General features: G+C 59.3%; 98 protein-coding genes and 3 pseudogenes. 56 read left to right on the top strand and 45 right to left on the bottom strand.

All coding sequences use genetic code 11. From position 1 onward, the window contains the following. The 8 genes from DWQ09_15785 to DWQ09_15750 all read right to left on the bottom strand — a co-directional run. Positions 1–210, bottom strand: a 210-nt coding sequence (locus DWQ09_15785) for a transposase (protein KAA3626733.1), incomplete at its 3' end; no start/stop codon positions are given. A gap of 672 nt (positions 211–882) precedes the next feature. Beyond that, positions 883–2,163 (bottom strand): hypothetical protein, encoded by a 1,281-nt coding sequence (locus DWQ09_15780; GenBank protein KAA3626744.1) that lies wholly within the window; start codon positions 2,161–2,163, stop codon positions 883–885. 336 nt (positions 2,164–2,499) lie between these two features. After that, positions 2,500–3,660, bottom strand: a complete 1,161-nt coding sequence (locus tag DWQ09_15775; protein ID KAA3626743.1) for a thiolase — start codon at positions 3,658–3,660, stop codon at positions 2,500–2,502. 5 nt (positions 3,661–3,665) lie between these two features. Then, positions 3,666–4,046 carry a DNA-binding protein gene (locus DWQ09_15770; protein KAA3626732.1) on the bottom strand — a complete coding sequence of 127 codons (381 nt, stop codon included), beginning with the start codon at positions 4,044–4,046 and terminating at the stop codon, positions 3,666–3,668. Between the two features lie 36 nt (positions 4,047–4,082). Further along, positions 4,083–4,832, bottom strand: a complete 750-nt coding sequence (locus DWQ09_15765) for a FadR family transcriptional regulator (GenBank protein ID KAA3626731.1) — start codon at positions 4,830–4,832, stop codon at positions 4,083–4,085. Between the two features lie 99 nt (positions 4,833–4,931). Next, on the bottom strand, positions 4,932–6,362 hold the full coding sequence (locus DWQ09_15760) for a MutL protein (protein KAA3626730.1): 1,431 nt from the start codon (positions 6,360–6,362) through the stop codon (positions 4,932–4,934). 24 nt (positions 6,363–6,386) lie between these two features. After that, positions 6,387–6,812, bottom strand: coding sequence for a methylaspartate mutase subunit S (locus DWQ09_15755; protein ID KAA3626729.1), 426 nt, complete (start codon positions 6,810–6,812; stop codon positions 6,387–6,389). After that, positions 6,799–8,316 carry a hypothetical protein gene (locus DWQ09_15750; GenBank protein KAA3626728.1) on the bottom strand — a complete coding sequence of 506 codons (1,518 nt, stop codon included), beginning with the start codon at positions 8,314–8,316 and terminating at the stop codon, positions 6,799–6,801. The genes DWQ09_15755 and DWQ09_15750 overlap by 14 nt, the downstream gene beginning before the upstream one ends. Positions 8,317–8,609: 293 nt before the next feature. Between DWQ09_15750 and DWQ09_15745 the strand changes: the two genes are divergently transcribed. The 8 genes from DWQ09_15745 (at position 8,610) to DWQ09_15710 (ending at position 18,645) form a co-directional block, all read left to right on the top strand. Beyond that, on the top strand, positions 8,610–10,118 hold the full coding sequence (locus tag DWQ09_15745) for a hypothetical protein (GenBank protein KAA3626727.1): 1,509 nt from the start codon (positions 8,610–8,612) through the stop codon (positions 10,116–10,118). Positions 10,119–10,314: 196 nt separating this feature from the next. Further along, the gene (locus DWQ09_15740; protein KAA3626726.1) at positions 10,315–11,502 is read left to right on the top strand and encodes a pimeloyl-CoA dehydrogenase large subunit; all 1,188 of its coding nucleotides are present in this window, start codon (positions 10,315–10,317) and stop codon (positions 11,500–11,502) included. Between the two features lie 2 nt (positions 11,503–11,504). Further along, positions 11,505–12,659: a pimeloyl-CoA dehydrogenase small subunit gene (locus DWQ09_15735; GenBank protein KAA3626725.1), complete on the top strand. Its 1,155-nt coding sequence runs from the start codon at positions 11,505–11,507 to the stop codon at positions 12,657–12,659. 43 nt (positions 12,660–12,702) lie between these two features. Further along, positions 12,703–13,557, top strand: a complete 855-nt coding sequence (locus tag DWQ09_15730; GenBank protein KAA3626724.1) for a p-hydroxycinnamoyl CoA hydratase/lyase — start codon at positions 12,703–12,705, stop codon at positions 13,555–13,557. Between the two features lie 15 nt (positions 13,558–13,572). Continuing rightward, positions 13,573–15,087: a long-chain fatty acid--CoA ligase gene (locus tag DWQ09_15725; protein ID KAA3626723.1), complete on the top strand. Its 1,515-nt coding sequence runs from the start codon at positions 13,573–13,575 to the stop codon at positions 15,085–15,087. 311 nt (positions 15,088–15,398) lie between these two features. Further along, a complete protein-coding gene (locus DWQ09_15720) occupies positions 15,399–16,859 on the top strand; it encodes a 2-hydroxymuconic semialdehyde dehydrogenase (GenBank protein KAA3626742.1) in 1,461 nt (486 codons plus the stop codon). Between the two features lie 138 nt (positions 16,860–16,997). Further along, the gene (locus DWQ09_15715) at positions 16,998–17,900 is read left to right on the top strand and encodes a DMT family transporter (protein ID KAA3626722.1); all 903 of its coding nucleotides are present in this window, start codon (positions 16,998–17,000) and stop codon (positions 17,898–17,900) included. A 154-nt stretch (positions 17,901–18,054) separates the two neighbouring features. Beyond that, on the top strand, positions 18,055–18,645 hold the full coding sequence (locus tag DWQ09_15710) for a gamma carbonic anhydrase family protein (protein ID KAA3626721.1): 591 nt from the start codon (positions 18,055–18,057) through the stop codon (positions 18,643–18,645). 832 nt (positions 18,646–19,477) lie between these two features. On the opposite strand, the gene DWQ09_15705 is transcribed toward DWQ09_15710, so the two are convergent. The 4 genes from DWQ09_15705 to ppcB form a co-directional block, all read right to left on the bottom strand. After that, complete coding sequence (locus DWQ09_15705; GenBank protein KAA3626720.1) at positions 19,478–20,599, bottom strand: hypothetical protein; 1,122 nt, start codon at positions 20,597–20,599, stop codon at positions 19,478–19,480. Between the two features lie 40 nt (positions 20,600–20,639). After that, positions 20,640–21,947 carry a TRAP transporter large permease gene (locus DWQ09_15700; protein KAA3626719.1) on the bottom strand — a complete coding sequence of 436 codons (1,308 nt, stop codon included), beginning with the start codon at positions 21,945–21,947 and terminating at the stop codon, positions 20,640–20,642. Positions 21,948–22,019: 72 nt separating this feature from the next. Then, positions 22,020–22,523 carry a TRAP transporter small permease gene (locus DWQ09_15695; protein ID KAA3626718.1) on the bottom strand — a complete coding sequence of 168 codons (504 nt, stop codon included), beginning with the start codon at positions 22,521–22,523 and terminating at the stop codon, positions 22,020–22,022. A 39-nt stretch (positions 22,524–22,562) separates the two neighbouring features. Then, a complete protein-coding gene (ppcB, locus tag DWQ09_15690; GenBank protein KAA3626717.1) occupies positions 22,563–24,038 on the bottom strand; it encodes a phenylphosphate carboxylase subunit beta in 1,476 nt (491 codons plus the stop codon). 462 nt (positions 24,039–24,500) lie between these two features. Between ppcB and DWQ09_15685 the strand changes: the two are divergent. From DWQ09_15685 to DWQ09_15665, 5 genes and pseudogenes are all read left to right on the top strand, one after another. After that, positions 24,501–25,520 (top strand): annotated as a pseudogene (locus tag DWQ09_15685) (IS3 family transposase). Positions 25,521–25,544: 24 nt separating this feature from the next. Beyond that, entirely contained in the window at positions 25,545–25,814 is a 270-nt protein-coding gene (locus tag DWQ09_15680) for a hypothetical protein (GenBank protein ID KAA3626716.1), read from the top strand. Between the two features lie 150 nt (positions 25,815–25,964). Next, complete coding sequence (locus DWQ09_15675; protein KAA3626741.1) at positions 25,965–26,318, top strand: PAS domain-containing protein; 354 nt, start codon at positions 25,965–25,967, stop codon at positions 26,316–26,318. A 537-nt stretch (positions 26,319–26,855) separates the two neighbouring features. Further along, on the top strand, positions 26,856–28,655 hold the full coding sequence (phaC, locus tag DWQ09_15670; protein KAA3626715.1) for a class I poly(R)-hydroxyalkanoic acid synthase: 1,800 nt from the start codon (positions 26,856–26,858) through the stop codon (positions 28,653–28,655). Positions 28,656–28,783: 128 nt separating this feature from the next. Continuing rightward, on the top strand, positions 28,784–29,986 hold the full coding sequence (locus DWQ09_15665; protein KAA3626714.1) for a threonine ammonia-lyase: 1,203 nt from the start codon (positions 28,784–28,786) through the stop codon (positions 29,984–29,986). Here the strand turns inward: DWQ09_15665 and DWQ09_15660 are convergent. Next, a complete protein-coding gene (locus DWQ09_15660) occupies positions 29,973–31,688 on the bottom strand; it encodes a hypothetical protein (GenBank protein ID KAA3626713.1) in 1,716 nt (571 codons plus the stop codon). The genes DWQ09_15665 and DWQ09_15660 overlap by 14 nt on opposite strands. 231 nt (positions 31,689–31,919) lie before the next feature. Here DWQ09_15660 and DWQ09_15655 point away from each other — a divergent pair, with 231 nt between their 5' ends. Then, the gene (locus DWQ09_15655; GenBank protein ID KAA3626712.1) at positions 31,920–32,735 is read left to right on the top strand and encodes a DUF4412 domain-containing protein; all 816 of its coding nucleotides are present in this window, start codon (positions 31,920–31,922) and stop codon (positions 32,733–32,735) included. Positions 32,736–32,741: 6 nt separating this feature from the next. On the opposite strand, the gene DWQ09_15650 is transcribed toward DWQ09_15655, so the two are convergent. Both DWQ09_15650 and DWQ09_15645 read right to left on the bottom strand, forming a co-directional pair. Continuing rightward, entirely contained in the window at positions 32,742–36,284 is a 3,543-nt protein-coding gene (locus DWQ09_15650) for an error-prone DNA polymerase (protein KAA3626711.1), read from the bottom strand. Between the two features lie 146 nt (positions 36,285–36,430). Then, entirely contained in the window at positions 36,431–37,858 is a 1,428-nt protein-coding gene (locus DWQ09_15645) for an FAD-binding oxidoreductase (protein KAA3626710.1), read from the bottom strand. Between the two features lie 182 nt (positions 37,859–38,040). Here DWQ09_15645 and DWQ09_15640 point away from each other — a divergent pair, with 182 nt between their 5' ends. The 5 genes from DWQ09_15640 to DWQ09_15620 all read left to right on the top strand — a co-directional run bounded on the left by DWQ09_15640 (position 38,041) and on the right by DWQ09_15620 (position 42,809). Beyond that, positions 38,041–38,274 carry a hypothetical protein gene (locus DWQ09_15640; protein ID KAA3626709.1) on the top strand — a complete coding sequence of 78 codons (234 nt, stop codon included), beginning with the start codon at positions 38,041–38,043 and terminating at the stop codon, positions 38,272–38,274. Positions 38,275–38,616: 342 nt separating this feature from the next. Continuing rightward, positions 38,617–40,044 carry a coniferyl aldehyde dehydrogenase gene (locus DWQ09_15635; GenBank protein ID KAA3626708.1) on the top strand — a complete coding sequence of 476 codons (1,428 nt, stop codon included), beginning with the start codon at positions 38,617–38,619 and terminating at the stop codon, positions 40,042–40,044. Further along, a complete protein-coding gene (locus DWQ09_15630; GenBank protein ID KAA3626707.1) occupies positions 40,044–40,559 on the top strand; it encodes a hypothetical protein in 516 nt (171 codons plus the stop codon). The genes DWQ09_15635 and DWQ09_15630 overlap by 1 nt, the downstream gene beginning before the upstream one ends. After that, complete coding sequence (locus DWQ09_15625) at positions 40,556–42,148, top strand: FAD-binding protein (GenBank protein KAA3626706.1); 1,593 nt, start codon at positions 40,556–40,558, stop codon at positions 42,146–42,148. The genes DWQ09_15630 and DWQ09_15625 overlap by 4 nt, the downstream gene beginning before the upstream one ends. Before the next feature lie 49 nt (positions 42,149–42,197). Then, positions 42,198–42,809, top strand: a complete 612-nt coding sequence (locus DWQ09_15620; GenBank protein KAA3626705.1) for a LysE family translocator — start codon at positions 42,198–42,200, stop codon at positions 42,807–42,809. Positions 42,810–42,828: 19 nt separating this feature from the next. Here the strand turns inward: DWQ09_15620 and DWQ09_15615 are convergent, their stop codons facing one another. Continuing rightward, complete coding sequence (locus DWQ09_15615; GenBank protein ID KAA3626740.1) at positions 42,829–43,365, bottom strand: glycerol acyltransferase; 537 nt, start codon at positions 43,363–43,365, stop codon at positions 42,829–42,831. 221 nt (positions 43,366–43,586) lie between these two features. On the opposite strand from DWQ09_15615, the gene DWQ09_15610 reads away from it, so the two are divergent. Then, positions 43,587–44,234: a DUF1287 domain-containing protein gene (locus tag DWQ09_15610; GenBank protein ID KAA3626704.1), complete on the top strand. Its 648-nt coding sequence runs from the start codon at positions 43,587–43,589 to the stop codon at positions 44,232–44,234. A 154-nt stretch (positions 44,235–44,388) separates the two neighbouring features. After that, positions 44,389–45,465 (top strand): 3-deoxy-7-phosphoheptulonate synthase, encoded by a 1,077-nt coding sequence (locus tag DWQ09_15605; protein KAA3626703.1) that lies wholly within the window; start codon positions 44,389–44,391, stop codon positions 45,463–45,465. A gap of 451 nt (positions 45,466–45,916) precedes the next feature. On the opposite strand, the gene DWQ09_15600 is transcribed toward DWQ09_15605, so the two are convergent. The 6 genes from DWQ09_15600 to DWQ09_15575 all read right to left on the bottom strand — a co-directional run bounded on the left by DWQ09_15600 (position 45,917) and on the right by DWQ09_15575 (position 50,969). Continuing rightward, entirely contained in the window at positions 45,917–47,569 is a 1,653-nt protein-coding gene (locus tag DWQ09_15600) for a DNA polymerase Y family protein (GenBank protein ID KAA3626702.1), read from the bottom strand. Next, positions 47,488–48,135 (bottom strand): translesion DNA synthesis-associated protein ImuA, encoded by a 648-nt coding sequence (imuA, locus tag DWQ09_15595; protein KAA3626701.1) that lies wholly within the window; start codon positions 48,133–48,135, stop codon positions 47,488–47,490. Before imuA ends, DWQ09_15600 begins: the two co-directional genes overlap by 82 nt. A 153-nt stretch (positions 48,136–48,288) precedes the next feature. After that, complete coding sequence (locus DWQ09_15590; protein KAA3626700.1) at positions 48,289–48,894, bottom strand: transcriptional repressor LexA; 606 nt, start codon at positions 48,892–48,894, stop codon at positions 48,289–48,291. A 165-nt stretch (positions 48,895–49,059) separates the two neighbouring features. After that, a complete protein-coding gene (locus tag DWQ09_15585) occupies positions 49,060–49,746 on the bottom strand; it encodes a transglutaminase family protein (protein ID KAA3626699.1) in 687 nt (228 codons plus the stop codon). A gap of 55 nt (positions 49,747–49,801) precedes the next feature. After that, positions 49,802–50,332, bottom strand: a complete 531-nt coding sequence (locus DWQ09_15580; GenBank protein ID KAA3626698.1) for an AhpC/TSA family protein — start codon at positions 50,330–50,332, stop codon at positions 49,802–49,804. A gap of 52 nt (positions 50,333–50,384) precedes the next feature. Next, positions 50,385–50,969, bottom strand: coding sequence for a TetR/AcrR family transcriptional regulator (locus DWQ09_15575; GenBank protein KAA3626697.1), 585 nt, complete (start codon positions 50,967–50,969; stop codon positions 50,385–50,387). Positions 50,970–51,105: 136 nt separating this feature from the next. On the opposite strand from DWQ09_15575, the gene DWQ09_15570 reads away from it, so the two are divergent. Continuing rightward, the gene (locus DWQ09_15570; protein ID KAA3626696.1) at positions 51,106–53,529 is read left to right on the top strand and encodes a DUF748 domain-containing protein; all 2,424 of its coding nucleotides are present in this window, start codon (positions 51,106–51,108) and stop codon (positions 53,527–53,529) included. Between the two features lie 13 nt (positions 53,530–53,542). On the opposite strand, the gene DWQ09_15565 is transcribed toward DWQ09_15570, so the two are convergent. Next, positions 53,543–54,403, bottom strand: a complete 861-nt coding sequence (locus DWQ09_15565) for an alpha/beta hydrolase (protein ID KAA3626695.1) — start codon at positions 54,401–54,403, stop codon at positions 53,543–53,545. A 155-nt stretch (positions 54,404–54,558) separates the two neighbouring features. Here DWQ09_15565 and DWQ09_15560 point away from each other — a divergent pair, with 155 nt between their 5' ends. The 7 genes from DWQ09_15560 (at position 54,559) to DWQ09_15530 (ending at position 59,796) form a co-directional block, all read left to right on the top strand. Further along, complete coding sequence (locus DWQ09_15560) at positions 54,559–55,848, top strand: DUF3422 domain-containing protein (GenBank protein KAA3626739.1); 1,290 nt, start codon at positions 54,559–54,561, stop codon at positions 55,846–55,848. Further along, positions 55,845–56,942: a PLP-dependent cysteine synthase family protein gene (locus DWQ09_15555; protein KAA3626694.1), complete on the top strand. Its 1,098-nt coding sequence runs from the start codon at positions 55,845–55,847 to the stop codon at positions 56,940–56,942. The genes DWQ09_15560 and DWQ09_15555 overlap by 4 nt, the downstream gene beginning before the upstream one ends. Before the next feature lie 181 nt (positions 56,943–57,123). Then, positions 57,124–57,489 carry a TusE/DsrC/DsvC family sulfur relay protein gene (gene tusE, locus DWQ09_15550; protein KAA3626693.1) on the top strand — a complete coding sequence of 122 codons (366 nt, stop codon included), beginning with the start codon at positions 57,124–57,126 and terminating at the stop codon, positions 57,487–57,489. Positions 57,490–57,581: 92 nt separating this feature from the next. Further along, positions 57,582–57,989 carry a PilZ domain-containing protein gene (locus DWQ09_15545; GenBank protein ID KAA3626692.1) on the top strand — a complete coding sequence of 136 codons (408 nt, stop codon included), beginning with the start codon at positions 57,582–57,584 and terminating at the stop codon, positions 57,987–57,989. After that, on the top strand, positions 57,967–58,434 hold the full coding sequence (locus tag DWQ09_15540) for a GIY-YIG nuclease family protein (protein KAA3626691.1): 468 nt from the start codon (positions 57,967–57,969) through the stop codon (positions 58,432–58,434). The genes DWQ09_15545 and DWQ09_15540 overlap by 23 nt, the downstream gene beginning before the upstream one ends. A gap of 51 nt (positions 58,435–58,485) precedes the next feature. Beyond that, entirely contained in the window at positions 58,486–59,040 is a 555-nt protein-coding gene (locus tag DWQ09_15535; GenBank protein ID KAA3626690.1) for a hypoxanthine-guanine phosphoribosyltransferase, read from the top strand. A gap of 15 nt (positions 59,041–59,055) precedes the next feature. Next, entirely contained in the window at positions 59,056–59,796 is a 741-nt protein-coding gene (locus DWQ09_15530) for an S-methyl-5'-thioinosine phosphorylase (GenBank protein ID KAA3626689.1), read from the top strand. 171 nt (positions 59,797–59,967) lie between these two features. On the opposite strand, the gene DWQ09_15525 is transcribed toward DWQ09_15530, so the two are convergent. The 3 genes from DWQ09_15525 to DWQ09_15515 form a co-directional block, all read right to left on the bottom strand. Further along, complete coding sequence (locus DWQ09_15525) at positions 59,968–61,002, bottom strand: hypothetical protein (GenBank protein KAA3626688.1); 1,035 nt, start codon at positions 61,000–61,002, stop codon at positions 59,968–59,970. Continuing rightward, on the bottom strand, positions 60,962–64,426 hold the full coding sequence (locus DWQ09_15520) for a transcription-repair coupling factor (protein ID KAA3626687.1): 3,465 nt from the start codon (positions 64,424–64,426) through the stop codon (positions 60,962–60,964). Before DWQ09_15520 ends, DWQ09_15525 begins: the two co-directional genes overlap by 41 nt. A 172-nt stretch (positions 64,427–64,598) precedes the next feature. Then, complete coding sequence (locus DWQ09_15515; protein KAA3626686.1) at positions 64,599–65,864, bottom strand: molybdopterin molybdenumtransferase MoeA; 1,266 nt, start codon at positions 65,862–65,864, stop codon at positions 64,599–64,601. Between the two features lie 235 nt (positions 65,865–66,099). Between DWQ09_15515 and DWQ09_15510 the strand changes: the two genes are divergently transcribed. Both DWQ09_15510 and DWQ09_15505 read left to right on the top strand, forming a co-directional pair. Continuing rightward, the gene (locus DWQ09_15510) at positions 66,100–66,552 is read left to right on the top strand and encodes a hypothetical protein (GenBank protein ID KAA3626685.1); all 453 of its coding nucleotides are present in this window, start codon (positions 66,100–66,102) and stop codon (positions 66,550–66,552) included. 51 nt (positions 66,553–66,603) lie between these two features. Next, a complete protein-coding gene (locus tag DWQ09_15505) occupies positions 66,604–66,804 on the top strand; it encodes a hypothetical protein (GenBank protein ID KAA3626684.1) in 201 nt (66 codons plus the stop codon). On the opposite strand, the gene DWQ09_15500 is transcribed toward DWQ09_15505, so the two are convergent. From DWQ09_15500 to mobA, 3 genes are all read right to left on the bottom strand, one after another. Beyond that, positions 66,805–67,233, bottom strand: coding sequence for a hypothetical protein (locus tag DWQ09_15500; GenBank protein KAA3626738.1), 429 nt, complete (start codon positions 67,231–67,233; stop codon positions 66,805–66,807). It abuts the gene before it with no gap. Positions 67,234–67,361: 128 nt separating this feature from the next. After that, a complete protein-coding gene (locus tag DWQ09_15495) occupies positions 67,362–67,901 on the bottom strand; it encodes a molybdopterin-guanine dinucleotide biosynthesis protein B (protein ID KAA3626683.1) in 540 nt (179 codons plus the stop codon). 57 nt (positions 67,902–67,958) lie between these two features. Further along, on the bottom strand, positions 67,959–68,564 hold the full coding sequence (mobA, locus tag DWQ09_15490) for a molybdenum cofactor guanylyltransferase (protein ID KAA3626682.1): 606 nt from the start codon (positions 68,562–68,564) through the stop codon (positions 67,959–67,961). Positions 68,565–68,853: 289 nt separating this feature from the next. On the opposite strand from mobA, the gene DWQ09_15485 reads away from it, so the two are divergent. The 5 genes and pseudogenes from DWQ09_15485 to DWQ09_15465 all read left to right on the top strand — a co-directional run bounded on the left by DWQ09_15485 (position 68,854) and on the right by DWQ09_15465 (position 73,437). Further along, positions 68,854–70,266: a sigma-54-dependent Fis family transcriptional regulator gene (locus DWQ09_15485; protein ID KAA3626681.1), complete on the top strand. Its 1,413-nt coding sequence runs from the start codon at positions 68,854–68,856 to the stop codon at positions 70,264–70,266. Between the two features lie 214 nt (positions 70,267–70,480). Further along, positions 70,481–71,011: a cytochrome c gene (locus DWQ09_15480; protein KAA3626680.1), complete on the top strand. Its 531-nt coding sequence runs from the start codon at positions 70,481–70,483 to the stop codon at positions 71,009–71,011. Between the two features lie 67 nt (positions 71,012–71,078). Further along, entirely contained in the window at positions 71,079–71,915 is an 837-nt protein-coding gene (locus tag DWQ09_15475) for a cytochrome C (GenBank protein KAA3626737.1), read from the top strand. A gap of 228 nt (positions 71,916–72,143) precedes the next feature. Further along, positions 72,144–72,394: pseudogene (locus DWQ09_15470) on the top strand (hypothetical protein). Positions 72,395–72,909: 515 nt separating this feature from the next. After that, positions 72,910–73,437 carry a pentapeptide repeat-containing protein gene (locus tag DWQ09_15465; GenBank protein KAA3626679.1) on the top strand — a complete coding sequence of 176 codons (528 nt, stop codon included), beginning with the start codon at positions 72,910–72,912 and terminating at the stop codon, positions 73,435–73,437. 63 nt (positions 73,438–73,500) lie between these two features. On the opposite strand, the gene DWQ09_15460 is transcribed toward DWQ09_15465, so the two are convergent. Beyond that, positions 73,501–74,394: a hypothetical protein gene (locus DWQ09_15460; protein KAA3626678.1), complete on the bottom strand. Its 894-nt coding sequence runs from the start codon at positions 74,392–74,394 to the stop codon at positions 73,501–73,503. Between the two features lie 60 nt (positions 74,395–74,454). Continuing rightward, positions 74,455–75,729, bottom strand: a complete 1,275-nt coding sequence (locus DWQ09_15455) for a D-amino acid dehydrogenase (protein KAA3626677.1) — start codon at positions 75,727–75,729, stop codon at positions 74,455–74,457. 106 nt (positions 75,730–75,835) lie between these two features. Between DWQ09_15455 and DWQ09_15450 the strand changes: the two genes are divergently transcribed. Next, on the top strand, positions 75,836–77,008 hold the full coding sequence (locus tag DWQ09_15450) for an FAD-binding oxidoreductase (GenBank protein KAA3626676.1): 1,173 nt from the start codon (positions 75,836–75,838) through the stop codon (positions 77,006–77,008). On the opposite strand, the gene DWQ09_15445 is transcribed toward DWQ09_15450, so the two are convergent. Further along, complete coding sequence (locus DWQ09_15445) at positions 76,995–77,939, bottom strand: ornithine cyclodeaminase family protein (GenBank protein ID KAA3626675.1); 945 nt, start codon at positions 77,937–77,939, stop codon at positions 76,995–76,997. The genes DWQ09_15450 and DWQ09_15445 overlap by 14 nt on opposite strands. A gap of 29 nt (positions 77,940–77,968) precedes the next feature. Between DWQ09_15445 and DWQ09_15440 the strand changes: the two genes are divergently transcribed. Both DWQ09_15440 and DWQ09_15435 read left to right on the top strand, forming a co-directional pair. Then, the gene (locus tag DWQ09_15440; GenBank protein KAA3626674.1) at positions 77,969–78,964 is read left to right on the top strand and encodes a DUF1330 domain-containing protein; all 996 of its coding nucleotides are present in this window, start codon (positions 77,969–77,971) and stop codon (positions 78,962–78,964) included. A 100-nt stretch (positions 78,965–79,064) separates the two neighbouring features. Then, positions 79,065–79,523, top strand: a complete 459-nt coding sequence (locus DWQ09_15435) for a GNAT family N-acetyltransferase (GenBank protein ID KAA3626673.1) — start codon at positions 79,065–79,067, stop codon at positions 79,521–79,523. A gap of 78 nt (positions 79,524–79,601) precedes the next feature. Here DWQ09_15435 and DWQ09_15430 read toward each other — a convergent pair whose 3' ends face one another. Together DWQ09_15430 and moaA are read right to left on the bottom strand one after the other, a co-directional pair. Continuing rightward, positions 79,602–80,444 (bottom strand): sufurtransferase FdhD, encoded by an 843-nt coding sequence (locus DWQ09_15430; GenBank protein ID KAA3626672.1) that lies wholly within the window; start codon positions 80,442–80,444, stop codon positions 79,602–79,604. 87 nt (positions 80,445–80,531) lie between these two features. Next, positions 80,532–81,536 carry a GTP 3',8-cyclase MoaA gene (moaA, locus tag DWQ09_15425; GenBank protein KAA3626671.1) on the bottom strand — a complete coding sequence of 335 codons (1,005 nt, stop codon included), beginning with the start codon at positions 81,534–81,536 and terminating at the stop codon, positions 80,532–80,534. Between the two features lie 323 nt (positions 81,537–81,859). Between moaA and DWQ09_15420 the strand changes: the two genes are divergently transcribed. The 10 genes from DWQ09_15420 to DWQ09_15375 all read left to right on the top strand — a co-directional run bounded on the left by DWQ09_15420 (position 81,860) and on the right by DWQ09_15375 (position 90,909). Further along, on the top strand, positions 81,860–82,372 hold the full coding sequence (locus DWQ09_15420) for a DUF3305 domain-containing protein (protein ID KAA3626670.1): 513 nt from the start codon (positions 81,860–81,862) through the stop codon (positions 82,370–82,372). Continuing rightward, positions 82,365–82,883 (top strand): DUF3306 domain-containing protein, encoded by a 519-nt coding sequence (locus DWQ09_15415; GenBank protein ID KAA3626669.1) that lies wholly within the window; start codon positions 82,365–82,367, stop codon positions 82,881–82,883. Before DWQ09_15420 ends, DWQ09_15415 begins: the two co-directional genes overlap by 8 nt. Further along, positions 82,880–84,523 (top strand): 4Fe-4S ferredoxin, encoded by a 1,644-nt coding sequence (locus tag DWQ09_15410; protein KAA3626668.1) that lies wholly within the window; start codon positions 82,880–82,882, stop codon positions 84,521–84,523. Before DWQ09_15415 ends, DWQ09_15410 begins: the two co-directional genes overlap by 4 nt. A gap of 18 nt (positions 84,524–84,541) precedes the next feature. Beyond that, entirely contained in the window at positions 84,542–85,147 is a 606-nt protein-coding gene (locus DWQ09_15405) for a molecular chaperone TorD (protein KAA3626667.1), read from the top strand. A gap of 29 nt (positions 85,148–85,176) precedes the next feature. Continuing rightward, a complete protein-coding gene (locus DWQ09_15400; protein ID KAA3626666.1) occupies positions 85,177–85,377 on the top strand; it encodes a formate dehydrogenase in 201 nt (66 codons plus the stop codon). A gap of 57 nt (positions 85,378–85,434) precedes the next feature. Next, on the top strand, positions 85,435–88,353 hold the full coding sequence (locus tag DWQ09_15395) for a formate dehydrogenase (protein ID KAA3626665.1): 2,919 nt from the start codon (positions 85,435–85,437) through the stop codon (positions 88,351–88,353). Between the two features lie 14 nt (positions 88,354–88,367). After that, on the top strand, positions 88,368–88,973 hold the full coding sequence (locus tag DWQ09_15390) for a 4Fe-4S dicluster domain-containing protein (GenBank protein ID KAA3626664.1): 606 nt from the start codon (positions 88,368–88,370) through the stop codon (positions 88,971–88,973). An 83-nt stretch (positions 88,974–89,056) separates the two neighbouring features. Further along, positions 89,057–90,109, top strand: a complete 1,053-nt coding sequence (locus DWQ09_15385; protein ID KAA3626663.1) for a formate dehydrogenase subunit gamma — start codon at positions 89,057–89,059, stop codon at positions 90,107–90,109. 117 nt (positions 90,110–90,226) lie between these two features. Beyond that, complete coding sequence (gene moaD, locus DWQ09_15380) at positions 90,227–90,460, top strand: molybdopterin converting factor subunit 1 (GenBank protein ID KAA3626662.1); 234 nt, start codon at positions 90,227–90,229, stop codon at positions 90,458–90,460. An 11-nt stretch (positions 90,461–90,471) separates the two neighbouring features. Next, entirely contained in the window at positions 90,472–90,909 is a 438-nt protein-coding gene (locus DWQ09_15375) for a molybdenum cofactor biosynthesis protein MoaE (protein ID KAA3626661.1), read from the top strand. A gap of 222 nt (positions 90,910–91,131) precedes the next feature. Here DWQ09_15375 and DWQ09_15370 read toward each other — a convergent pair whose 3' ends face one another. Continuing rightward, the gene (locus DWQ09_15370) at positions 91,132–92,268 is read right to left on the bottom strand and encodes an aminotransferase class V-fold PLP-dependent enzyme (GenBank protein ID KAA3626660.1); all 1,137 of its coding nucleotides are present in this window, start codon (positions 92,266–92,268) and stop codon (positions 91,132–91,134) included. Between the two features lie 130 nt (positions 92,269–92,398). After that, entirely contained in the window at positions 92,399–92,695 is a 297-nt protein-coding gene (locus DWQ09_15365) for a hypothetical protein (GenBank protein ID KAA3626659.1), read from the bottom strand. Positions 92,696–92,824: 129 nt separating this feature from the next. Here DWQ09_15365 and DWQ09_15360 point away from each other — a divergent pair, with 129 nt between their 5' ends. Beyond that, entirely contained in the window at positions 92,825–93,613 is a 789-nt protein-coding gene (locus tag DWQ09_15360; protein ID KAA3626658.1) for an NAD(+)/NADH kinase, read from the top strand. A 162-nt stretch (positions 93,614–93,775) separates the two neighbouring features. Then, a complete protein-coding gene (locus DWQ09_15355) occupies positions 93,776–95,317 on the top strand; it encodes a GGDEF domain-containing protein (protein KAA3626657.1) in 1,542 nt (513 codons plus the stop codon). Between the two features lie 204 nt (positions 95,318–95,521). Here DWQ09_15355 and DWQ09_15350 read toward each other — a convergent pair whose 3' ends face one another. From DWQ09_15350 to DWQ09_15340, 3 genes are read right to left on the bottom strand one after another with little or no spacing between them, the layout of a single operon-like run. Next, a complete protein-coding gene (locus DWQ09_15350; GenBank protein ID KAA3626656.1) occupies positions 95,522–96,592 on the bottom strand; it encodes a DsbA family protein in 1,071 nt (356 codons plus the stop codon). A gap of 34 nt (positions 96,593–96,626) precedes the next feature. Then, a complete protein-coding gene (locus DWQ09_15345) occupies positions 96,627–97,451 on the bottom strand; it encodes an alkaline phytoceramidase (GenBank protein ID KAA3626655.1) in 825 nt (274 codons plus the stop codon). A gap of 9 nt (positions 97,452–97,460) precedes the next feature. Continuing rightward, entirely contained in the window at positions 97,461–97,931 is a 471-nt protein-coding gene (locus DWQ09_15340) for a hypothetical protein (protein ID KAA3626654.1), read from the bottom strand. 252 nt (positions 97,932–98,183) lie between these two features. Here DWQ09_15340 and DWQ09_15335 point away from each other — a divergent pair, with 252 nt between their 5' ends. Further along, positions 98,184–99,308, top strand: a complete 1,125-nt coding sequence (locus DWQ09_15335) for a hypothetical protein (protein ID KAA3626653.1) — start codon at positions 98,184–98,186, stop codon at positions 99,306–99,308. 182 nt (positions 99,309–99,490) lie between these two features. Here DWQ09_15335 and DWQ09_15330 read toward each other — a convergent pair whose 3' ends face one another. Both DWQ09_15330 and DWQ09_15325 read right to left on the bottom strand, forming a co-directional pair. Continuing rightward, positions 99,491–100,027, bottom strand: coding sequence for a transposase (locus DWQ09_15330; protein ID KAA3626736.1), 537 nt, complete (start codon positions 100,025–100,027; stop codon positions 99,491–99,493). Positions 100,028–100,149: 122 nt separating this feature from the next. Beyond that, entirely contained in the window at positions 100,150–100,491 is a 342-nt protein-coding gene (locus DWQ09_15325) for an alkylphosphonate utilization protein (protein ID KAA3626652.1), read from the bottom strand. Positions 100,492–100,721: 230 nt separating this feature from the next. Here DWQ09_15325 and DWQ09_15320 point away from each other — a divergent pair, with 230 nt between their 5' ends. Beyond that, positions 100,722–101,078 (top strand): hypothetical protein, encoded by a 357-nt coding sequence (locus tag DWQ09_15320; protein ID KAA3626735.1) that lies wholly within the window; start codon positions 100,722–100,724, stop codon positions 101,076–101,078. Positions 101,079–101,279: 201 nt separating this feature from the next. On the opposite strand, the gene DWQ09_15315 is transcribed toward DWQ09_15320, so the two are convergent. The 4 genes from DWQ09_15315 to DWQ09_15300 form a co-directional block, all read right to left on the bottom strand. Next, a complete protein-coding gene (locus tag DWQ09_15315) occupies positions 101,280–101,762 on the bottom strand; it encodes a pyridoxamine 5'-phosphate oxidase (protein ID KAA3626651.1) in 483 nt (160 codons plus the stop codon). Positions 101,763–102,070: 308 nt separating this feature from the next. Then, positions 102,071–102,355: a hypothetical protein gene (locus tag DWQ09_15310; protein ID KAA3626650.1), complete on the bottom strand. Its 285-nt coding sequence runs from the start codon at positions 102,353–102,355 to the stop codon at positions 102,071–102,073. A 143-nt stretch (positions 102,356–102,498) separates the two neighbouring features. Continuing rightward, complete coding sequence (locus DWQ09_15305) at positions 102,499–103,050, bottom strand: DUF488 domain-containing protein (protein ID KAA3626649.1); 552 nt, start codon at positions 103,048–103,050, stop codon at positions 102,499–102,501. Positions 103,051–103,136: 86 nt separating this feature from the next. Further along, positions 103,137–103,472 carry a hypothetical protein gene (locus DWQ09_15300; protein KAA3626648.1) on the bottom strand — a complete coding sequence of 112 codons (336 nt, stop codon included), beginning with the start codon at positions 103,470–103,472 and terminating at the stop codon, positions 103,137–103,139. 224 nt (positions 103,473–103,696) lie between these two features. Between DWQ09_15300 and DWQ09_15295 the strand changes: the two genes are divergently transcribed. From DWQ09_15295 to DWQ09_15285, 3 genes and pseudogenes are all read left to right on the top strand, one after another. Further along, on the top strand, positions 103,697–105,364 hold the full coding sequence (locus tag DWQ09_15295) for a VRR-NUC domain-containing protein (protein KAA3626647.1): 1,668 nt from the start codon (positions 103,697–103,699) through the stop codon (positions 105,362–105,364). Continuing rightward, positions 105,364–106,605 (top strand): annotated as a pseudogene (locus DWQ09_15290) (ATP-dependent DNA helicase). The gene DWQ09_15295 and the pseudogene DWQ09_15290 overlap by 1 nt, the downstream one beginning before the upstream one ends. A gap of 114 nt (positions 106,606–106,719) precedes the next feature. Then, positions 106,720–107,781 carry an ATP-dependent DNA helicase gene (locus tag DWQ09_15285; protein KAA3626734.1) on the top strand — a complete coding sequence of 354 codons (1,062 nt, stop codon included), beginning with the start codon at positions 106,720–106,722 and terminating at the stop codon, positions 107,779–107,781. The last annotated feature ends 143 nt before the right edge of the window (positions 107,782–107,924 follow it).

The following is a 107,924-nucleotide window of genomic DNA, read 5'->3' as shown; positions in this document are numbered from 1 at the left end:
GTTGAACCAGTGTTGGAGGAAGTAGATGCGCAACATCCGTTCCAGTTCAATGGGGGGGCGCCCGTTTCCCGCTTTGGGGTAGTGGGGTTCGATGAGCTCACAAAGCTGATCCCATGGAACCACAGCATCCATCTCCGAGAGAAACTTCTCTCGCCGGGTTGGTTTTCGAAATTGCTCAAATTCCCCCGCGGCAAATGTTTGCTGTTTCATCGTTTTCTACCGGTTCCAAATAATGCGTGTATTGTCGCAAACTTTGGGACTTAATCAGAGATGCCTTAAGGGAGAGTGCGACCAGTTAAGGAATTCCTTGTAGCCGCACGCCCCCTGGAAATCGCCATGTGGGAGACGGAGCTCGCGTGTGCGCGTGATCAATATTGGCCGGGAGCCACACCGTTACCTTTACTAGTGCGAATGGGCCGGACCGGAGCGCGGCAAGCTGAACAGGACCTGTACAAAGAGCTGCGTAAATGATCGGCAACGCCAACGCCTGACGTCAAGACATACAGTGAGAAGGAGATAGAATCCTAATTGACCAGAATAGGCGTTAGTAAACGGGGGCAAGTCGAAGCGGGAGCAATGTGCATCGGGGACGACGTGCTTGTCTGTCTTTGGGGAGGAGAGAAACCGCATATTAACTCCCTGTTCGCACGCTGGACCGGTGAGATACCTGGCAAGAGATTATTTCCAGCAAAAGGATCGATATAAGGAGTAATGAGATCGCTCCAATCTATGGCTAGTAAGGATGCGGAGTATGGGGAAGAATTGTTCAAGGTGGACTTTTGCGATCGGCTATCAATAGAGTTGCGTGCCATCACATTTCTAGCGACTTTGGCTTGGACGCGACATCACTTCCCGTGTAACGATATACCCTCAACGATGTCATCAAGTACTGATCATCAGGTAGAGCCACGCCGATATCAGAGTCGTGCCGAGTAAGGTGAACGGGCCATTCCAGACGAGCCCTACTCGGTGTGCACTGACACCACCGAGATGCCCGATCAATAGTGTCGTGGCCGAGAACGGCGAGCTAGCTCCCCCAAGCGCCCAACCGGAAACAAGTGCTAGCACAATCAGATTTGGTGACACGCCAAGCTGCGCCGCGCTCGGAAGCAACGGACCGATTAATGTCACTGCAAGGATCGGGTTCATCCCGATTTGTCCGAGCAGTGGGACCAACCAGAGTACACCGATCAGGACCATTGGTGACGTTTCAGCCGCACCGGGGTGAGAGGTAATCCAGGGGGCAAGCAGTGCGGCTGCGAGCGTACCAATATAGCCCGCCATCGTTAATAGCACCAATTCGGGCGCATATGCAGGTAGCTGAAATGTGGTAAATGCGGTAAGGCGTTGGCGTATCACCTGTGGCTTCTCATCGACGATTGGCTGCGATTTCTGGATCATGATCCAAGTTAAGCTCAACAGTGGCACCACAATCATTACCACCACGACAGTGCGCTGCCCGGTAAGCCACTGCAGTACGCCGACAAGCGAAAGCAAAAGTAACAAAAGGCCAAACAGTGGTAGCAGTGCCTTCCAGGCATCTGGGGAGTGCGGCGGCGATGGATGAGGCGGAATCGCGACTCGGGGCCTATATAGGGTGTCGAGTGACCAGCCTAGCGTGCATAGCAGCAGCGCGGTGACGATGCCGTACGGTACTACGCCAGACCATGACGCACCGGGAACCACCGAGACGGAGATCACCATAGCCAAGGAAAGCGGAGACCAGCAGAGCACGGCAACGAAGCCGCGCTGCACGGCCAGCAACATGCGCCTTGTGCGGATGCCGCGGATAACTTCATCGGGTTCTGCTCGGAGACTGTGCTTGATCAAGCTGCCAAATAGCGAGATAACACCATAGGTCAGTACTAATGCGAATAGGTGTCCGCCAACAGTCAGGGCGAGATAGCGACGTCCCGGAGGTTGATTGGCGAGATAATACCCGCATTGGCTAATTGCCGCCGAACCAGCTGCTGCGGTGTGCAAGCAAGCCAGGGTGATGAAGAATGCCGCGATGAACGCGGTGCCGTTCAGTGCCCGCGAGATCACGTCGTTCCAATCCGGTAAGTTCATGATCGCCCAGACGGTTAAAGCGCCAGCGATTGCTAGAAACAGGCGGTGTGACCAGCCTACGCGGAGCGCTAATAGCATCAGGCAGCCTAGCATGCCGGCTCGGGCTAGAAGCCAGAACACGCCGAGGTCGCTCCATTCAGCGATCACTACGAGCGCTGTGGTCGCAACAAGCAATCTGCCGATAAATGGCGCAGGAGTGGTGGCCAGATTGCTCAACGGGTGCAGCCCATCTGGATCACAAGCTGATCGTGCAGCGCCGCGCTCTGGGTAGAAGTGTGTGAGCGGTTGAATCCGTGACGGCTCGTCGCACCTCGCCACCCGGTGACGCGCTCGACAGTCATGGGGAACATTTCGTGGCTTGGTCGAGTTCCGAAATCACACATGGGGTTGTATGCCGCTGGCGATTTCCTATTCGACTGGACCGCTGACTTATAGCGCCGTTGCGGTGCCCAATAGTGCAGTCGCTTGAGATGATGCGGCGACGCCCCCATTGCCCTGCACCAGCGCCACCGTCGCACCCTCAACTTGACGTGCACCACACGCACCACGCAATTGCTGCACGGCCTCGATTACGGCAAAGGCACCGTACATGTTAGGATGCACACACGACAGTCCGCCGCCATTGGTGTTTACCGGCAACAGTCCCCCCGGTGCTATGGCTCCATCACTGACAAATGGCCCACCTTCGCCCTTCGCGCAAAAGCCAAGATCCTCCAGCGCTAGTATTGTATTGATAGTAAATGCGTCGTAAATCTGTACGACGTCGACGTCTGCTGGACTAATCCCGGCCATGGCATATGCGCGTGGGCCGGAGTCGCAGGCCGGGGTTACAGTCAGGTCTTCCATACCCGACACTTGGCGGTGCCAGACCGCAGATGCGCACCCCAGAACATGCACTGGCGCGTGGATAAGGTCGCGCGCGCGGTCGGTTCGTACCATCACAAAGGCGGCGGCGCCGTCAGTCACTAGGCAGCAGTCATGGGCCGTCAGTGGGTCAAATAGCATCGGTGAGGCCAGCACTTCTTCGATAGTCAGTGATTCACGCGAAAAAGCTTCCGGATTGAGTTGTGCCCAGCGCCTCGCTGCGACTGCCACCTCTGCGAGGTGGCGCCTTGTCGTTCCGTATTGGTGCATGTGTCGCGCCGTAATCAGCGCATAGGCCGAGGGGGGGAGAAAAGGTTCATACGGCGATTCGAAGGGTGCCGGATCGAGCACAGATCGTGCTCGTGATTTGTTGCGACGGCTGCGAGTATTTGTGCGTTGTGTGCTCCCATAGCAGACTAGGACTGCGTCGCAAAGTCTCGCATTCAGGGCTAGTGCGGCTGGTAGCAGATGAGCAACGAAGGCGGCGCCACCGATGTTTGTTCCTTCTACGAAGCGAGGCCGCAGCCCAAGGTATTCGCAGACATTAAGCGGCCACATGGCAGAATTCAGATTGGCCGTGCACAGACCGTCAATCTCGCACAGGCTCAATCCAGCGTCCGCTACGGCTCTAGCCGCCGCTTCTGCGAGAATCTCGATATCACTGTACCCTGGCGCTTCGCCACAACCTGCAGTGCCGACACCGACGATTGCAGTAGAGCCGCGCAATGCATTCACGGCCCTGCATCCAGCGGTTCGAACATGACTAGTCCACGCCCGTCTTTATCCATCACGCGGGCAACGACGCGCATACCAATACGTACCTGGTGCGGTGCGATTCCTTCAACTCGACTCATCATTCGCACGCCTTCGTCAAGGTCGATTAAGGATACGTTTAGGTCACCTCCGGCATCAGATGTGCGCCGCACTGTCGTGGTCGAGTAAATGGTCCCTGTGCCGCACGACTCCACCCATTTCAATCCCCAGGTGCCGCAGTGCGGGCAGATCTGACGAGGATAGAATATATGGCGTTGGCAGCTACTACATAGCTGTATGATAAACTTTCCTTCGTTTAGCGCTGCCTGATATGCCGCTTCGGTGCCCTGATTGTCCATGTCCTCAGCCTACCCGCGATAGCCAAATTCGAAACCCTAAGCACTAAGGTGACGATGTAGTTTCTTCAGATGTGTGACCATCTGTTTGGTCGCTCGCTCCACATCGCGGGCACGAAAAAGACGGAAGAATCGACGTCGACTCCTAGCCAGATCGGCTAATGGGTCGGGGTCGATGTGCATAAGTTCATGGAGCACGACCTCGGTGACGAGGTCGACGATTACGCGCAGCGTATTATTATGGGTACAGGCAGCAACAAGTTGGTAGAACTGAAGATTGTGTGCAAGCCGGCCTGATTGAAGGGGATCCTCGGCTAGTGTAGCCGTTTCCTCGACATTCCTCTCAAGGGTGGCAAGGTCCTCTTCCGTGGCTCGTTTGCAAGCCAGCGGAACAACCATTTGCATGACCAAGACCCTCGCTTCTGTGAGACTCCCAAGTGATAGCCTGCCCAAATGAAATAGGTCGCGAATCGATTGGCTGAGTTGATCGGGGTAGCCATCTTGTATGAAAGCGCCACCCTTGACGCCTTTGCGGAGGGCAACGATGCCGCTAACCTCCAAGCTTCGGAGAGCCTCGCGTATCACGACTCGGCTTACCTCGAAATGTTCTGCTAGTTCACGCTCGGGCGGCAATTTGTCGCCAGGCCGCAAGTTCCCCGCGGCTACTTCGACTCGAATTTGATCGCAAACCTCTTCGAAGAGGCGACGCGTGGACACTCCACGAAACTTCGGTTTTGATCGGGCTTCCCTCGGCGTCTTTCGTTCAGCGTTGACTGGGCTGTCTTTCACTTTACTCTCCTGGTTGAAAAAATCCGTCCTACCAGTGAATACACATGATCCACGCTGCTTGTGGATGCCTCAACCTCACAGCAGGTAGTCTGTGTAACCTCAGGCAACGAATGAGTCGATGGAGATGGGTTGAAGATATTTTTTCGCGATACGTAACGCCTTGGTGGGAAAGTGCTCAGCCAACAAGCCAATTGCATACAGAAAGTATTCGCAGTCGATAAAGGTTTTGGGTGTTTTTGGTTTTAAGCTCCACGGTGAGTCGAGACTGAATTGGGCGGCTTGTAATATGCGTTCAGGGTGTCGACCGTACTTAAAAATTCCGCCAGTGCCAATGAGGTTTTCTATGTCGAGGAGATTCTTGCCAGTCTGCACCTTTATCTTGCCAACCACGCTGTACTCTTCGCGCAGTGTACCGGCGTGGCGTTGCATTGCGACTGACGTCGCATATTCGGCAAGCAGAATGTCGACGTCAAACGTCAGGGTATCTTCCGGCACATATCCGACGTCGGCTGACAGGGCGGCAATATGCTCCTCTAATTCGATGGCATCAGCGTTTGAAAACCGATGAATGGCGCGTAGCCTAGTTTCACCGTGTTCCTCACCCATCAGCTCGTATATGGTCGGGGCATTGTACCGAATACCCAGGTCACCCTCTACAGTTCGTTTTACGCGCGGTTCGGGGAGTCCGCGCACGAGTGTCTGTGGATCGGATGGCGTGCCGGAGCATACTGAATGAATGTTCGTGGTCGCACCACCTACTTCGACGATAGCTAAGGTACCGATACCCCGCTCTTCTGAGGTTCCGTCAGCGAGTAGGGCTGCTGCCTGCAGGGTCGCCTTAGGTGTTGGTACGATCTCGTTGTGAATGAATTCACGCGCGCTTGTCAATCCTTTCGCATCGGTAATCTGTGCTATGAAGATGTCACGGATCAACGCCTGCACGGGACCGACTTCAACTGCTTCCAGGCTCGGAAGGACATTTTGCGTAACAGCGACAGTCTTACCCTTTCCCTGCAGAATTGATTTGACCTGTTCGGAAGCGACGCGATTACCGGCTACAAGAATTGGACAGCTTAGTCTCGAATCGGCTAACATGCGCGCATTGTGTAAGATCACCTCTGTGTCACCGCCATCGGTTCCTCCGGTCAAAAGGATGATGTCGCAAGAGGCTTCTTCAAGTTCAAGCACGATGTCTGAATAGATCTTGAATCCGTAGGCGCTGACAACCTTGGCGCCAGCCCCCAGTGCTGCTCGGCGAGCAGCTTCGAGCGTGAGCGATGGCACAAGCCCGATGGCAGCCATTCGCAGTCCACCGGCAGCGCTGCTGGAAGCATATCGACCTCGAATATCCTTCTCGTCGATACCGCATTCTGCGATCAATGTAAAATAGGCTTCACTGAGCCCGATCGAAATATCCGTCGCTACCGTGGTCAGCGCCTGTGCCCTGCCGACCAACACTTCTTGATCAAGATCAACAGCGAGCACCTTGGTGTAGGTGCTACCTAAGTCAATTAGAATCCGGATATCCATCTCGGACCTAACCGTTTCCAGTCCTCAATCTTGGATCCTCAGATCCGCTTTTAGCGCAGCAATTACTTCCGCCACCGTTACTGTATTACGGTATACACGGTTGAAGCCCATATCGCGAAAGCGTTGCTCGATCTCCGGCCAATTGCGATCGAGTTCGAGCGATGCAGCGACATTACCCCCTGCATACAGAAGTATATCCCCCAAGCCAGCTTCAATGCACTTTTCGCGCAGTCCCTCGCAATCGATAATTCCCATACCGTACATGGAAGACACAAGAATCGCATCTGCATTTGTTTCAATAGCAGCATTGACAAATTCCTCCTGCGGCACGATCGCACCCAAAAAGGTGACAGCGAAGTCAGCATCGGTAAGTGCCTTCTGTAGCACCCAGGCACCAATCATATGGGCATCTGCTCCGATCGTTCCTATCACAATATTACCGATGGGCATATATATCTCCGGATGGTGACGCATCTCCGACTCGACCGGTTCCAGGTGAAGGTGGCAATGTGGAGGCGAACTGGATATCCTTGATCACGAGATCCAAGTTGGCATGACAGGCAAATCGACGTTCGCGCTCGGCAATCTTCTCTCGATGGTACTCCTTGACTTCGGAGGGCAGCGGGATGTTTCCGGAATCTAAATAGCGCACAGCGTTGTCCGCATCCCTCACAAGAAGAACTTTGCCGGGATTGTATTTCCAAGGCGTAACCATGGTGTCGATCCAGCCAGCATCAACGCCTCGGCACAAACCTATCGCCATGTCGCCATCGCCAAGCTCGAGGCATTTGTCGAGCAGGGTTCTTACCTCCCATTCGATCATCTTCTCTTCCAACCACAATGCTTCGCTTTCCGGGATTCTCTGTGTTCCCATGACTGTTAAGAGATGTCGAGCCAAACGTACGGATCTAGCCATGCCCTCCTTAGTGGGTGTCGCGAAGGCTTCATCCTGACATTTCAAAATGACCCCAGGAATCCCACCCATGACTGGGATTATTGTATTCCAGGCAATCATCGCATTGGCCTCATCATCACGCGGTGGCCACGCCCCAAGAAACGGAAATGTACCGGTGACGAACTCGACGTCGTGATGTCCGAAGCGCGCACAGTATTCGTAGCAGAGTCGCTCTGAGACTCTGATCATTGCAATATCCTGCACCAAATTCATTCCGATACCATGTGATAGATACTGACACTTTACGCCCTGCTCGGCGGCAAGTACGGCCTCAGTTACGTGTACGAAGCTATGGTAGCCTGCGCTGTCGTAGCCAGTGAGGTGCGTGGTGTTCCAAGGGCATTGTGGAACGCCATTTTCCTCATAGATCGCAGCTAATCGCGCATCGTACTGCATCAGCCGAATCTCATCCTCCAACGTAATAGTTTTCGAATGCGCAATGCATTCCTGTAGCGACGTTACTGAGTTCGCCGTCCAACCGGCGGCAAGTGCGATATCGGAGGCTAGGCGCGCATCTTCGTCGCAGGTGACAAAGTGCAGGGGTAGTTTCGACGCACGGGTGATTTTCCGCGCCTCATCAACGCCAAAGTTGACGATTGGCCAACCGTTTAGCATAGACATACCCTCTTTGCGGCTGCGCTCAATTCCTACAGCAGCTTTTCCATATTCCATTTTCCGCGTGTAGGAATCGGAATAGAGGTTCCAGGCCCCATGTGGGACGAGATCGGTTTCGTTCTCAACATAGTTGATACCTTCAATCATTAGCTCGGTCAGAGCCTTACCAAATTGAGGAATAAGGATGTGCTGTCCATCTCGTTTAGCAGCTAGAAATCGTTCCGCGTGATTTTTCTCGGCGGATAACTCGCTGGCTATGGCAATGCACTGATTGAGATCGGCAATAGCTTTCCCAGTTTCCCACTGTGGCAGGACTTCCTCGTTACGAATTCTATGAAACTCGCGATCGGACAATCGCACGTTACGAACCTTGGCTGAGTTCATTAGTACTCCCTAACGGCAGGTATTGCCGAAAATCGCGCTGATAGGCGGAATCCACATAGTAGAGGACGTGTGGTTGTGATCTGAACCATTATCGAAACTCCCCCAGTGAAAACTCAACCACCACATAATATAATGATAATAAAATAAGACCAATAGGGAATAGGACGAGGACAAGATCAAGTTCTGAGACGGCCTTTTGCTTGGGCGTTTTCGTCATGATTCCTAAGGCGGAGCGCTTGACAGAACTAGCAACCCGCAGTATGGTAGGACCATTATAACATAGTGAATCATCTATGGACATCTTGAAGGGGCGGACTCGGGCGGATAAAACCAAGGCGCTTGCCGAGTTTGCCGCGGAATTTGCTGCTGAGGCTATCCCAGGCGATGTCATACATGATGCTAAACGGTTGCTGCTTGACGGCTTGGGTTGTGCGCTGGGGGGGTTTACGCTCTCGGCCGGTCGAATCACTATTGAAGGATTTGGCCGCTGGAGAAGCGGACAAGGCGTGGGCGCTACAGTCGTCGGTGATGGGTGGCGGATGCCATCGGACCATGCGGCTTACCTCAATGCCCGGCTAGGCAACCTCATGGATATGGATGAGGTTCTTTTGAACATCGGGCACCTAAGTCCAGCAGTTCATTGGAGCGCACTGGCATTGGCCGAAGAGGAAAACGTCTCGGGTGCCGAACTGTTGACGGCTTTTACATTGGGCTTTGAGGTCGGTGCAAGGGTCTTTCTCGCGCTTGGCACGATTTTTGAGATTGAGGAAGGGCGTGCCATTCCCGCTGACACGACAGGGTTTGGTCACGCTGTCGTCGGTGGGGCGGCAGCGTGCGGACGTGTGCTTCGGCTCTCCGGCGAGCACATGGTCCACGCGCTTGCCCTTGGTGCGATGCACACACCTGCTCCACTATCCCATAATTCCGTTACCAATATGTCTATGGCCAAGTATCAAATGGACAGTGCAGCAAGTGGGGCGGTAAAGGGGGCGGTTCTTGCTGCCGCTGGCCAGACTGGGCCTGATGCCATTCTCGATGATGATGGCTATGCTCGGGCCATGGCGCGCAAAAGTTTCAATGCCGATGTACTAACCGATGGATTGGGAACGATTTGGCATCTTGGTGTCACGTCGATTAAGACCTTTCCACACTGCCGACACACCCACTACGCACTAGGGTTGGTTTGTCGGTTGGTCCGTGAGGAGAAGCTCCGCCCCGAGGAGATCGAGGGCATCCATGTGCGGGGTTTTTCCAGCTTCGCGGTTCCGCCGTGGAACAACTACGAGCCGCGCGATGCCTTCGATCTACAGTTTAGTCTACCTTTCGGCATCGCGCTCGCCGCAGCGGGTGTGCCGCCGGGGCCGGAGTGGATGAAGCCCGAACATCTGCGAGCCTCACAGATCCGAGATCTTGCCCGCCGAGTTACGAGCGAGGCCCATCCGGATATCCAGGAGCGGCTCCGAGCCGCATGGCCGGAGCCGTTGAAGGAGGTGCCGACAGAGGTGTCGATCAGTGCACGCGGACGCATATTCACCGCTGCGGATCACTTTGCGCCTGGTGATGGTTTCGCATCCACTCATCGATTGGATGATGCGGCTGTGATTGAAAAATTCCGCCGAAATGCCGAAGCAGTACTGCCCTCAGCTACTGTTGATGAGCTGATCGACGCGGTATTTCGAATAGATGAGCTTGAATCATTGTCCGAACTCACGCAGCTTATGATTGTTCCAGTCGCCATTACTAACCAAATGCAGTTGGGGCCGAATTGGCGAGATTTGAACCTGTCGAGCACGAATCAGTGAATTGGCTGAACACGATTACGAAGGTTACAGACATCATTGGCACTTGTTGCGTGGTTGCGACAATTGGAAACCAAGCGGTTTACTTTATCGAAGAGACGATGGGTATCAGATAAATGAGATATTTTAATCCTGATATCGGAGTGGGGTGCTCTCAAACGGATCAGAATGTGAAAAGTGATTGTGAAAGGACTGAGTAGTGGATCTTCGTTTTACACAAGAGGAATTGGAATTCCGTGAGGAAGTGCGGAGCTTCATCCGCGACACGCTCCCCGAATCGACTCGACAGAAACTCAAGCAAGGCCGTAGCGCTTCCAAGGAGGAAGTGGTGAACTGGCAGCGACTCCTTAATGCCAGAGGCTGGGCGGTACCTCATTGGCCACGCGAATGGGGTGGCACGGATTGGAGCCCCATCAAACGTTTCATACTGCGCACCGAAATTGAGCAGGCACCTGCACCACCGGTGCTGGTCTTCGGCGTCTATATGGTGGGGCCGGTTATTGCACAGTTTGGCAACGAGAGCCAGCAGCGCCGCTTCTTGCCGCGTATTGCTAATCTTGACGATTGGTGGTGCCAAGGCTTTTCAGAACCCGGTGCCGGATCTGATCTCGCCTCGTTGCGCACTTCAGCGCGTCGACAAGGCGACCGCTATTTGGTCAATGGGCAGAAGACTTGGACCACGCTCGGGCAGCACGCCGATTGGATATTCTGTCTTGTGCGCACGAATCCGAAAACCAAGAAACAGGAGGGTATTTCCTTCCTGTTGATTGACATGAAAAGCCCCGGCGTCACTGTGAGACCCATTATTACGATTGACGGGGAGCACGAAGTCAACGAAGTGTTCTTCGACGATGTAGAAGTTCCGGTGGAAAATCTGATCGGCGAGGAGAATCGAGGCTGGGAATACGCAAAGTACTTGCTAAACCAGGAGCGAACCGGAACAGCGCGGATCGGTCAGGCCAAAGAGCGCATTCGTCATCTCAAATATCTAGCCTCGCTGCAGTGCCAGGGTGGTGGTTCGTTAATCGAAAACGAAACCTTTTGGAATCGCATCGCCTCCGTCGAAGTGCAAATCAAAGCCCACGAAATCACGACGTTGCGGCTACTTGCTCTTGAGCAACAACGGGAAGTACAAGGGAACGATCCAGCGGCATCAATCATTAAGATTCGTGGTTCGGAAATCTTACAGGCAATCTCCGAACTATACCTTGATTTGGCGGGTCCTTACGCATTGCGTGCAGCGGCAGCAGAAGTTGCACCGGACTCTGAGCATGAATGGCCCGATATGGTCGTACCCAACTATCTCAATTGGCGGAAATTCTCCATTTATGGAGGTTCAAACGAGATCCAGAGGAACATTCTCGCAAAGATTGCTCTTGAGCTTTGACCATGGATTTCAAGTTCACCGAAGAACAACGTCTACTCGCTGACAGTGTCGAGCGGCTAATGTCTGACACCTACGACTTTGAGGCGCGAAAGGGATTTGCCGCCAGAGCAGACGGGTGGAGTCTCGAGATTTGGCGGCAGTATGCCGAACTTGGTCTACTTGCCATCCCCTTTGCAGAACGGCATGGTGGAATGGGCTGTGGTCCGGTCGAGACCATGATAGTCATGCAGGCGTTGGGACGTGCTCTCGCTCTCGAGCCCTATCTGGCAACAGTGGTATTAGGTGGGGGGTTGATACGCGAGGGCGGCGATGATGAGCAGTGTAAGGCACTTTTACCGCGCATCGTCTCAGGCGAATGGCGACTCGCATTCGCGCACACTGAGTCAACATCACGTCATGACCCGGCGCACGTCAGGACCACGGCCAGGCATGACGGAGACGGCTGGGTGCTCGACGGCGCCAAGACCATGGTGTTGCACGGCGATTGTGCTGATGCCTTGATCATTACAGCTCGTACGGAGACCGGCCACCCAGGCAAAAGCAGGATAGGTTTGTTTTTGGTTGATGACACCGCCCATGGATTGCTACGCACGGCTTACGCGACCATTGACGGGCGACGCGCCGCGGATGTAGTGATGACCGGCGTGAGAGTAGGACCAGAGTCGGTGATTGGTAATGCCGACGAAGCCCTACCAATCATTGAACGGGTACTTGACCATGCCATCGCGGCCTTAGCTGCTGAAGCAGTGGGGGCGATGACTGCCGCACACGAGAGGACCGTCGAGTACCTCAAAACCCGCGTCCAATTCGGCACTGCTATTGGTAAGTTCCAGGTACTTCAGCACCGTGCTGTCGACATGTTGGTATCACTCGAGCAGAGTCGCAGTATGGCGATGTTCGGTACGATGATGGCTGACTATTCGAACGCGCGTGAACGACGGCAGGCGCTGGCGGCCGTCAAAGTGCAAATCGGTCGTTCGGCACGTCTGATCGGCCAGCAGGCGATTCAGCTTCATGGCGGCATTGGGCTCGCTATTGAGCATGATATCGGACATTACGTGCAACGTCTCACAGCGATCGATATTCTATTCGGAGATGCCGATCATCACCTGTCCCGACTGGCTGCGGGCGGGGGGTTGTTTGCCGCCGAAGCGTAAGGGATTACGTCAAATCAAGTCTATTCAGTAAGGGGAACATTTGATGAGTAACTCGAACACTGTACATGAAGGTAAACCGTGGGGTAAGGACGTAGTTGTTGACATTGCAGACGGAATAGCTTGGGTAGCGATCAATCGTCCGGCGAAACTCAATGCGATGAGTGCTGAGTTGGCGTTCGAGATGCTCGCCACGTTGGATGCGTTGGAACTAGACGAATCCTGCGGCGTATTGGTATTGACCGGCGTCGGCGATTCGTGGTCTGCAGGTATGGATCTCCAAGACTACTTCCGTGCCGTAGATAAGATGAGCCCGATGGAAAAAGCGCAAGTCTATCGCGCTAATGCGGCTTGGCAATGGGGCCGCCTTGTAGACTATCCGAAGCCGACCATTGCTATGGTCAACGGCTGGTGTTTCGGCGGTGCATTCACTCCGCTGGTCGCTTGCGATCTCGCTATTGCAGCCGAGGATGCCGTTTTCGGGCTGTCTGAGGTGAACTGGGGCATCATCCCCGGGGGAATCGTCTCTAAAGTACTGACCGAGGTCATGAGCCAGCGCGACGCCCTTTACTACGCCATGACCGGTGAGAATTTCGACGGCCGAAAGGCTGTGGATATGCGGTTGGTTAACGAGGCTGTTCCTAAAGGTCGCCTTAAGGACAGAACTATCGAGGTGGCAAAGAGTCTCTTGGAGAAAAATCCGATGGTGGTGCGGGCGACAAAAACCGCCATCAAGATGTCGAAGAGCCTGTCGTGGGAGCAATCGTCTGAATACCTGCGCGCCAAGCTCGACCAAACCATTGCACTCGATCCGGAGCGTGGTCGTGAAAAGGGTATGAGACAGTTCCTCGACGAGAAATCATATAAGCCTGGGCTGCAAGCTTACCGCCGGGAAACGTGACGGGCAGATACAGCGGTGGCGATTTCAGACCTGCCTGCGCGCGCGTATGAACCAGTTTTGCATTGGGCACGTGAGGCACCCGAACAGACGGCCTTTGAGGAAGTCGGTAGCGATCGAGTGAGCTACAGTGAACTGTCGGCAGCCATATCCGCGTCGGTCGATACTCTCGTCGATCGTGGGGTGCGGCCGGGTGATAGGATTATGATTGTGGCTGAAAATAGCATCAGTACCGTAGTGCTGATGTTTGCTGCACAACGTATTGACGCGTGGCCAGCGATAGTCAACGCACGAGTTTCCGAGTGTGAGATCTCGGCGATGAAACAGTCCCTTGGGGCCCGCTTGATTGCCTACATCATTGAAAATTCACACGCGGCGTTGAACCATACCGCCGCTACGGATACCGAGATTCTAGACCTTCCCACCGGTAAAGTAGCCTTCGGAGCCACAGACGCGGCGGCGGTACCTGAACGAGTCCATCCGGAAAATGACCGGCAGGTGGGGTTGCTGCTGTTTACCTCTGGAACCACCGGGCAACCTAAGGGTGTGATGCTTAGTCACCGTGCTTTGCTCAACATGGGGTCGAGTACGTCGACTGCTCGGAGAATCGGTCCGGAGGACCGGTTGTACGGTCTGGCACCACTCTCCCACATCATGGGGGTGGCAATGTACATCATGACCAGCGTGTGGGCTGGAGCGACTACACGGCTGGTGCCGCGGCTTGATTTAGAAGATTTGGAGGGCGCACTTAAGCGGGGAGAAATAACTGTGTTGATGGGTGTGCCAACATTGTTCACACGCCTCTTGGATTATCTGCAGCAGCGAGACCGTAACCTGACGGGGCATCGTTTACGCAATCTGATTACAGGTGGAGCCCCCCTCGACCCCAGCTTGAAAGCGAGGGTCGAACAGTTGTTTGGTATGCCTCTTTGCAACGGTTTCGCGATGACCGAATGCACACCGATACTTCGCACAGAGCTGGGTACAAACGCTGCATCGGAAAGCGTGGGGATTCCCCAGGGAGGCATTGAAATTAAGATTGTTGCTAAGAACCGTGACGTTACTGACGGCGAAGTCGGGGAACTGTGGGTCCGAGGACCATCGCTCATGATGGGGTACTATCGTAACCCCGAAGCCACTGCTAGCGTTTTTCGACCCGATGGATGGTTTGTCACGGGCGATCTGGCCATTAGGCTTCCGTGTGGTAACTATGCCATTGTCGGACGGACGAAGGAGATAATTATTCGGTCCGGATTCAATGTCTATCCTGGCGAGGTTGAAACTGCCATCGCCAGCCATCCAGGCGTGGCCCAATGCGCCGTTATTGGTCGTCCGGTGAGGGGCAGTGACGAGGAGATCATCGCCTTCGTTCAACCCTTGCCTGGATGGAAGATGAGCGATGCTGATATTGGCGAACACGTCACACCTCTCCTCTCACCATACAAGCGGCCGAATAAAGTGGTGTTAGTGGCAGCATTGCCCGTCGGTCCCACCGGCAAAATTTGGAAGAGCCAACTCACGAAGATGACGTAGATTTTTTCCGGCCCTGAATGTCAGATGTAAAGACTCAATCGGAGCAGTTGATTCTAGGGTTCAGATATTGTCTGTGGGTGCCCGAGACCGGTTCAATACTGGATCGCAGCGAGCTACAAAGGGTGCGTGACGAATTTGCCGAGGGGTCGAGAGCAATAGAATTGGGAAGTGATCGTTTTCACTGGCCAACTTTGATATTGATTAAGAGAGAGTGCTGGTGTCAGTTTGGCGCAAGATGGGGGCTGCGAGCATGTGGGACAATGGCACTTCAACTCGCGACTTCCAGAAGATTCGAGAGGATGGAGAATGACATGCGAGAAGTCAAACATTTCATCAACGGCAAACACGTCGGTTCGGTCAGCGACCGGCGCTTCGCCAACCGCGACCCGGCGACTGGAGTAAAGATCGGTGAGACCCACGAGGGAGGTCACGAAGAGATCGACGCTGCGGTTTCTGCGGCACGCGCCGCGTTGCGAGGTCCTTGGAGCCGTCTTTCGCTAGACGAGCGTACGGCGATCTTGCACCGTATCGCTGATGGTATCAATGCACGTTTTGATGAGTTCCTCGACGCCGAATGCGGGGACACTGGTAAGCCGAAGCAAGTAGCTAGTCAAATTGATATTCCCCGCGGTGCAGCTAATTTCAGTTTCTTCGCCGAAGCTCTAAAGGGTTTTGCCGCCGAGAGCTTTATGCTTGACACTACAGATAGTGCAGGTGCGCTTAATTACACTGTGCGCAAACCCAAGGGTGTGATTGGTGTAATTAGCCCTTGGAATATGCCGTTGCTACTGATGACTTGGAAGGTCGCCCCGGCATTGGCCTGTGGAAATTCAGTGGTGGTCAAACCCTCCGAGGAAACACCCACAACCGCCGCGTTGCTAGGCGAGGTAATGAACACGGCAGGCGTACCGCCGGGCGTGTACAACGTGGTGCACGGTTTTGGGCCCAACTCAGCTGGTACCTTCCTTACGGAGCATCCCGATGTGGATGCGATTACCTTTACCGGTGAAACGAGCACGGGAGAGACTATCATGCGTGCTGCAGCGAACGGCGTGCGCGATATCAGTTTCGAGTTAGGAGGTAAGAACCCCGGCATCGTTTTTGCCGACTGTGATATGAACAAGGCCGTCGCGGGCACACTGCGTTCGGTGTTCGATAACTGCGGTCAAATCTGCCTTAGCACCGAACGCCTTTACGTAGAGCGAGCGATCTTTGACGAATTTGTGGTCCGGCTGAAGACCGGCGCAGAACACTTGGTGCTTGGCGCGTGGAATCACCCTGGAACAACCCTTGGCCCATTGATTAGTCAGAACCATCGCGACAAAGTATTGGTGTACTACAAGCGAGCAATTGAACAAGGCGCTACTGTAATAACGGGAGGCGGCGTACCAGAAATGCCTGGTGAGTTAGCAGGTGGCGCATGGGTGCAGCCTACTATCTGGACGGGCCTCTCGGATGACTCTGTCATTGTGCGCGAGGAAATCTTCGGCCCGTGTTGTCACGTACGTCCCTTTGATAGTGAGGAAGAGGTGATCGCACTGGCCAACGACACACGCTATGGCCTAGGTGCGGCACTATGGAGTGAAAATGCTAGCCGTACGCACCGTGTCGCGCAGCGGTTGGATGTTGGAGTTTGCTGGGTGAACAGTTGGATGTTGCGTGATTTACGTACACCATTTGGTGGAAGTAAACACTCCGGTATTGGCCGCGAAGGGGGGGTCCACTCTCTAGAATTTTACACCGAGCTTCAGAATATCTGCGTGAGGCTATAAAGAACTTGTAACGGTAGATCTTTCAGTTGCAGCGTGCTCGGTGACATCGTATGAGTGTTTAAGTTGTCCAATACGCACACTATTTTGCAATCATAGAATGAACGCGTATGTGCCTCAGAGGATCTTTGTGTGACCAGGATGAAGCGCTGGATCTACGACCAGGGGTATGTGTTGATGGTGATTGCCGCCCTTGTGTGGGCGAGCAATATCATCGTCGGACGTGGCATACACGACCTAGTTCCTCCTATCGGTCTCAACTTCTGGCGCTGGGTACCGACGGTGCCAATACTACTGGCGCTAGCTTGGCCACATTTGCGTGAGGATTGGCCTGTGGTGCGCAGTCAATGGCGTTGGATGTTCTTATTAGCTGCCCTCGCGATCAGCGGATTCAATACATTCATTTATCTCGGACTGGAGCGGACCACCGCCGTTAACGCACTGTTGATTAACTCGTCCCGTCCCGCAATCATCGTACTGCTATCTTTTTTATTGTTTCAAGTCAGTGTACGCAACACCATTCTGATTGGTTTGATCTGTGGATTACTAGGCACTGTGGTTATAATTCTGCGCGGTGATTTATTCCGAATATCGGAGTTTATATTCAACTCCGGTGATTTGTGGGTTTTCGCAGCGACCGTAACTTGGGCCCTCTACACCGTCCTGCTTCCCAAACGCCCGTCCATTCATCCCGCAAGCTTTATGGCTTTTGCGGTAATCTTCGGATTGTTGCAGCTATTGCCATTATATATTTGGGAAACATTGACAATCGAGGCATTCCCGTTTACCGGCGACACCGTCGTAGCTATTCTGTTTCTCGCCTTATTCTCGTCGATAATCGCCCACCTTTCGTACAATCGTGTCGTCGAACTCTTAGGTGCAAACCGCGCTGGGATCATCTCCTATCTGATCCTGAGTTTCGGTGTTCTCATGGCGATCATACTGCTTGGAGAGGTCTTTGAGCGCTACCACTCCGTCGGATTAGTGCTCTTGGTGACTGCCTCGTGGTTGGTTGCCCGGCCAACTAGTCGTAGTCCTGGGTAAAGTAAATCTGGTGGAGTTCATGCGAGGTGCACAACGGAAGAGGTTGCACCATCAAGAATAGAGGGAAACTGAATAGCCCTGCCAGTGCAGGTGCAGGAAACAGCTGCACAAGCGGTGTGCCTACGGGGGCAATATACTGGACGAGGAGTCCCGAATGACTAATTATGGACCGAAGGTGATGATCCACGACAATGCATATATTCATCAGACTACGCAGATTTACGGTGACGTGACCGTCGGAGAGGGGGTGTCATTCTGGCCTTATAGCGTGGTCCGAGCCGAGGTGAATGCGGTGCGCATTGGTTGCTTCTCTAATATACAGGACTTCGTGATGATCCACACATGCTGGGAGGGTGACACGGTGATTGGGGACTATTGCTCGATCACCCATCATGTCATATTGCACGGTTGTACGATTGGCAATAACTGTCTAGTCGGTATCAATGCGGTGATCATGGACAATGCACGCGTGGGGGACAACTGCATTATCGCGCCCGGTTCGATCGTCCGCGAGGGTACTGTGATACCCGACAACTCGATCGTCGCAGGCACACCCGCCGTGGTCAAGAGAACCCGCAACAACTTCGTCGATAACAAGGCGAATGCGCTGACCTATTGGCACAATGCCAAACACTACCGTCAAGGGCTTCACCGAGCTTGGACAGGGGCTGACTTCAGCGCAGAGGCGGCCACCACATTGGCAGCGTTGCGGGTCGAATACGCGGTGCGCTATGGCGACGGTTGATCTGGATTCACCGTTTCACCCGGTCAAATAAATGCGCAGCGACACTAATCTCGCTGTCAATCTCCTAGTGTCAGTAATGGGTTTTTAGGTTCGGTTGGTACTCTTGAAATCCACGTTCACATAAGAATGCGGTGGCGCTTTCCCCAATTGGAGTGACAGGGTGCAAAGAGCAGCGAGCTACGAGAAATACTTCAAGCGTATCTGCACAATAGCCGACATCGAGATCGAACCGCATACGGCAGTACCATCACACCTAATTGGCCACAGAAAGCGTTGAATTGTGATTGAGAGAATGTTCTGCTTCCGGGTAAGGATATCGCTTTGAGCTGAGCAAAGCGAAGGGAATGGTAGGAGAGAACTTAATCAAAATGCCGACTTTAAAATTGGCGTCTTTGTTCGCTGAAGGTGCAAGTAATCATCGCTCTATCTGGGAGGACCGTGGCTATCGATATGACAAATCGTATATGACATACATGCTGCGAAGATGATTGCTACGGAGAGCAACCGCTCCCCGCGTGTTGATACATAATGAGGCAAACTAAGCGTGGACTTTGTACGAATAAATAGTTGACAGGCCCTGCCTGCACGGTTAATCGGAGGTTACTCACTGCCTGCAGGGTCACGCCGAGTTTTTGTCCGGGTAGTGTGGAAGATTTTTGTCTTGTGACGTGCGTAAAACTATCCAGTTAAAAATTGACTAGGTCTGGTCGGTGTTGTTAGGTCGCCCCATCGTCCTTTTTTGTATCTATACTCAGCGTCAGTGTAGCATGGAATGCGCTTCTCACCGGTGCGAGCCGCCCGAGTGCCGGGCGGCTCGTATACGACCGGACACTCAAAGTTTACTGTAGATCTCTCGCCAAAGCACCTCGCGGTACTTGTCACTATTGGTGCCGATATCCTCGGCCAGACTGTTCCATTTTTTTAGGTTGTCGAGGTAGGCACCAGTAATTTCCCGCGCATTCTCGACTCCGCGTTCGGTTGCGCTGCGCTCAACCTCTGCCAATTCGGTTTGACGGAAGATGGCTAGTTTGTCGTGTAGCTCCTGTGGGGCGGCTACGATCTCAATCCCCGCCTTTTCAGCAGCATCGATCCCCATTTTGTCGTCAGCAACGTATCCGTCAAGCACCACACGTGCGACCATTCCAGGTAACTCCTTGAGTATCATAGTACGATCGGCGTCATCTAGTCCCTTCCACTTGTTGATATTCATAGTCATCAGGCCGAGACCGCCGATGCTGCCCAGTGGTACGTCGTAGATGAACTTGACAACCTCAGCAAGGCTATATTGGCGCAACCATGCCTTGGGTGCGATTACGCAATCGATTTGACCGCGCTGTAGTCCTTCGTACACCTCCCCGGAGGTCATAGAGACCGGTACCCCACCGAGCGCTTCGACTTCACGTGCCAGACCGCCGCCGGCCGTCCGCATTTTTAATCCCTTCAGATCATTGACCGAAGCGACAGGTTTTGAGCACAAGATATTGTAAGGTGTGGTGGCGTGGCCAGCCAGAAAAATAACCCCATTGTCGGTGAAGTCAGCATTACACTTGGGACAGTCGAGTAGGTATGTCTCAAGTACTGCGCCAGCAGTGGCGACCGGATTGCTGCCGAAAGTAACCATACCCGGTATCACGGCCGCATGCTTGAGTTCACTGGGGTAGTAAGGCACTACCAGAAAACCTGCGTCGGCAATACCGTCCTTGATGCCGGAGAGCATTGCGCGGGCGTCGAGGAGTTGGCCTCCAGGATAAAAACTGAACGACAGCCTACCACCGGTATTGGCTTTCACCGCCTCGAATAATGGCAGGACACCCTTGGTGTTATTACTTGAGGTTGCCGGAATATAGGTAGCGTATCGCAATTCGGCAGCGATCAGCGATGTTGGCTGCAATAAGGCAAATCCGAGTACTAGTGATGTCAGAATAACGTTTGTTCGCATAGTCGTTTCTCCCATAGCCTACTTACTTGCAGTGATTACGGCCATCCCGTCTCTCCTATCGCATCATTCGCGGTAGCAATAATGCGATGTCAGGGAAGACCACCAAAAGCGCGACAACGATGAACTCACACAGCAGAAACCATGCCGCGCCCTTGAAGATAGTTTCGAGAGGAACCGCGTCGCCCGTGACACTCTTAATGGCATATATATTTAGCCCTACTGGGGGCGTTATCAAACCAATTTCTACAAACTTGATGACCAAGATGCCGAACCAGACTAAGTCGAAACCCGCCTGCTTGAACATCGGAAGCAGCACCGGGATTGACAACAGCATCAGTCCGATCGGATCGAGGAACATGCCAAGGACCAAGAATATAACGAAGGCCGCCATGAGCAGGCCGAGTGGGCCATCAAACCACTGGACGGTCAACTGGCCCAGGTAAGTGGGTATACCGCTGAGTACCATGAATTTGGCCAATAAGCTAGCGCCTATGGCAATGAAAAAGATGAAAGCGGTGCTAGCCAAGGCTTCGCGCACACTTTCATCTAGCACAGCGCGGGTCATTTGTCCGCGCGCGACACCGATGAGGAACGCGAGGAATGCGCCAGCGGCTCCCGCTTCAGTGGCGGTCAAAATACCGCTGTAGATGCCTCCTATCACACCGAGAATGAGTAGTGGAATCGGCCATGCGCCGCGTAGCGCCTCCCACTTCTCCGCTCGATTTATGTGACCCTCCATGGGTGGGGCGAGGGAAGGGTTATGTCTCACTCTTATAATGATCATCACCGCGTAAACCACTGCGGTGAGGATGCCGGGCAACACTCCAGCCATCAGTAGCGCGCTTATCGATTGCTCAGTGAACAGGCCATACAAAATCAGCAAGATGCTGGGTGGGATCAGTGAGCCGAGGGTTCCAGCTGCCGCCACAACTCCTGTGGCCAAGCCTGGGTCGTAGCGACAGCGTAGCATCTCCGGAATGGTCAGCCTTCCCATGGCGGTTGCTGTAGCAACGCTAGAGCCTGAGGCAGCCGCAAAACCGGCGCAGGCGAAATTACTCGCTATCGCCAAGTTGCCAGGTACAAACCAGAACCATAGTCGAGCTGCTCGGTAAAGGGTGCTGACTAGGCCGGCGTGGTAGCTTATCGCACCCATTAGCAAAAACATGGGAATGGCAGACAGACTCCAATGGGCAACAAACTCATAGGGCATGATTCGGAGCATGCTCAGTGCTGGGGTTAGGCCAATTATCGTCCAAGTACCGATAAAACAGACGCCGATCAACGCCAAGCCTATGGGTGTCCGCAGGGCTAGTAGCACAAAGATTGTGGCTAGACCGATAAAGCCCACAGATAGTGGCGTCATGGCAGGTTCTGGGGCTGCTTCGCAATCACTTCTGTAACTACCGCGATCGTCGACATTGCTCGGGGCGCTCCGTTAACAGCCCACCCTGCTTCCAGGTCTCAGTAGCTGGACGCTTTGGAGCAGAGCGATTAGCGACACCAGAGTGCCGGCGAGCGGCAACACCCAGCGAGCTGGCCAGATGTAGATAGTTGTGGTCGCTGCCTCAACCAACTCGAGACGAGCGGTACTGGCAACGGCCTCTTCGTAGCCCACTGCGCTGAATAGCATCATGAATGCAGCCATGGCTAAACTTGCGATCCCATCGAGGAATCGGCGACCTCCGACCGGAAGACCCAGAGTAAAAATTTCCACCTTGACGTGCCCACGGAGGGCCTGAAGATAGACCAGTGCACCGAACACCACCGGTACCATGTAGTAGTGTTCGGTGACCTCGATGGTGCCGAAGATTGGCTGATTGAAGAGGTACTTCATCGCCACATCCACGACGATGTGCACAACCATCAGACCCATTATCCACCCGACCACTCGGGTCACTAAAGCGGTAATGCGTGCCAGAATTTGCTCAAGTCGTTCCACAAAACCTCCCAGAACCCCGCGATTAGACTTAATGGGCAGTCAACTGGAAAAGAGCTCGTTCCAACGTTTCCGCACTCTGGCTTCAATATCTGGTGTCAGGGCAATGAGTTCCGGTTTGTCCTCGGGCGCCCACTCGAAGGGGACAGTGGCGTCGATTATTACCCGCGATGTGTGATGCTTATCCGAATGATGCAGCGATGGGTCGATGTGCGAGGGCATTCCGCGGTGCAGGATGTCGGTACCGCGGTCGGGTTGATAGCGCATTCCTATGGCCCACCAAACTTCGCTAAGATTGGTGGGATCGACGTCGTCGTCGACGACCACCACAAACTTCGTTGAATAGGCGCCCGACGGCGAGGACAGCACGGCTGTACCTACTTGGCGGGCGTGTCCAGCATAGAGCTGTTTTACCGAGACAACGGTTGTGAAGTAGCCGCCGGTTTCCGGTGGGCAATAAACGCCTACGATACCGGGGATACCCATATTCTGTAGGTCACTCCACAAGGTGGCCGTGCGATTGAGGGCCATTAGTTGATGAATGTCCGTGATGGGTCTACCAGTAGTGCAGCCCCAATGTATGGGCGAATTACGGTGAGTGATGCACTTCACTTTCATGAATGGCTTGGGGTAGGCGGCTTGATAGGTTCCGGAGTACTCACCGTAAGGACCTTCGTCGCGCAGCGCGATGGGGTCGACCTCGCCTTCCAGGATTACCTCGGCGTTGGCCGGGACCGGGAGGTCGACAGTCTCGCCGCGTACCACCTCAATCGGGGAGCCGCGCAGACCGCCGATATAGTCGTACTCACACTCCTCAGCTGGAATTGGAGCGCTGGCGGTTAGGAAGACAGTTGGATCAACGCCGATGGCAACTGCTACAGGCATGGGTTTGCCGAGAGCCTCGTACTCTTTAAGGTGGAGCTGGACATGCTTGCCAGGAATCATCCAGATGCCCGCCGATTTTTCGTCGAGAATTTGCATGCGGTGGGTACCCAGATTAACCCAGCCTGACGATGGGCTTCGTGAGATGATGCAATGGGTAGTGCCAATGAATCGGCCACCATCGCCCTCGTAATAGCGTGGAGCCGGGAAATCGAACAAATTGACCTCGTCGCCGCGGAGTATGTTTTCCTTGCACGGCCCACTTTTTACTTCTTTCGGAGGGATTCGAGTTTTGACCTTGATGACCCACGCCTTGGCCAACTCAGTAAAGGAGGTCTCCTTAGGTAGGCCTAGTGCGATAGCGAGACGCTGTGAGGTGGCGAGAGCGCTGGTGAAAACCGGCCACTCGTAGTCCTTTACATTTTCGAACAGCAACGCTGGCCCTCCATTCTGTTCGTTAAGCTTAGCGACATGAGACAACTCCAGGTCCCAGTCTACTTCCGCTGAAATACGTTTTAGTTCACCTGCTTCCTCTAAAAGGGCTATGAAGCCCCTAAGATCGTTGAAGGACACGCCTCCGGCGTTTTCCCCCTGCGTATGATTTGACAAGATCTGACCGTGTTTTTTGACCCGCATCGTCTCCTCCCATTCGACCCTAATGTATGTGCGAAGTACGCACACTTATATTTATATATAGTTAAAAAGAACCTATTACGCATAACATAGACTTGTCAATAGCACTGATTAAAAGTGCGCTATACGCACATATTTTTGTATTTAGATTCGTACTGCTGGCCAACCTCTCACAAATAGACTCACGGAAAGACACGAGGATGGAAAAAGGAAGGGAACTAAAATTCTGAAGTTGGCCTGACGAGAAGCCGAAAAAGCGGGTCGCCTCACCTTGCAAGGTGCGCATGGTTTCCTAGCGTCGGTACACGAGTTGACGTTCTCGATACCGCCGTCGCCTTCCGGAGATCTTCTTCAATGGTACCCAGCAGGGCCACCGCGATCTTTCGCACCTGGGGATGTGTAATCCCCCCGGAAAATAGTTGCCGCGGGGAGTAGAATTTTCTTGCAAGAGGAGATTCTACGAATGAAGAAGCCGATGCCGGCGTTCCGGTACCGGAGCTGTGCAGGAAGTACGGCATGAGCAATGCTTCGTTTTACAAGTGGTGCGTCAAGTATGGCGGCATGAATGCGTCGAACATGAAGTCGCTGAGACCCTCTAAAAAAGTGGTGAAACCATCTCGACGCAAAGAGCTGGCGCAACGAGCAGTTACCGAGAAGGGCGTATCTATCCGGTTGTCCTGCCAGACTTTTGGTATTTCCGAGACCCGCTACCGCTACCAGGTGAAGCTCAACGATGACAATGCATTGATCGCCGACTAGCCGCTGCGATAGATCACCACAAACCGTCGCTGGGGTTTTGGCCTGTGCTTTCTATATCTTCGCAACGCCAAAGGTATGCCGTACAACCATAAGCATGTCTACCGCATTTACCGGGGGCTGGAGTTAAATTTACGCATCAAGTCCAGACTCCGCCTGAGGCGTGATTCACCCAATCTGCTGGATGTGCCTCGGCAGGTCAATACCGTTTGGTCGATCGACTTCATGCATGATGCTCTGGCTAACGGTACCGCCTTTCGCACTTTCAATGTGCTGGACGATTATAATCGCGAGAGCCTGGGCATCGAAGTTGATTTCGGTTTGCCAGCCGCACGCATTGTACGAGCGCTGGATCAGATCATGGAATGGCGCGGTAATCCAAAAGTCGTCCGCTCAGACTATGGCCGCAAAACGTGCAGTGCTAAGTTCCAGAGTTGGGCTGCAAAGCGAGATATCCGCTTGTTGTTTATCCAACCCAGCAAGCTAACTCAGAATGCCTACGTTGAACGCTTCAATCGGACTGTCCGCCATGAGTGGTTGGACGAGCATCTGTTCGATTCCATCGATCATGCACAACGAACTGCCACTGACTGGCTATGGCGCTACAATGACGAACGGTCCAACATGGCCAATGGAGGTATCACCCCGATTCAAACGCTGGCATTGGCAGCCTACGTCTACTTCCATGGGGGATTACAAATAGGGGGATTACACTATGCCCTGGCGTAGCCTTGGCCGAAACACTCATTCGGGTTGTCGACTCGGATTGCAGAGTTTGAGAACACCGGGAGGGGCGGTGGATCGAACAGTGCTTTTCATGGAGGCATTCAATCAGCGGCGGAAGGACTCTGCATCCTCAGTACCGACCATCGCATAGTGGCAACCAATCTCGCCTTTCGCGAGCTGCTGCAACTCTCTGAGCATCTGGCTGAACCGGGCTCACCCATAGAGGCGGTCACGCGTTTTTGTACTGATCGCGGGGACTTTGGGGAAGGGGATGCCAACCAGCTCTCGGTAGAGTAGGCAGAATGTCTGGGTTCCGTTTCTCAGTGCAGGGTCCATCGCGCCCACGATGAGAGCACTGTGCTGGAGGAGACTCAGAAGTTGCTCGATGAAGGGGGCATTCTTATTGCGCTTACCGATGTCACCGAGGGTGCCAGGGCGCGGCAAACGCTGATCGCAAGCGATCAATATCTGCGTGAAACGCTCGAGGGGGTGCCTATCGCTACGCTGGTCATCGATCGTCAGCACAGGATCACCCATTGGAACCATGCCTGCGCGGTGTTAACCGGCTATAGCGCGGAGCAGATGGTCGGCAAGTCTGAACAATGGCGAGCCTTCTACGGATCAGAGCGTCCCCTAATGGCCGATCTGATCGTTGATTGCGCGTCTGATGCGGTGAGAAAACGTCACTACGGCACCAAGTATCGCAGGTCCGCGATCCTGGATGGTGCCTATGAAGCCGAAGACTATTTCCCGGATCTGGGTAAGGAACGGGTTTGGGCCTCAATGTGGTGTACAACATAGAGCCTATCTCAATATCCCCCGTGAGCTGTGTTGAGCCCCAGAGGGCGCTGGGTGGGCCCGAAGGGCCGGCCGCTCGTGGCTCCAGCGCGGTGTTGCGGCTCGCTCATTGGGAATGACCCAACCACGCTCGCCGCGCCTGGCGCTGAAACCACGAGCGACCGGCACAGCTCGCGCGGGATATTGAGATAGGTTCTAGTTACCAAGCACAAGGGGTTGCTTGATATAGAGAGCGAGTCGGGTAGAGGGACCACCTTTAAAATCAAGCTCCCGGTTGATCCCGAAGAGGCGGCTTTTCACTCGAAGACCGTGTGCCCGGCGCTATGGTCGGCGGGCCTTCGATGATGGTGAAAGGCCCGCAACCCACTGCCACCCCGCTAAAAATGTTGCAGCGCAGCGACAAATCGGGTAGTTTTCCCGCGTCAAATTGACGAATTCCCGGTTCAGATATCTCCAGCCCGCCAAATCCCCTAGGGACTGAGGGTGTTACCCCTGTCGTTAGTGCACGCCGACCTGACAATCACGAGGAGCAAACCCAAGATGGCCGAACCCCAGACAGCCGATATCCAAATGCCTGATCTCGCGAAACTTTCGGAGACGATGGTGGGAATCGCTGAGCAAAGCCAGCGTATCGTCAATGACTGGCTGGGCAAGCAGGTGGCGGAAGGCCACATGGGGATGGGGGATCGAACCAATTTGGGGCAGGCCTTTTTGCAACTGACGGAAAAGATGCTGCAAAACCCGGCCAAACTGGCTGAGGCCAACTTCACGCTGTGGCAGGGGTATCTGGATATCTGGCACAAAAGCGCCGCCTCCTTTTTCGGTATGCAGGTCGAACCGGCGATTGCCCCCGACAAGACGGATCGCCGCTTCAAACACGACGATTGGGAGGAGCACTTCTTCTTTGATTACGTGAAGCAGACCTACCTGCTCACCGCCAACTGGCTGCAGAACACCGTCGCCGAGGTGGAGGGCATGGATGAGAAGACCAAGAAGAAAGTCGAGTTCTACACTCGCCAGTTCGTCGATGCCCTGGCGCCCACCAATTTCCCGATCACCAACCCCGAAGTGTTGCGTTCCACGGTCGAGTCGGGTGGTCAGAACCTGGTGCAGGGACTGAAGAACCTGTTGGACGACCTTGAGCGCGGGCGCGGCAAACTGAAAATCCGAATGACTGACCTTGATGCCTTCAAGCTGGGTGAAAACATTGCCACCACGAAAGGCAAGGTCGTATTCCAGACCGACCTGATGCAGCTCATCCAGTACGAACCGAGCACTGAGAAAGTCTATAAACGTCCGTTGCTGATCGTGCCGCCGTGGATCAATAAGTACTATATTCTCGATTTGCGCGAAAAAAATTCCTTCGTCAAGTGGGCTGTGGATCAAGGCTTCACTGTTTTCGTTATCTCCTGGGTAAATCCAGATGCCGGACTGGCAGAGAAGCAATTCGAAGACTATCTCTCGGAGGGCACACTGGCGGCTTTGGATGCCATCGCGCGGGCGACTGGCGAGGACGAGATCAATGCCGTGGGCTACTGTCTCGGCGGTACATTGCTCGCCAGCACTCTGGCCTATCTCAATGCCAAAAATGACGATCGCATCAAGAGTGCCACCTTCTTTACCACCATGCTGGATTTTTCCAATCCCGGTGAGCTGGAAGTGTTTATCGATGAAGATGAACTGCAGGCGCTGGAAGCGAAGATGCAAAAGGCGGGTTTCCTCGACGGCGGCGAAATGGCGACCACTTTCAGCATGCTGCGCGCCAACGATTTGATCTGGTCGTTCTTCATCAATAACTATCTGCTGGGCAAAGAGCCATTTCCATTCGATCTGCTGTTCTGGAACTCCGATTCCACGCGCATGCCGGCGGCCATGCACAGTTTCTACCTGCGCAAAATGTATCAAGGAAACCTGTTGCGAGAACCCGGCGGCCTGACATTGGTTGGCGAAAAGATCGACCTTACGCAGGTCAAGACACCGGTCTACTTCCTCTCAACGATCGAGGATCATATCGCGCCGTGGAAAGCGACTTTCGACGGTGCCAAGCTCTTCGCTGGCCAGGTCAAGTTTGTACTCGGCGGATCCGGTCATATCGCAGGCGTCATCAACCCACCGGTAGCGGGCAAATATTGCTACTGGACAAAGACCAACCTGGCCGATAGTCCCGAGGAGTGGTTCTCGGGAGCCAAGCAATACGACGGTTCCTGGTGGAACGATTGGTACAAGTGGTGTTACCGTCGCGCCGGCGGTAAGGTCGCGGCGCGCGTCCCCGGTGCAGGGGATCTGCCGGTCATCGAGGCCGCACCCGGCTCCTACGCCAAGGTGCATCTGAACAAGTAGAATCCATCTCGACAAACTGATTGCACAGCGGCGAGCCTTCGGAACTCGCCGTTTTGCTTTATAGGGGTTGCGTTTCATCCGGGCCAGGTCAACGATTGTGCATTCGAACACTCTCGAAAGACATCGTGATGATACAACTGCGTGACATTCAAGCGGCCCACGAGCGAATTCGCCAATCGGTCTTCTACTCGCCCTGCGCGCGTTCCGAGACGCTAAGCCGCATGATGGGCTGTCAGGTATATCTCAAGCTCGAAAATCTGCAGATGACAGGCTCATACAAAGAGCGGGGCTCGCTCAACAAGATCCTCTGCCTCAGCGACGGTGAGAAGTCCGCGGGCGTGATCTGCGCCTCCGCGGGCAATCATGCCCAGGGATTGGCACACGCTGCGCGCATCGGTGGCATCCACGCCGTGGTGGTGATGCCGGAAACCGCGCCCCTGGCCAAAGTGCGGGGCACACGGGAACTGGGTGCGGAGGTTGTATTGTGGGGCAAGAGCTACGACGAGGCCTATCGCCACGCGCGCGAACTGCAGCAACAGGTGGGGTATACATTTGTCCACGCGTTTGATGATCCGACGGTTATCGCGGGCCAGGGAACGGTGGGACTGGAGATTCTCGAACAGGTACCGGATCTCGATGTGGTTATAGTCCCGGTCGGTGGTGGTGGATTGATCGCCGGAATCGCCACCGCCGTGAAGACCATCAAGCCCGCAACCCGATTGGTAGGGATCGAGGCGGAGCGCATGGCGGCCATGAAGGAGAGCCTGGCTGTGCACAAAATTGTCAGAGTGCCCAATATCAACTCCATCGCCGATGGCATCTCGGTCGCCGAGGTGGGGCAGCACACCTATCCCATCGTGGAACGTCATGTCGAACGCATTGTTACCGTTACGGAGGAAGAAATCGCCAACGGCATCATGGTGTTGCTGGAGCGTGAAAAAACGTTGGCAGAGGGCGCGGGCGTCGTCGGGTTTTCTGCGCTCCTCAACGGTCACGTGGACGATGTTGCCGGCAGGAAGGTCGTCGTTGTCATCAGCGGGGGTAATATCGATATGACGATGCTGTCACGCATCATCGAGCGCGGTTTGGAGATCGATGGGCGTATCGCCAACCTCAGCGTAGTCGTGGCCGACCGCCCGGGAAGCATGGCTGAGTTGGCGCGCATCATTGGCGAGCAACAGGCCAACATTCTGCGAATTTCCCAGAATCACCACGCCAGCGAAGTTCGTCTGGAGGAGGCAGAGGCGGAAATGAGCCTGGAAACACGCGGTCTCCCGCACGTGAGCGAGATCGTCCAGGCTCTGCGCAATTACGGCTTCAAAGTGCGCTAGCAAAGCGCCCGCTGGCCGGTATGGACGCGGCAGGTTGCACACGGTGATACGTTGTACCGACATGCCTGAATGGCGCTTCGGCCTGATTCTTGGGCTCACGTTGCCACTCCTCGATCTCGAGAAGAATCGCGGCGCCTGACGACAATGCCACTTCGGCGACTGCGTTGAGATCATCCGGACTCGCCAATCGTTCATACTGGCCGTCGACGATGATCCCTGTGATCGCGCGCACTTCCATCAGGTAGGACTGCAGAAACGGCCCCTGGCGATAGAACTGGTGTTGAGAACTGAGCACGCCGGCGCGATGCGCGGGTCCCAGGCTGGTTACATGGAGTATCACTGGAGATTTGAAGTTGCTTTTTTCGTCCTCTTCACCCGACCAGTTCGCCAGTTTCATGCCCAGGTAGCCATCGTAGTGCTCGGGACTGGGAGGGGGCTCGACATTCCAACCATTCTCCACCGCGATCCTGGTGCGTTCCGCAATACCGTTACGCATGAATTGCACGTCCAGTTTGCTGCCGGGACGGCTGTTACTGACCAACCACTCCAGGTGCGCGAGGCCGCGCAGGGGAATGCCGTTTATCTCGAAGATGGCATCGCGCGCCTTGAGTAGCCCGAGAGCGCTCCCTTTTTGCGGATCGCTGATCAGTGTTACCGCTGGACGTCCGGCTGGGATGCGAAACATCTCGGCTTCCGTCGGGGCAAGCTCAGTGAGCAGGTCACCCAATCCAATATCCCCCCAGCTGGGAGTGCCGGCGTGCAGCCGTTCCACCGCGCGCAGTGCATTGTTGATGGGCACCGAGTAGCTGACGCCCGTACCGCCGGAGCTGTTGTCGGTTGCAACGGCTGTATTGACACCGATTACCCGGCCGCGGCGGTCAAAAAGCGCACCGCCGGAATTGCCGGTATTGATCATGGCGTCGCTTTGCAGGTACTCGACACCACCCCGCAGGTAACGATGTTTGTGCGAGACGATACCCCGGCTGATGGAGTCGGGATTGCGGCCGAAGGGATTGCCGACTGCGAAAACCTCATCACCGGTTTGCAGCGTATCGGAATCGCCGAACTCGGCCGCCTTCATGCCGGCGCAGTGGGTCATGCGCAGCACTGCGATATCGGTGTGCGGATCAGAGCTGATGACACGCGCGGCGATGCCCTCGGGCGCGGACCAATCTCGCGGGATGATCTCGATCAGCGCTGCTTCGGCGACCACGTGGTGGTTGGTCCATACTTCGCAGTTCTCTGCCGATACGAGGAAACCGGAACCATGACGTTTGGACCAGACCGAGTCGCCCAGCTGATCGATTTTGACGTGGGTGATGGTGCGAATCGCCACCGATGAGTCCAGCATGGTGTCGATCGCCGGTTTACGTACCTGGTCGACGAAGAAGGCACCTAATCCGATTCCGGCGGCCAACCAAAGCGAACCGCCAACTAGTCTGAGAGACTGCTTGTACACGCCCATTACATCACCCCTGTCAGCGTAACGTATATCACTGTGAACGGCTGCGCCGTCACGCCGGTTCCGGGGGATACTGCAGTGCAGGGCGGCCGCTAACGTCTCTTGTTGAGGTTGGACGCCGACGCCCCGCGGGGTGTTCTTGGACATCATATCGACGCGGCCGACGAAAACTGTAGGCAGGTTCGCATACTGGATGCGATGACAGCCAGCCATCGCTGCCGGACCAGCAAAGTGATGCATCCCTTCCGTTGATTGGCTAGTCTCATAGTTGGAGTGCGGTACCAATCGTCTGTACCGAGGTCCGTAGCGCCGTGCCCCGGGGTCGCATGCTCCGGTGTCAGTGATTTCTGAGGCTTGGCGGATAGAACAAGTTAACCGATTGATAAGCTGGATAATAATCAATACGAGTACGGACTGATTCAGCGCCCGGTCCGGGCGAACAAAACTGAGCGAGCGATAAGGAGAAACAGGATGAATGTAGGGCAATACCAAACGATCCTCGGCGCAGCACTGGCGCTGGTTACGACCGTCGTGACGGCGGATGTCACGTTGGAAATGGATGTGGCTGCCGGCAATCAGATGAAACAGCTGATCCAGGTGAGCGAGGGCCGGGTGCGGGTGACGAGCGGTGTTCAAGGACAGGAATTCATCGTGCTGTACCGTGAAGGCAGCGATCAGTACCAGGTGCTTGACGGTAAAGCCAAGACGGTCATGACCATCACGCCGCAGCAGGTCAGGCAGACCATGCAGCAGGCGTCCGGCATGATGCAACAGATGCAGGCGATGATGGCGGAGCAGATGAAGAACATGACGCCTGAGCAGCGCGCCCAGGTCGAACAGATGATGGGTAAGCCGGCGGGTGGTGCGCGTGCCAAGCCGCAGATTCGCAGGACCAAACGCACCGAAAAGGTGGGTTCGTGGAATTGCGAGGTTATCGAGGTGGTCGAAGGTGCCAGGGTGACCAGCGAGCTCTGTGTCGCCAAGGCAAAGACATTGGGAATTTCGGATCGGGATTTCCAGACCCTGCAGGCATTCTTCAAGGTGATGGGCAGCATGGCTGATTCGGCACGGGGGGGTATGGGACGGGATATGCCGTTCTTCGGCCCGGAGGAGATACCGGGGGTGCCAGTGCGGGCGTCCCACATCCGTGCCGGCAAAAAGGACATCGTGCAGTTGACCAAAGTCGGCACAGACCGCATTGCCAGCGCGCTGTTTACGGTTCCCGACGATTACCAGCCGGCGCAGCTGCCGGGCATGCCGGGTATGCCGGGTATGCCCACGCGCTGAGGCGTGTCAGTGGAAATCCCGCGATCGGGTTTCCAGGCCGCCCAGTAGCGGGTTGTAGTTCTCCAAACGGTGGGCGATGAGGTGCGTGACGCCATCTTCGGTCTGCACCTCACCGCTCACTGCCAGTAGCTGCGATTCCAGCAGCACACGGCGGTGGCGCTCGGCCAGCTGCCCCCACACCACCACATTCACCACACCGGTCTCATCCTCCAGGGTGACGAAGACCACGCCGCTGGCGGTGCCGGGTCGTTGCCGGGTGACCACCAGGCCTGCCATGCGCGCCCGGCGGCCGTGGGGCAAAGTATTGATTGCCTCGGCGGTGACGAGATGCTGTGTGGTTAGTTGCTCACGCAACAGCGCCAAGGGGTGGCGCTCCAGTGTGAGTCCCAGGCTGCGGTAGTCCGCCGCAATCGCTGCACCTTCGCTAGGGGGTGCCAGCATGGGGGTGGCTTCAGCGATGGTGTTCTCCACCCCAAGGGGTGTCGCCGCCTCAATGCCCAGCGTCTGCCAGCGCGCCTGGTGGCGGTTACCGGCCAGTCCCGCCAGTGCCCCGGCCGCCGCGAGGGCATTGCGGTCCCGCTTGTCGAGGCGAGCGCGGCGGACCAGATCGGCCACATCGGCGAAGGGTTGTTCGGCCCGTACGGCGACAAGGCGCTCCGCGCCTTCGCGCGAAAGGCCCTTTACCTGCCGCAGGCCGAGGCGCAGGGTGGGTTGGGCCCTCACCCTGACCCTCTCCCGGGGGGAGAGGGTACTGGGGATGCAGTTGGGCTCCCTCTCCCTGGGGAGAGGGCTGGGGTGAGGGGGAACGGTCGTCAGAATGCTCTGCCCGTTGTCGTCTCGTGGGGCAAAAACAGGTGCTGATGCCAGCGTTTTCCGCGTTCCTGGCACCCTGGTGTCCTGACGCGAGATAGGGGCCCCAGGAGGCTCCAGCGTGCAATCCCAATTGCTGTGACGCACATCCACGGTCCGCACCTCGACCCCGTGGCGCTGAGCGTCCTGCACCAGCTGCGCGGGGGCGTAGAAACCCATGGGCAGGCTGTTGATCAGGGCCGCACAGAAGGCGGCGGGTTCGTGACGCTTGAGCCAGGCCGAGGCGTAGGCGAGCAGCGCAAAGCTGGCGGCGTGGCTTTCGGGGAAGCCGTACTCGCCGAAGCCGCAGATCTGCTGGTAGATCTGACGGGCGAAGGTCTCGGAGTAGCCGCGTTGACGCATGCCGGTGATCAGTCGCTGCTCGAAGGGTTCCAGCCCGCCGCGCCGCCGCCACGCCGCCATGGCGCGACGCAGGGCGTCGGCCTCACCGGCGGAGAAACCCGCCGCCACCATCGCCAGTTTGATCACCTGTTCCTGGAAGATGGGCACCCCCAGAGTGCGCTCCAGCACGCCGCGTACCGCCTCGCTGGGGTAGGTGACCGGTTCGATACCCTGACGGCGGCGCAGGTAGGGATGGACCATGTCCCCCTGGATGGGGCCGGGACGGACGATGGCCACTTCGATGACCAGATCGTAGAAGGTGCGCGGCTTGAGGCGCGGCAGCATGGCCATCTGGGCCCGGGACTCGATCTGGAACACGCCCACCGTGTCGCCGGCGCAGATCAGGTCGTAGACGGCCGGGTCTTCGGGGGGGATGGTGGCCAGGGAGAGCGGCGGGCGGGTTTCCCCGCTACCGGTGCCCGTAGGAGCAGTTTCAACCGCGAACGTCGCGGTCGGATCGGGGTGTGCATCGCGACTGAAGTCGCTCCTACTGGGGGGTATTCGACCCCGATGGCCGTTGATCGGCCCTGATGTCCGGGCGGAGTCCCGTTCACGGTTTTCCCCGTTACTGGTGCTCGTAGGAGCGGTTTCAACCGCGAATGTCACGATCGGATCAGGCCGCACATCGCGACTGAAGTCGCTCCTACGAGCGGACATCCGACTCCGATAACCGTTGATCAGATCCAGCGCCTTGCGGATGGCGCTCAGCATTCCCAGCCCCAGTACATCGACCTTGAGCAGGCCCAGGGCCTCAAGATCATCCTTGTCCCACTGGATCACCGTGCGTTCGGGCATGGTGGCGTTTTCTATGGGCACCAGTTCGTGCAAGGAGTCCCGGGCGATGACGAAACCGCCGACATGCTGGGAGAGATGGCGCGGGAAGCCCAGCAGTTCGCTGACCAGCCACAGCAGGCGCGCGATCACCGGGTTGTCGGGGTCGAACCCGGCCTCGGTGAGGCGCTCGCCGATCTCTTTGCGGCTCACCCACCCCTTGAGCGCCTTGGCCAGGCGCTCGATCTGCGCCCCATCCAGCCCCAGCGCCTTGCCCACGTCGCGCACCGCGCTCTTGGGCCGATAAGTGATGACGGTGGCGGCCAGCGCCGCCCGCTCGCGGCCGTATTTGGCGTAGAGGTACTGGATCACCTCTTCGCGCCGTTCGTGCTCGAAATCCACGTCGATATCCGGCGGTTCGTCGCGCTCCCGGGAGAGGAAACGCTCGAAGAGCATCTCCATGCGCGAGGGGTCCACCTCGGTGATCCCCAGGGCGTAGCAGACCGCCGAATTGGCCGCCGAACCGCGCCCCTGGCAGAGGATGCCGCGGGCGCGGGCGAAGCGGACGATGTCGTGGACGGTGAGAAAGTAGGGTTCGTAGCGCAGTTCGCCGATCAGCGCCAGCTCGTGTTCGATGAGCTGGCGCACCTTGGCGGACTCGCCCTGCGGCCAGCGTTGGCGCAGGCCCGCTTCGGTCAACTGGCGCAGATGCACGGCGGGGGTGGTGCCTGTGGGTACCAATTCGTCGGGATATTCGTAACGCAGCTCATCGAGCACAAACTGGCAGCGCGCGGCAATGCGCAGCGTCTCTTCCAGCAATTCCGGCGGGTAGATCCGCGCCAGCACCTCACGGCGGCGCAGGTGGCGCTCAGCGTTGGGGAATAGCGCATAGCCGCATTGGGCCACGGGGCGGTTGAGGCGTATGGCGGTGAGCACATCCTGCAGCGGGCGGCGGGCGCGGCGGTGCATATGCACATCGCCCGCTGCCACCAGGGGCAGACTGCTCATGCGCCCCAGTTCGCGCAACAGAGCGAGGCGCGCCGCGTCGTCGCAGCCGTGGTGCAGCTCCACCGCCAGCCACGCGCGGTCGGGAAACAGCCCGGACACCCAGCGGGCGGATTCCACCGCAGGCTCCTCGGCGGGCAGCAGCAGGGCCAGGCAGCGATCCAGATCGAATGCCTCTACATCGGCGCGGGTCAGGTGGTAGCTGCCTTTCGTTGTCGCCCGCCGGCCGCGGGTGATCAGGGCGCAGAGTGCCCCGTAGCCGGCGCGGTTGGTCGCCAGCAGCACCAGACGCGGCCCATCGGCCAGGTGCAATTCGCTGCCGACGATAAGTCTCAAGGGTGTTCCGCGCGCGGCGAGATGGGCCCGCACCACCCCGGCTACGGTGCATTCGTCGGTGATCGCCAGGGCGGTATAGCCCTCAGCCACCGCCCGTTCCACCAGCTCCTCGGGATGCGAGGCACCGCGCAGAAAGGTGAAATTGGTGAGCGCATGAAGCTCGGCGTAGTCGGGCTGCGATGACATCGGGGTGGTTGGAAACGTTGCTCAATACTGTATAAATGTACAGCATTCGAGGAATGTTTCAAGCGCGCGAGGAGGAGACTTCAGCAGGCTGGATCAGCTCAGGATCTGTTGCTCACCCTGAGGAGGGTACGATGACGGGCGTCGGCCTATTTGCGCAGGTCGGACAAGCGCACCACCTTGCCGGGATTCATCAGATTGTCGGGGTCCAAAGCGCGTTTCAGATTCTCCATGAGATCGAGTTCAACCGGGCTCTTGTAGCGGCGTATCTCGTCGACCTTCAACAGTCCCACACCGTGCTCGGCGGAGATCGAGCCATCCATTTCGGCAACCAGATCGTGTACCACACGGTTCATCGCCTCCCACTGCGCCAGATAGGTGCTTTTATCCATCCCCACCGGCTGAGTGATGTTGAAGTGGATGTTGCCGTCACCAAGATGGCCAAAAGGGCAGGGACGCACGCCAGGGAAGGTTTGCGTAACGGCGGCGATGCCCCGCTCGATAAACTCCGCCACCCGGGATACCGGCACCGCTACATCGTGCTTGATGGAACTGCCCTCGCGCTTCTGTGCCTCGGGAATCGCCTCGCGCAAGCGCCAGAATCGCCGTGCCTGTTCCAGGGATTCGGCGACGGCGGCATCTGCAATCACCCCCTTGGCATAGGCCTCTTCCAGCAAACCTTCGAAGACCGACCGCAACCCCGCATCGGGCCGTGAGGAGGAGAGTTCGATCAGGACGTACCAGGGATGGGTTTGCGCCAGCGGGTTTACGCAGTCAGGCACATGCCGGGTGGTGATCTCCATCGCAAAATTCGAGATCAACTCAAAGCCTGTCACCGCATCGCCCGAGCGCGCCCTTGCGAGCGACAGCAGGTGAGTGGCGGCCTGCACGCTGTCGAGTCCGCACAGTGCCGTCTGTACATCGAGCGGCTTGGGGAAGAGTTTCAGCACCGCCGCGGTGATGATCCCCAGCGTTCCTTCGGAGCCGACGAACAGATGCTTTAGCGCGTAGCCGGTGTTGTCTTTGCTCAGTGCGCGCAATCCGTCCCAGATACGACCGTCGGGCAGCACCACTTCCAGACCCAATACCAGGTCGCGGGCATTGCCATAGCGCAGCACGTTGATGCCACCCGCGTTGGTCGCCAGATTGCCGCCGATTTGACAGGAACCCTCCGCCCCGAGCGACAGCGGAAAGAGGCAACCTTCGCGATCCGCCGCCTGTTGAATCTCGGCCAGGATCGCGCCGGCCTCCACCGTGACGGTGTAATTGATCGGATCGATCGTGCGTACGCGGTTCATGCGCGCGAGGCTGAGGATGATGCCGCCGTGGGGTACACCGCCACCGCACAGACCGGTGTTGCCACCTTGGGGCGTGATGGGAATCCCGTGAGCGGCACAGAGCCTGACGACCTCGGCGACCTGATGCGTATCCGCCGGGCGCACAAGCGCGGCAGCCTGGCCACGAAATCTACCGCGTTCTTCGTTGACGTAGGGTGCGAGCGCTTCGGTATCGGTGATGATGCCGGTGACGCCCACCAGGCTGGCGAGCGCGTCGGCAAATTGGCTGGGCAGACTCATCGGATGCTCAGGGCGTTGGCTTAATCAGGAACATGAGAATAACTGATAACGGTCGCAGAGTGTGCGTTCCGCCATCCACGGTCGCCGAACCCGGGCAGTTGCCCGTTGAACCGTCCGCTTCAAGCCCACGACTCAGGGCCTGAACACCGTCAATACGGTGGTGATTCCCGAGGAGAGAGAGAATGAATCCGCAACGTCGCAAACTACTGATCGCCTGTTTGGGACTGGGTGCCGGTCTCTGCGCAAGTGGCACGGTCTGGGCGCTCAACCCGCAACCAGAGGTGCCCTCGCGGGCGCGCCAGAAGCGGCAGCAACACCAGCATGACCTGAAGGCGCTCAATCCGCAGCCCGAAGTTCCCTCCAAGTCCAAGAAGGGTCAGCGGCGCCGCAAGAAATCGTTGCCGAAAAAACCTTGAATCCAATGGACGTTGGCAGAGCCCATTCGGTGATTGTTCCGTTCCGAACACCAGCACGTCGGAAACGGAAGTGGAAACCGTTGCTGATTGCTTTGGCCGTCGTGCTATCGGTTACTCTGGCGATAGTGTTCACCATCCAGCCGGCGGGCCTCGGATCGGGGTGACTGTGCTTCCCGGTTTAAACCGTTGACCACGGGCAACCGCATTGTCGTCGGTCGTTGTGAGGTCTGCAGTTTGATGACGCCCGCTGGTGCACAGTGGCAGTGTGTCACCCGGGGATAACACAAGCTGCGCCAGGATCTGTATAGTGCCTAGGGCTACAAAGCAGCAGCGGGAAATCACATGGATCCGGGAACAGCGAGCGATGAAGATGCGGCACTGAGCCCGGTGTTCGCCTGCTTGCAGCGTGCGGCCGAGTGCGATCCCTATCCCTCGTGGCGCGACCGCGATAACCAGCTGGCTGCTCTGGAACGATTGCTGCGCGAGAATGCGGACGCGTTCATCGCCGCGGTCGACCAGGATTTCGGTCATCGCTCAGCGCATGAGACGCAATTGCTGGAGCTGTTCCCAAGCCTCGAGGCCGTCAAGCACGCGCGACGTCATCTCAAACAATGGATGCGGCCGGAGCGCCGCCCGGTAACGCTGTGGTTTCAACCAGGCCGTGCGCGGGTCATGCATCAGCCGCTGGGCGTGGTGGGAGTCATCGCCCCGTGGAACTATCCGATCCTGTTGTCGATCGGACCGTTGACGGCGGCGCTGGCCGCGGGTAATCGCGTAATGCTCAAGATGTCTGAGTTCGCGCCCGCGACCGCCGCGCTGGTTGCCGGGTTGGCCGCCAACTACTTTGCCAGGGACAGCGTGATTGTGGTGCAGGGTGACAGTCAGGTGGCAGAGGCCTTTTCACGCCAACCGTTCGGACATCTTCTGTTCACCGGCTCGACCCGGGTGGGGTACAGCGTCATGCGTGCTGCGGCGGAGAACCTGACTCCCATCACGCTGGAACTGGGCGGCAAATCACCGGCGATACTCGGGGTGGATTTTTCGATGGCGCGATTTGCCGAACGTGTCATGGTCGGCAAGACGATGAACGCGGGACAGACCTGCATTGCCCCTGATTATGTGTTGATTCCCGAGAACCGGACGCAAGATTTTGTGACCGCCGCCAAGCGTACTGTAGCGCGATGCTACCCGGACATCATGCAAACGCCCGATTACTCCTCGATCATCAACGAGCGCCATTTTCAGCGTCTGCTGGAATTGGCCGAGGAGGCCAGGGACCAAGGTGCCGATATTGTCCCGCTGACCTCGCTTGAGGTAGCGCCGGACTCATCGACGCGGCGTATTCCGCCACTGGCTGTCATCAATGCCAGGGACAGTATGCGCATCATGCAGGAGGAGATTTTCGGCCCGCTGTTGCCTGTCGTCACCTATCGCGAGCTTGACGAGGCGATTCGCTACGTCAACACAAGGCCGAAACCGCTGGCGCTCTACTATTTCGATAACGACCGCAAGCGGATCGACAAGGTGCTGACAGAGACCATCTCCGGCGGCGTGACGATCAACGACACCATCCTGCACATCGCCCAGGACAATCTGCCGTTCGGCGGAGTCGGTGAGAGCGGCAAGGGGCACTACCACGGCTACGAAGGGTTTGAAACGTTCTCCAAAAAGAAGTCCGTTTTCTTTCAGTCACGCATCAGCGGTGTAGGTCTGTTCAAGCCACCGTATGGCACGCTGTTCGAGCGGCTCATGGCTGTGCTGCTACGCTGATGGTCACACGGCGCACCTTCCTCAAGGCTGGCCTGCTGGGCAGCGCAGCGCTTGCTGGCGCCGGTGCTTACTATGGGTTGCGCCACACCACCAGCGAATCGGGGGAGTTGGGCGTAAGTGAACGCGAGATCGTGGCCGTACTCGTGCCGGTAATGCTGGCCGGTGTCATACCCGTATCGGGCGAGGCCCGGCGCGCCGCGATTGCAACAACGGTCGAGGGCGTGAACACAGCGGTCGCGGGACTCTCCGCTCAGGCGCAAAAGGAGATTGCCGAGCTGTTCGCGCTATTGAATTTCGCACCCGCCCGCGCGGTTGTGGCCGGCATTTGGACATCCTGGGCCGGCGCAACTCCGGATCAGGTGGCCGCCTTCCTCGAAAGCTGGCGCATGAGCCGCTTTGCGCTCCTGCGCAGCGCCTACGCCGCATTGCACGATCTGGTGTTGGGTGCTTGGTACGGTGACCCGCAATCGTGGCCGACCATCGCCTATCCTGGCCCGCCCCCGTTATCCCCATGACCGAAGATATGGTTGCGGCAGGCTTGCGGTCGGGCTGGCAGGTGCGGAACGGATCGGCCTTGACCGCCGATCACACGCTCGAAGCGGATGTTGTGATCGTCGGCAGCGGCGCGGGAGGCGGGACAGCGGCAGAGATTCTGGCGGCCTCGGGCTTGCGGGTGCTGCTGGTCGAAGAGGGACCGCTGAAAAGCTCGCGTGAATTCAGAATGCGCGAGGCGGATGCCTATCCGCAGCTCTACCAGGAGTCGGCGGCCCGCAAGACCAGGGACAAGGCCATCAATATCCTGCAGGGACGCTGCGTCGGAGGTTCCACCACGGTCAATTGGACCAGTTGCTTTCGCACGCCTCCCGAGACATTGGCCTACTGGCGGAGCGAATTCGGTCTCGCGGATCTCGATGGTGATGCGTTGGCGCCATGGTTCGAACGCATGGAACAGCAGCTGGGAATCGAGACCTGGAGCGTGCCCGCGAACGAGAACAACGACCTGCTGCGGCGCGGGGCGGAAAAACTGGGCATCTCCACCGCGACCATACCGCGCAACGTGAAGGGTTGTCTGAATCTGGGCTACTGCGGCCTGGGCTGCCCCACCAACGCCAAGCAGTCGATGCTGGTGACCACGATTCCAGCGGCGCTCTCGTCCGGCGCCGCACTATGGCACCGTCTGCGCGCCGAACGCCTCGTGCTCAGCGGTGGTCGTGCGGTGGTTCTTGAGTGCTTGGCGATGGAGGAGGCGGGGATCCGCCCGTTACCCTATCGTGTGCGGATACACGCAAAGCATTTCGTCCTCGCCGCGGGATCGCTCGGCACCCCCGCATTGCTGATGCGCAGTGATGCGCCCGATCCCCACGGACATTTGGGCAAGCGCACGTTTCTCCATCCAACCACTATCTCGGCGGGGCAGATGGACGGCAGGGTCGACGGTTACGCGGGCGCGCCACAGTCCGTCTACAGCAATCACTTTCTCGACAACGTTCCGCTGCGGGGCCCCATGGGATTCAAGCTCGAGGTGCCGCCTCTGCACCCCGTGTTATTCAGTACCACGCTGCAGGGTTTCGGCACAGCTCACGCACAGCAGATGCAACGATTCGCCAATACGCACGTGGTGATTGCGCTGCTCCGTGACGGTTTCAATCCCGGCAGTCCGGGCGGGACCGTCCACCTGCAATCCGACGGCACACCGGTGCTCGATTATCCGATCACCGAGTTCGTCTGGGAAGGCGTGCGCCGTTCATGGTTGGCCATGGCGGAGATCCAGTTCGCCGCGGGGGCAAAGCGGGTCACCCCGGTTCATGAGAAGGCGGGAGGCTATGCAAGCTGGAAGGAAGTGCAACGGGGTATACAGGAACTGCCCCTGACGCCTAACCTTGCCCGCGTCGTGAGCGCGCATGTGATGGGAGGCTGCGGCATGGCGGCCAGCGCGAGAGATGGCGTGGCAGATTCTTTTGGTCGTCATCATCAGTTGGATAACGTGAGCATCTGCGATGGATCGCTGTTCCCGACCAGTGTGGGCACCAATCCGCAGTTGTCGATCTATGGACTCGCGGCGCGCAATGCGAGCAGACTCGCCACTGATCTGGCTGTTCGTTGAGCATTCGTGCGGCAAGTGCCAGCCGGACAACAGACCACGAAATAAGACCATGAGCCTCGAATTTCTGATCACCAGTTTGATAATCGTGCTGATTCCCGGGACCGGTGTGATCTACACCGTTTCAACAGGACTGTTTCTCGGTTGGCGAGCGAGCGTCGCGGCCGCGGTGGGATGCACCTTGGGCATCGTTCCCCATCTGATCGCCAGCATTCTCGGGCTGACGGCAATCCTCCACATGAGCGCACTGGCATTTCAGACCATGAAGTACGCGGGTGTCCTCTTTTTGCTCTATCTCGCCTGGTCGCTGTGGCGGGATGCGGATGCATTGCAGATGGACAGTACGGTAGGGAGGCGGAACCACCGCCAGATCGTCGTGCGCGGTATTCTGATCAACATCCTCAATCCCAAGCTCTCGCTCTTTTTTCTTGCCTTCCTGCCGCAGTTCATTTCCCACCAGTCATCCGAGCCACTCCCGGAACTGCTGCTGCTGAGTGCCGTATTCATGGCCATGACGTTGGTGGTCTTCGTGGCTTACGGTGCGATGGCCCATGCCGTGCGTCGCTATGCGACCCGTTCACCGCGCGCAGTGCGCTGGCTGCAGCGCGGGTTTGCCGGTATCTTTGCCCTGCTGGGCGCGCGGTTGGCTATGACCGAACGTTGAATCCATAGGGTAATTGTCGTTAGGCATACGTCTGGTTTTCCGGTCGTTTGCCCAGGTGCCCGCGGTAGAAGGCGATGAGTTTCTCAAGATCGATGTCGGGATCGTCTCCGGGTATCAGTGGCTCGCCAAATCCGATTGTGCGTCGCGGGTAATCGAAGTAGACGGGGACGATGGGGATCCCCGAACCCTTGGCAATATGGTAGAAACCCATTTTCCATTGCGGGGCCCTGCCGCGTGTTCCCTCCGGCGTGATACCCAGTATCAGTTGCTCTCTTTCGGCATAGATCTGCATGGTCTGCTGGACGACACCGTGGGAGGCGCGCCGATCGATGGAGATGCCACCCAGCCAGCGCATCAGGCCGCCGAAGGGCCGGCGAAAGAGTGTGTGTTTGCCCATCCAGGAGACCTTTAGTCCCAAAGCGAACGCCGCTGCCATGCCGTGCACGAAATCCCAGTTGGAGGTGTGGGGTGCCACGATCACGACCAGTTTGGGCAAGTTGGGAATTGCGCCGCTGACACGCCAATCGCTTATCGACAGAATGGAATGCCCCAACAGGCGCGTAAATGCGTTGCCGCGCGTTGGCGTAGCAGGACCGAGTGGCGGAACTCTGGTTGATCTCACGAGTGCTCCCTCGCGGCCTTGTGACAGGCGATCATAACAGCAGAGTTATCCGGTGCGGTTCAGCCCAAGCCCCGGTGCTATTTTGAATAGAATGTGAGGTTGAAGTCGTGAACAGACGGTGAGCCGGAGAGGCCGATTTCGAGACTGACAAGAATATGGGATCTATTCAGTTGCTGGCGGTGTTGGTATCAGCTCTGGTTTCATTGACGTCACGCGCGGATGGGCTGCCGTACGCACCTTCGTTCCCGCTGCGACTGGCAGAAGCGGCCCTGGCGCGGACTCAACAAGCAGTTACCTACGATGGTCGGTACGTTCGCATCACCTATCCTGGCGGTGATGTGCCGAGTCATATCGGGGTCTGCACCGACGTCGTGATTCGCGCCTATCGGCAAGTGGGTGTCGATCTGCAGCGCGAGGTACACGAGGAGATGCGCGTGGCGTTTGACGCCTTCCCGCAGCTGTGGGGGCTATCGCGTCCCGATCCCAATATCGATCATCGCCGCGTACCCAATCTTCGCCGCTTCCTCGAACGGCGGGGGATCGATTTACCTGTGACGGGCGATCCCGCCGATTATCGCGCCGGGGATCTGGTCACCTGGCTGCTCGCCGGCAGGCTGCCCCATATCGGTATTGTAGTCGCGGAACAATCGCCCGGCGGTCAGCGTCCACTGATCGTACACAACATTGGTGAAGGTCCAGAACTGGCGGATGTGCTGTTCTCGTACCCGATCACAGGCCACTACCGCTATCTTCCCGACACCGGCAAGCGACTCGCACCCGACCAGCTGGGTGCGACGAAGTGATAGCCGCCATCGGTATTATCTGCTGGGTGCTGCGAGTGTCGGTCAATAGTTGGATCTCCTCTTATAAATTGAGTGTTTTTCTATACAATAAGTCCCATGGGATCGATCCGCTGGATCGGTCCCATCCTTTTTGACAAGTGAAGCCGTTGGAATCATGACCGAATATCAACTGGAAAATGTCAATGTCACCGGGGTCCGCGTCCTTATCAGCCCCGAAGCACTGCACCACCAGGTGCCGACCAGCGAGGCCGCAGCGAGCACTGTCGAACGCGGTCGCCACGTCATACAGGGCATTCTCGATCACCAGGATCCGCGTTTGCTGGTAATTGCGGGTCCTTGCTCGATTCACGACCTCGCTGCTGCTCGAGAGTATGCCGAGCGGCTGAAGCGACTGTACGACGAGTTGGGCGACGTGCTTTTCATCGTGATGCGCGTCTATTTCGAAAAGCCGCGAACCACCATCGGCTGGAAGGGTTTCATCAACGACCCGCACATCAACGATTCGTTCGATATCGAAAAGGGGTTGCGAAGCGCCCGTGAACTTCTGGTCTGGCTGGGTGAGCTGGGCATTCCAACGGCCACCGAAGCGCTCGATCCCATCAGCCCGCAATATCTGGCGGATCTCTTCAGCTGGTCGGCTATCGGCGCGCGCACCACGGAATCCCAAACTCATCGTGAGATGTCCAGCGGCCTTTCCACCCCGGTCGGTTTCAAGAACGGGACCGAAGGCCAGTTGGATGTTGCCATCAACGCGTTGCAATCGGCTTCGGCGCCGCACCGCTTTCTCGGCATCAGCACAGGTGGTCAAGTGGCTGTGATCGAAACGGCGGGCAATCGCTATGGTCACATCATCCTGCGCGGCGGGAGGGAACCCAATTACGATTCAGTCAATGTGGCGTTGGCCGAACAGGCGTTGGAAAAAGCGGGCATGCCGAAGAACATCATCATCGATTGCAGTCATGCCAACTCGCACAAGAATTTTCAGCTTCAGCCCCTGGTGGCCGAGAACGTCAGTCACCAGATCCTTGAAGGCAACCGATCCATTGTCGGTCTCATGCTGGAGAGCCATCTTAAAGAGGGCAATCAGAAGCTCACCGCCAATCCGGCCGATCTCGAGTACGGCGTCTCCATCACGGACGCCTGCATCGATTGGGAGACTACCGAGAGGCTGTTGCGGAATTTACACGCCAAGTTGGGCGATGCCCTGCGGGCGCGATGCGCTTTTGAGTAGCGCGCAGTCTCTGATTGGTGCGCGACGCGGACAGTGTGAAATGGCTCTTTGTCGGTAGCGTGCGCTGCCAGCAGGCAAAAAAAACCACTGGTCTGTGCCAGTGGTTCGAAAGTACAGCCCAGGGCTGATAGTTGTTCAGGTGCAAGAGCCGCAGCAGGGATTCGACTTGGTCTTGTCCTTGACCTCTTCCTGCTGAATTACTTTGATCTCGTTGATTTTCTGAGTCTTTTCCGAATTGATCCGGGCGGTATCCTGCTTTGTCCCGGTCGTGGTCGTGCCTGGTTTATCGCTCATGTGACAATGATCCTGCTTGAGTGGCTGTGGAAATGCCGTCGTGCATCAGCACCACGGTGTTTGAAGGGCTGACTTTACCTGAATATGCCTTCTGTTTCATGTCCTATGCGCCGGTATCGGACTCTCTTGACTGGCGGTTGACGCCAGCGCTGCTGCCTCAGCCGAATACCCCGTGCAGAAACCAGCGCAGCGAGCCACGCAATTCACGAAACAGCCACAGGCGTGCACCCTTGCGTTCCGCCACGAAATAATCCCGGGCCAGGTCCTGACCGTCCCACCAGCCGCTTTCGACGCGTTCCGGTCCGGCTTGCAGTTGCCAGCGGTCCGCACCGGGCAGCAGCTGCGGCTTTTCCAGCAACCAGAGAGGGCGAACGCCTGGGTGACTCGTGTTGATGACGGTGCTGCCGGCGCTGCGCCAGGCATGCTCGGGTCGATGATCGGCAACGGGGCTGAGCATTCGCACAGCCTGTTCACCGAGGCGGGTGCGCAGGCGGTCGATAAGCTGGCCCGCGTTCAGTTGGTCCCCCGTGGTATGGACAAAGAAGTCATGCCGCTCGCCGCGAAAGGGCATGATCCCGTTTGCCTCCAGGGAGAGTTCCAGTACCGGCGCCGGGAGTTCGAGCCGTTCCAGGCGGTTGTCGACCAACTGCTGCAGATGGACGAGATCGCGCCCCGGTACCAATAGTCCCAGTGTCAACTCCGTGGGAGGGCGCTTCAAGTGATGAAGCTTCAGCGTGAATTGCTGGATGACGCCATCCCGGGCGCGCAATACACCGACCAGTTCCAAGAGCAATCGGTGCAGCGCGAAATGCAGGCCCTCGGTGGTGTGGACCTCGGCCGGCAGTGCAAGGCGGTTGGTGAAACCTTCACGAGCTTCGAACGGAGGGCGCAGGTCGGGTTTGCGGCCCAGGGCGCGATCCAGGTAGTCGAGCACCGCGGTACCGAGGCGACGATTGAGGCCGTCGCGGGGCAGGCGCAGGCAGTCGCGCACCCGTAGCAGACCGAGTTCGCGCAGAGCCGACAAAGTGTCGGCCGGGAGTTCCAGCATCTGCAGGGGCAGGGCGCCCAGCTGGCGGCGCAGATCGTCCAGCTTCAGCGCGGGGCGTCGATCGCCGCTGCGCGCCAGCAGCCAGGCGCCAAGTGGGGTAGGCGCAATGCTGCGCCGAGTGCGGTAGCCCAGGTTGGTGAGATCCCGCTGCAGAGCGCACACCAGGTTCTCCAACCCTTTGAACAGGCGCAAGCTGCCGGAGATCTCCAGCAACAGCCCATTGGGCGCAACGATGGCGACGCGGGAGCTGAATTGATAAGCCCAGGCGGCCAACCGCTCCAAGGCGGCGGCTTCGGCCGCTTCCTGGCGCATGGCGGTATTCAACAAAGGCGCCAGGCTCTGTGCGGCACTGAGGTGCTGCCCCGGTTTCACGCCGGTAGCGGCCGCTGCCCGGTTGCGGCTCAGAACACAGCATTGAGTGCCTTGCCCCTCGATCACGGCGAAAGGCCCGGTTACCGGCGCACCGCGGGTGACCACCTCCAGCGGGAGATGGGGAAAGTGGAGGGCAAGCCACAGCGGGGCGCGGGTTGGGCGCGGCTGCGCTGGCGGTGTCAGGGTGGATTTCTGATGGTTCGCAGAGGGAGGGATTGGCCGTGGGATTGGCGTCATCGCGGGGGGTGCACCGTGCGGCGGCACTGGCTGCGGTGATTCTTTCACCGCCGGCGGCAGGGGCAGATCGATTACCTGCTGTTCCATGGGCGTGCATCTCCGGTGACGGATCGGGGCAGGTGCAGGGTGTCGCTGATCCAGGCGCCGCGGCATTTCACGAAGTTCACCGCCAATCCTCCCTCCGGCGTTTTCTGGAGGATCAGGCGCAGGGCGGCGGGCGAGGCCTTCCGTGCGTTTTCCAGAGGGCGGTAGAGAAACGCCAGGACCTGACCATGCTCGGCCGCCAGCTGCAGGCGGCGCAGGGTGCGATCGTCGCAGCGGGCGGGCCAGCTCAGAACGGCCGCGCAGATGCCGGAGCGCAAGGCCTGTTCCAGTGCCCAAAGCCCCTCTTCGGGACGTTGAGTGCACACCCAGAGCAGCCGTTGCAGATTGACGCCGTGGGCCGCGAGGGCCGGCGCATAGGGGGTCAAGGGCGGGTTGATCCAGGCGATCCAGCGTTCACCCTGGCTGAGTCGCGCCAACGTGGGCAGGGTGAGCTGCAGTTCGCCGATCCCCTCCTGCGGATAGAGGATTTCGGTCAGCGCACCGATCGGCCAGCCGCCACCGGGCAGACGGGTATCAAGCGTCCCGTAGCCGGTGGGTGCGGTCGATCGCTGGGCGCGGGGGGCAGTTTGCCTGCCGCGCCAGATGTCGGCGCGCTGGAGGAGTTCGGCCAGCACGGTTAGGTACCGTTGTAAAAAAGAGGTGCCGCCCCGCCGCAGTGCCAAGGGGTGGCAGCGGAGGATGTGGGATTGGCAGCGTGTCGGAGGCTGTCCATGTTCGACACGCTGCCAGCGGCGGGGCGGCGGAAACGGTTCATTCCGGATCCGGGATCATTTGGGCGGATGGTCGCGCAGTACACCGACGGCGATCCCCTCGATGTTGAGTTCCTGCTCGCGCAGATCGACCTCGATGGGTTCGAAATCGGGATTCTCGGGCAGCAGCCAGGCGCGACTGCGGGTACGGCGCAGGCGTTTGACGGTGACCTCGTCCTCCAGCCGCGCCACCACGATCTGACCGTTCTCGGCGGTAGGGGTGCGGTGCACGGCCAGCAGATCACCATCGAGGATACCCGCATCGCGCATGCTCATGCCGCGCACCCGCAGCAGATAGTCGGCCGAAGGGTGAAAGAGAGTGGGATCGAGCCGGTAGTGATCCTCGATGTGCTCGGTGGCAAGGATGGGGCTGCCTGCCGCCACACGGCCGACCACGGGGAGTCCGGGGCCCTGGGGCAGGCGGATGCCGCGCGAGGAGCCGGGGACCAGTTCGATGGCCCCCTTGCGGGCCAGCGCCTTGAGGTGATCGACGGCGGCATTGACCGAACGGAAGCCCAGGGCTGTGGCGATCTCCGCGCGGGTGGGCGGTAGGCCGTCAGCCTCAATACGTTGACGAATAAAGTCCAGGATCCTGGCCTGGCGCGGGGTCAGCTTCTCGGTCATGGCGGAAACCTGTTGTTAAAAGCAGTGCTGCAATTATTAACAGTATTGAGAAAAAAGCAAGTGACCCCCTGGGGGGAGGGGTGGCAAACACCGCGAGATTGGCGGATCTGGAGTTGTTATCAGCTTTAAATAAGCCTGATAACTAATTGATTAATTTAAATATTACTAAGCCTCTGCGCGATGCTTGAAGGCGAGATCCTCAAGATCTTTGCGATGGTGCAGCCATTTGGGGTGGTTGCGATCGAATTCGGCCACGATGGTCTCGAAGGGCACGTCCTCGAATACGCCGCGCTTGCGCACGTACTCCATGTGACGATGGCCGGACTGATTGAACTCCTGAAACAGCGAATCGGTGCGGCCGTCGAATTCCAGCACGTGTACGCCGAAGCGTTCGCAGAGCGCCTTGTCGAAAGCGGGAGTGGCCTTTACCCACTGGCCGTCAAGAAAGAGATCGGTATAGCTGTGCCAGGTGTAGACGTTGCCCCCGGTCAGCTCGTCCAGCTTGGGCGTCGAGAGATGGTTGCGCACATCGGCGTAGCCGACCCGTGCCGGGATTCCAGCGGCACGTGCGCAGGCCGCCAGGAGCGCGGCCTTGGGGATGCAGAAGCCGCGGCCTGCCGCCAGGCAATCGCTGGCGCGGAAATAATGCGGTTCGGGGCCGACATGGTAGGGGTCATAGATGATCCCGTCCCGTACCGCCAGGTAGAGTCGAAGGGCCGTCTGCAGGGCGGATTCGCCGGAGACCGTGTGCTTGCTCACGAACTCCTGAATCGAGTCATGGTCGGCGTCAATGAACTCCCTGGGCTGCAGATAATCATCCGGTTCCAGGTGCGGTTGAGCATTTTCTATCATGCGGTGTCTCCTCTTCCGGGACAGGGTACTGGAGACGCTGCGCTCAATCTACCAATCAGGCCTCACCGCGGGCCGGATAGTCGTTGGCGATGATGAAATCCAGTGCCTTCAGGAGTTCGCTGAAGTGGGGGCGGGCGAAGGGCATGGTGGCGTAGGAGGCGGCGTAGAGCGTCTGATCGGGCCGTACCAGAAAAAGGCCGGGCTCCGAGAACAGCTCAGGTTCCATGACACCGGTCGATGTCTTGCCACGACTGGTCGAGACGTAAAGGCCCCATTCGCGGGCACTGTCGATGCTGAGTCCGTAGCCGACCGGCAACGCCTTCAAGCCCCAATCGTTGCGTGTCTGTTCGGCGCGCTCGCGCGTATCGCTGCTGACAGCCACGACCTCGACACCACGTTGGGCAAACTCGCCAAGCGTGCGATCCGCTTCGCGCAGATAGGGTTGGCAGATCGGGCAGTGCAGGCCGCGATAGGCGACGATCATGGTGAAGTGTTCGGGGCGGCTTTTCGCCAGACTCCAGGTGCCGCCACCGACGAGGTTGACGGAAAGATCGGGGGTTTTCTGGCGCGGCATTAAACGGCTCATTGGTGATCTCCATGGTTAAATGGAACGTATGTTCCAAAAACAGGTGAAAAAATTACGGTTCCAGAGTGGCTAACGCGGTTCGAACCACATCTTCCAGGTGCGCGATCGGCAGGCCCGCTTTGGTCATGACCTGCAAGCCCTGCAGAGTTGCGGTGAGGAACCGTCCAAGCGCCTGAGGGTTCAGATTGCCGTTCAACTCATCGCGTGCCTGCGCACACCGCAGTGCCTGGGTAAAGGCGCCTTCAATGCGCGCTAGATTTTGGCGTGCCTTGGCAGCCATCGCGGGATCGTGAGGAGCCAGTTCGACGCAGGTGTTGGTCATCAGGCATCCGTAGCGGCTGTGGCCCGAACGGACCCGCTCGAGAAACGCCTCGAAGAAGTTGCGTATCTCACTGAGTCCCGCCGTTTCAGACTCCATGGCGACCAGGCGCGGCGCTACAACGTCTTGCCGGTAGCGATCCACGGCGGTTGCGAATAACCGTCTTTTGCCGCCGTAGGTGGCGTAGAGACTGCCGCGGTTGAGGCCCATCTCATCCAGAAGATCTTGAATCGAGGTGGCCGCATAACCTTTGCGCCAGAAGATGCCAACGGCGCGCTCCAGCGTCTGCTCGATATCGAAGTTCTTCGGTCTGGGCATAGGGGGAGAGTAGCTTATTGGAACGAAAGGTCAAATAAAAAATCTGCCCTGTGGAAACTACTGGTACACGCTATGCTTATATCAGACTATTGCATAAGTACCCTCTCCTAATAAATTTAAATAATCTTATAAAACAATGCGTAATAAACTATTCTTCAAGTTATCTATTGTCTTTTCAGCCCTCGTGATACTACTTGTCATTGCCGTTTACTCGCTACCCGCGGGGATCCGTTGGGGGGGTGAAAAGTGGCTGCGTGACCAGGGTATGGAGGCGGAAATCGATGACGTCGAACTCGATCTCAGCGAGGGTTGGGTGGTTGTTCGAGGAGCGAAGGGTAAGGCGCCTGACGGTGGTGGATTCGATCTGCGCAGTTTCCGAGTGACATGGCGTTGGAGTCCCATGTGGGACAAGCAGGTGCGAATTGCCGGGATCGAGGTCGACGGACTCGACATCGACGCGACACGCAATGCGCAGGGACAAATGAAGGTCGGCGGATTGATCATCCCTTCTGCGGACACCATGCCTCAGCCCCCCCCCACGACCCCACCCGCCGCACCCTCTCCCTGGCACTACGGGGTAGGCGGCATCAACGTTACAGATCTGCGGGTCTGCTATCAGGATGAGATTCTGGCACTGCATACCGAAGAGGCGGTGCGTGGTTTCGCCGATGTCTGCGCCCGTTGGGCGGAGCTGGCGTGGCATGGTGAGACCTCGGTGGGGCCGCAGCCTGCGGATGCCACGCTGCCGCTTCCCTGGCGGGTGACCGGCTCGTTGCGCTGGACGGGATTGGCGGTCACTTCAGCGGCTGGCGGTGAGCTGCGTTTCGGTTTCAAGGAATTCCTGGTCCAGCAGCTCAAGCTGCAGGGTGGTGAAACCATGACGGCAGAGCAGGTCGTCATCGAAGAACTCCGGCTCGCCGACCCTGTGCATGAACAACACCTGGCAGATTGGGTAACCCTCGAACGCCTGACACTCGACAGAGCGCAGATGGCGTCGCTCGAGAACCTGCAACTCGCATCGCTGCAGCTTCAGTCATTGGCGCTGCTGCAGACCCAGGGATCGCAAACCGGGCAGCAGATGCTGGGTATTGATAGATTGAATCTAACCGCGTTGCAGATCGAGCAACTGACCGGTGCACCAAACCTGTCGGTACAAAGCGTTGCGCTCGAAGGGGTCAGTGCACTCCGGCGCAAACCGCAGCAGGAGGGGACGCCCGCTCACATCGCCACGGTCAAATCGCTGGCCGTCGAAGCCCTGACCATGCCCGAACCTTCCTCGTTACGAATCGAAAGACTTCACCTGCAAACCCCTGCCATCTGGCTGGGTCGCGGTAGCCAGGGCAGCTGGGAGGTGATCGATTGGCTGGCGTTGCAGGAAAAGGCCGATGGTGCGCGTGAAGCACCGCCCAGCGAATCGCTCAAGTTACTGCTTGGCGAGCTCCGAATCGACGGCGAAGGAAAGATCACACTGGCGGATCACAAGGTTGAGCCGCGCTATCAGGAGACGATCAGCGATATCAGACTCAGCATGGACAATATCGATACCACGACACCCGGAAGCTCTTCTCCCGTCACGCTCGAAGCCGCCATCGGACGCTACGGCAAACTCGCGCTCGCCGGCGAGGTCAAACCCTTTGCCGTGCGGCCCGATTTGACACTTACCGGGACCGTGAGTGGGATCGATCTGGGTCCGGTGACCTCGTACGCGCGCGACGTTGTTCAGCACCACATACGCCAGGGCAGCCTCGATGTCGAACTGAACGTCAAGGTCGACAATGGAATGCTGGACAGTGAAGTGAAGGTGGAACTGCACAAACTGGAGCTGGAACCGCTCTCCGAGGAGGAGAAGGCGGGTGCTGCGGCACAGGAGCTGGGGATACCGCTGAACGCAGCGCTCTCCCTGTTGCGCGACAAGGATGATGCCATTCGCCTCAGTCTGCCGATCGCCGGGGATGTAGAGAGCCCCGATGTCTCGGTCAACAACATCCTGGGCAAGGTGATGGGAAAGGCGATCAAGAGCGCTATCCTGGCCTACTATTCGCCCTTCGGGCTGCTGAAACTGGCGGGCGCGGTCCTGGATCTTGCCACCGGGCTTGACTTCGAACCGGTAGCCTTCGCCCCGGGCGATGCGGCATTGCCCGGCGAAGCGCAAAAGTCGCTGGGTGATATCGGCAAGTTGTTGCAGGAGCGCCCGCAGGTGCGTCTCGCTTTATGCGGCGATGTGACACGCGCCGATTTTGATCAGCTCTACCCGCCACCGCCGCCACCGCCGCCGGCTCCGCCCGCGGCAAAGCCTGATACAGCAGCGCAAGCTACCCCGATGGAGGGGGGCGGACCGGTCCAATCCGCACCCGCCCCCGCCCCGGCAGCTTCAGTCGAACCTCGCACGCCCACCGCGGAGCAGGCAAAAACGCTGTGGGCGCTGGCGGCCAAACGAGCTGAGGCGGTCAAGGACAACCTGGTGGACAGAGGGGGGATCGAAGCCAAACGACTGATTATCTGCAATCCCGAGCAGACATTGAAAGAGATGCCGCCGGCGCTGGTCAGAATCTCTATTTGACCCGGTTTGCGCTTCAGGTCACCGGAACCAGGAAGGGCTGCACAACGGCAGCGACCGGTTCGGGATTGTCCATATGCAGGTGGTGACCGCCCGGTATCCGCTGAAAGATCAGATCGGGCACCAGCTTTTTACGCTCCTCGAGGTTCTGCAGGGGCGAATCGAGTCCCGACTCGCCCCAGATCAGCAGTGTCGGCGCGCTGATGCGGGGCAGAAACGCGCCGACCTGCTCCTCGGTGAGGTAAAGCGGCGAACGGTAGGTGAGCCGCGGATCGGTGCGCCAGGCTACGCGGTCGCCGATCCCATAGGTGCCGCGACCGGCCAGCATCATGGCGGCTTCGAAACCGAGATCGCCGGCTTTCTCGCGGGCGTGTGCAGCCTCTTCCACCGTCGGGTAACTCGGGGCCCGGCGACGCTCCTTGTAGAGGATATGGTTGGTCGCTTCGGACAACCGTTCCGGGCTCTCTTCGGCGCTGCCCGACCAGGGACCGAGACCCTCGATCAGAACGAGTCGCCGGATACGCTGCGGGGCGGTGCCGGCCACGATGGCAGAGATCCCGGCGCCCAGTGAGTGTGACAACAGCGAGAACCGGGGCCAATCGAGTGCGTCGGCAATCGCCAGCACGTCGGGAATCGAATCGATGAAGTGATAGGGGGTGCCCGGCGGGCGATGCTCGGATCGGCCATGCCCGGGCATATCCACGGCAATGAGGTTCATCCCTGTCAGCAGAGGGGCCAGGGCATCGAAACTGGCCGCATTGTCGAGCCAGCCATGAATGGCCATGACCGGCACCCCGTTGGGATCGCCCCATTGGCGGGCGGCAATGCGAAGGTAACGGGTCTGGATCTCGATATCGCGGGGCAAGGTCGGTGTCATGGAAGGGTGAATGCCGGGTCGCAGTGGTGTGAAGGTCGCTTATCGTAACCCAGCGACCCGGATGCACGTTAGAATCGCGCCCTGATCGTCCCAGTGAATCAGCAGCAAGCAAGCGAAATCCCATGAATCGACAGGACCGCAACACCGCCCAACTGATGCCCGGCCTTCGTGAACATCCGTTGCGACGCACGCTGACCGACGAGGTGCACGCGCGCCCTTACGAGATGATGCCGCCACCGGCACGCGGCTCGTTCATTGCGCTGCATTCGGGTGAAGCCGCCTCGCGGGACGATTGGACGGCCGTCGGCGATCTCTGTCAGCGCTACGGGGTGAGCGCGCCGCCCGAAGGGGCTTCCCACTACAGCGTGGACCTCGGCCCGTTTCGGCTGCGCTGGGAACGTCATACAGAGTTCTCGTCCTATGGATTTCTCAAGTACGGTGCATTTGCAGCGCCCTTTGCCGACCCCGTCATCGGCGAAGTACCCAGCGAGTGGCTCGCCAGTCTGCCCGGCGAGGCGCTGGTCGCCATCCATGTAGCGGTCGAAGATCGTCGCGGTGGACAGCGTGATCTTGCGGAACTGGCCCCCCTGTTCAGTGGCAATACCGTGGCGGGCAGTGTCGTTGCCGGGGGAGCCGCCAAAGCGTGGACAGACTATCGCCTGCATGCGGACGGTTTCAGTCGATTGCTGGTTGAAGATCTGGATCTGCGCGTGCGCCAGGTGGGGCGTCTGGTGCAACGTCTGGTGGAGATCGAGACCTATCGTACGCTGGCGCTGATGGCCTTCCCTGAGGCTCAACACTACGGGCAAGCGGTGACGCGCATCGATGAGCATCTGGCCGAACTCACGCAGCGGGTAACCGAGATCAATAATCTCGAGGATGAGCAGCGCCTTTTGCTGGAGCTCTCCCGCGCTGCGGCTGAGGTCGAGAGGATCGCCGCCACCACCGAATATCGATTCAGCGCTGCGCGGGCCTATTACGCGTTGGTCACGCGCCGCATCAGCGAGCTGCGCGAAGAGCGCGTACAAGGCATTCAGACCTTCAACGAATTCATGGAGCGCCGACTTGCGCCTGCGATGCGCACCTGCGAATCGGTCAGCGATCGACTGCGCGCGCTTTCCTATCGCGTCGGGCGAACCGGCAGTCTGTTGCGCGCGCGGGTCAATGTCGCTCTGGAGCAGCAGAATCGCGATCTGCTCGAGTCAATGAACAGGCGTGCACGTCAGCAGTTACGACTGCAGGAGACCGTGGAAGGACTGTCGGTAGTGGTGCTCAGCTACTATTCGGTGGGATTGGTCGGCTATCTGGCGAAGGCGGTCAAAGCGAGCGGTGCCCCCATCGATACGGATCTGGTGACGGGCCTCTCCATTCCCCTGGTGATCGCCGCGGTCTTTATCGGCGTGCGCAGCCTCAGGAGGAGGCTGATCAGGGAGGAAACGTTGTGAGTGAGGCCGATCGACGCTGGGTGACGGAGGCGATTCGCCGTATCGAGGCCGATTTCACGCGCTCGGCCGACACCCATCTCATTCGGCTCGATCTGCCGTCCACGCCGGATATACAACTCTACCTCAAGGACGAATCGGTACATCCAACGGGTAGCCTCAAACATCGCCTGGCGCGTTCGCTCTATCTCTACGGCTTGTGCAATGGCTGGATTCATCGTGGAACACCGGTCATCGAAGCATCGTCGGGCAGCACCGCGGTGTCGGAGGCCTATTTTGCGCGGCTGCTCGATCTGCGCTTCATCGCTGTCGTACCGGAAGGTACTTCAAGAGAAAAAATCGAACAGATCCAGTTCTACGGCGGCGAGTGCCATTTTGTGCAACCGGCAGAGATCTACAGCGAAGCAAGCCACCTCGCTGAGCAATTGGGCGGGCATTACATGGATCAGTTCACCTATGCCGAACGCGCCACCGATTGGCGCGGCAACAACAACATCACCGAATCGATCTTCAGTCAGATGGCGGCGGAGCCGCATCCGATGCCGCGTTGGATTGTCATGAGCGCGGGCACTGGCGGCACCTCGGCAACGATAGGCCGCTATCTGCGCTACCGCTGTCACGAGACACGCCTGTGCGTGGCCGATCCCGAGAACTCGGTCTTCTATGAACACTATCAGCACCCCGATCGCGATGTGCATATCACCACCACTTCGCGTATCGAAGGCATAGGGCGGCCGCGAGTCGAAGCGTCGTTCGTCGCGTCGGTGGTTGATCGCATGATCAAAGTGCCGGACGCAGCATCGCTGGCCACCATTCACGCGTTGCAGGGGCTGCTCAACCGGCGCTGCGGGGGCTCGACCGGCACCAACCTATACGCGGCTTTCCATATCATCGCCGGGATGCACCGCCAACGTCAGTCGGGCAGCGTGGTAACCTTGATCTGCGACAGTGGTGAACGTTATCGGGATACCTATTACGATACGCGTTGGCTGGAGAAAAACGGTTTCGATCTTCAACCATTCAAACAGCGATTGCAGCGGTTTTTCGCAACAGGGGCATTGGCAGACGGGGATGGGTGCCAGGTTGCGAGCCGCTGATCGTAGACCGGCACAGAATCCCTGCAACGGAATTACCCCCACGCCCGGTGCGGATTATGCGTTTTCACTGCCTGCTCAGGGGGTGGATATAACTAGAGTGATAGCCACTCGGTGGTATTCAACCGCGACAGTGTGCTTCCCATAGTGACCGCTGTGTCACCACAATACAGGAGATAGTGATTTGAAGACCAACCCCTACGCCCATAAAACCGGTGCCGTGCACGTCGATGGCCGCGAAGTGCTGACCGACTCCGAGGGTTATATCCAGGATATGAGTGAATGGAGCGAGGGATTTGCCGAAGCGCTGGCGGCGCAGGAAGGCGTGGAGCTCAGCGAACGTCACTGGGATGTCATTCGCTATATCCGTGATTACTATCAAAAACACGGTGTGCAGGCGCAGGTACGGGTGATGATCAAGCATTTTCAGGAGGCGTGGGGCCCGGAGTTCGGGACGAACCGCTACCTGCACGACATGTTTCCACTCGGTGGCCCACAGAAACAGGGCAATCGGCTGGCGGGCATACGCAAGACCAAGGGCGAGCACTGAGTTACGGTTGCTCCTCTCCGCCGTAGTCATTGATGGCCAAACCGGGTTAACCTTGGTCGCAGGAGTGGGTGGAGGGATCCGCCCCGATCCCGATGCGCCAATATCTCAGACACCCTACCGACATACCGCTGCACTTTCAGCTCACTGATCAGACAGCGAGCAGACAACAGCCGTTGCGCGATATCGGTCATGGCGGGCTCTGTTTCCATGCCCGCGAACCCCTGCCGCCCGGTACTGTATTGTCCATCACGATTGCGCTGCATGGGCCGCCCTTCCGAGCGGAGGGCACGGTGGTGTGGTGCCGTCCAGCTGACAGTGGTCATGACATCGGGGTGCGTTTTGCCGACGAAGAGACCGGCTTCGCGGTGCGCATGGTCGAGCAAGCCTGCCACATCGAGCACTACAAGCGCGAGGTGCTGGCCACGGAGGGGCGCCGGTTGAGCGGTGAACAGGCCGCCGCGGAATGGATCGAACGCTATGCAGAGGATTTTCCCACCTGAGTTCACGCTGGCCGGAAACGGCAACAGCCGTCCTGGCGATCAGGCGTACTCCCTCAACAGCGGCGCCTATCGATTGATCGTCGCGCTTTCACGTCCGGCTTGCATCACTCCCGGGTGCCTGGGGCGGCTGCGTCTGGCGCCTGGCCGGTACTGTTACCTGGGTAGTGCCCGGCGCGGACTGCACCAGCGGGTGGCACGCCACCTACGTGTCGCGAGCGGCCAGTCATGCGGAGGGCACTGGCATATCGATGCACTGTTAATGCATCGCCATGCACGCGTGGTCGCCGTTGATCTGGTGCCGCAAGGCGATGAGTGCGAACTTTCCCTCACGTTGGCGGCGGCACCTGGCACCAGCGTACCCATAGCCGGATTCGGAGCAACGGATTGCAGGTGCGGCTGTCCTGCGCACCTTTATCGATTATCGAGTGACATAGCCTCACCCTGATTCGGCCTCTATAATCAGCCGCTTTGCGGGTAGCGACAGGGGAGCATGCGGATGAGTCTCAAAGTGGAGGAAGTGCGTCAGATTGCAGCGAACGCCGATTGCCTCTTCACTCGCGACCAGGTCGAAGCTGCCCTCGATCGCATGGCCGCTGCCGTCACGCGCGATCTGCAGGACCGCGATCCGCTGGTGTTGTGCGTGATGTTGGGCGGATTACTGCCGGCCGCCAAGCTGATTGAGCGACTGCAGTTCCCCTTTCAGTATGACTATCTTCATGCAACGCGCTATCGTGGCGGAACGCGCGGTGGCGATCTCTACTGGATCACGCGTCCCAGCATGGCGGTCCGCGACCGCTGCATCCTGGTGGTGGACGACATTCTCGACGAAGGACTGACACTCAGAGCGATTGTCGATTATCTGCGCCAGGAGGGGGCCGCCGAGGTGCGCAGTGCCGCTTTAGTGATGAAAATGCACGATCGTAGGCCGGCCGACAGCACCGTTGACTATGCCGGGCTCGAAGTCCCCGATCGGTATGTGTTTGGTTACGGCATGGACTACAAGGGTTATCTTCGCAGTGCCGCAGGCATTTATGCCCTGCGCGAAAGCTAAAGGCGGGTATTTGCAATGGCGGAAATCGCGATAATTGGCGGTACGGGACTCACCTCGCTCAGCAATATCGAGCTGACGGGCAAAGAGGTGGTGAGCACCCCTTACGGGCCACCGTCCGCGGCGCTGCGCAGCGGCGTGCTGCAGGGACACGAGGTGGTGTTTCTGCCGCGTCACGGGTCGGGGCATACCATTCCGCCGCACAAGGTGAATTTCCGCGCCAATCTCTGGGCGTTGAAGCACATCGGCGTAAAGTGCATTATCGCGGTGGCGGCGGTTGGAGGTATCCGTTCGGACATGGCGCCCGGCCAGATTGTCTTCCCCAATCAGATTATCGATTACACCTGGGGTCGGCAGAGCACCTTTTTCGAAACCGACCTCTCCGAGGTGACCCATATCGACTTCACCTACCCCTACACCGAATCGCTACGCCGGGCGTTGATCGCCAGCGCACGGGAAGCAGGCATCAATGCCGTTGAGAACGGCACCTACGGCGCCACGCAGGGGCCACGGCTGGAGAGTGCTGCCGAAATCAACCGTCTGGAAGGTGATGGCTGCGACATCGTCGGCATGACCGGCATGCCGGAAGCCGCGCTTGCCCGCGAACTGAAGTTGGAGTACGCCACCTGTGCAGTGGTGGCCAACTGGGCGGCGGGACGCGCGCCGGGCACGATCACCATGGAAGAGATCGACCTCAACCTGAAATCGGGCATGGAGAAGGTGAAGAAATTGCTGGGCGCAGTGATTCCGATATTGTGAGCGAAAAGGCGCTTGTTACCACGAAGTGCACCAAGTACACGAAGTTAAAACTGCCTGTTTCAAGAGCAGACACCCATCTACGACAAATCGACCGGCGTTGTGCGGCCGGTGAACGCCACCGGAGCGGGTTGGGTTCGTAAGCTTTGTGTGGCTCGATGTTGAAAGGTGTATTCAGCGCAGTGGTTTTGCGGTTGCTTTTCCGGGGTTGGTAACCGGTAGCGGCAGCGGCGCGGGTTGCGCCACGGGAACAGCCGGTACGTTTTCCGCAGCCGGCAGTTCGTAGGCGGAAACCTTGGCCAACACACCGAAGTAGGGATGATCGATGTAGTGCAGTTCATCGCGACGCATGCGGCGCTGTTCGGTCAACCGATAGGGCTGGAAGAAGGTCTTGGTCAGACCCAGAAAATCGGCCATCAATCCCGAAACAAAAGGCTGTTGCGGCGTCTCCCGGGAAGTGCTGTCGCTGGTGAGCAGCGCGCCGCTACCCGCGGCATTGGGCGTCTGCATCATCTCCGGCAGCAGCGGCAGCTCTTTGCGGTAAACCAGATCCACATCCAGGTGCAGGAACCGTGCGACACGCAATCGGATGAATCCTTCTATACCGGCCTTGGGTTCGGGAGGCTGGAGTTCGATCGACGCGGCAACGGGTGCCAGAGGAATGGGTTGGGCAATGGCCGGGTCGGCCAATGCCGGTGCCTGGTGCGTATCGGTAGACTGAGCTTCCACCGCTTTTTCGGCGATATTTTTCTCCGGTGGCACCGCCAAAGGCGCATCGATCAGAACCGGCGGGAAGACGACCTGATTCTCTTCGACCGGCTGGCGCCAACCGGTATGCAGCAACGGTTTGTAGTGACCGGATCGGTGCAATTTCTCAACCGCGGAACCCAGCTCCAGTTCATCGGCAGTGAGGATCTGAAACGGCATCAATCCTGCGGCCGCTTCGGGGATGGGTTGTAGCGTCACTGCGTCTTGGAGGTCGGGCGTACCAGGATCGCGTGACCAATCTTCGCGGCTCACCTTACCCGCGGTTTCATTGAGAAACAGTACAATTTCGACCTGATACCAGCGCGGATCGGCCCCCTGGGCCAGGGCCGACAACGATGCCAGGCAGGTGATGAAGATCAGCGTGAGTCGTCGAGTCATAGGCATTTCGGTTCCGTGCCAACTACGCCGCGGCTTTCCGGGCCAAGGTGTCGAGCAATTCATCGATGACCTTCACACGGGCCGCTGGATCGGCCAGGTCCTGGTTGAAACGCAGCCGTTGCTGGGCGTCCATTTTATACACATCGGGCCGGGTTTGAATGAGCTGGATCACACGCTGCGGGTCGATATCGGGCTGCTCCACAAAACTGAAGCGCCCGCCGTTGGCGCTGGACTCGATCTTGGTGATGCCCAACTCCTGGGCCTTGAGCTTGAGGCGTGTGACCTCGAAGAGCCGTTTCAAGGGTTCGGGCAGGAGGCCGAAGCGGTCGATCATCTCGACCTGCAGTTCGCGCAATTCGTCCGCGTCTTCGGCGCTGGCGATGCGTTTGTAGAGCACCAGTCGGGTGTGCACGTCAGGCAGGTAGTCCTCGGGGATCAGCGCCGGCATACCAAGATCGACTTCCGCGCCGCGGTGCAGCGGTTGTTCCAACTCCGGCTGTCGGCCGGATTTGAGCGCCGTGACCGCACGCTCCAGCATCTCCATGTAGAGGGTGAAGCCCACCTCGTGCATCTGGCCGCTCTGTTCTTCACCGAGCAGTTCGCCGGCACCACGGATCTCCAGGTCGTGGCTGGCCAGCATGAAGCCCGCGCCCAGGTCTTCCAAAGATTCGATCGCCTCCAGTCGTTTGATGGCATCGGCGGTCAAGGAACGGAGCGGGGGCGTGACCAGATAGGCGTAGGCCCGGTGGTGCGAGCGGCCCACGCGCCCGCGCAACTGGTGCAGCTGGGCCAGGCCGAGACGGTCGGCGCGATCGATGACGATGGTGTTGGCGGTAGGGACATCGATGCCGCTCTCGATGATGGTGGTGCAGACCAGGATGTTGAAACGCCGGTGGTAGAAGTCGAGCATGATGCGCTCCAATTCGCTTTCGCGCATCTGGCCGTGAGCCACACGCAGTGTCGCCTGCGGTATGAGCTTCTCGACGCGCTGCGCAGTCTTGTCGATGCTCTCCACCCGGTTGTGGACGAAGTAGACCTGACCGCCGCGTTTGATCTCACGCAGACAGGCCTCCTGCAACAAGCCATCGTTCCACTCGCCGACGAAGGTCTTGATCGCGGTGCGGCGTGCCGGTGGGGTGCTGATCAGCGACAGATCGCGCAGTCCCGAGAGCGCCATGTTCAAAGTGCGTGGGATGGGAGTTGCGGTGAGCGTCAAGACGTGCACATCGGCGCGCAGGTTCTTAAAGACCTCTTTCTGGCGCACGCCGAAGCGGTGCTCCTCGTCGATGATGACCAACCCGAGGTTTTTGAATTTCACGCCTTTCTGCAGCAGCTTGTGGGTGCCGATCACGATATCCACTTTACCGGTGGCCAGCTCCTCCATCACTGCATCCTGCTGTTTCCTGGATTTGAAACGCGACAGCACCTCGATACGGATCGGCCAGTCGGCGAAGCGGTCATTGAAGTTGTTGTGATGCTGCTGGGCGAGAAGCGTGGTAGGCACCAGCACCGCCACCTGCCTGCCGGCGGTGGCCGCCATGAAGGCGGCGCGCAACGCCACCTCGGTCTTGCCGAATCCCACATCGCCGCACACCACCCGGTCCATGGGCAGATCCTTCTGCAGATCCTCGAGTACCGCGTCGATGGTGCTCTGCTGATCGGGCGTCTCCTCGAACGGGAAGGCGGCGGCGAACTGCGCGTACTCGTCGGTCGCGGGGTGCAGCGCATGGCCCTTGCTGGTGGCACGCCGGGCGTAGAGATCAAGCAGTTCGACGGCCACATCGCGCACCTGCTCCGCCGCTTTGCGCTTGGCCCTGGCCCATTGTTCGCTGCCGAGTCTGTGCAGCGGCGCGGATTCCGGCGCCGATCCAGTATAGCGGCTGATGAGATGCAGCGAGGCCACCGGCACGTAGAGTTTGTCGCCAGCCGCGTACTCGAGCTTCAGGAATTCTCCCTCCATGCCGCCGGCGGTGAGGCTTTCCAATCCCAGGTAGCGGCCGACGCCATGCTCCTCATGCACCACCGGGGCGCCGAGCTGCAATTCGGTGAGATTGCGGACGATGGCATCGGTATCGCGCTGTCTGTCGCGGCGGCGACGCGGCTGAGCGGCGCGCTCGCCGAAGATCTGCGACTCGGCAATCACCGCCAGGCGCGGGGACTCCAGCAACAGACCGCGTTCCAGCGGCGCTACGGTCAGGGCCACTGCTTCGGTGCTGGCGAGAAACTCGTGCCAGCCTTCCACCGACGCGGCGTTGATTCCCCAATCGCGCAGCATGTCACGCAACACCTCGCGGCGCCCGGGCGACTCGGCTGCAAACAGGGTGCGGCCTTCAAAGCCGGCGATGAAATCCTGCAGCATCCCGGCGGGACGCGCGGCACGCGGCTGCAGCGCCAACGCCGGTGGGGCGCTGGCGGCGAAGTTCACCGCCGCGGTATCGGTCGCCTCGAAGGACTGCTCGGCGACCCGCGGAAAGCGCTTGCAGTGATGACGCAGCTCATCGACCTCGACGAACAGCTGGCGAGGTGGCAGCAGCGGGCGCTCGATATCGTGACGGCGCTGCTCGTAGCGGGTCTCCAGTTCGCTCCAGAACGTCTGGGCATAGTCGAACAGCCCCTGCGGTCCCACCAGCAGGGTGTGAACGGGCAGATAGTCGAACAGACTGGCGGTCGTTTCGAAGAACAGCGGCAGGTAATACTCCAGCCCGCCGGGGGTGATGCCGTTGCTCACCTCGCGATAGATCTGACTGCGCTGCGGGTCGCCCTCGAAGGCACTGCGCCACGCCTGACGGAACTGGCGGATCGCCGCCTCGGTGAAGGGGAACTCGCGTGCCGGCAGCAGCTCTACCTTTGTCACCTTCTCCAGTGACCGCTGGGTCTCAGGATCGAAGGTGCGAATCGATTCCACTTCGTCGTCGAACAGATCGATGCGGTAGGGAAGTTCGGCACCCGTGGGGTAGAGGTCGAGCAGCGAGCCACGCACTGCGAAATCGCCGTGCTCCACCACCTGGGGTACGCAGTGATAGCCGCTCGCCTCCAGCCGGCTGCGCATCACGTCGATATCGAGGGTATCGCCTGCATCCAGGAGCAGGCTGGCACCTGCCAGGTAGCTCGGCGGGGCGAGGCGATGCAACAGGTTGTTGACCGAGACCACCAGTATGCCCCGCGCCAGCGTGGGCAAGCGGCTCAGCGTCCACAGGCGTCGCGAAACGATATCGGGATGTGGCGAGAAGACGTCGTAGGGCAGTGTCTCCCAGTCCGGGAAGGCGAGAATCGGAAGATCGTCGACAAAGACACGCAGTTCCGCCTCCAGCCGATCGACGCTCGCCGCGTCATCGACCAGCGCCAGCACCAGGCCGTCGTGGCGTTGTGCGGCGGTGGCGATCACGAGTGCCGAACTGGCACCCGGCAGCCGGCCCCAGGTCAGGCGTTGACCGGGTTTGCTGGGGAGGCGGGGTTCGAAGACCGAGATATATGCGGAGTTGGACATCGGGCTCAAAGGCGAAAAGCGGTTACCACTAAGTACACAAAGTTCACGAAGTTAAAACACAACAAAATTTCAATACCAAAAAGGGAGGGCGAAATTTCAGTCTTTACTCCGGCTGAATGCCGCCAGTGGCAGCGGAACTCACTTCGTGTACTTTGTGGTTAAAAAGTGATTGTCAAACAATCCCATCAAACGGCTGCACCTCGACGATATCCCCCGGCTGTGCGCCTTCGCTGTCGCGCGGCAGGATGATAAAGCAGTTGCCGCGGCTCATGGAACTGAGGATACCCGATCCCTGTTCGCCGGTGGTGCGCACCACCGGCTGGCCGCTGGCGTCGCGTTCAAGGATGCCGCGCTGGAATTCGGTGCGGCCTTTGCCTTTCCTCAGACTATCCACCAGCGGCAGACGGAAGGTCGGGGTAAAGGTCTCGCGGCAGCCCATCATGCTTTTCATGGCGGGAAGCGCGAACTGGTAGAAGGTGACCATGACCGATACCGGATTGCCGGGCAATCCGAAGAAAACCGCACCGTCGACGAAACCGAAGGCCAGCGGTTTGCCGGGCTTCATGGCAATCTTCCAGAAATCCACCTTGCCCAGTTCGTCGAGCGTCTCCTTGACGAAATCGGCTTCGCCCACCGAGACACCACCTGAAGTTATCACCACGTCGGCGATGGCAGCGGCATCCTTGAACGCCTGACGCGTGGCATCGCGGTCGTCGCGGATTACGCCCATATCGATCATTTCGACGCCGAGGCGCTTTAACATTCCGTAAATCGTGTAGCGGTTGGAGTCGTAGATCTCGCCTTTGCCCAGAGGCTCGCCGATGGAGCGCAACTCATCGCCGGTGGAGAAGAAGGCGACGCGCAGGCGCCGGCGCACGTTGACCTCGGGAACGCCCACCGAGGCGAGCACGCCGATGTCGGCGGGGCGTATCCAATGACCCGCCTCCAGTACCAGGCCGCCCTGGGCGAGATCCTCACCGGCGTGACGCACGTTCTCGCCCGCTTTATGGCGCGCCAGAAGACGAATGGTATCGTCGTCGCGCTCTACGGCCTCCTGCATCAGCACGGTGTCGGTTCCATCCGGCATGGCCGCACCGGTGAAGATACGCGCGCACTCGCCACGGCCTACCGTGCCGGTATAGGGGCGACCGGCCCACGAGGTGCCGATCACCTTCAGTTTTGCCTCGCCCTCACCGGGCAGATCGGCCGAGTTGACCGCGTAGCCGTCCATCGCCGAGTTGGTGTGGGAGGGGACATCCACCGCCGAGTGCACATCCACCGCCAGCACCCGCCCCAGCGCCTCGCGGATCGCGACGCGCTCGATGCCCGATACCAGCGGCACGGCACTCTGAATGCGCTCGAGCGCCTGATCGACGGTCAATGTGCCTTTGGGCATATCGTCACAGCAGTTGGCGGCGTGGGCGTGCGTTTCGCTCATGGTCTTCCTCGTGTGCGGATTATTTCTGCAAGGCGCAATAGCTTACCGCATTCATGGGGCAAATGCGGCTCTTGCACGAAACACGGCCAGGTGTGATGTCAGAGTACTGAGACGCTATATTGATCCCTGCTGGTGGCGTAGTATCTGAAACGCGCCGGGCTTTCGTGTTATTCGTTGAATAGTAGCCGGCGTAGCGCACCTTCTCGCGGTACCGTTGGTATGAAGATACTTTCCGATGGATGAAAACGAACTCAGAAAGACTTACCTGGATCTCCAGGATATACCCTGCTCATTTGAGAAGATCATCCTCTCGGGTCGGTGCGGGTGTGGAAACGCGCAGAAATTCAACCTGGCGGAGAGAGAGGGGATCTCATGCGCTTCGCAATCCGCGCAGTTGAGCTGCAGCGAATTCTTGAGATTGGTTCATGAACACGCCCGGTTTGCGCTGCATCTCACGCACATCACAGGTCCGTTGCCGCATGCCAAGGAGATCAAGGTCCAGGGGGGCGGCTTGATGGGCTTGCGGCAGACGCTGGACCCGGATTCGGAGAGTAAGTCGGTGGACGATATCTACGCGCTGATAACGGACGCGAAAAACCGATTCGGGGCGCTTGCCGAGATCCCGATGGAAGAAGTCATTCGATCCATATCTCACTATCAGGGACGATCGGTGCGCCCTGCACCCTGACTGGCGTGAAGTAGCGCCCGTGCTCCCGACGCTGCGGAGTAATTAAAGCGAATGACCATCGCAAGAGCACGTGAACCGATTCGCGTGCGGGTCGAATTCGGCAGCGGGTGCAACCGCGATGCGGCGCGACTGATACTGCGCGAGATTCAACTCGAGCATGGCCCGTCGGCGGTCAACGGTTTGATCCACGAATTGGATCTGGAGATGCATTTCGGTCTTAAACCAGGGACCGATTTCGACGGTGTCGCTTGATCAGCGAATGCGAAACGCCGCGTGGCAGGCATTGCAGCGGGCGGTGATCTCCGCCAGCGCGCCATACACCTTCTGCTGTGCCGCATAGCTGTGCTCAACTCCGGCGTCTTGCGCCACCACCGCAAAGCGACTCGCTGCCTTGTGAAGATCAGTCCCGATGGTACGCATCTGTTCCGGCATGAACGGCGCCATATGTGAAGCACCGTGGAGCTGCAGTGATGAAAGTCCGATCCTGTTTTCCGCTATCTGGCCTGCCTGATCCATGTCCCCTGCCGCGAGCATCAGCAGTACTTCATTGAGAGCCAGCAGGTGGTCACGCATATTACCCAGCATGTGTTCCTGCATCATGGGAGGCAACTCCACCATCTGGCGTTGATCTCCCGCGGCGGCAACCGTTTCGCCGGCGACAGTGAACCACGCCACTACCATCGCGATTTGGATTTTGCGCACTGAGCACCTCCACGACCTCAGCCCTGAACGAGTGCGATACTAACCGTGGCCGCTCCCGCTTGCCTATGATCAGGATCATCGGACGCCTGCAGTACGGGGAATGAGGATCAGGGCATGGAGGCAGTGACGGATCCTGCAGTTTCCACATAGCTGCATATGAAATCGGCTATCTGTTGCGGACTGTTGATGTCCAGCAACGGCAGGTCCGTTGCTGTCGATAGCTCGGCGTCGCAGGCTATCGCGATGATGGTGTCGTCTTTGGGAAAAATCAGCGGCTTATTGACGCTCGGTCGATGCAGTTCGATTTTGGGAAAGCGGCCCTGTTTGAAGCCTTCCACGAGAATCAGATCGATGCGCTCCTGATCCAGCTTGCGCACCAGTTCATCGAGCTGTGGCTCATCCTGGCCTGGGGTATCCACCATCAATGCCCACATACGATTGGAGGCCACCAAAACCTGATCGGCGCCGGATTTGCGCAACTCATAGCTGTCCTTGCCGGGTGTGTCGATTTCCAGTTTGTGGTGAGCGTGCTTGATCATCCCAACCCTTATACCGCGCTGGCCGAGAAGGGGAATAACCTGACGCAACAGGGTTGTTTTGCCCGTTCCGCTGTAAGCGGCGATGCCGAGTATGGGTTTCGTCAACAAACCTGTGGTCCTCTGGTGTAAAGATGGTGTGGGTGCGTTTGCGCACCGGCGTTGCCGCTATCCAAGCCGCATCTCCAGGGCTTCGCGATCCTCGGGACGATTGACGTTCAAGAACATCTCCGCGCGATCGGAAAAATCGACCTCAACCATGCGATGCCGCGAATACCAGCGGTCGATCTTGCGTTCGCCGGATTCGAGAAATCCGATCAGATCCTGGCGTAAAGAGGTGAGCAGCAGGGCGAACACCGGTTGCAACCGCTCGCCGTCGTGGGCGACGGCAATTTCTGCCCTATTCTCTACCAAAGCCTGGCGCATGCGACTCGCATAGTCTTTCGCGACCAGCGGGGAATCGCAAGGTGCGGTCAGAAGCAGCCCTGCGGGGGCGACGTTCATGGCGCTGGTCATACCTGCCAGGGGTCCGAAGTAGTTGCCTATGTCATCACTGACCACCGGAACGCCATAGGCCGCGTAGACCTCCTGATTGCGGTTGGCACTGATGATCAAACTGTCCACCTGGTCGCGCAGCGCATCCAGGACGTACTCGATCATGGGACGTCCGGCCAGCAGGATCAGCCCCTTGTCTTGCCCCCCCATACGTCGTCCCATGCCGCCGGCGAGCGCCACACCCGTCAGGGAGAGTCTATTATTAGAATCAGTGTTCATCGTTCTTCCAGATCTGCAATGGTGATTTCGTGTTAACGATTCAACGAACCTCTTTTCTCAGATCGGCACGGTGATGGCAAATCCTATGCCACGGGAAAAGCGGGTACTTCATTACACCTTGGATTTAATGGGGATTACGTAGTGAACCGCAGTTATGGGGTAATGCCTGATCGGTTGTCATTGGTTCATTATGACGCAGTAGAGTGATTCATGTTCATTGTGAATCGCTTGCGGGTCAGTTGAAGGGACAGAATTGGGCCATTTGGAACCATTTCGAGGGATCTGAGGTATGGCAGCACCGTTAGCGTCGGATGCGCAACAAGCCGCGCCAGACGTAGAAAATGCAAACCGTCACGAAGCGCGCGGTCTGGCCGCGATTCTGATCGTCGATGACGAAGCGGGGATGCGCAACCTGCTGCAGCGCGCACTCGCCAACGCCTGCGAGCGGGTCGAAGCGGTTGAGCGCACGCGAGAGGCCGAGGTGCTGCTCGCCGAGGCCGATTTCGATCTGATGATCGTCGATATAGGCCGCTCCGGTTGCGACGGACTCAAATGGCTGCACCATCTGCGCGAGCAGGGCAATCGTGCCGACGTCATTTTCATCACGGCCTACGCGGAGGTGGAGACAGCCATCGATGCACTGCGGGCAGGGGCGTCGGATTTCATTATCAAGCCCTTCCGGCTCGAGCAGATGCTGGCATCGGTCCATCGATGCCTGGATCAACGCCGTATGGCGCGCGAGAATTTTGTACTGCGCCGTCAGATAGCCGGCATGTACGACATGGGCGGTATGGTGGGGCACGGCCCGGCGATCCAGCGGGTCTGTGAGATCATCCAACGTGTGGCACCAACACCTTCGACGCTGCATATCGCCGGTGAATCGGGCACCGGTAAGGAGCTGGCTGCGCGCTCGGTGCATGAGTTCAGCGGTCGCGACGGCCCCTTCGTGCCCATCAACTGCGGGGCGATTTCCCCCGAATTGCTGGAGAGCGAACTTTTCGGCCACGTCAAGGGGGCCTTTACCGGCGCGCATACATCACGCGAAGGACTCTTTACCTACGCCAATGGCGGCACCCTGTTTCTCGACGAAATCAGCGAAATGCCGCTGCCCATGCAGCCCAAGCTGTTGCGGGTGCTGGAGGAGCGCACCGTACGGCCGATCGGGAGTGAGCGCGAGACGCCGGTTGATGTGCGCGTCATTGCCGCCACCAACAAGCACATCGAGAAGGAGGTGGAGCTCGGTAATTTCCGCGAGGATCTCTTCTATCGCCTCAATGTCCTCACCATCACCATGCCGCCGCTGCGCGAACGCATCGAGGATATCCCCGAACTCGCCTTCTTTTTCTCGGAACGGATGGCTGCGGAACTGGGCGTTCCGGCACTGGCTTTCGATCATGCCGATATCCAGCAGTTGCAGACCTACGGTTGGCCGGGCAACGTGCGTGAGTTGAAAAACCTTATCGAGCGTTGCCTGCTGCTGGGGGCGCATCCCAGCGAGTGTTGGCAGGAACGCGGCAATGGCGACAAGCAACCGGTAGGCCGCATCGGCTATCCCTCCGAGTGGTCTCTGGAAGAGGTCGAGAAACGCCATATACTGCAGGTGCTGGAGAGCGCGGGGGGCAACAAATCGGAAGCCGCCCGGCGCCTGGGCATCGGGCGCAAGACCCTGGAAAGAAAACTCCACCAGTGGAATGAGATGTAGAATCCCCTGTCCGCGTTAGGGGAAAGCAGTATGCGCTGGGCGTTCCGGCAAGCCCTCACCAGCCCGGTGCGGTACAAACTGCTGACGCTCACCTTTTGGTCTGGTTGTTGGATGCCACCGACTTTCAGAATGAAGAGGCTCTGCTGCCGGCGAACATCGCCTGAACGCCGTCAGCTTTTTCAGCCAATGGCTGATTCGCGATGGGCTACATTTGATGAAACAGCGGAATAAGTTGGAACCTTTTGGCGTTTTACCATTTGTCCCTTCCGTTAAGGAGAACCCAACCATGAAACACCCCGTCCCCCAGCGAATCCCTTCCATTTCAGCGATGTTGCTGTGTCTTCTTGTCGGCCAGGCCATCGCCGACGAAGAAGGCACCATCAAGTACCGGCAAGGCATCATGAAAGCCCAGGCCGGCTATATGGGCGCGATGGGCATGGTGGTGCAGGGGCGCGCCGATTTTGCCGGCAACATGGCGGATCATGCCCAGGGACTGCTTACGCTCACCAAGATCGTCCCGGCACTGTTTCCCGAGGGGTCCGACTTCGGAGAGACGGATGCTCTGGACAAGATCTGGAGCAACAAGGATGACTTTAAATCCAAAGTCGCCGCTGCGGAGGAAGCGGCATCGGGATTGGTAGCAGCGACCCAGTCGGGTGATCCGGGCAGGATCGGGCAAGCCTATAAGGCGGTCGGGCAAAGCTGCAAGGGGTGTCACGAGGAGTACCGGCGCAAGAAAAACTGATTACCACGCCATGCTTTGCGACCAGCGTTTGATTCAACTAGGCGCTGCCATGGGCTTGGTGTGCGCGATGGTTCTGGCGCCTGCGTTCGGCGCCTCCGGCAGTCTGGAACGCGGTCGCTATCTGCTGGCCGCCGCGGGTTGTACAGCCTGTCATACTGAACCGGAGGGCGGCGAATACCTGGCTGGAGGACGTGCCCTGAACACGCCTTTCGGTGTCTTCTATGCCCCCAACATCACCCCGCATCCGGAACATGGATTAGGTCGGTGGTCGGAAGCAACCTTCGTCTCGGCGCTGCGTGAGGGGACCGGGCCCAACGGGCACTATTTCCCCGTGTTCCCTTACACCAGCTATACGCGGATGCGCATCGAGGATGCACGTGATTTGTGGACCTACCTGCAATCGGTCCCCGCGATTTCCCAACCCAACCGGCCTCATGAACTGCCCTGGTACCTGGTGCGTTCTGTAGCAGCGCGGGTGTGGAAATGGTCGTTTTTTGACCGTTCCGACTTCGAGCCTGATTCCACCCGATCTGAAGAGTGGAATCGCGGTGCCTATCTGGTGCGGGCGCTAAGCCATTGTGGTGAATGCCATACACCACGAACGCCGTGGGGTAGCGTCAGAGAATCCCTGGAATTGTCGGGTAACCCGATCGGCCCGGAGGGCGATCCGGTACCCAACCTGACGCCGGAACGCACGACCGGCCTCGGGAAGTGGGGCACACGCGATATCGTTTGGTACCTGGAGACCGGTGGAACGCCGGATGGTGATTACGCAGGCAGCCTGATGGCCGAGGTGATCGATCACGGCACCAGCCGGCTGACCTCCGAGGACCGTCAGGCGATCGCCACTTACCTGAAATCGTTGCCCCCGATAGTCAATCCCGAGTTAAAACGCGACAGGTAACGCGCTACAGAAGGGAATTTCGTTTCTCCGGGGGCTGTGGTGACCAATTAATATCCATGGCACTCATAATGAAAATTTATTTAACCTTTCACGCCTAAATAATGTATATATTTCAAAAACCATAGTAACTTATAAGTAAATCTAGTGTTTTGATCCCCGGTAGTCGTCAATTCGCGGTCGCAGCCGTGCGCCCGCGAGCGTTTTTCGCTGATAAATGAGGGGATGAGTATGCAAAAAGCAAACTGTTGGGATTTTAAAGGGTGTGGCCGCGAGCCGGGCGGAATCAAGTCGGCGGAGTTGGTGTCTGCGCGGCATCCGTTGACACGCATGCTAACGGCCTCAACAGCGGCAAAAATGGCGGCCGTATCTGTTGGGCCGTCACCGGGACACTGTGCGGCGGCAAGGTACAGGGCTCGTTCGCGGAAAAGCGCCTCTCCTGCATGACCTGCGAGGTGTTCGCACAGATCAAGGAAGAGGAGGGACTGGCGAATTTCAAACTCATGGTTCCTGGCCAGATGTACATCCCACAACCCGAGGGGGAAAAACTTGAGGAGCTGCAAGAGGCCGCCAACGATCAGGAAACGGTGACCGACCTGGAGCAGCTACCGGACGATGAGCGCCTGGCACGACTCCTTGCCCGTGCCTATTGGCGCGGTGTGACTGACGCGTACACGGCGGTCAACGGACCTTCGAAAAAGGATCAGAGGAAGTGGCTGATCGATCAGACCGAAAAGTGGTGGCCGAAATACCTGAAAAAGGCCAAGGAATACCTGGAACGCATCGACGTTTGAATCCCGGGATAGCGGGTAACGACCGAGTTGCCCGCTGATTCTCTGGTCTCTGGCGCGCGCATGTCTCTCCCTTTACACACCCTCTTTTCTGCTCCATGATGCCCCTCTGCTCGTTCTATCTCCAATGGGATAAACAATAGAAATTCCGCAACAGCGCAGGGCGCTGCGAGGGACACTCAAGATGGGCCAGGAGGAGTTTTGAGATGGGTATTCGTAACTTCCGACATTTCCTGACTGGCGCAGGCTTCGTGCTGATGGCTGTGGTTGCATCCGGAGCGGGGGCCTGGACCAAAGATATCGACAAGCTGAAAGACATCAACACGCTCTGTAAATTCGAACCCGAGGCCCAGTGTTCGTGGGCGATTCGTATCGGCGCTAAGGCAGCGGGCGTGGATATGCACGATTCATCGATGGCCTCGATGCGACTCGACAACGCCGATCTGCAGGGCGCCGATCTATCGGGCTCGATTCTCCAACTCTCCAGTCTGGAGGGCGCCAACCTGATGCTGGCCAATCTGGAGAAGGCTCACATGCACGGCACCAATCTGCGCGGTGCCAACCTGATGCTGGCGAACCTGGTGGGTGTCAATCTGCTGGATGCGGATTTGACGGGGGCCAATCTGCGTGGGGCCAATCTCCTAGGGGCGATCATCATCAAAGCGCGCTTTGATAATGCGACCTGGACCGACGGTCGTATCTGCGCAGCCGAATCGATCGGAGAGTGCAGGTAGCGCACTGCGGAGAGCGCCAGCGCCGCCTGCAGGTAACGGAGCGGGTAGACAACACCGGTGGGTTCAGTTCTGAGCAGGCGCGCTATTCTCCCCGCGTGGGAGAATCATCTTATCGGCCATACCCAGATAAAAAGTCAGTCGCTCCAACCAGTGCTCGCGCTGCCGAGGGCTCAGGCTGCCATCGAACTCCAGCAGCAGACGCGGCGCATCGTTCAGCATCTCCTGCCTGGATTTCGCGAGAGACGGGGTCAACCCCTGACGCTCCACCGTCCATTCGAGTAAAAACTTCTCAATTTGCGCGGCGCCGGAGTGTCGGCGGAGCAAGCCAAGCAGTCTCTGCTGTTGTGCGATGCGGTACTCCAACCACTCCTCGGCAGTGCTTGGATAGCGCAGCAATTGCAGCTCCAACCAATTGGTTTGGGCGTCGCTCAGATCACCCACCCAGCGTTCTGCCTGTTTGACGAACCACCGCAGGCGCTTTTCCTGACGCGCCTCAAGACTGTCGTTGAGAAGATCCTCGCGGTACTCCTCGTTGTTCTCTTTAAAGGCCGCTTCGAGTTCGGCCAATTGTGATGTGGAGAGTGAGGAATAGAGCTCTGCCGATGCGGGAAGCAATCCCGCGATCACGCTCTTCAGGCCATGTCGTATCGCCTGGATCACCGCCTCGGCTTCCTGTGCCGTCAACCCGTCGGCCAGTTGTCGATGTATCGCGTCGAGTTGCTCGCGCATTCCGGGTACCTGTTCGGTGCGATGCCACACCAACCATGCCGCCAATCGGTCGCGCAGCAGTTGTGATTGTTCATTGCCGAGGTCGAGATGTTTTTCGGCGTAACCGGCGATCAGGTTGTCGGCATTCTGATAGGCGATGCGCGTGGCGCTGCAGGCGCTCAACATCAAACCGGCGACAAGGATCAGGATCAGGCCGCGATAGTGTGCTGCGTAAGTCGTGTGCTGCATGGGATATCCCGCCGTTTCTAGCAAGCGTAGACCAACTGTCGGCCGTGGTTGTGTGGTGCGTTAGCGATCCGGATGCGGTTGTCTTTGCAGACTGTACGGTCCAAGATCCAGAGGGGGATGATGGTCGGTGACGAGCGCGGCCAGAAGTGCGCCTGCCCCGGAGGACATCGTCCAGCCGAGATGCCCGTAACCGGTCGCCAGGTAGAGTCCCGCGACAGGGGTCGCGCCGATGACGGGGACACCATCGGTGCTCATGGGTCGCAGCCCTGCCCATTCGGTGATCGTGTCCTGATGACGATGCGCAGGATAGGTGGGAAAAACCTGCCCTACGAAACGCTGTAGATTGGCGATACGTTCCGGACGAATGCGGTTGTCCCAACCGGCCAACTCAGCCGTTCCGGCAACGCGCAGTTTGTCGCCCAGCGGCGTAGCCGCGAGATGCAGCGTCTCGTCGATGAGCGGCATTTGTGGCCGGGGATGCCAGTCGCCCAGCGGCAGCGTGATCGAATACCCTTTTACGGGGCGCACCGGTAGCTTGATACCGAGCGGTTTCACCAGCAGGGGGCTGTAGCTACCTGCTGCCACGACACAGGCATCGGCTTCCAGTCGGCCAGCGGAGGTCAGCAGCGCCTGAAACCTGCCCCGCTCTGTGACGATATCGCTGACGGTTTCGCCGAAGCGAAACACGACACCCCGTTCACCGGCCCGTGTCGCCAGCGCTTCACAAAATAGTCGCGCATCGCCTGATTCGTCTGCAGGAAAGTGCAGACCACCCACCAGTGCGTTGCGGATGGGCGCGAGACTGGGCTCCAGTTCGATGACGGCGTCGCCTTTGAGGGCGCGGTAATCCACGCCATGCTCGTGCAGAACTTCGGCCAGCTGAACGAACTCATCCAGCGTCTTGCGATCACGGAAGAACTTGAGGGTTCCCGCGGTGAGACTGTCGTACTCGATACCGAGCTCGGCGCGCAGTTCCCGCAGTATGTCTAGGCTGTAGTTGGCGAGACGCAGATTCTTGAGTGTGTTCTCCCGATGACGTTCGGGCGATGAGTTGCGCAGAAACTGCAGTCCCCAAACCGCCATTGCCGGCAGTGCCGCGGGACGCAACAGCATCGGAGACTCCTCACGCCCGATCCACTTGAGCAGCTTCAACAGCATCCCCGGATGGTTCCAGGGGTCGGCCATGCTGGGGGTCAGCATGCCGGCGTTGGCGTGGCTGGTCTCCATCGCAGCACCGTCACATCGATCCACGACGGTAACTTCCGCACCGTACTGGCGCAGAAACCAGGCGCTGGCGACGCCGGCCAGACCGCTGCCAATGACAAGGACTTTCATACGATTTCCTGGATGCGTGCCCGATGCGCGGGGCACGGAGAATTCCCGAAGCACTCGATGCTATGATCCTCAGCCTTTCAGGGCAAGCCGGGATGAGTATCTGCCAATGAAATCGGATGTGGTCATCGTCGGGGGTGGGGTGATCGGCAGCGCCGTTGCCTATTTTCTCGCCGCCAATCCAGATTTCGCAGGGCGGGTAACGGTGATGGAACGTGATCCCACTTACCAGGACGGGTCGACCGCACGGTCTGCCGGGTCGATACGTCAGCAGTTCTCGACCCCGGAAAACATCGCGATCTCCCAGTTTGGGATCACCTTCCTCAAGCACCTTGCGGAACACCTGGCGGTGAACGGCGAGTGCCCCGACGTACAGTTCAAGGAGGGGGGCTATCTGTTTCTGGCGACGGCCGCAGGGTTGGAAGCACTCGATAACAATGTGGCAATTCAACACGCGATGGGCGTCAAAGTCCTGCGACTCGATCGCACCCAGCTGGCGCGACGTTTCCCCTGGCTCAATGTCGATGACCTGGCTGCGGGGTCGCTCGGCGTGGTCGATGAGGGATGGTTCGATCCTTACGCGCTGTTGCAGGCGTTTCGCCGCAAGGCCATCGCGTTGGGAGTTCACTACCGTAAACAGGAAGTGGTCGGGCTACAACGGGTGGGGCGGCGCATCGAAGCGGTCGAACTCGCCGGTGGTGAACGCATACACTGCGGGCACGTCGTCAATGCGGCTGGTCCCCGCGCCCGTCAGGTGGCGCACATGGCGGGAGTCGTGTTGCCGGTACATCCCCGCAAGCGTTATGTCTTTGTCTTCGATTGCCGCACCCCATTGGCAGGGTGCCCGCTGGTCGTCGATCCCAGCTGCTGTTACTTCCGTCCCGAAGGAACGCAGTTCATCAGCGGGATATCCCCGCCGGCTCAGAACGATCCCGATTGTCTCGATCTCGAGGTGGATCTCGACTTCTTTGACGAACACCTGTGGCCAAAACTGGCCCATCGCGTTCCCGGTTTCGAGGCGATCAAGCGCACCGGTGCCTGGGCTGGGCATTACGCCTACAACGTCTTCGATCAGAACGCGATCCTGGGCCCGCATCCCGACGTGGAAAACCTGCTCTTCGCCAATGGATTCAGCGGTCATGGCCTGCAGCAGGCACCGGCAGTGGGACGGGGGATCAGCGAACTGCTGATCTACGGGGAGTATCGCCATCTCGATCTGCGTCGTCTGGGGTTCCAGCGGTTTCTGCGTGACGAACCGATCCGCGAGATTAAAGTGGTTTAGATCGTTCGTAGGCCAGGATGGCCGCCGCCAGGTCTTCCAATGCAGTACCGACCGACTTGAACAGGGTGATCGCGGCTTCATCGCCGCGGCCCGGATGATGGCCGCAGCAGAGATCGAACAGATCCGCGCGCACGGCATCGCGGGAAATCGCACCTGACCGCAGCGGCTGCACCAGATCACCCGCCTCGCCGAGCGCCCCTTCGCGGGTATCGACAAAGATCTGCGCCACCCGTAGGCACTCATCGTCGGCCTCGCGCATGTCGGGCCGAAAACCGCCCACCAGATCGAGATGGGTGCCGGGTTTCAGCCATTTGCCCTGGATCAGCGGTGTGCCGGCCAACGTTGCGGTGGAGATGATGTCAGCATCCTGGCATGCCGCGGCAAGATCCTGCGTGGCCGTGGCGGTGAGACCGAGAGCGGCAGCCTGACGCGCGACCTCGATGGCTTTGTCGTGCGAGCGCCCCCAGACGGTCACCTGTTCGATCGGCCGCACCGCGCTGTGGGCGGCGATGAGATTGAGGCTGAGTCGGCCGGTTCCGACCATAACCAGTCGGGTGGCCTCGGCGCGCGCGAGAAACCCCGATGCCAGTGCCGACGCGGCTGCGGTGCGGCGCGCGGTCAGTTCACTGCCGTCCATGAGCGTTAACGGTTCGCCGGTCGCGCCGTCGCAGAGTTGGTAGGTACCGTGGACCGCGGGCAGGCCGCGGGCGCTGTTGTCCGGAAAGACGGTTACGGTCTTCACGCCCAGATAGCGCCCGGAGTGCCAGGCGGGCATCAACAGCAGTGTCGCATCCGCTGCATCCGGCACCGAAACGGTGTGGTGGTGGCGTTGGGGAACGGTGTAGTGGGCGCGAAAGCCGTCGCGCAGCGCCTCGATGAGGTCCGTCCACGGTAGCAGCCGGCAGAGTTGTTCGGCGTCGAGATGGCGCATCGCGGGTTTGTCGTCGGGTAATTGAGCTAATGCTACCCTTTGTCGGGCGATTCGCCACCACGGGCAATTCGCAGCGTTGCGGTCATACCTGTCCGCTGCGTCAAGTGCCACCGACCAAGAAAGGCTTGCCGATGGACCCGTCGATCGATTTCTACTACACCCCCGTTTCGCCGTGGAGTTTCATCGGTCTGGAGCGGCTGCTCAAGATCGCGCAACGCCACGGGGCGACGGTGCGTTTCAAACCGGTCGAACTGCCGCGCATCTTTGCCACCACAGGCTACCAGCCGATTGCTCAACGGCCTCCGGCCTTGCTCGCCAACCGTATGCAGGAGTTGCGACGTTGGCGCGCCTTTCTGGGTCTGACGATGAACCTGGAGCCCAGGTATTTCCCGGTGCCCGACAGATTCGCCTGTCTGACTATCGTCGCCGCTCAGGAACAGGGGCACGAAGTGGCAGACTTCACGGCTGCTTTGATGCGGGGCTGTTGGGTGGAGGAGCGCGACGTCTCCAATCCCGACACCGTTGCCGAGATCGCCAATGAGGTCGGATTGGACGGGGCGGCATTGGTTGCGGCAAGCGACTCGGAGGCTGCACAGAAGCGTCTGGCCGCCAACACCGATGAGGCCATCGGCCACTCGGCCATCGGCGTTCCGACCTATGTCGTGGGCAGCGACGTTCTCTTTGGCCAGGATCGGCTGGAGTTTCTGGATCGGCTGCTGGGCGTCCAGGCGCCTCCTTCCGCCTATCTCATAGGACAGATAAAGATCAAGGACCCTGAGCTGTGGCAACGTTATGTAACGGGTGTCGCCGCATCGTTGTCTCCCTTTGGCGCCGAGCTTGTGTTCCGGGGGCAGTGCCAAAACGTGTTGGCCGGTGAAACCAAACTCGATCAGGCCGTCGTGATTCGTTTTCGCGATCAACCGACGCTGCAGGAGTGGTTCGAATCGGCGGCATATCAGACACTTATCCCGTTGCGCGACCGGGCGGCCGAGACGCTGATCGTGAGCTATAACCCGCGACAGTGACCCTGCTACCGCAGGGGTTAATGACCTCATAATGTAAAAGGGTATTTACAGTACCGTGCTTTTAGTGTGAAAAGGGGTGGAGAGCAGAGGAGGGAAGAGCATGGCACTAGCTAAAAGAGAGCCGCAGATCGAACTGCGCGATGCACGTATCAGCGACGCCGCAGACATCGCTGGACTGGCCGAAGCACTGGGATATCCATCGACTGCGCAACAGGTGCGAGAGCGCATGCAGTCGATGCTGCGCGACCCCCGCAATCACATCACGGTAGCCGAGATGGCGGGTGACGGGCTGGTAGGATGGGTGCACGTCTATCGTCACGAACTTCTGGAGATGGATCCCTTCGCCGAGATCGGCGGTCTGATCGTGGGCGAGGCGTATCGCGGCCGGGGTATCGGCTCACGCCTCATCGAGGCGGCACTGTACTGGACGCGTGCCTGCGGGATTACCGATCTACGGGTACGCACGCGCGTCGAGCGCGAGCGGGCGCACAAATTCTATTACCGGCATGGGTTCGAACTGCGCAAGACCCAGCTGGTACTCTCCAAGCCCATCGAATAGTAGGCAACTACCTTGGTAGTTATAGAGGTAAATTCAGCATTATGGGGCGCAGGCAGGTCTGATTCCTGTGGCGGGCCGTCAGGATGCCGGGCGGACTCGATGCGGTGTTGAATCCAGTACGAAATTTTCCTGTCCGTTGAAAATCAGGAAATGCTCGCCCTTGGCGCGTCCGATCATGGTGACGCCCAGTTGCTGAGCCAGCGAGAGTCCCATTTCAGTGATCCCCGAACGCGACAGCAGTACCGGGATTCCCATCTGCGCCACTTTGATGACCATCTCCGAGGTGAGGCGGCCGGTGGTGTAGAAGATCGTGTCGTCCCCTGGGACGCCTTCCAGCCACATCCATCCAGCGATGGCATCGACGGCGTTGTGACGGCCGACATCTTCCACGAAGCAGAGAATGTCGGTGGCCGAGCACAACGCGCAGCCATGGACGGCACCGGCGGCACGGTAGACGCTGTTGTGATGGGCAAGGCGATCGAGCAACGCGTAGACGATCGATTGCCGCAGTTGCGGGCGCGGTAACCGGATCTGCTCCAGGCGCGCCATCAGATCGCCAAAGACCGTGCCCTGACCGCACCCGGTGGTGACGGTGCGGCGTGAGAGCTTCTCATCCCACCCGTCGGTGCCCTGATGGGTGACGACCGCCACCGAATCCGTCTCCCAATCCACCTGGACGGAGCGGATCTGCTCGATCTCGCCAATGAAACCCTGGTTACGGAGATAACCGAGGGTCAGCGCTTCCGGGTGGCCGCCGAGAGTCATCAAGGTCACCACTTCATGCTTATCCACATAGAGCGTCAGGGGACGTTCGCCGGCGATGCTGACCTCGCGTGGCTCACCGTGTTCGTCAATGGCGGTCACCGCATGGGTCGGGGCAAGACCGGCCTGGGTCATTTGGGGGCGGTAGCGTGTCACCATCGAAATTGCTGTCAATTGGATTGTGATAACAGAGTATCCCGCGCAACGCCGTCAGGAGGCAAAGCCTTCAAGGGTGTTCTGCCACTCTCATCCGCCGGTAACGTTCATGTGGCGCATGATCACCGGGCGTTCGCTGAGGTCGAACTCGTGCCCTTTGGGTTTGATCTCCATGGCCGCCACGATGGCCTGCTGCAAACGCTCGCGATCCCCCGGGTTGGCGCGGATCACGCGGCGCAGATCCACCGAATGCTCCTGGCCGAGGCACAACAGCAGACGGCCTTCGACAGTGAGACGCACGCGATTGCAGTCACCGCAGAAGTTATGACTGTGCGGCGAGATGAATCCGATGCGGGTCGGTTCGCCCGCGATGTGATAGTAGCGCGACGGTCCGCCCGTCGTCTCCGCGGTCGGAATCAGTTCAAAGGTGCCTTCGATGTCACGACGCACCAGATCGCTTGAGTAGTACGAACCCAGCCGATCGTGCCCGTCGACATTACCCAGTGGCATCTCTTCGATAAAGGTGATGTCCAGGCCACGCGCTCGCGCGAAATTGACCAGCGGCACGATCTCGTCGTCGTTCAGCCCTTTGAGAATTACCGCGTTCAGTTTGATACGCCGGAATCCCACCCGTTGAGCAGCCTCGATTCCCGCCAGCACCTCGTCGAGATTGCCGTTGCGGGTAATGCGGCGAAATCGCTCCGCATCAAGGCTGTCGAGACTGATATTGAGCCGCCGTACGCCACTGGCCCACAGGCCTTCGGCCATTTTCGGAAGCAGCGCCCCGTTGGTGGTGATCGTCAGCTCTTTGAGCCCCGGTTGCGCCCCCAAGTGGTCGAAGAGCCACAGGATGTTGTGACGCACCAGCGGCTCGCCCCCGGTGATGCGGATCTTGGTCACCCCGAGTTCCGCAAACGCGGCGCCGATCTCGGCGATCTCCTCCAGGGTCAATACCTGGGCTCGCGGCAGAAACTCCATCTCCTCGGCCATACAGTAGAGGCAACGGAAGTTGCAGCGATCCGTGACCGAAATACGCAGGTACGTGACCCGGCGACCAAAACGATCGACCAGAGAGCCAGGGACTGGCTGGGGCATCACATTCTCCTTGTCAGACGGCGAATAACCAATAGTAACACTCAGTTATTGTAGCGGGTTATTGGGCACAGTTTTCACTTCATCGCAGCAAGAAGTATTCCCGGCCACCCAACCGGTGTTGGATGCCTTGGGTGGCGGGTGCTCGGATTCCCGTTAGCGATTGCGCGGGTGGTTCACTATGACCCAGGTGCGGGCCTGGCCGGGTCATAGTGACCCTTTCACAGACACTGACTGAACACTAAGCTCGCCCCTGTAAACGGATCATAAACAACAGGTTAGACAAAACTCGCTGGCTTGGTATGTAACTTGCCCCTTTCAACAGGATGCGAACCGATAAAGGCCATGAACGCAGCGGTACTCCCCCGAACGAATCTGTTCAGACTCGGCGTCAGGTCTCGCTGCACCTGGCGCGACGTACGGTGCGAGTGGGGCGGTGGGATTCGGAACGTTGGCACGTGCTGGCCATTGCCGACAGCGCGCTGCCCGACGGTCAGGCACCGCGACTGATCAGACGCTGGGCGAGCGCGGAAGGCGAAGAGTTCCTTTGGGACGGCCTGGTCCTCGCGCTCCACCCTGACGAAACGGCCCACTACCTGTACAACCTGACGGCTGAACATCCGGTTCTGTTTGTCGCCTGTACCCCTGATGAAGAGTGCGGTGGCGTGCGCCCGGTGCTGCTGACCATGAGCCAGGACGAGGCTGCGTCTCACATGGAGGTGGAGGATGAAGTACTGGCCCTGCCGCTGCCCAAGGAGATCCGCCTCTGGGTGGCGGGCTACGTGGAACGGGTCGGTGTCAAAACCCAACCCCGTCGCAAGCGAGCGTTAGATGCCTGAGCCCACTGCCCATTACCTGAATGACGTGCCGACGGCAGAGGAACCCGAGGGGTTGCTGAGCCGCTGGGCACGTCGCAAACGCGAAGTGGCTCGTGAAGCGGCCAGTGCTTCCGCGGACGTTGATGCAACGGATTCAGAGTGCAAAGAACCCGCCGCAGCCGACACCGCGCCGACCGCGTTGCCAACCCTCGACTCGCTGGGCAGCGAATCCGATTTCACCGGCTTTCTCTCACCGGAGGTGGATGAGTCCTTGCGCAAGGCTGCCTTGCGTAAGCTTTTCCATCTGCCCGATTTCAACATCACCGATGGATTGAACGATTACGACGGCGACTACACCGTCTTCGAACCCCTGGGTGACATGGTTCCCTACCACCTCAAACAGTGGATCGCGCGCGAGGCCGCAGCGGTCAAGACGGCGTTGGAACAATCGGCGGAAGAGGCGATGCCAGGCGAGGATCCCACGAGCATGGCGACCGATGACAGGGTGACCGAGGAGCCGCAGCGATCATGAGCATTCACCACCCACACGCCCGGGTCGAAGCCCGTACGGGAAACAACCGCGCGGCGCGCGAAGCCGCACTGCAGGCGCTTGGGGCTCTGCCCGCATTCGTTGGGCAGGGTGTCGAGTATCACGCAGCGGGACACCTGCTGATCATCGGCAGCGTGGCCCAGGCATTTCAGGTTTCGACCCGGTTGGGAACGGCTGTCTCGTGCTCGGTGGTGCTTGTCGATGAAGCCTTGGACAGCGGCCTGCCGGCCGAGGTGCCGGTCTTTGGCGGCAACCTGACGCGACTGGAGGGCTATCTCGGTCGGTTCAAGGCCTATCTGCTGGGCAAGGGCGGCGATGAGGAGATCGACCTTGCCCCCCTCACGGGTCGTCAGTACTTCGACGCCGTTCTGGATCTTGGCGATAAACCCATGCTCAAGGCCGATCTCCCCCCTCCCGGCTATTTCGCGCCCTGCGCCGCCCAGGGTTTGGAGGCTGCGTTGCAGCAATTGCAGGATCTGGTGGGCGAATTCGAGAAGCCACGCTATGTCCAGGTCAACAGCGACCTGTGCGCCCACAGCGCCAGCGGCCTGCTGGGTTGTACGCGGTGTCTCAATGTCTGCCCGGCGTGGGCCATTCATCCTGACGGCGAGAAGGTGACGGTTGACGTCCATCTCTGCCATGGGGTCGGCAGCTGTGCCAGCGCCTGCCCCTCAGGGGCGATTTCCTACAACTACCCCGACCGAAAAACACTCATCAACCGCGTTCGCACCCTGATGCAGGGTTTTCTTGCCGCGGGGGGCGAGGGCGCAGCACTGCTGATACACGACAACGCAAACGCCGAACGGATCAGCGCTGCCCTCGACAGGATGCCGGGTCGGGTCGTGCCCCTGGAACTCGAAGAGATCGGCGCCGCCGGCATCGAGTTGTGGCTCAGCGCCCTGGCCTACGGTGCCGCGGAGGTTCTGTTGCTGACCTCGGTCGAAACACCCGGCGGTGTTCTGCGGGTGCTCGACAGCGAGCTGGAAGTGATCGAAAGCCTGCTGGCTGGTATGGGGTGTGGTTCGCATGCCGTACGACGCATCGAGTGGGAGGCGCTGATGGCGGCGAAGGATAGTTCACCGGCGGCGGGGCGCCAGCCCGCCAGGTTCGCCGCGCTCGAGGACAAGCGTGAGGTGATCCGTCTGTCTGTCGACCATCTCTACCAGCAAACGGCCAGGCGCCAGATGGTGGCCACGCTCCCGGAAGGGGCCGCCTTTGGTGCGGTCACCGTGGCGGATGGCTGCACGCTGTGCATGGCATGTGCCTCGGTCTGTCCGCCGGGGGCGTTGCAGGGCGGGACGCAGAGCCCACAGCTGCAGTTTCTGGAGCAGAACTGTGTGCAGTGCGGTCTGTGCGTGAAGGCATGCCCCGAGCAGGTCGTGACCCTGCAGCCGCGCTACCTGTTTGATGACGACCAACGCCGCACGGCGCGCATTCTTCGCGCAGACGAAGCGGTGTGCTGCACCGACTGCGGAACGCCGTTCGCGCCGCGCAGTTCGATCACCAAGTTGCAGCACCTGCTCGCAGGACACCGGATGTTCGCCGGGGCCGCTGCGCGACGTTTCGAACTGTGCGACAGCTGCCGCGTGAAAGACATCATGCGCGAAACCGGCCAGGCATGAAGTTGAGGAGATAGATCGATGCCAGCACTTGCCGAAGCCTATACCGATGACGAAACGCAACAGCAACGCGCCGACCTCTACGGCCTGCTGGGCACTCTGCTGGGTCAGTTGCCCGACCAGGCACTGCTGGGCGCACTGGGCGCACTGGAGGTGGAGGCCGCTGCCGATCCACTGGCGCCGGCGGTGGCGGAGTTGGCGGCATTGGCGAAAACAACCGATCTCCCCACCTTGCAGGACGCCTATACCAGACTCTTCATCGGCATCGGCCGCGGGGAGATCGTCCCCTATGCGTCGTGGTATCTGAGCGGCTTTGTGATGGACAAGTCTCTATCGCGTCTCCGTCAGACCCTGGAGACATTGGGATTCGAGCGCCGGGAAGGCGTGCACGAACCCGAGGACCATATGGCGGCCTTGTGCGAGGTCATGAGTCACCTGGTGGCGGAAGGACCCGACGGGCGGGCGGTTCAGGGGGATTTCTTCACGCGCTACCTGCTGCCGTGGGCGCAGCGGTTTTTCAGGGATCTGCAGAAAGCCGAGGCGGCTGGGGATTTTTATCGCGTTGTCGGAGAGTTTGGAGAACGGTTAATTAAGTCAGAAAAACAATATCTTGAAGCAGTTAATTAATGTCATTACTTGGTAAACGGAGAGACGAGATGAGCAAAAGAGAGCGAGAAGGTGTAACGCGTCGTGCGTTCCTGAAGGGAAGCGTGACCGCCGGCGCCGCGGCTGCTGCCGCTGTCGCCCTGAGTGGCGAATCGATCGCCGCAACCGAGTCCGCGAAGGAGAGCCCCAAAGCAAAAGGATATCGCGCCACTGCGCACATCCGGGCGTATTACAAATCGGCACGCAGCTGAGAATGGCCGGATAGCCGGTCGCAACGTTTCAGATTCAGAAACCACGAGGAACAGACCATGAAGCTGGTGAAAAAATACAGCGACGCCTCCGGTCAGCAGTCGGTACATGCACAGTCGGCCCGGACGGGGCTCACACGCCGCAATTTCCTGCGCGCCTCGGGCGCCGTGGCAGGTGGTGGTATCGCTGCGGGGCTCTTCACGCCCGGCATGATGCGCAAGGCGCAGGCTGCCACGGCCACCCAATCAGGAAAAGTCGAGATAAGACGTTCGATCTGCACCCACTGTTCGGTCGGGTGCGGCATCTATGCCGAGGTGCAGAACGGCGTCTGGACCGGCCAGGAACCGGCCTTCGATCACCCCTTCAGCCTGGGCGGACATTGTGCGAAAGGCGCCGCGGTGCGCGAGCACGGCATGGGCGAGCGTCGACTGAAATATCCGATGAAGCTGGTCGGCGGGAAGTGGCAGAAGGTGAGCTGGGATCAGGCCATTGGCGATATCGGCGATCAGATGCTGCAGATTCGCGAGCAGTCCGGTCCCGATTCGGTCTACTGGTTGGGTTCGGCCAAGTACAGCAACGAGCAGTCCTATCTGTTCCGCAAGTTCGCCGCCCTCTGGGGCTCGAACAACGTGGATCACCAGGCGCGTATCTGTCACTCCACCACGGTAGCCGGTGTCGCCAACACCTGGGGCTACGGTGCGATGACCAACTCGTTCAACGACCTGCACAACTCGCGCGCGATTATCCTCATCGGCTCCAATCCCGCCGAGGCGCATCCGGTCGCCATGCAGCATATTCTGCGGGCCAAGGAGCGCAACAATGCGCCGATCATCTGCGTCGATCCGCGCTTCAGCCGCACGGCGGCCAAATCCACCGAGTATGTGCGCATCCGCCCCGGTACCGATGTGGCCTACATCAACGGGCTGCTGTGGCACATCTTCGAGAACGGCTGGGAGGACAGGAACTTCATCGCTCAGCGTGTCTACGGTCTCGATGAGGTGCGCAAAGAGGTCAAGAAATGGACGCCAGACGAGGTGGAGAGCGTCACCGGTGTTTCCGGTGAACAGATGCGCCGTGTCGCCAAGACGCTGGCCGACAACCGACCCGGCACCGTCATCTGGTGCATGGGTGGTACCCAGCACACCACCGGCAACAACAACACCCGCGCCTACTGCATCCTGCAGCTGGCCCTTGGCAATATGGGTGTGGCAGGTGGTGGCACCAACATCTTCCGTGGTCACGACAACGTGCAGGGTGCTACCGACATGTGCGTGCTGTCGCACTCGCTGCCCGGCTACTACGGTCTGGCGGAAGGCGCCTGGAAGCACTGGGCGCGTGTCTGGGACGTGGATTTCGAGTGGCTCAAGGCGCGCTTCGACAAGGAAGAGAAACCCGGCGAGTTCTTTGGCGACGAAGACAGCAGCGGAGCCGGTGACAAGAAGCCGCTTGCCAACATGAACGCGAGCGGTATTCCGGTGTCGCGGTGGATCGACGGCGTGCTGGAAGACAAGACCAACATCGCACAACGCGACAATCTGCGCGCGATGGTGTTCTGGGGACATGCACCCAACTCGCAGACCCGTGGCGTGGACATGAAAAAGGCGATGGAGAAACTGGATCTGTTGGTCATCATCGATCCCTATCCCACGGCGTCTGCCGTCATGCACGACCGCACGGATGGCGTCTACCTGCTGCCGGCGTCGACCCAGTTCGAAACCTACGGTTCGGTAACGGCCTCGAACCGCGCGCTGCAGTGGCGTGACAAGGTGATCGAACCGCTGTTCGAGTCGCTGCCCGATCAAACCATCATGTACAAATTCGCCAAGAAGCTCGGCTTCGACAAGGAGTTGTGCAAACACATTGCGGTCAACGACGACGAGCCATTGATCGAGGACATCACCCGCGAGTTCAACAAGGGTATGTGGACCATCGGCTATACCGGTCAGAGTCCGGAGCGCTTGAAGATGCACCAACAAAACTGGCACACCTTCAACACGACTTCGCTGCTGGCCGAAGGCGGTCCCGCCAACGGCGACTACTACGGGCTGCCCTGGCCGTGTTGGGGCACGGCGGAGATGAAGCACCCCGGTACTCCGATCCTCTACGACACGAGCAAGTCGGTGGCGCGCGGCGGTCTGAACTTCCGCGCCCGCTTCGGGGTCGAGCGCAACGGCGTCAGCCTGCTGGCCGATGGCTCGTACCCGGTGGGCAACGAAATCAAGGATGGCCACCCCGAGTTCACGGCGGATCTGCTGAAGAAACTCGGCTGGTGGAACGATCTCACCGCTGAGGAACAGACGGCCGCTGAAGGCAAGAACTGGAAGACCGACCTCTCCGGCGGCATCCAGCGCGTCTCCATCAAACACGGCTGCGCCCCCTTCGGCAATGCCCGGGCCCGCGCCATCGTCTGGACCTTCCCCGATCCGGTACCGATCCACCGCGAACCGCTCTATACGTCGCGACGCGATCTGGTGGCCAGGTATCCGACCTACGAGGATCGCAAATCGCACTATCGTTTGCCGACGCTCTATGCCTCCATCCAGGCCAAGGACTTCTCCAACGACTATCCGCTGATTCTGACCAGTGGGCGTCTGGTGGAGTACGAGGGTGGTGGGGATGAGAGCCGCTCTAACCCGTGGCTGGCCGAGCTTCAGCGCGAGATGTTCGCTGAGATCAATCCGCTCGATGCCAACAACGCCGGAATTCGCGAAGGCGCCGATATCTGGGTTGAGGGTCCGGAAGGGGCAAGGATCAAAGTCAAGGCGATGATCACGCGGCGCGTGGCGGCTGGGGTGGTCTTCCTGCCCTTCCACTTCGCCGGCCATTTCCAGGGCAAAGATCTGCGCAGCAAGTATCCGCAGGGCGCCGATCCTTACATCCTGGGTGAAGCTGCCAACACGGTGCTCACCTACGGGTACGACTCGGTGACCCAGATGCAGGAGACCAAATGCTCACTGTGCCGGATCAAGGCCGCCTGACAGGAGAATATGAAATGGCGCGTATGAAATTCATGATGGATGCAGAGCGCTGCATCGAGTGCAACGGTTGCGTGACCGCCTGCAAGAACGAGCACGAGATCCCCTGGGGTATCAACCGGCGGCGCGTAGTGACCATTAACGACGGTGAACCCGGCGAGCGTTCAATCTCAGTAGCCTGCATGCACTGTTCCGACGCACCGTGCATTGCCGTCTGTCCGGTCGATGTCATCTACCAGACCGAAGACGGTGTGGTGCTGCACGACAAAGATCGCTGCATCGGCTGTGGCTACTGCCTGTTTGCCTGTCCGTTTGGCGCACCGCAGTTCCCGGCGCAGTCGGCTTTCGGTTCGCGCGGCAAGATGGACAAGTGCACCTTCTGCGCCGGCGGCCCCACCGACGACGAGCGCAAGTACGGACGCGATCGCCTCTCCGAGGGCAAGCTGCCGCTGTGTGCTGAGATGTGCTCGACCAAGGCGCTCATCGCCGGCGACGCCGATGATGTCTCCAACATCTATCGCGAGCGGGTCGTTTATCGCGGCTCCGCCGGTGGTGCCTGGGGGTCGGATCTTGCCTACGGCGGTGGTCGTCGACGCACTCGCCGGGCAAAGACTACGCCTTAGGGCAATCGACGGGTGGGGGTCGGCGACTTGGTGAGAGGTTTGTCGGCCCTTTCACCCACCGGGCATTGTGAAGGAATCGAATCATGCTGCGACGGCTGTTAGGTAGGTCGAGGCGGGGCGGCGCGTGTGTCGGCGCGTTGGTTCTGATGGCGTTAACGCTGCTGTTGTTCGCCGGTGCCTCTAGCGAAGCGGCCTACGCGGCGCAATCGCGTAACGAGGCGTCGGAGCAGATCCCGGGCGCTGCCCTATGGCGCGATGTGCGTCAGGGGGTATCCGGGATTACCAACAGCCCTGATGCCGAGCATGGCAATCTGATCAATAGCAGCGGCGAGGATTGGCGTCAGACGCGCAATGGTCCGGTCGCCGCCTTTGGTCGGTGGGCGCTGGCATTGGCTGCATTGGGCATTGGACTGCTCTTTTTGATTCGCGGGCGCATTCGGGTCGACAACGGTTTCTCCGGCAAGACCATCGAGCGTTGGACGGCACCGGATCGGGTCATTCATTGGTTCGTGGCCATCCTGTTTGTCGTGCTGGCACTCACTGGCCTCAGTTTCCTCTATGGCAAGGAACTGCTGCTGCCCATCATGGACAGGGCCAGCTTTGCTGCCTGGGGTGCATTGGCAAAAACGCTGCACAACTACGGCGGCCCGCTGTTTGTCGCCGGGCTGGTTCTGATGATCGTCAAATGGCTGCCGCACAACCGCTTCAAAAAGATCGACGCCGTGTGGCTGGCCAAGGGCGGCGGCATCCTGACCAAGGCGCATCCCTCCGCTGAATACCTCAACGCGGGTGAGAAGCTGTGGTTCTGGCTGGTCGTGTTCGGCGGGTTGGGGGTCAGCATCTCCGGCCTGATCCTCGATTTCCCCAATTTCGGGCAAACCCGCGGGACGATGCAGCTGACGCATATCCTCCACACGCTGTTCGCACTGACGCTGATGGCCGTGTTTCTAGGGCATGTCTACATCGCGACACTGGGAACCGAGGGTGCACTGGAAGGGATGGTCTACGGCCACGTGGACGTGGAATGGGCCAAGCAGCACCATGATCTCTGGTACCAGGAGGTGGTGGAAGGGAAGGGCGCGGCGGCGGAGAAAATACCTGATATTTCACCTTCAGATAAGCCGGCAACCCTATGAAATAAATAGTATTAGATACGATGCATGCACTGCAAAGGACAGATTCCAGGCTGTCCTTTGCCATTCCGGGTTGCTACCCTATACGCCTCGATCCAAGACGGTCCCGGGATGTCCAGCATGCCGATTCATGTGAAGTACTTCGCCAGCCTGCGCGAGCGGGTCGGTCGCAGTGAGGAGAGCATCGATGCCAGCACGGTATCCACAGTGCTGGATGTATGGAACCGTGCCGCGCGGGGTCAGATGGCGCCGGGAAATCTGCTGGCGGCCGTCAACCATGAACATGCGGAACTGGACCACCCCGTCAAGGACGGCGATGAGGTGGCGTTCTTCCCGCCCGTTACCGGTGGGTGAGGCTGTCAGCAATGCGAGTCGAAATTCTCGATACACCCTTTGATCCGCTGGAGGCGGTGCGAGAGCATCAGGAGGCGATGCAGGCTGAGCACGGAAGCTTCGGTGCAACCGCGCTGTTCATCGGCACCATGCGCGATCTCAACGAAGGTGATGCGGTTCAACGGATGACGCTCGAGCACTATCCCGACATGACCCGCAGGCATCTGGAGCAGATTTCGCAGGAGGCGCACGAGCGCTGGGGGGTCATCGATACCCTGATCATCCACCGCGTCGGCGAGATGCAGCCGAACGACCCCATCGTGCTGGTCGCCGCCTGGTCGGCCCATCGCGGCGAGGCGTTCGCCACCTGCCGTTACCTGATCGAGGAGTTGAAATCCCGCGCACCGTTCTGGAAAAAAGAGTATCTCGACAGCGGGGAACGTTGGGTGGAGCACAATACGCCCGCCTGATCACCCTGCGCGCCCGTCTACCGCGGCAGCAGGATGATCGCGAGAGCGCAGATCGCCACAATCGCTACGAATACGATCAGAAACTTGCGCTGTGTTCCAGTCGGATCACGGGATTCCGGTAATCCTGACATCATGACCCCGCACCTGGGGCATTGCTCCATTGGCGTGCTGAACCGGCTGCCGCAGGCAGGGCAGGGGTAGTCACTCATCGGCTACTCCCACTCATACCGCCTTGGCCAGTTCCTGAACGAAAGACCATGCCTGGCGCAGCTCGGATACCGACGTGTAAAAGTGCGGCGAGAAGCGCACGCCACCCCCGCGCGGTGCGCACAGCACCCGCCGCTCCTTGAGCTGTGCACAGAGACGCCGCGGCGAGAGTTCGCGGTGACCGAAGGTGACAATCCCGGCGTGACGATCTGTTTCAGCCGGTGTGAGTAAAGAAAAGCCTTCTGTATTGTTAATTAATTCAATAAGTAACGAGGTATTCTTAAGTATATTGTTTGCAATCTCCCGCATGCCGATTTCTTCGATGAGTTCCAGACTGGCGTTTAGGGCATGAATGCCGAGCATGTTGGGGCTGCCGCATTCGAAGCGTTTCGCGGTGCGTGCCAGAGTCCATTCCATCTGGGTGTAATCGACGATCTGCTCGGCGCTGTGCCAGCCCACTTCGGTGAGTCGCAACCTCTCACGCAGATCGGGTCGCACCCAGAACACGCCAATGCCTTCCGGCCCCAGCATCCATTTATGCCCGTCGGCGGCCACGAAATCGGCCTGATACCGTTGTACATCGAAGGGCAGGGCACCCAATTGCTGGATCGCATCGATGCAGAAGAGCACTTCGTTGTCGCGGCAGAAGGTCCCGATGCGTTCCAGCGCCATGCGCAGCCCTGTGCCGTACTGCACGGCGCTGACGCTGATCAGGCGCGTCCGTTCATCGACCAATCCGAACAGGGCGGCCTCGGGATCATCACATTCAGTAATCGCCGCCAGCCGGGTTTCAACTCCGAATCGCTCCAACGACTGCCAGACCCAGCGATTGGAGGGAAACTCCTCGATGCAAGTGACCACGTTGTCGCCGGGTGCCCAGTCGAGCCCGTAGGCGACGAAGGAGAGCGCCTCGGAGGTGTTCTTGACCAGTGCGATGTCGTCGGACGAAGCGGCGTTGAGCAACCGTTGCAAGCGCTCGCGCAGCTGTTGTTCCGTCGCCTCCCAGCGCCGGTAGTTCCATGAGCCCGAGTGCGCGTTCTCCGCGGCAAAACGTGCCACTGCATCTGCGGCACGTTGCGGCCAGGGCGCGACCGCCGCATGATTGAGGTAGATCAGACCCTGCTCGTGAGGGAACTCGGATCGATAGGGCATGATGATATTTTCGGCGTTGGCGATACCAGACCGCAGTATGCCGCAGCCTGCGCCAACTGCAACTCAGGGGATGCGCCCGAATCCGGACCAATGCTGAAAGCCGCGTAACGCGCGGTCGCTGACGACAAGATCATGCTCGCAAGCCGGATTCGCCGTTACCATCCAGCCGGGAGAAGTCGTGTATCTCATGGATGAAACTTTCCACGGGAGCGAGGTAGTCGGTACGATTCAAAAATAGCCGAACTGCGGCCGGAGAATCGCAGCTACAGGCGATATCAATCAGTTCCTGCGCCTCGTACCGCCAGTGTTCGAACCGGGGACCGGTGCGGGCCGGATGCCGGGAGAGGGGTTCTGCCGCCAGGGCGGAAATTGACCCAAACACCAAACCGCCAGTTAAGATAAGCGCCAGGTGAAGAGATTTCGTCATGACCCGTCTCCCCATGCCGTTTCAGTACCCGTCGGCCGGCAGCCAATGAGACTTGGTCATAAGCAAGCTATGAATCTGGAACACTGCACCGATTGGATCGGGTAGGGGCGTGAGGGGTGAATATATAAAGTGAAATCAATAAGTAAGAACAAGATCAGCAAAGCCTTTCTTGCCCGTACACCCTTTATCGAGCGCCCCGAAGAGGTGGATCGCCTGCTGGCCGGGCGGTTTGATCTGGTTGAATCGCCGGAGGAGGCGGATCTGATACTCGTTTTCGGCGGGGACGGCACCATGTTGCGCGCCATCCGCGAATACCGTCACCAGAACAACTACTTCGTCGGCATTCACGGAGGGACCGTCGGTTTTCTGATGAACGAAAGCACCGAGGCGGTCGTTGAGGCGGATGCCTTCTATTTTGATGAGTTGTGGATGGTGGAAGGCGATATCGTCACGGAAGAGGGCGTACAGACGGTTCACGGCTTCAACGACATCTGGATCGAGCGCAGCACCGAAAGGGTGCTGAAGATACGGCTGATGATCGATGACCGTGAAGTACCGCAGCTGATACTGGCCGATGGTATCGTCGTCTGTACACCTCAGGGCAGCAGCGGTTACAACCGGGCCGCCCGCGGCAAGGTGATCATGCCCGGCGTGCCGGTTCTGCAGATGACGCCGATCGCGGCCATGGTCAACAAGACCCCGCTCGGGTCACTGATCCTTGCGGAAGATTCGGAGATCGTGTTGCGCCTGGAAGAGCAGGCGAAGAGACCGGCCCGTATCATGGCGGACAATCGCATGTATGAGATTCCGGTGTGGCGGGAACTGCGCATCAGAAAGAGCAAAGAGCGCGTGAATCTCGGTTTCGCGCGGCAGAATGTCTTTCTGGAGAGAATGTTTGGCGCCCAATACCATAGTTGATTGACATAGTGGGTAGATATGGTGAGTGATCAGGCCGTAGGATTTATGGAAAACAGTGAGAAGCAGAAACAGGTGCGGAAAAAATAGCGTAGTTGATCGCAGCGGCGATTGGCGGTGCTCCCGAAACAAGAAACCAACAAGAATTGTGAGTAGTGCTCAAGTATGAAACCCGACCTTCAGGCGCGGCTGAAAAGCTGCATTAACCTGCCCACGCCACCCGCGGTGGCGCTGCGCATCATCGATATTGCCCAGGATCCGAGCGCCACCATTGGTGCAATCAGTGACGCCGTCCACCTTGATCCGGCCATCAGCGGCAAGTTGCTCCGCATCGCCAATTCACCGCTCTACGCACAGCGGCGCAAATGCGACAACCTGCATCAGGCGATCACTCTGCTGGGTATGAATGCTGCACTGACCCTGGCATTGAGCTTTTCGCTAACCCAGACGATGCGCAGCGGGACGGTCAATGGTCTCGATCTGGATCACCTATGGCGACGCGTGGTACTCGCCGCCCACACGGCCCGCATGCTGGGCGCGGCGCTCAAACGCCGCGACGGCGAGGATCTCTTTCTATCGGCACTGATGCAGGAGGTCGGGATCCTGGCCCTTGACCGGGCGTTTCCGGATCTCTATCCCTCGATGGAGGCCGAGAGCAAGGATTACCAATCCCTGCACATTGAAGAAACAGAAAAAACCGGCACCAATCATGCGCAGGTGGGCGGCTGGTTGATGGGCCAATGGAACCTGCCCGAACACCTGTGTGACGCCGTAGCCTGCAGTCACGATCCATCGATCGAGCATGAGGATGAGCACCAGGCGCAATTTATGAGAATCGTTGCTGTTTCCGGCCAATTTGCCGATTTATGGCATCAGCCCGATGAAGCACCCGAGCGCCTGGCAGCCTTGCGTGACGCGACGCAGGAGATGCTCGGTCTTGGAGTGGCCGAGATTGAGGCAACCCTCAATGCCGTTCACGAGCAGATCCCCGAACTTGAAACCCTCTTTGAGACCCAGCTGGCAATCGGCGCGAATACCCAATTCATAATCGAGCAGGCGCGAGAAATCATGATGGTGCGCAATCTCCAGGCCTTGGAGGAGACTCGCGCGCTGCGAGAAAAGGCGGCGGGGCTCGAACAAAGGGCGCACGAGGCCGAAGAGCGCGGTAAATTGGACGGGCTTACCGGCGTCTACAACCGGTCCCACCTCGATAAGTTGCTGGAGGAGGAATTCGCAAGATCGAAGAAACACGGATGGCCGCTGAGCGTTGCCTTTGCGGATCTGGATCACTTCAAGAGCGTCAATGACTCGTATGGTCATCAGGTCGGAGACCAGATTCTTCGTACCGCCTCGGATCTATTGCGTTCCAGCACCCGTTCTACGGACATCGTGGCCCGTTACGGAGGTGAAGAGTTCATCATCATTCTCCCGGGCAATGACGAGAAAGCGGCATCAGTAATAGCTGCTCGCGTGGTCACAGCGTTTCGTGAGGCACGCCATATTGTCGGCAACGATCACGCTTTGACGGTAACCATTTCCCTGGGTATCGCAACCCACGGCGAGCAGACACGGTTTGAGCAAATAGACGACCTGGTTACCGCGGCAGACCAGGCGCTCTATTTCGCCAAGACAGCCGGCAGGGATCAAGCGGTGCTCTTTGGTCCAGAGGTGCACGGCAATCTACCGCATACCCTGAAGAAAGAATAAGCATCATCGACGCACCCTTAGTGCGCATAATGTATATTATGTTAAATATGACAGTGGCCTGGAATTCCTGATCTCAAGGTTTGCCAACCGACACTCCCGGCAGCAAGTTCGACTGGCCCTGCTCCCCGCACACCGTCCGCGATTCGCCCATCCGTGATTACCACCCGCCGAGTGCGGTCTGCAGCGAGCGACCGGCAGAAACGGTTACCGCAACGCGCGCTCGATGGCTTCTGTCAGCACAGGTTCCAGATCCCCATGAGCATGCAGCTGGCGACCGTTGATGTAAAAGGTGGGTGTGGCGGATATTCCCAGAGCCCGGCCTTCCTCCAGTGACGCGCTGACTCGGGTACGCGTTGTCTCTTTGCCCAGGCAGGCTTCAAAACGCGGCAGATCGAGTCCCAGCTCCTCGGCGAGTTGCGCCGGTGTAATGGCCTTGAGGTAACTCTGACGCTCGAAGGCCAGGTCGTGGAAATCCCAGAACCGCCCCTGCTCCTCGGCGCACACCGCGCCTTCAGCCACCTTGCGCGAGATGCCCGAACGGTTGACGGGGAAATCACGGAACACGACCCGGATCTTGTCGCCGTAGCGCTTCACGAGGTTGTTCATGACCCCGGCGGCATCCTTGCAGTGCGGGCACTGGTAGTCGGCGAATTCGACGATGGTGACCTTGGCGTCGGCGTTGCCTTTGAAGGGATAGCCCTTGGTAGCCACTTCAACGATCGGCGCCTCGGGCTCGGTCAGATACACCTCGTAGCCTTTTTCTTTCTTGAGCAGATCGAGCACCGCGGAGACACGGCGCTGCCGCAGCTGACTGCGCAGGTAATCGGCGATCTGCCCCTTCATCTCCTCGAAGCTTCCCGGAATGCGTGCCTGGTTGGCGTCGTAGAAGCTTTTCAGGGTCTCATCGTCGGGGTCGGGTATCGCAAACAGCTCGTTCTGGATCTCGCTGAGGGGGCGCTTCTCGCGTTCCGCCCGCTCCGTCATATAGCGTTCAATGGCATACTCGTCGACAGCCTGCCGTCGCTGCTGGTTGAGTTGCACCTCCAGTTCAAAGAGCTTCTGCTGCAGCGCTGTCGGGAGTTTCTTGCCCGCGTACACTTCGCCGCCGTACCTGAATCCCGGCGATTCCGCTGCGATCGTATTGGCTGACAAAAGAATAAGGAGCAGCGATGAAACAAGTGCGCGAGCAAGGGACATTGTTGGATTTCCTGTAGTGTGATCTTTGCGGGTCTGGTACGCGACTATAGGCAAGTTTTGCCTCTGAGTCGAAACCATCCTGGCCCAGCCCCTTCAATCTGCCTGAATGCCGTTACTCGGGGCGTTTTGTCGTGAGCCAAGGCGTTTCGCTCGACGCCCCGCTCCGCCTGATCCAATGCAGAACAAACAGAACGCCCCCCGTCGCTACCAGGTGTTTCAGGGTGTGGCCACTGACCACGCCGCGCAATGCATCAAACACGAGGGTATCCGAGTACTCCAGTGCCTTGCTGATTCCGTAGAACGCGATCAGGCCGAAGAGATGCCGCAGATAATGCCGGGGCGCCGGATACAGCGCGGTGATGAGCAGAATGAGGCCGATGGGGAGAAACTGCACCAGTCCGTACCCGCGCAGATCGCCCGTACCGTGCGCCTCGCTCCATGCCCAATAAATCACAGAGCCCATACCCAGCGCCAACAGCAGCGGCAAAAACCGGGATGCCCAGCGATAGTCGACCATCTCGGCGATGACGGTCGCAAACAGTGCCATGAAACCGATGGCCATGGGCAAGCGGTCCCACACCAGCATCGTGTTGTCGGGTGCGAGGTGATAAACCATCGAGCCGACGCCGGTCAGAAACACACAGACAAAAAGCACGCGGTAGAGCCGGCGCAATGCCGCTGCGCCCTCCCCCCGCGTCAATCGCCCCGCGGCGACGACTCCCATCCAGCCGATCAGAAGAAACGGGATATTGGAAAGCACATCGAGCACGTTGGCGATGCCGAACCAGCCGCGCCGATCGGCAAACGCATGGTATTCGGGCCACTGCGGAATCGGCGGCACCAGCATGAAGGTCGCCGCAACAACGACAAGGGCGACACCTGTCAGCAAGGCGGCCTTGCCGACGGGATAGGCGACCTGGATCTTCCTCACCGGCATAGGCAAGCATCAGACATGCTGACTCACGTCCACCTGCTCCGCTTTTTTCAGCAAGGTGCGAAACTGCTCGCCACTCACCTTGACGAGATGCTCGTGATCGCCCGATTCAAAGAACACCTCCGGCCTCTTGAACAGCATGGAATCGACCAGGGTTCTAACGCCGTAGACCTGCCCCAGCGGAGGGACCGCTCCCACATCGCAGTCGGGGAACAACGCCGCCAGCTCCTCTTCCGTGGCCAGCCCGACCTCCCGCCCCAGATGCCTGTGCAGCCGGCCCAGGTGCACGTGGTAGTCGGAAGGCACCACGATGATCAGGAAGCTCTCGCCGTCGTTCAAGACCACGGCTTTGGCAAGCCGGTCACCCGGCACATGCGCCGCGGCCGCTGTTTCCATGCTCGAGCCCGTGTGCGGGTGACCGACCAACTGGAAATCAACGGACCCCTGCTCCAGATACTGTTTGAGACTCGCTGCGATAGTCATGACCCTGCTCCTCTCTCCGATACTCGCCTTGCCTGTCACCTAAGCGTAGTAGCGACGGGCGCAGATGGGAGATGGAAGACCCGAACTCCGGTTCCTGCTTTTCCGTCCCGCTGTTCACAGCCGTCAGGTTCCCCACCGGTCGATAACCGGGGGTTCGCCTCCGATAAGGCGGACGAACAGAATATTCACGCTACTATTGGAGTGCCAATCATCACTTTGAAGATCTCACGCCACGGAAAAAGGAGCATCACAATGGCGCACCTGACCACCTCGCGTTGCCTGCCGACCGTATTGCTGCTCGGCATGCTCACCGCTGCCCCGCTGTTCGCGCAGGAGGCCGGGGAGGCGGTGCGTATTCAGGGCACCGTCACCGAGGATATCTATGCCGCCGGCGGCACGGTCGACGTTCTGGCCCAGGTCGAGGGTGACGCAGTGGTGGTCGGTGGACGCATCACGGTGAGCGAATCGATCAGCGGTGACCTCATGGCGGTTGGCGGAGCGGTGAGCGTACGCGCCGACGTTGCGGACGATGTACGGCTGGCCGGTGGCGACGTCACGCTGAGCGGTACGGTCGGCGGTGACGCCATCGTCGCCGGCGGCAACGTGACCCTCACACCCGACGCCAGGGTCGGTGGCCGGGCCTGGTTCGCCGGTGGGCGTATCGATGTGGCCGGGATGGTCGGCAGGGAACTCAAGGCCACCGGCGGGCGCATTGTGATTTCCGGACGCGTCAATGGCGACGTGGCGCTGGTCGCTCAATCCATCCGAATCCTCGACAGCGCGATCATCGACGGCAGACTGAGCTACAAAAGCCCGGAAGAGGCAGAGATCGCCAGCGGCGCACAGATTCTGGGCGGTATCAGCTATGTACCCGTCGAGCAGCCCGAACTACCGATTGCCGCGGCCGTGGTCGGCCTCAGTATCGTGTTGCTGCTGAGCCTGATCGTCACCGGCAGCGCCATCTACCTGATGTTTCCCCGCTTCATCGAAACCACCCTCACCACCCTCCGCGTCGAACCCTGGAAGTGTCTGGGAATCGGTCTCGCAGTGTTCGCGGCGACACCTGTGGTCATCAGCATACTCTTCGTGACGGTCATCGGCTGGCTGCCCGCCCTCGTCATCGGTGCGCTGTATCTGATCCTGCTGCTTGCCGGATTCCTGACGGGGGTCTTCTATGTCGGCCAGATCAGTTTCGGGCTGATGAAACGCAGCGACGTCTCCAAAACGAAGCGGTTGCTGGCGTTTGTGGCTGCGTTGGTCGTGGTGATGCTGCTCGGACTGATACCCCTGCTTGGCGGGTTGCTGCTGTTTGCGCTTCTCTTGCTCGGCGTGGGAGTCTTGAAACTGGAGATGTATCGCGCGTACACGGCGGCCTGAGGGGATTGCCATTGTCGGGTTACGCTGCGCTAACCCGACCTACCGGGATGACGTATTCAAGCAATTGTAGGTCGGGTTAGCGCAGCGTAACCCGACGCAAAGCCGATGCTCCGGAAAATCCACTAAAGTCGGTCGAGCTTGTGTAGATCGGGTTAGCGCAGCGTAACCCGACACCACCACAATCATTCCCGCCCAACACCCACAAAATCCACCTCACCCCGCCCCCAATCCGCCGGATACAACCCCGCCTCGACAAACCGGCGAAAACTCGACCACGGCCAATCCATCGGAGCCGCTGCATATCCATGCTTCACCGGGTTGTAATGGATGTATTCCACGTGACGGGTGAAATCAATTTCGTCGCGCAACGCATGCTCCCAATACCGGTGCTGCCACAACGCCTGCTCACACTTCGTCACTCGCGCGCGATCCGGTGTTGTGCGCAACGCTATGTCGCAATGTTTGGTAAACCCTATTTTGATCAACCGCCACCGCGTCGCAAAATCGGCATCGTTTGACGGCAGTGTCCAGATGCAATGCAGGTGATCGGGCAATACCACCATGGCGTCGATGTCAAACGGGTGCCTGGAACGCACCGCGCGAAACGCCATTCGCAGAGTCTCCACCGCCTCCGCCGAAGCCAGCAGCGGTCGCCGTCGCTCCGTCACCACCGTAAAGAAAAACGAACCGCCCGGTATGAAAGCGCGCCGGTATCTCATCGAGAAATCCTTTTCCTTTTCCATCGTCGGGTTACGCTCTGCTAACCCGACCTACATTGCTACAACGCCCTTACCCCGTAGGTCGGGTTAGCAGAGCGTAACCCGACACAGCATCTCCACAATCAAGCCTTCTTCACGAACTCGGACTTCAATTGCATCGGACCAATCCCGTCGATCCTGCAATCGATATCGTGATCGCCATCGACCAACCGGATATTCCTGACCTTGGTGCCAACCTTGACCACCAGCGATGAACCTTTGACTTTGAGATCCTTGATCACGGTGACACTGTCGCCATCCTGCAACACGTTGCCGTTGGCATCCTCCACTATGTGAATCTCGCTATCCGCTTGGGATGCCGCCTCCATCGACCACTCGTGCGCGCATTCCGGGCAGACGTACAGGCTCCCGTCCTGGAACGTATATTCAGACCCGCACTTCGGGCACCTGGGTAAATCGCTCATCGTCAATTCCTGCAGTGAATGAAAATAATTCTTTCCCGGTTTCCCTATTGATCCGCTATTCTGGAGCAGTTCCTGCTAACCACAGACCATCTCTATCGATACGGCCTGCACCCAATGTAGGTCGGGTTAGCGCAGCGTAACCCGACAAACAACCGTTTGCAGCACCGCCACTGAACTGGAGTTCCCGCGTGACCACAGAGCCGCAACTTGCCTATTCGCCACCACCCGGAATGACGGTCGCCCAGGTTGTCTATGCGCTGCACACCCTGGCAATTGTTATCGGCATTGCCGGGGCTCCGACCGTGGTCGGCAGCTTCATCGGCAGCGTGCCGTCGATCATCGCCGTGATCCTGAACTACATGAACCGCAGTGACGCCTGGGGCACGTGGGTCGAGTCGCACTACCGCTGGCAGATCCGCACCTTCTGGTACGCGGTGCTCTGGGTAATCGTCGCAACCGTGCTCGTTTTCACCGTGGTCGGCGCCCCGCTCGGTTTCATCATGCTGGCGGTACTGACGGTGTGGCTGATTTATCGCATCGCGCGCGGCTGGCTGCGCCTGCGCGACCGGCAGGCGATGTACATCTGATACTTAGTCGCAGGTCGCGTTAGCGACGACCCCCTCTCCCACTGATCAGGGAGAGAGCCAGGGTGAGGGGATCGGATTCCCTGCGTAATACTCCAGATCCCCGCCTTCGCGGGGATGACGGCTGGAAGAACTTCCCGCTTTTTTGGCTGCAAAATTAATATCGCAGCCTTTTCGCAATTCCGTCTTGCGTCGCGCGCCAGCTCACGACGTTTTGGGGATCTCGATTTCCAGCGTCTCCTTGAATCCAAACCGCCGGGTGTTGTCGATGAAGGTGATCTGCGTCGGTCGGAAGGCGTAGATGGCAGCCGCGCCGAGATGGCGGGCGAGTTCACCGAGACCGAACGATTTGAGAAAGGGGTAGCGCGTTTTCAGAAGGGTGAAGGCTCGTTTCGCCTCCTCGGCGTTCGCGACCTTGGCGGCCTTGCCCTTCATCTGTAATCCCTGGACCGCCTTGAAGTCGTCGTATTGCCCGGCTACGGTGACGGAAACGCGGGATGCGGCGTCAAGGTGGCACGAATGGCGCACCTTGGGGTCGGACAACCAGTAGAGGGTGAAGCTGTCGCGGGCGTACATCAGCGAAACGGCATGCGGGCCGCCGTCATCCTGGGTTGCCAATGTCATGACGGTGTGGCGGTCGAGATAGGCACCAACCTTGTTCGCCAGATCGCCCTCTTCAACCGTCATTGTATGCACTCACGATGCTTGTCTCGATGGCCTTCCGTGCAAAGGGATCCATAGCTGCTTGTGAGAGGAATTGACGAGTCCATTTGATTCCGAGCCGCCATCTTAACGGATCGGGGCTTCGGCTTTCATCCTGGCGGTGCGTTCGCTCTGACGTTGCTGCGATCAGACAAAGGGCTGGACTCTTCGTCGGCGTTGTTTCCGCACAGTGTCAGGGGGCGATCACGGATGGGATCGGGTTTTGGCAACCGGCTCCGGTAGCTTGCCGGTTCGGAAATGCAGACTGCTCGTCCCCGGGCCAGCGTTGACGGCTATGCGCCTACCGCACTCAAGCGCGGCTTGGCCTTGAGGCCCAGTTTCTTGTGCAGCAGTTCCCCCACCGGGCAGCTCGAGAGCACCAGATCGCCAGAGGTGGCAGGCAGCGAGAAGCCGCAGCTCAGCGCTCCTGTGCAGTGGTTGAGGGTGCAGTAGACGTCGGTAAATTCGGGGCCGGGGTCGGGGTTGACCAGCCCCGTCATCGCCAGGGCGGTTGCGACCCGAAAACCCACCGAAGGACAGTCAAGCACTTCAATATCGGTCCATCTCTCCAAATCCATTGGAGTACTCCTTGTGCTTTTAAATTTGTTACCGAGGAGAAATGTAGCATAGGTTTTTCTGGAAAGGGGGAAATCAATCAATTTAATTCCGGAGTACAGGATCAGTGCCCGGGTCACCGCTGTTCTGCTGCGCGCTCTGGCTTTTAATGTGGCTTGGGAGCCGTCTGTACGGCGCGGTCGTACACCAGCCCCCTGGGGTCGAGGCGGCACTCCGGGCTCAGCGTATGGGCGCGGGCCGTCTGCGCATCGATGAGATGCACCACGCTTACGCCCCGGGCGTGAAGATAGTCGGCCAGCAGTCGTCGGTGGCAGTACGCGGGGAGGCGCTCGGCGCAGAGTAGCGCCACGGGGCCGCTCTGTTCGGCCAGCCGGACCAGTTGCTCGACCGCCTTGCTGAACGTCTCCGACATCATGTGATCGGCAAATTCACGCAGCTCCTCGCCCAGCGCGTTGTGGGGCGACATCGGGTCGCTGTGGCGCAGCCCGCCGAAAACCTTGCCGGTGAGGTGGTAGGTGATCCCGCGCGGTTCGACCAGCTGGCGCAATGCTTCGGCATCAAAATGGGGGAAGCGTCGCGATCGCGGCACCGTCCGGATATCCACGAGCTGGCGGATGTCGGCATCAACGAGCAGTTGCAGAAACGCTTCGGGTTCGCGGTTGCTGTGGCCGAGGGTGTAGAGGGTTGGCGGGTTCATCGGTTCAGTGTCGGGGCAATCGCAGCCGGTGCCGCTGCGCGCGTTCCCCGCAACCAGATCCTGTGCGCCTGGGATGGGACTCCGTCTTAGTACGTTTCAAGCAAGCGCACCAAGGCCTTCAGTTTCTCGTCCTCTTCCAACGCGCCCTCCCAGAACGGGTAGGTGATCGCTTCGTCGCCCGCCCCGATAGTGAGTTGGGCCTCGAAGGCTGTTGCGCCTTCGGGCATGGGGTGTTCGCTGGGGATGCCGAGGGCGTCGATGGCGGCGAGCAGTTGGTCTTGCTGCGCCGGGGTCAGTTTGCCCTTGCGCGGTGGTTTGCTGGCATAGGTGCCGCTGGTGATCACGTAGTCGCCGTTGCCGCTGATATCGACGCCGAAGGCGTAGTCTTCTTCGCCTACGACCTGGAATTTTAGTGGTTTCATGGAACTGCCCCCCTTGGTTTCTGTGCCTCCACTACAAGTGTAGTTGCCGGCCGCTGGTGTTGGTTTTGCGGGATTGCGGCGAGGGGCTCTTTGATTTGGTTTCAACGGCTATTGTCGGGTTACGCTGCGCTAACCCGACCTACTTTTTGTATCGATCCACATCGGTCGTTCATTTTTCTGCGTGCCGGTGTCCTCGACGCCGCTTCGGGGGATAATGGCGGGCGATGGAATCCCGGCCGTTCACTGCACCCCTCAACAATCCGCTCTATTACCTCGCGAACTTCCGCACCGTGCTGGCGTGGGTGGGGACGCACCATGCGGATCTTCTGACCGACGATGAGCGCGCGCGTCTGGCGGGGTTCGAAGCGCTGCCCCGCTCCGCCCAGGCGCTGCTGGTGCGCATGGTGATGCGCTCGGGGTGCCTGTTTCGTCTGAGCAAGCTGCGCTACCCCGAGCTGGGGGCGCCGGTGGTGGAGGCGCTGGAAGCGTTGGAGGCTGATGGCTGGATCGACCCGCGGCCGGTACTGTCGCTGGAAGAGCTTTTTGGTTTGCACACCCGCCCCGAACTGGCACAGGCGCTGGCGGATGACATTGCGCGGGTGGGGCTGAAACGCTCCGCGACGAAACAGGCGCTGCTCGCGGCCTTGAGTGAGCAGGCAATGGAGCCCAGGCCGCTGACGGAATGGTGGCCGGAGAGCGACGATCGCGTGGTGGCGCTGACCTGCATGCCGCTGTTCGAGCGGGTGCGGCTGCTGTTCTTCGGCAATCTGCGGCAGGACTGGTCGGAGTTCGTGCTGACCGAACTGGGTCACCAGCGCTACGAGTCCGTGCCCTTCTCCGCCGCCTCCCGCGCCTTTCAGGTGCGCGACGAGGTCGACAGCTATCTCCATCTGCATGCCTGCCGGGAACGGCTGGAGGCGGATGAGGCGCCCGCTGAGATCTGGCAGGCCGTGCCGACGGCAGCCGCACCCAATCCCTGGCTGGAGAGCCGGCGCGGGCGGGTGCTGTATGCGTTGGGCTGCAAGGCCGAACGCCGGGGGGACCCGGTGCTGGCGCTGGCCGCCTGGGGTGCGAGCACGCATCGCGAGGCGCGGCTGCGGCGGTTGCGGTTGATGGAACGGCGCGGCGAACACGTGCAGGCCTTTCCTCTGGTCGAGGCGGCGCTGGCTGCGCCGCGTTGTGGTGCCGAGCGCCAGGGGCTGGAGCGGCTGCGCTCGCGGTTCGCGAAGCGTCTCGGACAGTCGCTGCCTGCCCGGCAGCGCGCGGCCGCCATCCCAACCGTCGCGTTGACGCTGCCGCCGCTGGCGAAGGAGTCAGTGGAAAGCGCGGTGGCGGCGCATCTGTCGCGGGCCGACGCGCCGGTGCATTACGTCGAGAACCGCCTGTTCAACGCCCTCTTCGCCCTGCTCTGCTGGCCGGCGTTGTATGCGCCGCTGCCGGGCGCGTTCTTTCACCCTTTTCATGCCGCGCCGGCGGATCTCGATCGCGAAGATTTCGTGGCGCGCCGGCGGCGGCTGTTCAACGACTGTCTCGCCGCCCTGACAACGGACGACTATCGCCGGCGCATTGTGGCGACCTGGCAGGAGAAAGCGGGCATCACCAACCCCTTCGTGCACTGGCCGACGGTGACGCTGGAACTGATCGAGTTGGCGTTGGCGTGCATCCCCGCCGCGCATCTCGCGGCGGTGTTCGAACGCATGCTCGCCGATCTGCGCCATCACCGCTCGGGCCTGCCGGATCTGATCCAGTTCGCACCGCCCGGTTACCGGCTGATCGAGGTGAAGGCGCCGGGCGACCGGCTGCAGGATCATCAGCGGCGCTGGCTGGCCTACTGTCTGGCGCATGGCATCGAGGTCGCCGTCTGCCAGGTGAGCTGGGAGGAGCCGGCATGATGCGGGTCGCCGTGCACACGCTGTGCGAGTTTGCCGCCCGCAGCGGCGATCTCGATCACCGCTATACCCCCTCCCCCAGCGCGGATGAGGGCATCGCGGGACATGCCCGCGTGCGGGCGCGGCGCGGCGCGCACTACGTGGTGGAGCTGCCGCTGGCCGGCGAGTGCGAGGGGCTGGCGCTCAGCGGGCGCGCCGATGGTTACGACACCCGCAAGCAGTGTCTGGAGGAGATCAAGACCCACCGCGGCGATCTGTCGCGGCTCTCCGCCGCGCAGCAGGCGCTGCACTGGGCGCAGCTGCGTGCCTACGGGGCGCTGTTGTGCGCCAGCGAGGGTCTCGACGCCATCGAGCTGGCGCTGGTCTATTACGACGTCGGCCGCGATCGCGAGACACGCCTCACCGAACAGGCGAACGCGGCGACGCTGTGGGAACTGCTGGCGACGCTGTGCCGTGTTTACCGGCGCTGGGCCGAGCAGGAAGAGGCGCATCGTGCGGCGCGCGATGCCGCGCTCGCCGGTTTGCGGTTTCCGTTCGGCGACTTTCGCAAGGGCCAGCGCGCGCTGGCGGAGACGGTCTACAAGACGGTCTGCACCGGCCAGCATCTGCTGCTGCAGGCCCCGACCGGCCTCGGCAAGACCGCGGGCACCCTCTTCCCGGCGCTGATGGCCATGCCGCGCCAGGGGCTGGACCGCGTCTTCTATCTCACCGCGCGCAACACCGGGCGGCAACTGGCGCTCGACGGGCTGGCCCGCATTCGTGACGGGCAGGAGGCCGCGCTGCCGCTGCGGGTGCTGGAACTCCCGGCGAAAGAACACGCCTGCGAGCATCCCGATCTCGCCTGCCACGGTGAATCGTGTCCGTTGGCGAAGGGCTTTTTCGACCGCCTGGCCGAGGCGCGCCACAGCGCCGCGAACAGCGCCGGGTTTCTCGATCGGGACCGCCTGCGCGAGGCGGCGCTGGCCCATCAGATCTGCCCCTACTACCTGGGCCAGGAGATGGCGCGCTGGGCGGATGTGGTGATCGGCGACGTGAATCGCTACTTCGACCAGCAGGCGTTGCTCTACGCGCTGACGCAGCAGGACGACTGGAAGACGGTGCTGCTGATCGACGAGGCCCACAACCTGATCGGCCGCGCACGCGGCATGTACAGCACCGAATTCACCCAGCAGCGGGTGCTGGCGGTGAAGCGCCGGGCACCCGCCGCGCTGAAACGCTCGCTCGGCAAACTGGCGCGGCAGTGGAGCAGCCTGGTGGCTCGCCACGAATTGACCGTACGGCCCGACCAAACCACCGGGTCCGATAAATCCCCCTGTAGGAGCGACTTCAGTCGCGAATCCCTTGACGGCGCCCCGGATATGACTGCTATCGCGACTGAAGTCGCTCCTACAAGCACAGGCACAGGCACAGGCGTGGCATCCGGGGGCATCGCTCAACGGGAGGCCGGCTTCATCGATCTCCCCGCGGAACTCACGCTGGCCGCGTTGGGGGTGATCACCGCCATCTCCGAATATCTCGCCGACGAGCCGGCTGATCTCGAATTGCAGGAGTTGCTGTTCGAGGCCATCCGTTACGTGCGCCTGGCGGAGTGCTTCGGGGATCATTCGCTGTGCGAACTGGACCGCCACGGCCGGGGCCGCGCGGTGCTGGCGATCCGCAACCTGATTCCCGCCGATTTTCTCGCACCGCGGTTTGCCAGCGCGCACAGCACGATTCTGTTCTCGGCCACGCTCGCCCCGGCGCACTACCGCCGCGACCTGCTGGGCCTGCCGCCGGACACCCTGTGGCAGGACATCGAAAGCCCCTTCGGCGCGCATCAACTGCAGGTGCGACTGGAGACCAGCATCAGCACGCGCCTGGCGGATCGCGAGGCCTCGGTGCAGCCCATCGCCGCGCTGATGGCCGCGCAGTATCGAGAGCATCCCGGCAACTATCTGGCCTACTTCAGCAGCTTCGCCTACCTCGAGGCCGTCCACGCGGGGTTTCTGCACGCCGCGCCGCAGGTGCCGACGTGGCACCAGTCGCGGGGCATGTCGCCGCAGGCGCGCCAGGCATTCATCGATCGCTTCGTCGCCGACGGCGAGGGCATCGGTTTCGCGGTGCTGGGCGGCGCCTTCGCCGAGGGCATCGACCTGCCCGGCAGGCGGCTGGTCGGCGCCTTCATCGCCACCCTGGGATTGCCGCCTTTCGATGCGTGGCACGAGATTCTGCGCGAGCGCCTGGAACAACGTTTCGGCCGCGGTTATGACTACGCCTACCTCTACCCCGGGCTGCAGAAGGTGGCGCAGGCGGCCGGGCGGGTGATTCGCACGCCGGAGGATCAAGGGGTGGTGATTCTGATCGATGAGCGGTTTGCCCGACCGGATGTGGTGCGGTTGCTGCCGGGTTGGTGGTTTGGCGGTGCCCCGCGGGATCGATAGCTCTCACCCTCACTGTGCAACCCGAACATTGTTTACGAATTGAACCGGGCACATGGTTTACACCTTAGTCACTGATGTGATGCCATTGTTTTGGCATCAGTATTTGTTTGGTTCGTTGGTTGAGGATGCCCAGTCGATGAAAG

The sequence above is a fragment of the Pseudomonadota bacterium genome (assembly GCA_008501635.1).
In the GTDB taxonomy this organism is placed as follows: domain Bacteria; phylum Pseudomonadota; class Gammaproteobacteria; order QQUJ01; family QQUJ01; genus QQUJ01.
Note: the sequence above shows the minus strand (reverse complement) of the source record. Positions and strands in the feature narration are given on the sequence as shown.

What these genes read in the sequence shown, in the direction of transcription:
- DWQ09_15780 (KAA3626744.1), bottom strand. Translation starts at nt 2,163, where the DNA reads ATGCTAGGCTGCCTGATGCTATTAGCGCTCCGCGTAGGCTGGTCACAC.
- DWQ09_15770 (KAA3626732.1), bottom strand. Translation starts at nt 4,046, where the DNA reads ATGGACAATCAGGGCACCGAAGCGGCATATCAGGCAGCGCTAAACGAA.
- DWQ09_15760 (KAA3626730.1), bottom strand. Translation starts at nt 6,362, where the DNA reads ATGGATATCCGGATTCTAATTGACTTAGGTAGCACCTACACCAAGGTG.
- DWQ09_15755 (KAA3626729.1), bottom strand. Translation starts at nt 6,812, where the DNA reads ATGCCCATCGGTAATATTGTGATAGGAACGATCGGAGCAGATGCCCAT.
- DWQ09_15750 (KAA3626728.1), bottom strand. Translation starts at nt 8,316, where the DNA reads ATGAACTCAGCCAAGGTTCGTAACGTGCGATTGTCCGATCGCGAGTTT.
- DWQ09_15745 (KAA3626727.1), top strand. Translation starts at nt 8,610, where the DNA reads ATGGACATCTTGAAGGGGCGGACTCGGGCGGATAAAACCAAGGCGCTT.
- DWQ09_15735 (KAA3626725.1), top strand. Translation starts at nt 11,505, where the DNA reads ATGGATTTCAAGTTCACCGAAGAACAACGTCTACTCGCTGACAGTGTC.
- DWQ09_15730 (KAA3626724.1), top strand. Translation starts at nt 12,703, where the DNA reads ATGAGTAACTCGAACACTGTACATGAAGGTAAACCGTGGGGTAAGGAC.
- DWQ09_15720 (KAA3626742.1), top strand. Translation starts at nt 15,399, where the DNA reads ATGCGAGAAGTCAAACATTTCATCAACGGCAAACACGTCGGTTCGGTC.
- DWQ09_15715 (KAA3626722.1), top strand. Translation starts at nt 16,998, where the DNA reads ATGAAGCGCTGGATCTACGACCAGGGGTATGTGTTGATGGTGATTGCC.
- DWQ09_15710 (KAA3626721.1), top strand. Translation starts at nt 18,055, where the DNA reads ATGACTAATTATGGACCGAAGGTGATGATCCACGACAATGCATATATT.
- DWQ09_15705 (KAA3626720.1), bottom strand. Translation starts at nt 20,599, where the DNA reads ATGGGAGAAACGACTATGCGAACAAACGTTATTCTGACATCACTAGTA.
- DWQ09_15700 (KAA3626719.1), bottom strand. Translation starts at nt 21,947, where the DNA reads ATGACGCCACTATCTGTGGGCTTTATCGGTCTAGCCACAATCTTTGTG.
- ppcB (KAA3626717.1), bottom strand. Translation starts at nt 24,038, where the DNA reads ATGCGGGTCAAAAAACACGGTCAGATCTTGTCAAATCATACGCAGGGG.
- phaC (KAA3626715.1), top strand. Translation starts at nt 26,856, where the DNA reads ATGGCCGAACCCCAGACAGCCGATATCCAAATGCCTGATCTCGCGAAA.
- DWQ09_15665 (KAA3626714.1), top strand. Translation starts at nt 28,784, where the DNA reads ATGATACAACTGCGTGACATTCAAGCGGCCCACGAGCGAATTCGCCAA.
- DWQ09_15660 (KAA3626713.1), bottom strand. Translation starts at nt 31,688, where the DNA reads ATGCATCACTTTGCTGGTCCGGCAGCGATGGCTGGCTGTCATCGCATC.
- DWQ09_15655 (KAA3626712.1), top strand. Translation starts at nt 31,920, where the DNA reads ATGAATGTAGGGCAATACCAAACGATCCTCGGCGCAGCACTGGCGCTG.
- DWQ09_15650 (KAA3626711.1), bottom strand. Translation starts at nt 36,284, where the DNA reads ATGTCATCGCAGCCCGACTACGCCGAGCTTCATGCGCTCACCAATTTC.
- DWQ09_15645 (KAA3626710.1), bottom strand. Translation starts at nt 37,858, where the DNA reads ATGAGTCTGCCCAGCCAATTTGCCGACGCGCTCGCCAGCCTGGTGGGC.
- DWQ09_15640 (KAA3626709.1), top strand. Translation starts at nt 38,041, where the DNA reads ATGAATCCGCAACGTCGCAAACTACTGATCGCCTGTTTGGGACTGGGT.
- DWQ09_15635 (KAA3626708.1), top strand. Translation starts at nt 38,617, where the DNA reads ATGGATCCGGGAACAGCGAGCGATGAAGATGCGGCACTGAGCCCGGTG.
- DWQ09_15630 (KAA3626707.1), top strand. Translation starts at nt 40,044, where the DNA reads ATGGTCACACGGCGCACCTTCCTCAAGGCTGGCCTGCTGGGCAGCGCA.
- DWQ09_15625 (KAA3626706.1), top strand. Translation starts at nt 40,556, where the DNA reads ATGACCGAAGATATGGTTGCGGCAGGCTTGCGGTCGGGCTGGCAGGTG.
- DWQ09_15620 (KAA3626705.1), top strand. Translation starts at nt 42,198, where the DNA reads ATGAGCCTCGAATTTCTGATCACCAGTTTGATAATCGTGCTGATTCCC.
- DWQ09_15610 (KAA3626704.1), top strand. Translation starts at nt 43,587, where the DNA reads ATGGGATCTATTCAGTTGCTGGCGGTGTTGGTATCAGCTCTGGTTTCA.
- DWQ09_15605 (KAA3626703.1), top strand. Translation starts at nt 44,389, where the DNA reads ATGACCGAATATCAACTGGAAAATGTCAATGTCACCGGGGTCCGCGTC.
- DWQ09_15600 (KAA3626702.1), bottom strand. Translation starts at nt 47,569, where the DNA reads ATGCCGCGGCGCCTGGATCAGCGACACCCTGCACCTGCCCCGATCCGT.
- DWQ09_15590 (KAA3626700.1), bottom strand. Translation starts at nt 48,894, where the DNA reads ATGACCGAGAAGCTGACCCCGCGCCAGGCCAGGATCCTGGACTTTATT.
- DWQ09_15585 (KAA3626699.1), bottom strand. Translation starts at nt 49,746, where the DNA reads ATGATAGAAAATGCTCAACCGCACCTGGAACCGGATGATTATCTGCAG.
- DWQ09_15580 (KAA3626698.1), bottom strand. Translation starts at nt 50,332, where the DNA reads ATGAGCCGTTTAATGCCGCGCCAGAAAACCCCCGATCTTTCCGTCAAC.
- DWQ09_15575 (KAA3626697.1), bottom strand. Translation starts at nt 50,969, where the DNA reads ATGCCCAGACCGAAGAACTTCGATATCGAGCAGACGCTGGAGCGCGCC.
- DWQ09_15570 (KAA3626696.1), top strand. Translation starts at nt 51,106, where the DNA reads ATGCGTAATAAACTATTCTTCAAGTTATCTATTGTCTTTTCAGCCCTC.
- DWQ09_15565 (KAA3626695.1), bottom strand. Translation starts at nt 54,403, where the DNA reads ATGACACCGACCTTGCCCCGCGATATCGAGATCCAGACCCGTTACCTT.
- DWQ09_15560 (KAA3626739.1), top strand. Translation starts at nt 54,559, where the DNA reads ATGCCCGGCCTTCGTGAACATCCGTTGCGACGCACGCTGACCGACGAG.
- DWQ09_15545 (KAA3626692.1), top strand. Translation starts at nt 57,582, where the DNA reads ATGCGCCAATATCTCAGACACCCTACCGACATACCGCTGCACTTTCAG.
- DWQ09_15540 (KAA3626691.1), top strand. Translation starts at nt 57,967, where the DNA reads ATGCAGAGGATTTTCCCACCTGAGTTCACGCTGGCCGGAAACGGCAAC.
- DWQ09_15535 (KAA3626690.1), top strand. Translation starts at nt 58,486, where the DNA reads ATGAGTCTCAAAGTGGAGGAAGTGCGTCAGATTGCAGCGAACGCCGAT.
- DWQ09_15530 (KAA3626689.1), top strand. Translation starts at nt 59,056, where the DNA reads ATGGCGGAAATCGCGATAATTGGCGGTACGGGACTCACCTCGCTCAGC.
- DWQ09_15525 (KAA3626688.1), bottom strand. Translation starts at nt 61,002, where the DNA reads ATGAATTGCTCGACACCTTGGCCCGGAAAGCCGCGGCGTAGTTGGCAC.
- DWQ09_15520 (KAA3626687.1), bottom strand. Translation starts at nt 64,426, where the DNA reads ATGTCCAACTCCGCATATATCTCGGTCTTCGAACCCCGCCTCCCCAGC.
- DWQ09_15515 (KAA3626686.1), bottom strand. Translation starts at nt 65,864, where the DNA reads ATGAGCGAAACGCACGCCCACGCCGCCAACTGCTGTGACGATATGCCC.
- DWQ09_15510 (KAA3626685.1), top strand. Translation starts at nt 66,100, where the DNA reads ATGGATGAAAACGAACTCAGAAAGACTTACCTGGATCTCCAGGATATA.
- DWQ09_15505 (KAA3626684.1), top strand. Translation starts at nt 66,604, where the DNA reads ATGACCATCGCAAGAGCACGTGAACCGATTCGCGTGCGGGTCGAATTC.
- DWQ09_15500 (KAA3626738.1), bottom strand. Translation starts at nt 67,233, where the DNA reads ATGGTAGTGGCGTGGTTCACTGTCGCCGGCGAAACGGTTGCCGCCGCG.
- mobA (KAA3626682.1), bottom strand. Translation starts at nt 68,564, where the DNA reads ATGAACACTGATTCTAATAATAGACTCTCCCTGACGGGTGTGGCGCTC.
- DWQ09_15485 (KAA3626681.1), top strand. Translation starts at nt 68,854, where the DNA reads ATGGCAGCACCGTTAGCGTCGGATGCGCAACAAGCCGCGCCAGACGTA.
- DWQ09_15480 (KAA3626680.1), top strand. Translation starts at nt 70,481, where the DNA reads ATGAAACAGCGGAATAAGTTGGAACCTTTTGGCGTTTTACCATTTGTC.
- DWQ09_15475 (KAA3626737.1), top strand. Translation starts at nt 71,079, where the DNA reads ATGGTTCTGGCGCCTGCGTTCGGCGCCTCCGGCAGTCTGGAACGCGGT.
- DWQ09_15465 (KAA3626679.1), top strand. Translation starts at nt 72,910, where the DNA reads ATGGGTATTCGTAACTTCCGACATTTCCTGACTGGCGCAGGCTTCGTG.
- DWQ09_15460 (KAA3626678.1), bottom strand. Translation starts at nt 74,394, where the DNA reads ATGCAGCACACGACTTACGCAGCACACTATCGCGGCCTGATCCTGATC.
- DWQ09_15455 (KAA3626677.1), bottom strand. Translation starts at nt 75,729, where the DNA reads ATGAAAGTCCTTGTCATTGGCAGCGGTCTGGCCGGCGTCGCCAGCGCC.
- DWQ09_15450 (KAA3626676.1), top strand. Translation starts at nt 75,836, where the DNA reads ATGAAATCGGATGTGGTCATCGTCGGGGGTGGGGTGATCGGCAGCGCC.
- DWQ09_15445 (KAA3626675.1), bottom strand. Translation starts at nt 77,939, where the DNA reads ATGCGCCATCTCGACGCCGAACAACTCTGCCGGCTGCTACCGTGGACG.
- DWQ09_15440 (KAA3626674.1), top strand. Translation starts at nt 77,969, where the DNA reads ATGCTACCCTTTGTCGGGCGATTCGCCACCACGGGCAATTCGCAGCGT.
- DWQ09_15435 (KAA3626673.1), top strand. Translation starts at nt 79,065, where the DNA reads ATGGCACTAGCTAAAAGAGAGCCGCAGATCGAACTGCGCGATGCACGT.
- DWQ09_15430 (KAA3626672.1), bottom strand. Translation starts at nt 80,444, where the DNA reads ATGGTGACACGCTACCGCCCCCAAATGACCCAGGCCGGTCTTGCCCCG.
- moaA (KAA3626671.1), bottom strand. Translation starts at nt 81,536, where the DNA reads ATGCCCCAGCCAGTCCCTGGCTCTCTGGTCGATCGTTTTGGTCGCCGG.
- DWQ09_15420 (KAA3626670.1), top strand. Translation starts at nt 81,860, where the DNA reads ATGCGAACCGATAAAGGCCATGAACGCAGCGGTACTCCCCCGAACGAA.
- DWQ09_15415 (KAA3626669.1), top strand. Translation starts at nt 82,365, where the DNA reads ATGCCTGAGCCCACTGCCCATTACCTGAATGACGTGCCGACGGCAGAG.
- DWQ09_15410 (KAA3626668.1), top strand. Translation starts at nt 82,880, where the DNA reads ATGAGCATTCACCACCCACACGCCCGGGTCGAAGCCCGTACGGGAAAC.
- DWQ09_15405 (KAA3626667.1), top strand. Translation starts at nt 84,542, where the DNA reads ATGCCAGCACTTGCCGAAGCCTATACCGATGACGAAACGCAACAGCAA.
- DWQ09_15400 (KAA3626666.1), top strand. Translation starts at nt 85,177, where the DNA reads ATGAGCAAAAGAGAGCGAGAAGGTGTAACGCGTCGTGCGTTCCTGAAG.
- DWQ09_15395 (KAA3626665.1), top strand. Translation starts at nt 85,435, where the DNA reads ATGAAGCTGGTGAAAAAATACAGCGACGCCTCCGGTCAGCAGTCGGTA.
- DWQ09_15390 (KAA3626664.1), top strand. Translation starts at nt 88,368, where the DNA reads ATGGCGCGTATGAAATTCATGATGGATGCAGAGCGCTGCATCGAGTGC.
- DWQ09_15385 (KAA3626663.1), top strand. Translation starts at nt 89,057, where the DNA reads ATGCTGCGACGGCTGTTAGGTAGGTCGAGGCGGGGCGGCGCGTGTGTC.
- moaD (KAA3626662.1), top strand. Translation starts at nt 90,227, where the DNA reads ATGCCGATTCATGTGAAGTACTTCGCCAGCCTGCGCGAGCGGGTCGGT.
- DWQ09_15375 (KAA3626661.1), top strand. Translation starts at nt 90,472, where the DNA reads ATGCGAGTCGAAATTCTCGATACACCCTTTGATCCGCTGGAGGCGGTG.
- DWQ09_15370 (KAA3626660.1), bottom strand. Translation starts at nt 92,268, where the DNA reads ATGCCCTATCGATCCGAGTTCCCTCACGAGCAGGGTCTGATCTACCTC.
- DWQ09_15365 (KAA3626659.1), bottom strand. Translation starts at nt 92,695, where the DNA reads ATGACGAAATCTCTTCACCTGGCGCTTATCTTAACTGGCGGTTTGGTG.
- DWQ09_15355 (KAA3626657.1), top strand. Translation starts at nt 93,776, where the DNA reads ATGAAACCCGACCTTCAGGCGCGGCTGAAAAGCTGCATTAACCTGCCC.
- DWQ09_15350 (KAA3626656.1), bottom strand. Translation starts at nt 96,592, where the DNA reads ATGGTTTCGACTCAGAGGCAAAACTTGCCTATAGTCGCGTACCAGACC.
- DWQ09_15345 (KAA3626655.1), bottom strand. Translation starts at nt 97,451, where the DNA reads ATGCCGGTGAGGAAGATCCAGGTCGCCTATCCCGTCGGCAAGGCCGCC.
- DWQ09_15340 (KAA3626654.1), bottom strand. Translation starts at nt 97,931, where the DNA reads ATGACTATCGCAGCGAGTCTCAAACAGTATCTGGAGCAGGGGTCCGTT.
- DWQ09_15335 (KAA3626653.1), top strand. Translation starts at nt 98,184, where the DNA reads ATGGCGCACCTGACCACCTCGCGTTGCCTGCCGACCGTATTGCTGCTC.
- DWQ09_15330 (KAA3626736.1), bottom strand. Translation starts at nt 100,027, where the DNA reads ATGAGATACCGGCGCGCTTTCATACCGGGCGGTTCGTTTTTCTTTACG.
- DWQ09_15325 (KAA3626652.1), bottom strand. Translation starts at nt 100,491, where the DNA reads ATGAGCGATTTACCCAGGTGCCCGAAGTGCGGGTCTGAATATACGTTC.
- DWQ09_15320 (KAA3626735.1), top strand. Translation starts at nt 100,722, where the DNA reads ATGACGGTCGCCCAGGTTGTCTATGCGCTGCACACCCTGGCAATTGTT.
- DWQ09_15315 (KAA3626651.1), bottom strand. Translation starts at nt 101,762, where the DNA reads ATGACGGTTGAAGAGGGCGATCTGGCGAACAAGGTTGGTGCCTATCTC.
- DWQ09_15310 (KAA3626650.1), bottom strand. Translation starts at nt 102,355, where the DNA reads ATGGATTTGGAGAGATGGACCGATATTGAAGTGCTTGACTGTCCTTCG.
- DWQ09_15305 (KAA3626649.1), bottom strand. Translation starts at nt 103,050, where the DNA reads ATGAACCCGCCAACCCTCTACACCCTCGGCCACAGCAACCGCGAACCC.
- DWQ09_15300 (KAA3626648.1), bottom strand. Translation starts at nt 103,472, where the DNA reads ATGAAACCACTAAAATTCCAGGTCGTAGGCGAAGAAGACTACGCCTTC.
- DWQ09_15295 (KAA3626647.1), top strand. Translation starts at nt 103,697, where the DNA reads ATGGAATCCCGGCCGTTCACTGCACCCCTCAACAATCCGCTCTATTAC.
- DWQ09_15285 (KAA3626734.1), top strand. Translation starts at nt 106,720, where the DNA reads ATGACTGCTATCGCGACTGAAGTCGCTCCTACAAGCACAGGCACAGGC.